This is a genomic window from Chitinophaga chungangae (assembly GCF_017742215.1).
Lineage (GTDB): Bacteria > Bacteroidota > Bacteroidia > Chitinophagales > Chitinophagaceae > Chitinophaga > Chitinophaga chungangae.
In genome coordinates this window covers 461,374-576,716 of the sequence record NZ_JAGHKP010000001.1, presented here as the reverse complement: position 1 = coordinate 576,716, position 115,343 = coordinate 461,374, and the positions used below count along the sequence as shown (strand labels likewise).

The following is a 115,343-nucleotide window of genomic DNA, read 5'->3' as shown; positions in this document are numbered from 1 at the left end:
GTTCGGCTCCACCCTCGTTTCGCAGACCAACATGTACATGGTGGGCAACGGTTCCGCCGCTTCCACCACCGCGTACCGCGACGAGGCGCACGGCGGCCTTCCCTATTACATCAACAACAGCAGCACGCTGGTATTGCTTCCCAGCCATACCTCCGCCGTGCCCGCCGATTCGAAATATCCTTTCATCATGCACGACGGCGTGATATTGCCCGGCGTACAGCCTGACGGCAAGCCGAACGAAACCATCATCACTGCGGCGGACAAACATTCGTATTACTGGCAGACGTTTATGGACATCCAGCCTGACATCGTGTATAAAAACGATTACATCAAGCTGCGCAACATCGTGCTGACGTACGAGCTGCCCAAAAAGATCACCAACAGGATCCATTTCGACAGGCTCGCGGTTTCGCTGTTTGCCAACAACCTCTGGTACATCTACAAAACAATGCCGAACGTAGACGCGGAAGCGTTGAACGGCACGAACGTGTTCTACGAAAACAACGCGTTCCCCACCACCAGGAGTTATGGCGCCAGCATCAGGGCATCGTTCTAACCGCAAAAAACGAACATCATGAAAACGAAAAAAATATTTAGTGCATTTGCCGGAATCCTGCTGCTGTCCGCCGTTTCGTGCCAGAGCAAGCTCGAAGGCCTTTACCTCGACCCGGACGGGTTCACCAGTCCTACCATCGAAGGGTTTTATACGAACACCCAGCAGCAGCTCGGCATTTTCAGGTATTCTTACGGCGAAATGTTCCACGACTTCAACACGCTGAACCCGGTACTGGGCTCCGGCGGCTTTCAGAACGACGGCGCGCCCAGCAGCTTCTCGTGGGTGCACGACCCGTACAGCGACGCCTACAGCAAACTGCGCTCCTTCGCCGCCATGCAGCAGGTGTACAACGGCCTTTCCGAGCAGGACAAACAGGATTACGAGATATTCATGTGGACGGCGGGCGCTATCAAGGAATACATTTTCCACCAGCTCACGGACATCTGCGGCGATGTGCCTTATTTCAACGCCATGCAGGGAACGGACCTCAACTTCTTCCCGCCGTTCGACAAACAGTCGGACATATACCCGGCCATGCTGGCGAACCTGAAGGAAATATCCACTAACCTGGACGGATATACGCTGAACAGCAGTTTTATCCAGCAGCAGTTCCCCCGCAACGACGTGTATTTCAACGGCAACATCACCATGTGGCGCGTGTTTATCAACAGTCTGCGGCTGCGGCTGGCGCTGCGCCTCACCAACGTAATGCCCGACCTTGCGAAAAGCACCATCCAGGAAGTGCTGGCAGACGGTGTTTATGCGAAAGACAGGGCCACTTCCATCACGCTGGTAGACCGGCGGCAGGACCAGGCCATGGAATTGCTGATCTTCCGTTCCCTTTCCGAAAGGCTTACCGCGCGGCTGTTTGTGCCCGCCAATATGCTCAACCTGATGCGCAAGCCCGGTTTTGCGGACGATCCGCGCATTCCCGTGCTGTTCCAGCCGGACAAAGACGGCAACTACACCGCCATGCCCACCGAGGCGCCCGATGTGGCGGCCATTGCCGCGCAGATCACCACTACCGACCTGGCGGCCACTTTCCCGTCGATGTACAACCGCACCACCTTCGAGCGGAATTTCGGGATGCCTTACCAGATCATTACGTCTTCGGAGATCCACCTGCTCAAGGCCGAAGCGAAATTGCGCTGGGCAGACCTCGTGATCGTTGCGGCAGACGAATACCGCGCGGCCATCAAAGAATCCATCGATATTTATTACGAGATCAACGCGTTGAATACGAACACGACCTACAACGGGTACATTCCCGCTTCGAAGGCCGTAAAACCTCCGGATGCGGACATCAACACCTTCCTCGACCAGAAAACGGCGGAGTTCAACGCAGCCATTGGCAATGAAAAGATCGGGCTGATCTACGACCAGCGGTACATTCATTACAACATGCTGAAACCTTACGAGCTGTGGGCGGATACACGCAGGCTGATGAAAGAGTTGGGCGCGAGGGTGCGCAAATCGCCGAGCAATATCAGGATGATGGAAAGAACGGTGTACCCGACAAGCGAAGAACTGAACAATCCCACCAACTTCCAGGCGGTGAAAGCCGCCAACAATTACACCACCCCGGTGTGGTGGACGGGCCGTTAGCCGGATTCCACGTCAACAAAAGAGGCCGTATCGTACAGATGCGGCCTCTTGGTTTTTTATATGTTTACCCGGTGAATTGATTTGTCAGGCGACGGTTTTAGCCTTTTTTCGGCAGCTTTCCCGTTTAACGAGCGTGGCGGGCAGCACTACCTGGTTGATCTGGTTATTGTGCTGGTTGAGCTCGTTCATGAGCACCTGTATCAGGTTGCGCGCGATGTCGTGAATAGGCTGCGCCACGCAGGTGATGCCGGGCGTGTGCAGGCGGAAAAGATCATGATCGTCGAAGCTGATGAGCGCAACGTCTTCCCCGATCTTCATGCCCAGTTCCTTCACGCTTTCGATGCCGTAAATGCCGAGATAATTGGTGGTAAAAAAAATGGCGTCGAGGCCGGGCAATCCTTTTATGAACTCCGTGATCTGGCTCACCGCTTCTTCGTTGGTGGCGCCGAAGGGGATCTTTTTGCACATTTTGCGGGGAAGGCTGGCGCGGTGCGCTTTCATGGCGGCGGTGAAGCCGTTGAAACGTTCCTTCATCTGGATCTGTTCGGACGTGGTGGTTACCAGCGCGATCTTCTGATAACCGAGTTCGAGCAGGTATTCCGCCGCATCGTAGGCCCCCTGGAAATTGTTCACCATCACATAATTGGTGGGGATCTGCGGAAGATAACGGTCCATGAGCACCATGGGCTTGCGCGAATTTTTCAGCACTTCGATCTCTTTGTCGAGATTGGGCGTGGGCGTGATAATGTACCCGTCTACCTGCCGGTATTCGAGCACTTCGAGCAGCCCGCGGGCTTTCACGAGATTGTCTTCGGTGGAGCCATACAGCACTTTATACCCGAATTTATCGGCTTCTTCCTCCACTATTTTCGCCACATTGGCAAAAAAGTGGTTGGCGATATCTTCGACGATAAGGCCGATGGTTTTGGTTTTGCCGGTGCGCAGCCCTCTTGCGAGCTGGTTCGGTTTATACTTGAGCTTGGCGGCGAGCTTGAGGATCTTTTTGCTGACCTGGTCGCTGATGCGCTTTTCTTTCGCTTTGCCGTTGAGTACAAATGAGACGGTCGTGGGAGAAACGCCTGCTTGTTTAGCAATATCTTTGATGGATATACCCTTCATATGGAATTATCGGTCGTACGAGCTATAACGATTTAGCATGAACAAGGTACTAAAAAATCGATAAAACAAAAAAGAAATCCCGGGCCTGAAGCCCCCTGCGGGATAGTTTTAGCAGCAAAGCGGCTACTGCAAAGGGCCTTGAGCGTTTGCCGCAGGTCATATTTTTCAAGCTGCGCAAATATTATCGGAAAATAGGCCCGACTAGTATTTTTTTAACCGAAATTTAATAATTTGGCAAAATAGAATTCAAAATGGCAGAACTACCAACCTGCTAATACTTTCATAGGACTAAACCAATAAGGAAGCAAACATGAAACCCATTCTGATAAAAGTGGGGGCCTTTGCCGACAACCAGATCACCATCATCGAACGCTGTGATCCTCATTTCAATACACCTTTCCATTTTCATCCCGAATGCGAGCTGGTGTATGTTACCGAAAGCCAGGGTAAACGCATCGTGGGAGACAGCATCGAAAGTTTTGACGTGGGGGACATGGTATTCCTGGGGCCGAACATACCGCATGTGTGGTATAACGACGAAGCCTATCATAAAAATGATGAGTCGCTCAAGGCAAGGTCCGTTGTGATCTATTTTCCAAAAGACATTTTCGGCGACAAATTTTACGGCCTGCCGGAAACCAAGGCGCTGACAGACCTTTTTCACCGCGCGCAACGCGGCATGAAGATCATCGGCAACACCCAGGAAAAACTGAAGGAGGAAATTCTTTCCCTGCCTAAAAAAGACGGGCTGGAACGTATCATTTCCCTGCTGCAGATCCTCAAAACGCTCTCGGAAACCAAAGACTGCTACTACCTGGCCAGCACAGGCTATTCGCACGCGTACAACGTAAAAGACAACCACAAGATCGACGAGGTGTTCAAGTACGTGATGAACAATTTCTCCAAGGAAATTTCCCTGCAGGACGTTGCCAGCATCACCAACCTTTCCCCTCAGAGCTTCTGCCGCTTTTTTAAGAACAGGACCAAAAAATCCTTCGTGCAGTTCCTCAACGAAGTACGCATCGGCCATGCCTGCAAACGCCTTACCGAAGAAGACTGGTCCATCGCGGAAATCGCCTATTCATGCGGGTTTAAGAACCTTTCCAATTTCAACCGCTTTTTTAAAGAGATCGTCGGCAAAACGCCGAAAGAGTACAAGAACGAGCTGCGGCTCAAAGAAGCGTAATTCCCGTTTTAACCATTTCATTTTAAAAAATCTTCCGGCATATTCCCTGTACGCTTCCCGTACGGGCCTGTATTGTCATGCCTTTTCAGCCGCAATAAAAAAGCCGGCCCGAAAGGGCCGGCCGGTCATTCTTAGATGAGCTATGTCTATAAATGCTATGGTTTGTCCCACCAAAGGCGGGTACCCCCGTTATCGGGACCACCTAGTAAAGTAACGGCTCGTTGTACGCCCAGCGGGTTGGACGCATACTCGGTAAATGCGAAGTTCACGCGGCGGATGTACAGGTCTGTCGGGATCTTTCCGCCGCTGTTGTTCACCACCACCTTGAACAGTTTCGGGTAACCCGTTCTGCGGAATTCGCTCCAGGCTTCCTGCCCGTCGGGGAATACGGCGATCCATTTCTGGGTGATGATCCTTTCCAGTTTTCTCTCGAAAGCGTCTCCTTCTTCCCAGCGGATGGTGATGTTGCTGAGCGTGGCATGGCCGGCGCCCACGTTGTTCGCGGCGTTTTTGGTATCCACGTACGGCACTGCCCTGCTGGTGTTGTCTGCGAGGTAAGCGTCTGCTCTTGAAGACAGTTCGTACTGCGCAAAAGAAGCCCTCACCCCCTGTTCATAATTTTCCGCCGCATCGCCCGCGCCGGTCCAGCCGCGGAGGGCTGCTTCGGCTTTGAGGAACCATACTTCGGCGGCGGTCATCAGCTGCATTTTGCTGGGCATGGGCGCCAGTTTGGAATAGTCCGCATAGATCTTGTCCGGCAATGCGATGCCGGTGCGGATGCCTTTGTAAACTCCCGGCACGGCGGCGGAAGGCTCGAAGTACTTGGGCATGCGCGGATCTTTGTAACCGGTAAGGATGGATTCCATGGGAGCGCCCATCCTGATGTCGTTATACCCGCTGGTGTACGTGTTGTAAGGGTTTGGCGTCGGCGCGATGTTCACGGCCGCAATGTCTGCAGTGGTTTCGAGCAGCCCGCCGGGATTGGCGAGCGCGGCTTCGCCTTCGGTTTTCGCTTTCCCCGGGTCTATTTTCGCGATCCTGATGGCGAGGCGCAACCGGAGGCTGTTGGCGAATTTCAGCCAGGCGGAATAACTGCCGTCGTAGGTCAGATCGAATTTTTCGAAAGGTTTGAGCGTGGAAGTGCGCAGCGGCGTGAGCACCGTAATGGCGTCGTTGAGGTCTTTGAAAAAGGCGTAATACGCGTCTTTCTGCGAATCGTAATCGATGCTTTTATCGGGATTGATCACGCCGTATTTGGTGTAAATGATCGGGCCATACACATCGCTGACGCGCTGCATCACGAGCACTTTTAATATCAGCATCCAGGCTTTGAAGTCTTTGAACTCCTCTCCCGCCAGCTGCTCTATCCTTCGGGCGACGGGCATTACGGAAAGGTTTGGCGCGTCGGGATAATTGCCGTAAGCGCAGCCCCACATCACCACCGTCCACCCGTCTATCAGGTTGTAGGTGGAGTTGTTGTTGCCCCCGTTGCCGAAAGGCCCGGGAACGCCCATGTAACCGCTCCAGATGTCCCCTTCAAGGTTCTGCTGGATCTGCATCACCCAACCGGGAGAATTGCCGTAAATGCTGTTCTGTATCTGTTTGAACGGCTCGCCGATGAGGCGGAAATCCGTTTTAAGATCGTCTTCGCTCACCCCGTAAGGATTGGTGTTGATGCGCTCGAAGTCTTTGGTGCAACCCGCCAGCGCAACCACAGCACTGATCCCTGCTATGGCGAGGTTCCGGATATATTTTGATTTTAACGTTCTCATTGTTTTGTTTTTTTGTCAAATACTTGTCGGTGCTGTTAGAATCCTACTTTCAGGCTGGCGCCGATGCTGCGCGTGGCCGGCTGACCGAACACGTCTATCCCCTGCAGCCTGTTGTCGCCGCCGGCGCTCACTTCGGGGTCAAACGGCGCGTCGTTCTTCAGGAAAAACAAATTCCGCCCGATCACCGCCACCTGCAGGTTGCGGATCACTTTTGAATTTACCGGTACCCGGTAGCTGAGCGCCAGTTCGCGGAGGCGAATGTTGGTGGCGTCGTACATGTACAAACTGCCCACGCCCGCGCGGCCCGCAACGGCCAGGTAATATTTGTTCGCGTCTATTTTCGTAACCGCTTTGCCGGTTTCGTCTACCGCCCGTACGTTCACCCCACCATTGTCTCTCGCTGCGGCGCTGGCTTCGCTCACGCCGTACTGGTCCAGCACGGCCTGCGTCATGCTCATCACTTTACCGCCAAACCGCCCGTCGATCAGGAAGGTGAGAGAGAAATTTTTGTAGTCGAACGTGTTGTTCCATCCGAGGTTGAATTTCGGGTTGGGATTGCCGACGTTGTAAAATCCGCTGGTGCTGTCCATGGGTTTGCCGGTGTTGTCCACGATCATCGCGCCGTCTTTGGTGTAACGCAGCGAACGGTTGGTGTAGATGTCGCCCCATGAACCGCCTTCCTGGATAAAGGAGCCGAACATGTTGGAGCCAAACTGCGTGAGCACGAAACGGCTGCTCGGGTCCGCGCCGGAAATGGCTTCGTCCGACAATTTCACCACCCTGTTCTGGTTGGCCGAGAAGTTCACGTTGGAAGTCCAGGTAAAATCTTTTCCTTTCACCGGCACCGCCGTCAGCATTGCTTCGAGGCCCTTGTTCTGGATGTTGCCGAGGTTCACAAAATACGTGAGGAATTCGGAGCCGGACGGGGCGGGGATTTCCATGTACTGCCTGAAGTTGTTGTTTTTGTAGAAGGTCATGTCCAGCGACAGGCGGTCGTTGAAAAAATGGACATCGAAACCGGCTTCGATGGAACGGTTGTCTTCAGGTTTGAGATAAGTGCCGGGATAAGGCCCGCTGTTGTTGAGCAGCAGCTGCGGCGCGCCGCCGGTGATGCGAACGGTGAAGTCCGCCGGGCGCGAGTTGTACGGCGCAATGTCGTTGCCCACTTTGGCGTAGGAAAAACGCACTTTTGCGAAGTTGACGGCCTCGGGGAATTTCAGCATTTCGCTGAGCACGCCGGTGATGCCCGCTGAATAATAAAAGAATCCTTTGCTTTTGAGCGGCGTGAAGGCCAGTGTGCTCGACCAGTCGTTGCGGCCGGTGAGGTCCACGAACAGGTAATCCTTAAACCCCAGCTGCACGCTTCCGAACAGCGCCTGCACCTGTTTGCGGTCGAGCCCCTCGATGGAAGTAAGCGCCATCGGGTCGATGTTGGTTACCTGGAACTTGTTGGCGTAAACAAGCCCCTGCGCCGCATCGAAAGCGACGTCGGTGAGATTTCGGTCCCTGACCTTCTGATCGGTGACGCTGGTGCCGAGCGTGGCGGCCAGGTTGAACTGCTCGCTCAGTTTTTTGTTGGCGGAAAGAATAAGGTCAGCATATAATTGGGTATTAAATTCCTTTTCAACGGTGTAACGCCCGTTCGGCGGCGCCAGGGAGGCTTGTGTGCTGGCGTACGCTTTCATTTCGTATTCGTCGTAACTTTTGTCGAAGCTGCCGCGGCCCTGGATGCTCAGCCAGTCGAGCAGCTGGTATTTCAGGGACAGCGAGGCCATGCCGCGCGTCCTGCTTTCGTCGCGGAGGTTCCTATGCTGTATCCAGTAGGGGTTCTGCTGTTCGGGATCGCCCGCCCATCCTGAATCTGAGTTGAGGTTCCACCAGTTTTGCAGGTCGGTGTTGCGTTTGGGAGAGAAATACGTGTAATTGTTTTTGTAAGTATCGAAGTTCAGCCCGCGGGGAAACAGGTAGAGGCCGGTAAGCGGGTTGAAATAAAAACCGGTGCCGGGCCTGTTGTGCGCCTTCTGTGCGAGGAAGGTGATGTTCGCGTCGGCGGTCAGTTTATTGTCGAGCAGCTTCAGCGTTTCGCGGAAATTAAAAGTATGCCGGTTGAACTTGGCGGTGGGCATAATGCCTTTGCTGCTGGTGTTGGAATAGGAGAAATAAGACTGCGCCACTTCGTTGCCGCCGCTCAGCGCCAGGCTGTTGGTATAGGTTGCGCCGGTTTTGAAAAAATCGTCTATATGATCGGGCGCATTGGTTTTCGGTCCCCAGCTTTGATTGCTGCCCGGTTTGGAGGTGGAAGGCGTTTGCGCATAACGGTATTGCAGGTCGGGTTTCAGCATGGGCGATTCGAAAGTAGCGTCTGAGCTTACATCGATTCGCGCCTTGCCTGCGCGACCTTTTTTGGTGGTGATGATGATCACGCCGTTGGCGGCCTGGCTGCCGTAAAGGGCCGATGCGGAGGCGCCTTTCAGGATGTTGATCGTCTCGATATCGTCCGGGTTGATGTTGGAGATGCCGTCTCCGCCGTCGCGGCCGGCGCCGGACTGGATATCTGAAGACTGGCCGTACACGTTGGCGGGCTGCGAGGGCGAGAAGTTCGCCATCGGCACGCCGTCTATTACGTACAGGGGCTGGTTTTCGCGGGTAGATTTGTTGCCGCGCATGATCACGCGGGCGGTGCCGCCCAGACCGGACGCGCTTCTGCTGATGGTAACGCCGGCGGCTTTACCGGCCAGGCTGTTGATCACGTTTGCGTCTTTTACCCGGCTCAGGTCGCTGTTGCTCAGCTGCTGGGTGGAATATGTGAGTTCTTTTGATTTCTTTTCTATGCCCAGCGCCGTTACCACGAATTCGCTCAGCGACCGGGAGTTTTCCGTGAGCATGATGTTGATCACGTCACTAGCGCCCACCGCTATTTCCTGGGTGGTAAACCCCAAAAAACGGATCACCAGGATGTCGCCGGGATTGGCGCTCAGCACGAAATTGCCGGTGGCGTTGGTCTGCGTGCCGCGGTTGGTGTTTTTCACCATAATGGTCACGCCGGGCAGCGGGTTGCCGTTGGCGTCTTTCACTACGCCCCGCACTTCCTTTTCGAGGCTGCCCGCGCCGGTCATCAGGGCTACGGTCGTTACGGAGCCGGCGGCGTGTTGTTCCTGATTTACTATGACTTTATTGTTTTTTCTCGTAAATTTCAGTCCGGTTTGTTCTGTCAGCAGCTGGAGCACCTCGTCGATAGGTTGCTTCACGCAGTTCAGATTGATCTTCTTTTTGAGATTCAGATCGGATTTGTCGTAATGGAAACTGAGGCCTGTTTTAGCAGAAATTTCAGTGAACACCTCCTCCATGTTTTTGTTCTTGACCTGGATGGTGATACTGACGTTCTTGGTGTCCTGCGACTCGGCACGAGCACTGGCGGTGTAAGGAGCCGCCAGTGTGATGGCCATCGCAAGCACAACCAGGGAAACAAGGCGTAGGCATTTGTTCATACATCTAGTTTTTGCGGGTAAGGAATATTGTGTCGTTCTTGAGCGTGTAGCTGATGTTTTTGGTCAGGCAAATGGTTTCCATGATCTCCTGCAGGTTTTCGTCTTTGAAAAATCCCGTGTACGTCCACTCCGCATCCCCCGATTCGTTGATCACCGTTACGTTATAGCGGTTCTCGATCTCCGTCGCCACTTCGTTGTAGCTGGCATCCCTGAATACGATATAGCCGTTTTTCCAGCCGATAATATCATCTTCTTTGCTAAACATCGATTTCGCCATCGCCATCGAATGCCGGTCTATGCTCACCTGTTCGCTGGGAAGCAAAATCACCGGCTGCTTCGTTTCTGCATGGTCCACTTTCACTTTACCGGTCAGCAATGCCACAGTAATGCGTTGCTCGCGGCTGTAGCTCCGGATGTTGAAGGACGTGCCCAGCGCGGTAGTGGCGATGTTGCCGCTATGCACCACGAACGGGCGTTTGGGGTCGCTGGCCACTTTAAAAAAAGCCTCGCCTTCTTCGAGGTAAATGTTGCGGGAATCGCCGAAGTTTTCCGGGTAGCGGAGTTTGGAAGAAGCATTCACCATAATGGTGGAACCATCAGCAAGTACAATCTTTTCAGTGGAACCTTTGGTAGTCGTGATCTCTACGTATCCGTTCCGGATCACCCTGTTCGTTTTCGCCACTGCAGATTGTACCGCCGGATGGGACGGGTTGGCTGGATGACCGGCAGGCATTGGTTTGTACAATAAGGTAATGGCTACAGCCCCCGCGATCATGGCCGCCACGCCGGAATACAGCCAGGCCCTGAGGCGGCGCCTGCGAACCGGCGCTTCCGCCTGCGGCAGCTCCACCTGCTCCCGGATACGCATGCGCACTTCTTCCAGCTGCTCCGCGAGAAAATCGTCTTCTATCATGGCGGAGCGGTGCCGGTTGATGCTGTCGAACCATTTTTCGATAATGCTGATCTCTTCGGGGCTGCACTTGCCCTGCGTGTAACGCTCCAGGACTTTCCTGATCTGTTCAATATCCACAGCGGTAGTTTTTAGAAGTTGGTGATACAGGGAAGTCGTATCAACCCCTAAAAAGTACCATCAGGAAACAAAGATTTTTTTCAGAGAATGGAAAATATCACCGCCAGGGCCAGCAGGTCCGTCTGGGTGTAATGACTGCGGAGGATCTTCAACGCTTTGGATATCTGGTTTTTCACCGTTTGCTGGGAAAGGCCCAGCCGGGACGCAATCTGTTCAATGCTAAGGTTTTCGAAGCGGCTGAGCATAAATATCTCTTTCATTTTTTCAGGCAACCGGTTGATGGCCTCGAACACTTCCGTGGCTTTGGCCTTGTAATCGTAAGTTTCGGAAATACTATGCGGCTGCGCGTCAAAATGTTCGATCAGCTGCTGGAGATATTTGCGGTAGGTATTGTCTTTCCGGTACAGGTCGATGATCTTATGCCGTACCGACTGGTACAGGTACGAACGGAGCGACTGGTGAATGTCCAGCGCGCCGCGTTTTTCCCAAAGGGTGCAGAAAAGGTCCTGCAGCACGTCTTTGCTGGTTTCGCCGCGGTCCGTTTTGCTGAGGATGTAAAGGTACAATGGCCTGCTGTACCGGTCGTAGATGGTATTAAAAGCCATACTGTCGCCATCACGCAATAACGATAACAATTGCTCGTCTGAATAGCCAGGGTACATAATAAATGCTGGTTGATAAAACGCTGTCGATGTGGTTGTACTACAATTCTTTTGTTCTTTCTAACGTGTCACATCCCGGTTAACCGGGGCTGAAAATAATAATTCTCTTTAAAATTAGAACTTTTTTTGCGAAGCAAAATTTTAATCCTTCATGGTGTCTGTTGTACACTATCCATTTTTTTATGTCGGAAGAGTTCATTATTTTTGATATCATTTTGATATTAAACTAAATTATCCCCATATGGAAAAGATCGTCAGGCCCATGAGCGGCTACCTCGCATTCGTGCTTACCATTCTCAGTTTTCTCGCCGGCGTTTACGCCCTCTTCCAGATCAGCAGGTCCGAATCCTCCGGCCTCTGGATACTGCTCGCCATCCTGCTTTTCATCGCCTTTATTTTTTTATCTAAAGGCATCATGATCGTAAATCCCAACCATTCCCGGGTGCTCACTTTCTTCGGCAAATACGTGGGCAGCGTAAAACAGAACGGCCTGCTTTGGGTGAACCCGCTTTACGGTTCACTGCGCATTTCCCTCCGCTCCAACAACCTCAACGGGCAGACCCTGAAGGTGAACGACAAGCTCGGCAATCCGATCGAGATCGCCGCGGTGATCGTTTGGCAGGTGAAAGACACGTACAAGGCCGCGTTTGAAGTGGAAGGTTACAATCAATACGTGCAGGTGCAAAGCGAAGCGGCCGTGCGCCACCTGGCCACCAGCTGCCCTTACGACCGCATGGAAGATGAAAACGCGGAGATCACGCTGCGCGACGGCGGCGAAAAAGTGAACGAGCTGCTGGAACAGGAGCTGAACGAAAGATTGTTTGCCGCCGGCATTCTTGTGCGGGAAGCGCGCATCAGCCACCTCGCCTACGCCCCCGAGATCGCGGGCGCCATGCTGCAGCGCCAGCAGGCCACCGCTATCGTGGCCGCGCGCTCCAAGATCGTGGAAGGCGCCGTGGGCATGGTGGAAATGGCGCTGGAACAATTGTCGAAAAAACAGATCGTGGAGCTGGACGAAGAGAAAAAAGCAGCCATGGTCAGCAACCTGATGGTGGTGCTCTGCGGCGAAAAAGCAGCCACCCCGATCTTAAACGCCGGATCTTTATATCATTAATCCATGGCCGGAAAGGAAAAAAAATCTTTTGTGCTGCGTATAGACAATGCCACCTACGAAGCGCTGGAACGCTGGGCCGCAGACGAGTTCCGCAGCGTGAACGGGCAAATGGAATGGATCATCGCAAGAGCGCTGAAAGAAGCGGGACGGGCAGACAAAAAGAAAGATGCCAGCAACAAAAAAACATAGCAGCGCCCGCTGCCCCGCCATAAAAAAGGCCGGCCACATCGGGCCGGCCTTACTATTTTACGGCAGCGTTTATTGTCTTGCGCGCTGCATCGGGTTGCCGCTGTTGTTGGTGCCTCTCGGGCCGCCTTCCATCCTGAACAGCTCGAACCTCGACGGTACGGACTGACGCGGCCATGCATTGTTCTGTTCGTTGATGTCCGCCGTTTCCTTGTACGGGTCGAGGCGGATGGCGGTTACTTCTTTATCTTTCGCGAACACTTTCGTTACTTCCTGTTCGTTGTGCCGCCAGATGTACGCGGAAATGCGGTCTGTTTCTTTCGTACCGTCCGCAAACGTCCATTCGATGATGAGGGGCATTACATTGCCGCCCACGTTGCGGAAAGAAAGCTCGTAGAAATTCTTTTTGCTTTCGTACAAACGTTTTTCCTCGGGTGTAAGGCTCGCCTGCATTTTGCTGTAAGCCTCCGTCTGGTCGGGCGTTACGGCGTAACGGTCCCATTTGCTGTAGAAATCCTGCAGGCTGGTATCCTGTTCCACCGCGAATTTTACGCCGGCCGCTTTGTTGCGCGTTTGCGCGATGTGAACGTCTTCCGCGTTGGCCGCCTGCTGTTTGAGCTTATTTTCCACCGCGGGATTTTTTGTGTCCATGCGATACCATTTCACGGAATCGAGGGAGATGTCTACCGGCTCGATGCCGAAGAACCATCCCCGCCAGAACCAGTCAAGATCCACGGCGGACGCATCTTCCATCGTTCTGAAAAAATCGCTCGGCGTGGGATGTTTGAAAGCCCAGCGGCGGGAATATTCTTTGAACGCATAATCGAACAGCTCGCGGCCCATGATCGTTTCACGCAGGATATTCAGCGCGGTGGCGGGTTTGGCATACGCGTTGGGACCAAACTGCACGATGTTTTCCGAATTGCTCATTACCGGTTCCAGCTGGTCTTTCGGTAAGGCCATGTATTCGGTGATCTTCTGCGCGGGCCCCCTGCGGGAAGGAAAATTATTGTCCCATTCCTGTTCGGTGAGGAACTGGCAGAAAGTGTTCAGCCCTTCGTCCATCCAGGTCCACTGGCGCTCGTCCGAATTCACGATCATTGGGAAGAAATTATGCCCCACTTCGTGGATGATCACGCCGATCATGCCGTTTTTGGTGGCTTCGGAATAGGTGCCGTCTTTTTCGGCGCGGCCGTAGTTGAAGCAGATCATCGGGTATTCCATGCCATTGGCCGCTTCCACGGAAATAGCGACGGGATAAGGGTATGCGATGGTATGTTTGGAATAGGTCTTCAACGTATGCGCCACTACTTTGGTGGAATAACGGCGGTACAGCGGGTAAGCCTCAGGGCCGTAATAACTCATCGCCATCGCGTGTTTGCCTTCCACGTTCACGCCCATCGCGTCCCACACGAGACGGCGGGAACTTACCCATGCAAAGTCGCGCACGTTCCGCGCTTCGTAGATCCAGGTCTTTTTAGCGCTGGCCTTCTCTTTGATGGCGTCGTTCGCTTCGCCGAGCGTTACGATCTCCACGGGTTCTTTCGCGCTCTGCGCCTGCTGCCAGCGCTGATATTGCGCGGGCGTAAGCATTTCTTTATAGTTGCGGCATTCACCGGTGGCGCCCACCACATGGTCTGCCGGAACGGTCATTTTTACTTTGAAATCACCGAAGGTAAGGGCGAATTCCCCCCTGCCGGTGAACTGTTTGTTCTGCCAGCCCTGGAAGTCCGAATACACGGCCAGCCTCGGGTACCATTGGGCCATGGTGTAGAGGTTGTTGTTGTCTTCCGGGAAATTTTCATACCCGCCGCGGCCGCCGAGCGTCATGCGGTTGGGGATGTTGTACCACCAGTTGACGTTGAAGCGGAATTTTTCACCCGGCATCAGTGTTTTCGGCAGCTCAACGCGCATCATCGTCTGGTTGATGGTGTATGTCAGCGCATTGCCCGCTGCATCGGTGCATTTCACGATATTCACGCCATGCCCCTGCTCCATGCCCAGGATGCGGTTGATCGAGCGGCTGGTCATGCGGTCGCGCATGGAACTTTCGTCGAAGCTGTTGTTGTCGCTTTTCGGGTCGTGCTCGTTTTCGTCCAGCTGCAGCCAGATGTAGGTAAGCGGGTCGGGCGAGTTGTTGTAATACGTGATGCTCTCCGCGCCCGTCAGGCGGCGTTTTTCGTCGTCCAGTTCCGCGGTGATGTCGTAATCGGCTTTCTGCTGCCAGTATTTCGGCCCCGGCACGCCCGAAGCGGAGCGGTACATGTTCGGGTCCGCCAGCAGGTAACTCAGCTGTTCGAAGCGGTTACCGTGGTTAGACCCGGGGTTCTGTGCCTTCAAAGCCGGTGCGGCCAGTACCAGCAGGCAAATTATGGTCGACTTCTTCATAGTTTGATATTCTAATGCAGTAATTCTTTCAATCTTTCAATGCTCATGATAAACGCGCAGCCGAAGATCGCGGCGGATAAAAACATGATCCAGTCGCGGCGGGCCATGCGGGTGAGGTTCACCACGACCTGCGCCATCAGCAAAATGGCCAGCACGATCAGCACCTGCCCGAATTCCAGGCCGAGGTTAAAGGCCAGCAAAGGTTTCACCACGTTGGTCTGCGTGCCCAGCATGCTTTTCAGGTAATTGGAAAAACCCATCCCGTGTATCAGCCCGAAAAAAAGCGCCAGGAAATAATTGATCCGCAACCCCGCGTCAGACCTGTCTCTCCGGATAATGTTCACCAGCGCGGTGATCACGATGGTAACCGGTATCAGGAACTCGATCAGCGCCGTGGGCACCCTGATCACGTTCAACACGCTGAGCGCCAGGGTAATGGAATGCCCTGCCGTAAAAGCGGTGACCAATACCAGCACCTTTTTCCAGTCTTTCACCAGGTAAACGGCGCAAAGCGCCATTACAAAAAGAATGTGATCATAACCGTTCAGATCGGCGATATGTTTCCAGCCTTCAGCGAAATACAAGCTGAATTCCTCCATGGCGTAGATTTTTGTGTAACTTCGTAATTATAAGCAAGACAAGTTTAAAAATAAAATTTTTGGTGGCAAATGGGAGTATTATTATGCAAATGGTTGTTGCCCGTATGGTTCGGCGCAGTGCATCCTTTTTACATGAGCGTCACGGAAATCAGGTATAACCAGCCCCGCAAGTCGCTGGAAGTGAGCTGCCGCATCTTTACTGACGACCTGGAGAACGCCCTCAAAAAATACAACAAAACCTCTCTCGACATTATCAAACCGAAAGACCGCCCGTCGGTAGACACGATGATCGCGCGGTACCTGCGCCAGCATTTAGCGCTGAGCGCGGACGGTAAAAAACTTCCGTTGCAATATCTCGGTTACCAGATCTCCGAAGACGCGGTGTGGTGTTTCCTTGAACACGCTCCCATGGCACCTTTCAAGCATCTCGACATTCAAAACGACGTGCTGTACGCGGAGCACGACACACAGGGGCACATGATCCACCTGATCGTGAACGACCAGCGGAAAAGCACCAAGATCGATAATCCGAAAGCTGCTGCCAGCTTCGATCTTTAACGGTTGTCCAGGAATTTTACGGGTTTGCGGCTGCCTTCGGGGAACTGCATTTTTAGGATCTCCTGCATGGAACAGTATTTCACCTGCGGAATCACTCTCAGTTTGGCCTGCAGGTACGATTTGATGCGGCGGTCCACGTCTTCGTTCACCTCCGCGGGACTGAGGTGCAGCAATATTTCGTCTGTACCGATCTCGTTGGAGAACACTTCCACGACAAACTCTTTCACTTCTTCCATATCGCTCAGCAGATCGTAGAGCGCGGGCGGGTACAGCGTAGTGCCTTTGTATTTGATCATTTGTTTCCTGCGGCCGATCACGGGGGAAAGGCGCAGCGTTTGCCGGCCGCAGCTGCAGGGCGTTGTATCGTACTGGCAGATGTCGCCGGTTTTGTAACGCAGCAGGGGCATGGCTTCCACGCCGAGGGTGGTGATGGTTACCTCGCCGGGCGCACCGGGCGGCACGGGCTCGTTGTTTTCACCGAGCAGCTCCACGATAAGCAGTTCGGGGTGATGATGCCCTCCCCTGCCCGCTTTGCATTCCGTAAAGGCGGTTTGCATTTCGGTGGAAGCATAGGTGGAAAACAGCTGAATGTTCCATTTATCCGTGATCTTTTTACCGAGCACGTTGTAGCTGTAATCGGTATGACGGATGTTTTCGCCGATGCAAACGGCTTTTTTAACGGAAGACGCGTTGATGTCGATGCCGTGTTCCTCCGCGAATGCGATCAGTTTGAGCATGAAGGAAGGAACGGCCACGATCACGGTGGGCTGTATCCGCGCGATGTTCTCCCATTGCATGGAAGGCACGCCAGGCCCCACGCGCAGCACGCCCGCGCCTATTTTCCGGATGCCCGAATAATACGCCATGCCGGCCATGAACTGCCGGTCGAGCGTGAGCATGAGCTGGTAAATATCTTCGTCGGTGCCGCCTGCGCAGCTGAAGGAAATAAATTCGTTGTAAGTAAGGCGCTCCAGGTCTTTTTCCGTAAGGGGAATGATCACCGGTTTGCCCAGGGTACCTGATGTGGAAGTGTATTCCGCGATCCTGCCTTTGTCCACGCACAAAAAATCCCAGTTGCGCTGCTGCAGCTCTTCCTTGCCGACCGGCGGTATCCTGCGGAGGTCTTCCACATCCCGGATGCCGTCTGTATCGATGCTGTGGCGGGCGAACCATTCTTTGTAAAAAGGCGAGAATTGCCGCAGGTAACCCAGCTGGTGCTGCAGGGCTTTGGCCTGGAACTGCCGGATGGCGGCGGGTGACTGCAATTCTATATCAGGTATGTACATAACTTTTCCGGTTAGAAGATCACAACGGTGGCCATGGCGAAGGCTTTTACGTGAGACATGGACAGCAGCGCGTTCAACCCTTCCATACGCGGCGCCGCGTTGCCGATGAGGAACAATCCCGGTTTCCCGGCTGCATCGTTCCTCACCTCTATCTCGTTAAAATGAATGCCGCTTCCGCCATAACCCGTGCCCAGGGCTTTCAGAAAAGCTTCTTTCGCGGCAAAACGGGCGGCGTAATTTTCGAATTTATTCACCTGTTTTTCGCAATAAGCGATCTCGAGCGGCGTAAACACCAGCTCGCGAAACCCTTGCCCCTTTTCGATCTTGGAGGCGATGCGGTCTACTTCAACGATATCTGTACCGATGCCTTGCATCATAAATTTTTATCACAATCCGCAATGCGCTGCAGCACATGATCTTTCTCGGCTTTCGTCGCGATCTCTTTGGTGAGCGCTTGCTGGTAATATTGTTTGGCCTGTTTGTAATCTTTCTGACGATAAAGATAATCACCTGCCAGCACATACGCGTGGTAGTAAGCAGGATTATCGGCCACCAGCCTTTCCACGTCAATCAGCTGGTTGTCCATCACAGCGGCCTTCAGCGCCCGGAAATCCACGAATTTGCGGTAATCCGCCGTCTGCAGAAAGCTGTCTGCCGGTATGTTCAGCGCGCTGTCGCAGATCTCATGATCGGTTTGCAGGCCGTTCATGGCGAACACTTTTCTGAGGTCGTATGCAACGAACTCGCCCAACTGCCAGGGCGCGGTGCTCACCCATACTTTCAGCTGCTTCGGCTCAAATACCACGGAATGGTGCGCGATCAGCTGGTTCAGGGCTTTTTCATTGCCCATCCCGATGTCCGAATCGTGCAGTCCCTTGCGGTCGCGGAGGATGGCGATGGTTTTGGGAACGGTGTTTTTCCCGTTCCGCTCCAGCAGCTCCTGCAGGCGTTTGTAGCGGTACGGCGAAGCGCTTTCCTCCAGCTGTTCTTTATTGGGGGCGGATGCTCCCAGCGTTTTGCTCTGGAAATGATTGGCGCAGGAAATCTCGTTGCCATGGGGATCGTACAGCGCCAGCTCGTCCGGCGTTTTTTCGATAATGGCGGCGCGGTTGTCGTTCGCCGAGCCGATCAGGAAAGATTCGGACACGAACATTTTTCTTTTCTGCGCAATGGCGTATGCTTCCTGTATGTTTTTTGCGTATTGCAATATTTCTCTCGCCACCAGCGATACCGGCGTGGCCGATCCTGAAGGGATGCCGGATTTCGCGGCGTTGATCGTCACCGTCAGCCCCTGTTCGTTCATGCCGGAAACCACGCCCGTAAAGCCTCCCCAGGTGATGAACATAAAACGGTGGCCTTTGTCCGGCTTGTAAAACGCAACGATCTTATCTTCCGCGAATTTGTCGCCCACGTAAAAATCGAAATTGCGGCCGATGATGAGCGAGCTGTCTTCCGAGCGGTCGTTCCAGGTGCCGAAAGACGTACAGCCCACCAGCGCCAGGTTTTGCAGGGCATGACCGATATCGTGCGCGGCGTGATAGTTCATGATCCGCTGGTAATTGGAGCCGATGAACTCGTATTCGGAGCTGGCCGCGAAAGACACGCCGTAAATTTCTTCCTTATATTCTTCCGGCACGTTTTCGTCCATATGCCGGTTAAACCAGCCAATGAGGTATTTCAAAAAGTGCTGGTAGGTTTTGGAGGGGATCATTTTGCCGATCTGTTCGGTGAAATGATCTTCCTGCCGCCGCACCAGTTCTTCCGCCAGTTTGCCGTATACCACGCCTCTTTCGAAAGGTCTTCCTTCCACGTACATTTCATACAGCCCGCTGCGGCTCTTGCGGAACCAGTTTTTATTGAGCGTAAAAGCGGTGGAATCGAGGGCGCTGCGCTGCCACTGCAGGCTGCTTTTATCCGCGATCTCCGGCGGATGCATGCGCGCCACGGCGTACAGGTATATGAACAGGCCCGCGATCAGCAACACAAAAAAACCGAGGATAAAAAACAATACCCTCAGCAATCTTTTCCAAACCGGTCTTTTTTTCTTTTCCGCCATTTTACGCCATCTTGATATCGTGCAATAATTTTTCCATGTCCACCAGTTCCGAACACGTTACCACCGCGCTCATGCTTACGCCGAGTATGCCGTGCATGTTCAGGTTCTGCCCGGTGAGAAACAGGTTGTTCAGCTTCGTCCGGGAAGAAATGAAGGTACGCAAAGGATCGTTACTGTCCTTCAGCACGCCGTACATCGAGCCGTCGTCTGTGCCGATGTAGTCGCGGAAAGACAATGGGGTGGCTACCGTATAGCTATGTATGCACTGCCTGATCACGGGGAAACGCTGCTCCACCATATCCAGCAGTTTTTCGGCCTTTTCTCTTTTGAACGCTTCGTAATCCGCACCACGGTTGTTTTCCTGCGACACGGTGTTAAAAGTATCCACCCACGGCGCCACGTCTTTGATGTTCATATAAGCCATAAACGAAACGCCGTTGGCAAAACGGTGATCTTTCGCATCGGGGGAAACGAACATCGCGTAGCTCAGCGGCCAGGTATCTTCCGTATAAGCGTGCCCGCCCCAAACGTCGTCTACGCCATGATAATAATAATTGTAGTTCATGTGCGGGAACATGCCGGGCTTCAGCACGCAGTTCAGCATCAGGGTAGAGCTGCCGTTCTCCAGCGATTTGATGCGGGAACGGTAAGCATGACGGATCACGTCCGCCTCCAGCATATCCAGCGTTTTGGCCGGGTGCGCGTTGGAGATAAAATGTTTGCCGTAATATCTTTGCCCCGTCGCGGTTTCCACAAACGTCACTTCCTTTCCTTCCGCTACGATACGTTTTACTTCCTGGTGTTTGATCATCGTGCCGCCGTTTTCGAGGATCACGCGGCCGAGCCACTTCCCTATCTGCGAACCGCCGTTCACGCATTTCCACGAGCTTTCGATGTAACTGTTCAGCACCAGCGCATGCACGTACATCGGCGTTTTGTGTTCAACGCCTGCGTACAGCGGGTTGTTTGCCGCCAATACCTGCGAGAGGCGACGGTTACCGGTAAGCCCGTTCATATATTCCGCCGCATTGATGCTGAGCACGGATGCTTTTTCATCAAAACCGCCCATGCGCAGGTTATACAGCGGGAATTTAGTGCAGATCTCCTGTAGCATGTCACAATATTCGCGCAGCGCCTTTTCATCTTCCGGAAAATCTTTCAGCAAACCTTCGATAAAACGTTCGTAACCCTGCGCCATCTTGTATTCCTTCGTATCTCCCGCAAACGCAATGCGGTCGAAACAGTCGATGTCCAGCCGTTTCAGGTTGAGCTTTTCCATGATGCCGAGATATTTGAATATCTGGTGCATGTTCTGCCCCGGCTCCAGCCCGCCCACATAATGCACGCCGGAATCGAAGATGGTCCTGTCGCGCGTGAACGTTTGCAGGCAACCGCCGATCTGTTTGTTTTTTTCCAGCACGCACACTTTGTAGCCGTTCTTGCTGAGGATCGCTCCGCAGGTCAGTCCGCCCAGGCCGCTGCCAATGATCACTACATCGTAATTATGCATATTGCTCGCTGAATGAATGTTTGATAATGAAAATAACGTTGGAAGTGAACTTCGTGTTGTCTATCTGTTCCATCGTGCCGCCGCTTTTTTCCACGATGCCGCGGAGGGTGGACGAAGAAAAGAATGACAGTTTGTTCCCCGTTTTGTTAAAGCCCAACAAACGTGTGCTGAACAATTCGGTGAGCTGCGTGCCTTTGTGCCTTTCTTTCAGGTCGGCGTCGCCGTCGCGCACGATAATGACGCCGCCGGGATTGAGCTTTTGCAGGCATTGGCGCACCAGTTTTTCCTGCGATTCGGGCCGCAGGTAATGCAACACGTCGAGTATTACGAACGCGTCCTGGTTCGGCAGATCGTACTGCGTAATGTCCGCCGCTTCAAAACGTACATGTTCGTTTCTGATATAACAATGCTGCGCCACCGCGATCTTGTCTTCGTCGTAATCCACCCCCAGCAAGGTTCTTTCATGGCTGAGGAAGTGCAGCATATAACTCATGAAACCATATCCGCAACCAATGTCCATGATCCGCCCTTTTTGCGGAAGCAGTTCATGGAACAATGCGTAATTGTTTTCCATTTTGGTTTTGATGCGCATGTACCATTCCAGCACCGGGCCTTTGTAGAGATACTGGTACACCAGCTGCTCGCGCCACCACGCGGGCGTTTCGTTTTCTTTGCGCATCTGTTCGTATTCCTGCCGGAAATAACGGCTCACCAGTTTGGTGCGGGTGCTGTAATTGTCGCCCCAGCGAGTATCGCCCGGCCTGATGCGCGGCAGGATCTTCTGCGTGACCGTGCCGTTTTTCAGCAAAAAGTCGCCTTTAGACATCGTATAGGCGGTGCCGTGAAGCACCACGGGAATAATGTCGAGATGCAGCTCCTGCGCAAGATAAAACGCGCCTTTATGAAAACGTTTGATGGAAGCGTCGGTGGAACGGGTGCCTTCGGGATAAATGACGATGGAATAACCATTGTCCACACGGTCTTTCAGCTTGTCGATGCTGGCTTCCGCACCTTCCGCCACAGGATAATAATCCGCCATTTTCACCACGTAACCGAACAGCGGCGAGTTGTACACCCATTGGTTCGTCAGCAATACCACGTTGGGCGTCATGGCGGTAGACATGAGAATGTCGAGGAAAGACTGGTGATTGCTGATGATCACCGCCGGTTTTTTAAAATCTTCCCCGCTGGTGTTCACCGTCACTTTCCGGATGTTGCCCATAATGTGCAGCAGGCTCCAGGTGAATTTCGATAAGATCCAGTGGTATATTTTTTTCCCTTTTTCGAGATGGATGAAGTTGATGCGGGTGAGTATCACGCCGATCACCGTCAGGAGCACCGCGCCCAGCGTGTAATATGTAAAGGCGAACATGGACTTCGACCAGCTCCAGAGCGTCCACGGCGGCCGCTGGCCTTTGTTGACGCGGTTGGTGATGAGGAAATTGAAGAAAAAAGGTATCAGCACCTGCGAAGTGATCACCACGCAGCTGATGCCGATCACGGCGATGAGCGCGATGGAACGCAGGGAAGGATGATTCGCGAAGATCAGCACGCCCAGCCCGAGGATGGTGGTGAGCGCGGAAAAGAAAATGGAGGATTTGAAGGAGGGCAAATGTTTACTGCCCGTTCTGTATTCCTGCTGCAGGCCGTCCATCGTGAAGATGCTGTAATCGTCACCGAGACCGAAGATGAAGGTGGAAAGGATAATGTTGACGATGTTGAACGGGATGCCGAAAAGCCCCATGATGCCGAGTATCCACACCCAGCTCACCAGCATGGGAATAAAGGTGATCAGCGCCAGTTCTATCCTGCCATAAGACAGCAGCAATGCAAAAAACACCAGCAGGGAGGTCATCCACGCGATGGTGTTGAACTCGTCGCGGATCAGCTCCGCCAGCCGGTTGGCAGTGTATTGTTTGTCCATCACGACGGTGCCTGGCTGGTTTTCCAGGGCTGCGTACACCTCCGCTTTACGCGCCGGGTCCACCTTCAGCAGGCTCGATACGGAAACCAGCTGCGGCTTCAGCGTTACCAGGTCGCTGATCATACCCACGTCCAGCAGCGCGGACCTTTCCGGCGGTACAGGCGCATATTCTTTACCGAGCAATGCCGCGAACGGGTCGAACGCGGTGGTTTTGAATTTGTAGGCTTGTCCTTCGGTTTGCAGCTGCTGCAATAGCCGCTGTTGTTTCTCCGGCGTCCAGTAAGCTTTCCAGCGTGCAATGCGCGCGGCCTGTTCCGTTTCCGACAGCAGCAGCCCGCCCGTTCCCGCTACTTTTTTCACCGCGCCCGATTGCAATAAACGTTGCAGCGTGGTGTCAGTGTTTTCACGGCGCTGCAGCGCTTCGTTGAGGGTGTTGCCTTCAGACAGCATGTACACGCTTTGCGCGGTGTAGGCGTTCAGCCTGTTCAGCTGCGCTTCCGCTTTCCGCAAACGCTCCGTCATAAAGTTCATCCGCATCATATCGCTTTCGAACGTCACGTTTTTCGCGGTGAAAAAGAACACGATGGTGAGCAGCACAATAGCGCCAACGAGGTATTTATTACGTTCCGGCCGCCAGTGGCTGAGCCGGTCGATGAGGTTGTGAGACGATGCCGCTGCTTTCGCGGGCTGTTTGCCCAGCACGATCAGGTGCGGTAAAATGATCAGTGAAAACAACGAAGCGCCGATGAGGCTGAAAGCCGCGAACAGCCCGATATCCTGCAGCATGGGCGATTTCACGAACTGCAGGCAGAGAAAACCGCCCACGGTCGTAAAACTGCCAACCGTCATGGGCATGGCCAGGTCGCGGATCACCAGCCGGATGTCAGGCAAATGGCGGTAATGGTTAAACACATGCAGCGAATAGTTCACCGCGATGCCCAGCACCACGCAGCCCGCTCCCAGCGCGATCACCGAAATGCCGCCCTGTACGAGATAGACCATGGCGATGGAGAACAGCGCGCCAAACACTACCGGCAGCATCACCAGTAAAGGCGCGCGTTTCCGGCGGAAAAACACCGCGATCATCACGATCAGCAGCAGTATGGTGATGCCCTGCGTGAAATAAGTGTCCTGCCGCAGCTGCACGGCGTTGCCGACAGACACGGCCGTTGCCCCAAAATAACTGATGCCCGCCGCGGCGTGCGCCGTTTGTACCGTGTCGATCCAGTTATCGAGGTTGGAAAGGAATATTTTGTTTTTGCCCGTTTCGTTGGGCGGGTGCTGCGGCGTAACGAACAGCAGGATGTTGCGGTGGTCTTTGCTGATCACAAATCCTTCGTACAGTTCAAACTGGTCGTCTACCTGCAAAGCCTGCAGTTTTTTCACGCCCAGCCAGGTAATGCCCACGGGGTCGGATTGTATCACCCGTTTCAGCACCATGCCCGCGGGCGAGATCAGCGTATTGTAATTAGCTTCAAGCGTTTGTTTGACCTTAACCGGCGCAATCAGCGAATCGATCTGCGTGTAATCTTTTTCTTCAAGAAAAACCGGCAGATGTTCCTGCACCGTGTTCATCAGCCCCATGATCATCGCATCGTCCTGCTGCCCCTGCACGGCTTTGATGTCTTTTTTCAGTGGTTCGTTCTCCAGCCCGGCCACAAATTCCTGCGCCAGGGCCACCAGGCTGTCCGGCTGCGCTTCCGCAGCAGTGTCTTTCTGAGACACCATGATCACCAGTTTATCCGCAAACTTCGAGTTCTGCAAAAACTGGTTCAGCTGATCGATCTTTTTATCCCTGGGAAGGATGCGCGTAATATCTTCTTCCAGCTTTATCTGCGCGGCCAGCAAGCCGGCCACGGCGAATAAAACCAGCGTAAACAGCCACAGCAGCCATTTACGGGCATTAAAGAAATTATAAATGGATATAAAAAAAGTTCCCATGATCGAAATTACTGGTTAACCGCCACGCGTTTTTTCCTGAAAACCGACAACAGCACATATGTTATCAATCCCGCCGCCAGACCGGCTATTACAGCCAGCGTAACGGCGCCAGTGATATATTGGAACAGGTTCTGTTTTACGGATTCCACGGTGATATTTTTGCTGAACACCAGCCAGGTGGCGTCTTCCGTCACATACATGCGCCCCGTCACGAAACTCATGTAAATGATCAGCGGGATCATTGGCGGAATGCTGATGTTCGCCGCTACGATCACCAGCGTTTTGTTCAGCCGCCACAAAGTGGCCAGCGCGATCGCCACCAGCATCTGGAAACCCCAGATGGGCACGATGCCCATGAAGATGCCGAAGCCTACGGACAGCGCCTTCCGGCCGGTCGTTTCTTTCGGGTCCAGCAAAAGGGTGGTGACGATCTGTTTTAAACCGCCCTTTGAAAACAGCAGGCGAAAAAAGTTGCGGGGATGTATGTAAAGGAATGCGATGGTCACCAGCACGGTATTCAGCGCGCTGATGCGCGAAAAATCGCGGAACGGCCTGAAGTGGGAAACCCTTTCCCCCGCGGGCGGGTAATACACCTGCACCGGCACCCAATCTACCTTGATGCCTTTCCAGGAGCTGCGCACCATTACTTCTATTTCAAACTCGTACTTCCGGCAGAAAAACCGCATCTTTTTCATGGCATGCAAAGGGTACAGGCGGTAACCGGACTGCGTGTCCGGCATTTTGAGCCCCGTTTCCACGTAGAACCAAAAGTTGGAGAATTTGTTGGCGAAAGTATTTTTGCCCGGCATGTTCTCCTGTTGCAGGTTTCTTGCACCAACGAGAATGGCCTTGGGCTCGGTTTTCAATTTTTCAAGAAATACGGGAATGTCGCTGGCAAAATGCTGCCCGTCTGCATCGATGGTGATCGCGTAATCGTACCCTTTGTCTATCGCGAACCGGAAACCACGGCGCAGCGCAATCCCCTTTCCCTGGTTGGGAGAATAAGATACCACAGAAACCTGCGGGAAATCAGCAAGCACTTCGGCGGTATGATCGGTAGCGCCGTCATTTACCACGATCACGTGGCTGGTATAGGAAAGCACGCCCCGCAGCACATCGCCGAGTGTGCCGGCGTTGTTGTAGGTAGGCACCAGCACGCAGATTTTCCCGGCGCCGAACTGCGGATCGTATGTTGGCAAAGGTCCCATTTATTTGAACCGTCCCTGGAATTTCAGGAACACGGTAGCGTCGTGTTTGATTATGGCTGTGGCTTTATAAGCGTCTTCTTCAGGCGTCCAGCCGATCTCGATGGTTACCTGCGGCGTTTGGCGCGGGTCTATCATGTTGAGGAACTTCATATTGGAAACTTTTTCCACCAGCAGTTCCTTTCCCACGGCGGCGCACAACAGCTCCTGGATGGTTTGCATCATACAAACCCCCGGCACCACCGGCTGATCGGGAAAGTGGCCCCCGAAGATCGGGTGGGCGGCGTTCCAGTCGATTACTGCGTGCACGGACTTTTCATCCGGCTGCTGTTGGGAAACGATTGTAAAGAATTTTCCTGTTAACATTATTTTTCCACTCGTTGTGATGAAATCGTGAATGTAAATTTTTTATGCCGCACCAACAGGCTGTCTGGCACGCCGTTGCGGTAATGTGTCAGAAACGCTTCCGCCACCGGTTTGCGTTTCGAGGCGTTCTCCACGCGCAGCAATTCCCGGCAATCACCGTCGGTGATGTAATAGATCTTCCCTTTCGGCAGATCGAACGCGGTATAACGTTGCCCGTTCAGGACGTACGAAGTTCCTTTCGCGGGGTCCTGGCGCATGAGCACCATTTCGAAATCCTTTTTCAGCGTTTTCACGACCGCTTTTTTGTCCATTTTGGGCAACATGTAGTGTTTGGTAAAACTGCCGTCTTTCGCGAACTCGAAATCAAAAAACTTCATGCCCATTTCGCTCATGAACACCACGCGCATGCTGCCGTCTTCCATCGGCTTAAAATACAGCAGGCCGGAAAGATGATGCTGCAATACGTCTACCTGCGTGGCGTACAACACAGGCTGTTCTATTTTCGGCCGGAAACGTTCCAAACATGCGGCCACATCATTGTCCGTTCGCTGCAAGCCGCGGTAGGCGGACGTGCAGGAGGCGAGCATCATCAGCAGCACCAGGCTATTTAAGCGCAAATATCTCATCGCCGATGGGAACGTTTGTTTCTTTATGATTAAAACTGATGATGGTATCGTCTCCCGAACGTTCGTGCATGGTGATCTTTTGGACGGACAGGTCTTTTTTGTCCACCAGCAGGTCGATAGAGGCGAAAAAATCTTTCATGCCTTTGCTCACCGGCGTCATCTGCAATAAATAATACTGCGCGTTTTCCTGCACTTTGGTGGAAAAGTCGGTGTTGCTCAGCACGTTGCCCTGCACGCAATCCGCCGTGATCTTGCTGATCTGTTCGAACAGTTTATTGCCGGCGGCGGAAATATTCTTATCCGTCCGGGCGTCTTTGATGCGGAAGTTTTTCCCGTTGATCACCATCAGGTAATACGAAGGGCTGCTGTATTCCATGCGCACCTTGTTCTCTTTTTTGAACCAGAATTTTCCTTTGCTCACGATCTTGTCCTGCAGCATGCTGAGATGTTTCTCCTGCACAAAATCGCTTTTGATGGTATTGGTCTGCTGTGCGGCTTTTGCGAACTGCTGTTTGAACTGCTCCATATTCCCTACGGGCTTAAAACTCGTTTGGGCAGTGGCATTCAGCGCCAGCAGGCAACAACACCATACGATCCATTTACGCATAAGCCGGTATTTTTAAAAGTTCATCGATCCTTTTGATGGCGAAACCTTCGCGTTGCAGCTTTTTGATAAGCGCGGGTAGAATGCTGACCGTAGCGGCGCAGGTATCGTGAAACAGGAAAATGTCTCCCGCTTTGATGTTCCTGGTCACACGCGCGAACAGCTCGTCTTCGTCTTTGATCACTGTGTCCAGCGAGCGGATGCTCCAACCCACTGAAATAAAATCGAATTTTTTGACCGCTTTCGCCAGCATCGGGTTGGTAACGCCGTAGGGCGGGCGGAAAAGTTTGGGTGTCTCGCCGATCGCATTTTCGATCGTTTCGTTCGCTTTTTGCAGGTCGGCTTTCATCTTGGAAGCCGGGTACAGGTCGAAAAGCGCATGATGGGAATAACTGTGATTCCCGATCAGATGGCCTTCCGCATATATCCTGCGAAGCAGCGCGGGATCGGCGGCAGCGCGGTGACCGATGCAGAAAAACGCGGCGGATATGCCGTGTTTATTGAGAATGTCGAGTATCTGCGGGGTGTAGTCAGACACGGGGCCGTCGTCGAAAGAAAGCGCAACCGCATTTTCTTTGGTGTCTGCGCGGCACAATGTTTTGATAAAATAATTGGAATCAACGCGGCTGGCTCCCCAGGCGGAAATGCCGGTTGCCACCGCCAGCGGGATAAGCGTTACCCCAAAAGGGATAAAGCCCATCCTGTATTGGTACAGGAGCACGAAAAAGACCAGCAAGGTCAGATATGTTACCCAGTCTCTCAGCATGCGCTTAATAAAATAAGTGAATGATGTTTGCCGCCCCCGTGGTTCCAGATCAGTATTTTCTTTGGCGCGGCGGGCGCTTTGCCTTTGAACATCGCGGCGGCGGGAACGGCGCCGTTCTTCAGCACGCCGGCCGCCATCCACATAGCGAAAGCGGCGGCAGTGGGAAATTCCCCGCACAAATGTTTAAACGCGGCAACGGGCACGCCCGCAAAAAGTTTTTCTTCGCCCGCGGCGTAATAGGCGTCGTTCTTCGTATCGCCGTTGCGGCCTGCGAGCAGCAGGTCAGGTTGACCATATGTATCGAGGAATTTCGCGATGTGCGCGAAAGTTTCTTTTTCGGAAGCAGGATTGTACAACATTTCCACCGCGGTGAGCGCGGCCATGGAACGTTCGTTTTTTTCCGCACCTAAAACAAAAAATACCGCTCCTTCGCCCGCAATGGTGCCGTGCGTATTGGACTGCAGCAGGTTTTGCGTGGATGCGTTTTTATACAACCTGAAACGGGAAAGAATGTTGTGGGAATAATCCGTGATCTCGTCAACCGCGCCGGCGAGGATTTGTTTGGAGGGATCTTCCGCGAGCAGCAGCAGGCTGTCCTGCAATGCATTTTCCAGCGAAAAAGCGCCGTGCACGAAAGTGTTGTTGTAAGCATGGCAGCCCAGCATCAGCGCGATCTGCCCGCTCACTGTGTTGTGTGTGCTCTGGATGAACGCGGTGGGCGTGAGCATGTCTTCGTTTTGCGTCACCAGTTTATTGAGGAACACGCCGGTATCTGCGAGGCAGCCGTAAGCTGTGCCCATCACGATGGCGTCGGGCCGGGCTACGCCGGCCTGTTCAAGACTGATGTGAGACGCGGCCACGCCCATTTTGATCACACGGCCCATCCGGCGGATCTGTTTGATGTCGATCCACTGTTTGTAATCCGGGTCTGCCACAGGCAAACGGTTTCCCTCGTGCTGCCGGACAGTTCCGGAGAACAGGGCGTTATCCTGGGCGGATACGCAACCGATGCCTTGTATGTATGCTTGTTGCATTGCGTTCATTCCTTTGAAAATACCAGACTCGAGCAGTTACCGCCGAAGCCGAAAGAGTTGGACATCACGTGCCTGAGCGCATGGCCTTTTGAAAAATGCGTAACAGGACTGAAGGGCACTTCTTTCATTTGCGTGGTAAAGTTCGCGTTCGGGTAAATGATGCCTTCGCGGAGCGCCCAGGCGGAAAATACCGCCTCGATACCGCCGCTGGCGCCGAGCGTATGCCCGGTAAAACTTTTGGTAGAGCTCAGCGGCGGATACGAGGGCGCAAAAAGCCTTTCCACCGCCCGCCCTTCCGAGCTGTCGTTGTTCTGCGTGCCGGTGCCGTGAAGATTGATGTAATCGATCTCCGAAGCCGCCAGCCCGCTCATTTTCAGCGCGCCTTCCATGGCCTTGAAGTTCCCGATACCCTCGGGCGAGGAAGCCGTTTGATGATAGGCGTCGTTCGCATTGGCAAAACCGCTGATCCTACACCAGGGTTTGATCTTCCTGGCTATTTCGTCGCTCACCAGCACCACGTAACCTGCGCCTTCGCCGAGATTGAGGCCTGTACGGGTATCGTCGAAGGGGCGGCAGGGCTGCTGGTCGAGGATCATGAGCGTGTTAAAACCGTTGAGGGTGAAACGCGTAAGGGAATCCGTTCCCCCGGCGATCACCACGTCGAGCATGCCGGCGCGTATCATGCGCGCGCCATACATCAGCGCGTTGGCGCCCGACGAACATGCGGTGCTGATGGTGGACACATGATGCCGGATGCCGAGCGCGTCCGCCACCAGTTCCGTTACCGCGCCGCATTCGTGGTGCACCACGTGGCGCAGCCTGCCGGAAGCGGCGTTGTCCAGGAAAGATTTCATGAAATCTTCGGTTTTGTCCATCCCGCCAACGGTATTGGCCGATACAAAACCCGCGCGGTACTGCGAGATATCGCCCAGCCCGGCGCTTTGCCAGGCTTCTTTCGCGGCGAGCATGCTCAGCAGGGCCGTCCGGCTCCAGTGCGCGGGCATGCCCGCTTTCCGCGCCAGCTCTTCATTGTCCGCCTTTACTTCCGCCACGGGGAAAGTGCCGGCGTGCACGGATTGCAGGTGCCGCATTTTTTCCATTCCCGGCTGCATGGCTTCAAACGCAGCCATACACTGGCCAAGATTCTGACCAATGCCGGAAATAACGCCGCCTCCCGCTATCCATACGTTTCCGCTCATGCGGTCTTGTTTTGTTCCGCGGTAATATATTCAGCCATGGTACGAACGGAATAAAAAATATTCGGCCCGTCTTCCGGCTTTGCAATACGGATGTTGTGATGCTGCTGCAACAGCACGATCAGCTCCAACGCATCGATGGAATCCAATCCCAGCCCTTCTTTGAACAAAGGCTGGTCGTTCCCGATGTCTTCCGGTTTTACTTCCTGCAAATTCAATTGCTGAATGATCTGCACTTTCAGATCTGCCATCAACTTTTCCATATATATTATCTGTACAATTTTTCTACTTGTTCCGCGGTGAAAGGCAAAGCCATGCCGCGGGCGTTTTTTTCCACCAGGTACAATGCCGCTTCGTAGCCGGTATGATATTGCTCTACCCAACCACAAACACAGGCTTTCACAGCGCCCGTTTCCAGCAGTTGCCGCACATACCCGGCGATAAATCCAATATCGAAACGGTCGTCCACAAAAAAAGCGTTCTCGCCTTTGAATTTGTGCCGTATGCTGATCTCCCCGATCACGATGTTGGGGAGGGTGTATACGAACAGGGCGGGACTGGCTATTTCGCTGACAGTTTCGTAATACCGTTCGTCCGTATCGAGGCTGCTGCTGGTGTTTGCCAGCACCACGCCCGTATCTTCGGGCGCATACATATCCATCGGCGTCTCCTGCAGCAGTATTTCCACGGCGGCCCAGCCCAGCTTGCTGAGCAGGTCCATTTTGTGGAACTTCGGGTACTGGCCGCTGTAGCGGTCGTACAGGGCGCGCAGGAACTCCGGCAATGCGGCATTTTTTTCTTCGAATACCTTTTCGCCGTTCCTGGTCACCATATTGTTGCGGATCACGCAGGCCGAGGTGATATATGCGTTTTCGCTCACGCCGTCGGGTTTAATTTTTCGGTCACTTCAATCAGGCGCGCCAGTCTTTTCGGCGCTTCGTCGTGATTTTTTACGTACGGGTTGCTTTGGTCCCAAACATAACCGGCCAGTACGGAGCAGATCTGCCGTTTGATCTCCGGGTCGGGATTTTTGCTGAAAAAGATGGTGTCCAACGTGCCTTCGTACCATGCCATTACATAAGAGCGGAACACGTTCACGCCCTGCAGCGTGGGCTCCATGTATTCTTTTTCCCAGTCCACCGCTTCGCCTTTCAGTTTTTTGATCACCAGTTTGGCGGCAGTTTGCGCCGAAACCGTCGCCAAAGTTACGCCGGATGAGAAAATCGGGTCGAGAAACTCTGTAACGTTACCGGTCAGTACAAATCCCTCGCCATAAAATTTATCGGTGGTGGCGCTCCAGGCCTCGAGTTTACGCGGCTCGAAGAGGAATTCCACGTCTTTGAAACGTTCTTTCGTGTATGGCTCGGAATCGAGCATGGCGCGGTATTGCTCTTCGGGTGTGCCTTTGAAGCGGTCGTGGAAGGTGTGGTCGCCCACGAAACCTACAGACGTTACGCCGGTGGAGAAAGGAATGATCCAGATCCAGACGCCTTTTTCGTGCACAACGGCGGTAATGCGGTTGGGCTCGTCGGCCATGGAACGGCGGATGTCGTTAGTATGGGCGAACAGCGCTTTGCGGGGCTGCAATACGGACTGTTTCTCAAGATTGAACAGTTTGGGTATCACCCTGCCGTAGCCGCTTCCATCTACGATAAAACGCGCTTCGATCTGTTTTTTATGGCCGTGGATATCTTCTACGGTTGTTACGGAATCTGTACCGTTGAACACGATGCCCGTTACGGTCGTTTCATATTCCACCGGAACGCCCATTTTTTCGACGGTTTGCGCGAGGGTGAAATCGAAATCGGCGCGGGGCACCTGCCAGGTCCAGGTCCAACCTGGTGTATGCTGGTTTTCAAAGGTGAAGTCGCAGATCCTGCCGTTCTTGACGAACTTGGCGCCGGACTTTTTCTGGAAGCCGCGCTCGGAAATGGCATCGATAAAGCCGGCTTCCGTGAGCGCGTCCATACAACGCGGTAAAAGGCTTTCCCCGATCACGAAGCGGGGGAATTTCAGTTTTTCTACGATCTTAACTGAGTAGCCGGCTTTGTTGATTATGGATGCGGCTACCGTTCCAGCAGGGCCGGCGCCGATTACGAGTACATCCACCTTTTCAGTTTGCATATTAAAGGGTTTAAATTTTCTTATGCTTTGACGCAACGCAGCAGGGTATAACTCAGCCCTACGTTGTTGTTTTCCATCACCACTTCCAGCCCGGCCGCGCGGATGCAGGCGAAGAAATCGTCTGTATGGTACATCTGGCTGTTGCCGTTGGCAATAGCGGTGAAATAAAGCGACGTTTGCTGCAGGCAGAACGCCGCGGATTTGAACTGCTGTTTGTTCCAGAACGGCTCCAGGATAAACACGCTGCCGCCTTCGTTGAGCGATTCACGGCAACGGCGCAGAATGCTGATGATCTCGGCTTCGGAAAAGCAGTCCAGGAACTGGCTCATCCAGATCACGTCGAAACCTTTGGCGAACGGCAGGCTTTCGTCGAGAATGTTGGTTTCGAAGAAAGACACACGGTCTTCCAGGCCCGCTTCCTGAATATTTTTACGGGCGACGTTTACCTGCACGGGCAGGTCCATGATGGTGATATGCACGTCCGGGTCGTGTTTGGCGCAGGCCATGGACCATTTGCCGGTATTGCCGCCAATGTCCAGCAGCGACTTCGGCGCATGTTCGAATACGATCGGCAATACGCCGGGGAAAGCGAGATCGGAATAATAGTGATCGAAGTTGAACCAGCTGGTGCGGCTCGGCTCGGGGAGAATGGAAAGGCCCTGGTAAATGGTGTCCCAGGGGCCCAGCTCCTGCAGGCCGCGGGGCTTGCCTTCGGTAAGACTGTCCTGCAGATGGTACATGGCCTTATAACAAACGTCGTGTGAAAAGTCCATATTGATGCGGGTCAGCGTATCACTCAGGATAAAAAAACCGGTTTTGGTGAGCGTATACTTTTTATCGTTCACTACCAGCATTTCAAGGCCAAGACCTGCTTCCAGCAGCACGCGGGCGGAATAGCGGGAGAGTTTCACCTTGTCGAGTATCTCTTCGATGGTTACGCCGTTCATCCCACTGTCTGCCACTGCCTGGAGAATGCCGAGATCCCTCAGCGCTTTGGACGCCTGGAATGCGATGGGAGCGAACGCCAGCCAGAGCGCCTGTTCTTTAGCCTGTAACGCGGTTTTTGTTTCCTTGGTAAAAAAATTCATTGATGATCTGCTTTTTAAGATTTACAATTTCACTTTACTGAACACCATCGCGGCATTACATCCCCCGAAACCGGAGGTGGTTTTGATGTAATGTGCCATGGGCCGTGGCTCTAATTGACTGCTCACCATCAATGGATGGCTGATTCCGGATGAAGCAAAGCCTGCGGTGGGTATCACTACTTCTTCCCGCATGCCGTACATGCCGATGATGGCCTCTATCAGGCCGGCCGCACCGAGGGTATGACCGTAATAACCTTTGAGGCTGTTCACCGGCACGTGCTGCAGGCCCGAGAGATGGAAGGCTTTGGCTTCCATTTCGTCGTTGTAGAGGGTAGCGGTGCCATGCGCGGATACGAACCCGATATCCGAGGGTTGAACGCCGCTTAGCCGCATCGCCTTTGTAACGGCACCGGCCAGTTCGGCGCCCGTTCTCGACGGGCCTGAAATATGATTGGCATCGTTGCTGGAAGCGCCTTCGCCGAGGCGGATGGTTTCTTTCCCGGTCAACAATGTTTTGTTCTTCGTTAAAACGACGGTGGCGGCTCCTTCGCCGAGCGTGATACCTTTCCTGTCCGCGTCGAACGGGCGGCAGGGCTCGTCGCTGACGGCCTGGAAAGACTGGAAGCCGGAGAGCACGAATTTCGTCAGCATGTCGGCGCCGCATACTACCGCGTGATCGTACGCACCGGAGCGGATCATTCGCTGCCCGATCAAAATGGCCAGCAGGCCTGAGATGCAGGCGTTGCTAATCACCACGGGGCGGTTGGCCGCACTAAAAAATTCCGCTGTTTTTACGGCGGTGTTATACAGTTGCATGGGCGCTACATCCGCCCCCATCCCCTGTTCCAGCAGGGCAATGTTCCCTTTGGTGGTGGAAACGATAAAAGCCGTGCGTTTGTCGCGCAGGCTGATGCTGGTGTGAGACAGCGCTTCCTGAACGCTCAGGATCAGCAGCCGCTCGAATTTCGTATAGCCGGAAAGGTTATTTTCCTTTACCGGCGTTAGCAGCAGACCGTCTGGTATCACGGAGGCGAAAAAGCCGCCGGGCTGGCGGCTGATACCGCTTTCGCCGGCTTTTACCCGCCCGAAGTTCTCACGGGCGGTTAAGCCCAGCGGAGACACGATGTTTTCCGCGGCTACGAATACCTCCGTCATATCAAACCCCACTGCTTTTTCCATTCCGCAAAGAAGGGCGGAACGGTGAGTTGCAACATGGACCCTTCTTTGTCCAGGAAAACCTGTATGGAAGAACCGGTGCACACCACTTCACGCGTTGCCGCGTTGTAAAGGGTGTACTCAAACCTGATCTTCGCGGCCTCGGTGTTTACGTAGCGGGTTTCCACCACCACGCTGTCTCCATACCGGAGCGGCCGTTTGTAATTACATTCCACGTTCACCACGGGCACGGTGTACCCGTGATCGAAAATATCCAGGTAACGCAACCTGTATTTGCTTCCGAATGCCTCGCGCCCGTCTTCGAAATACCGGATGTAATGGCCGTGCCATACGATTCCCAGCGGATCGGCTTCGTTGAACCGGATCAGCACTTCAGCACGCTCGCTCAATACAGGTTGCATGTAATGTTTTATCTGATTGTTGAATTATTCGCCGTAAGTGGATTTCCACTCCTTGTATTTTTTCTTTTCGATATCGTCCACAATGTCTTTCACACCGCTGAGATATTTGTTGGCCAGGCCGAAGGTGATGCCCATACGGCCGCCCAGCGAACCTTCCACTCGCTCGGTGAACAGCACTTTTTTAGCTTTCATGTCCACCAGGGTTACGTAGATAGAGATCTGTTTTTTGGTATTGTTCATGCCGTCTGCCACGAAAAGCAGGCCCAGACCGGTTTTGCCGTTGAAGTCAAAACCTTTTACGAGGGCGGTCACGTCTTCGGGTTTCAGCGCCTGGTAATCGTCTGAGTTGTCTGATTTGATCTCATCGGGATCGATCTTCGCGTTCCTTTTGTTCACGGGGCCGATGTCTGTGCTTACTTCCGCCCTGTTGAAGGCTTCGGCGATGGTGTATTTTTTCGCTTCGTTGACCACTTTCTGGTTGATGCTCGCGTAATGTACGTCCGGAATATCGTCCGTTTTCAGCGCGGCGTCTCCAATGATCTTCGATTTCGTGAAATCGATCCCCAGATAGGTCAGTTTTACAGACCTGTCAAATACGTCTTTTGCGGTTTGGGCGGTTACCGTGGTTACTGTCAGCATCAGGGCCACAAAGGCCAGTGTCAGGTGTTTCATTTTCATTTGCTTATTTATTTTGGGACACAAAAATCTTCATATCGCATTGGGCCATGAGGCGGCCGTTCTGTTTCACCGTGCCGTGCACCACCGTTGCGTTGAACACTTCGTGCTCGATCACGATCTCCGTTTCGAGGCTGGCGCCTGCCTGCGGAAGCTCCACGATCTCGAGGTTCTGTATGGCGCCGATAAAGCCGAGGGGCACCGGCACGTTGTGTTGTTTGGCAAGATACCCGATGCGCGCGGCGGCGGTCTGCGCGATGTTTTCCACGAGCCCCGGCGCCATGAACCGGCCGTTCTGCACAAATACATTATCCTCCGCGATATCGAAACCGGTGCGGATGTTTTTGTCCCCTGCTTCCAGCAGGCGGCTGATCATCACGATCGGGGGGCGTTGGGGAATGTATTCCGTTATGTCTTCTTTGTTGATCATGGTATTTATCCAGGTATATCAGTCTTTTGACCAAAAATCATAATAATTGAACCACTGCAGGGGGTACTGCCGCACCTTCTCTTCCATTACCTCCACAAAATCTTTCATGGATGTTTCCAGGCCTCCCTGTTTTGCCCCCTGGTAAACTTTGGGCGGGGTGGCGAACAGGTGATAATGCGTACGGGTTTCTTTAAAAGCAAAAACGAACGAAACAGGCACCCTGAAGGTGGAAGCCAGCAGGAAAGGACCTATCGGGAAACGCGCGGCTTCACCGAGAAACGGTATTTCCGCCGTTTTATTTCCCCCCAAAAACCTGTCTGCATGCATACACACCAATTCCTGCTTGCTCAGCGCGTCGTGGATGGCGTAAATATGCGATAAATCGTCCTTTAAAACAATGACATTTACATTCCTCCCGCCGGTGATGCCTTCCAGGTAACTTTTGATCCGCTGGTGCTCCCCGTCGAACATCACGATGTTGATGCGGGTTTGCAGGCGGGTGAACAGGTGGCCGGCCACTTCCCAGTTTCCGAGATGAGCGCTGAGCAATATGCCCCCTTTCCCGCCAGAAACCACTTCGTGAAGATGTTCTTCGCCGTCGAACCGGAAGGTAAACCGGTTGGGAATGCCTGCCATCACCACGATCTTGTCTATCAGCGTTTGCCCGAACACGTAATAGTTGCGGTAAACGTTGACCAAAGACCGGAAACGGCTCAGACCGATTTTACTGTGAAAATACTGGAAAATGGATTTGGTGGAGCGATAGGAGAAAAGGCAGTAATAACTTGCAACAAATGCCAGGAGAAAATAAGCCGGCCGTACTCCTCCATAACGCAAAACACCGATAAAGATCCGATACCCCAGCTTATTTCCTTTGGACTTACCCTGCCAGGATGGCATTATACCAGCTCTTTTTGTTTAACACGGGCAATTACATAATCGTAGAAGTCCTGAAAGGTAACAATACCTTGAAAATCTTCGGGCTTAACTTTAAATCCAAAGTTGTTCTCAATGGCCACTACCAGGTCTATATAGTCCAGGCTGTCCAGCTCCAGCGTGGCCTTCAGATCGGCCCCGGGGGTAATGCTTTCCAGGGCGACTTCAAATTCTTCCGCCAGGAAAGCGTTCGTTCTTGTGATAATCTCGTTAATTTCCATAAATAAGTGTGTTCTACAGATATAGGCTGATTTACAATAAGCATTCCCGTTTCAATATGGGGCCTTGCTACCGGCAAAATTATAGAAATTATGCCCATAACCGACGCATATCGCCTTTTATTGCCATTTCCTGACTACGAGAGAGGAGTTAGTTCCCCCAAAGCCAAAAGAATTAGACAAAAATATATTAAAATTTTTATTAATTGTATTTGAAATGATATTTAGCCGGGCGGAATCTTCGTCGGGGTTCTCGAAATTGATATTCGGGGCGATGAAGTCGTTCTGCATCATGATCATGGAATAAACGATCTCGCTGGCGCCCGCCATCCAGCATTCGTGGCCGGTCATGCTTTTGGTGGAGCTCACGGGCGTTTTGCAGCTTTCGAAGATGGTGGCCAGGGCTTTGGCTTCGCTGGCGTCGCCGGCGGGGGTAGACGTGGCGTGGGCGTTGATGTAACCGATATCGGAAGCGTTGAGGCCGGATTCGCGCAGGGCCATTTCGAGGCTGCGCATAGGCCCGTCTACGCTGGGGTTGCTGATGTGGGCGCCGTTGCTGGAAAAACCGTATCCCAGTACTTCGCCGAGGATGGTGGCTCCCCTGCGCTGGGCGGATTCCAGGCTTTCGAGTATTACGGTAGCCGCGCCGCCGCTGGGCACCAGCCCGTCCCGGTCGCGGTCGAAGGGGCGGGAAGCTTTGGCGGGCTCGTCTTCCTTCACCGAAAATGCCGCGATAGCATCGAAATTGCCCATCGCAAATTTATTCACTTCCTGCGCACCGCCGCAGATCACCATATCCTGCAGGCCGTTGCGGATAAACATATAGCCGAGGCCGATAGCATGCGAGCCGCTGGCGCAGGCCGCGCTCACGCTGAAATTCACGCCCTTGAGCTTGAAGATCGTGGCCAGGTTCATGTTCACGGTGGAGTTCATGGTCTGGAACACGGAGCCGGAGCCCACCAGCATCGTGTCTTTTTTTTCGCGGATGATGTCTGTGGCTTCTATGGTGGGTTTGGCGGAGCTGTCGTTGCCGAACAGCAGGCCTACTTCTTTCGAATCGAGATAGTCCTGGTCTACGCCGGCATTGGCGAGCGCCTCGCGGGTAGACATATAAGCATATTCCGCCTGCTCCGGCATCATCAGCCTTGCCCGGCGGTCCAGCAGGCCTTTCAGCTCGGGGCGGGGCACGTAGCCGGTGAGGCCCGAGCGGTAGCCGAATTGTTTGCGTTCTGCGTCGAGCACAATGCCGGAACGGCCCTGGAACAGCGATTCTTTTACCGCTTCAAGGCTGGTGCCGATGCAGGAGTAAATACCGGTTCCTGTTATCACTACTCTGTTCATGCGCTTAATCTTTGTATGCCGCGGATTGGATGCGGGCCAACATTTTTTTTCTCTGTGTTTTTATCAGGAGTAAAGTCCGCCGTTGATGTTCAGCACTTCTCCCGTGATGTACGATGCGCCTTTCGAAGCGAGGAAGCTCACTGCTTCCGCCACTTCTTCGGCCGTTCCGAAACGCTGCATGGGCACCATGGCGGAGAGCTCTTTTTCGGGAAGGCCTTCCGTCATATCCGTTCTGATAAATCCCGGGGCAACGGCGTTGACCGTTACGTTGCGTTTGGCCACTTCCTGCGCGAGCGCTTTGGTGGCGCCTATCAGGCCGGCCTTGGCGGCGCTGTAGTTCACCTGGCCCGGCGTGCCTTTCAGGCCAGACAGCGATACCATGTTCACGATGCGGCCGTAACGTTTCAGCAACATGCCGGTGAGCACCGTTTTGGTCACGTAAAAGAACCCGTCAAGACTGGATTCTATCACGTTTTTCCAGTTGTCCGTGCTCATCTGGAACATCATCATATCCTGGCGGATGCCGGCGTTGTTCACCAGCACCTCGATCTGTTTGTCTTTATTCGCGTCTATCCATGCGCCCAGTACGTTCTGCACTTCTTCTTCCTTTCCCACGTTGAATTGCATCAGCGTGCCGTCCGCGCCTTTGGCGCGCACCGCTGCAAGCGTTTCTTCGGCGGCAGCCGTATTGCCTTTATAATTGATCAGGATGTGATATCCCTGTTCCGCCAGTTTGATGCATACCGCTCTGCCTATTCCCCTGGAACCTCCTGTTACTAGTGCGCAGTTCATTCGTAATTATTTGTCTTTTATAGTTAGTCGTTTATCCCCTGCTGTTACCGTACGGATGATGATTTTTGTTTTTTCTCCACGGCGGGCTCGTTCAGCGAAGGCTCGTGGCGCATCAGGTAGGCTTTGATCTTCTGCACGTCGTTGTAGCGGGGAGCGTCTTCGATAAATTTAGGGAAAATAGCTCTCACGTCCTGGTAGATCTTGTAGGAAAAACCCGCGAGGCGGTCCTGGCAGCCCAGGTAATCCACTGCCTGGAGCAGGGTCATCACCTGCACCGTCAGCACCTCGAAGGTATTCTCGATCACTTTGTAGGTCATCTGCGCCGCGTTGCAGCCCATGCTCACGATGTCCTGGTTATCGTTGTTGTTGGGGATGCTGTGGATGTACATCGGGAAACTGAGCGTCTGGTTTTCCGCCACGGTAGAGGTTGCGGTGAACTGTACGCCCTGCATGCCGAAATTAAACCCGAGTTTGCCGAGGTTCATGAACGGCGGGAACTTGTGGTTCAGCTTATCGTTCAGCAGGTAGTTCAGCTGGCGTTCGCTCAGCATGGAAAGTTTGGTCATGGCGATCTTCACCTTGTCCATTTCCAGTGCGATATAATCCCCGTGGAAGTTTCCGCCGTGGAAAACGTTCTGCTGGCGATGGTCAACCACCGGGTTGTCGCTCACGGAATTGAGCTCGCCCACTACGATATTTTCCGCATGTACCAGCGTATCGAAAATCGGCCCGAGTATCTGTGGCACACATCGGAGCGAATAATATTCCTGCACCTTGTCTTTGAAGATCTCTTCTTCCAGTTCCTTGTAAAGGTGATCGGGCCTGTGGCGGATCATTTTGCTGCCTTTCAGCATGCCGCGCATCATTTCGGCCACTTTGTTCTGCCCGTTATGGCGTTTCACAGCGTTCAGCTCGTAACTGAGATGATCGTCGAACGCTTCCACCACTTCGTTGATCATGGCGCTGAGGCTGCAGCTCCAGAGCAGCAGTTTGCGCGCTTCGATGATGTTCACCAGTGCAATGCCGGTCATGGCGGAAGTGCCGTTGATCACGGCGAGGCCTTCGCGGATATGCACGTCCAGCGGTTTGAGGCCGAGCCGCGCGAACACTACCGCGGCAGGGTGGATCTCGTCTTCGTACAGCACGTTCCCTTCCCCGATCAGCGCGTGCGCGAGATGCGCGAGCTGCACGAGGTCGCCGCTGGCCCCTACGCCGCCGTGCTCGTATATGCAGGGGTAAATGTTGTGATTGATCATGTCGCGCAGGAGGTGCACCAGTTCGGGATGAATGCCGGAAAAGCCCTGCATGAAACTGCTGAGGCGCGCGATCATCAGGCTTTTGGTGAGCACGGGCGCGAGGCATTTGCCGGCGCCGGAGCTATGACTGCGGATGAGGTTGTATTGCAGCTGGAAAGTGTCCTCTTCGGGGATGCGGTATTGCGCCATCGGGCCAAAACCGGTGTTTATACCGTAAATGAGCTTTTTTGATGAGAATTTTTCGAGGAACTCAAAGTTGTCATTCACATTTTTTACGGCAGCCTCGTCCAACACCAGCTCTTCCCCTCCAAACAGTACTCTATGCACCTCTTCCAAAGAAAGCACCTTACTTCCAAGTACGACCATTATCTTATTAAATTAAATTAAATGTTTATGTAAAAAAGTGCTCAAAAATAGTATAAAGACGGATTTTTTTTAATATCCCCCTATAAAATTTTCATCACTGATAACTTTCCTGTTACCGGCTTGGCATTCAACTAGTTGTACCGCTGTTGCAGGTTTCTGTCCATTCGGGAAATAGTCCGCTTTTTACACCTGAAACCGCTGCCGGACAGCGTTTTCTGATGTAAATGTATTACTCTTCCGCTATATTTTCAGGGGGCGTCACTAATATTTTATCAATGCGGTGGGCGTCCATGTCTACGATTTCAAAGGTAAAATCCCTCCATTCCAGTTTCTCGCCTGTCTGGGGTATGTGTTCCAGGTGGTGGAGGATAAAGCCGGCCAGCGTATCGAATTCCTGCTCGAATTCGGCCATGAGGTCTTCCATGTCGAACTCGCTGAGAAAATCATAGAAAGGTATCTGGGCGTCAATGAGATAGGAGCCGTCTTCGCGTTTCACCATGTTGTAATCGTCCTGGCCGGTTTCGGGCATATCGCCCACAATGGCCTCCAGGATGTCGTTCAGGGTGATCATGCCCAGGAAAGTGCCGTACTCGTCCACGATAAACGCGGCGTGGATCTGGGTTTCCTTGAACTTTTCGAGCACCTGGTAAGCGGTATTGTTGTCGGGGATGAACAGGGGTTTTTTCATCACGTCCTTCAGTACGGCCACGTTGCCGGCGGCATATAGGTCTTTGATGGTGAGAATGCCCTTGATATGGTCTATCTGTCCGTCGCAAACGGGGTAAACGGAGTGCGGGGAGGTTCTGATCTTGCGTTTGTAGCTTTCGCCTTCTTCATGCACGTCCAGCCAGATGATGTCCGTGCGGTGGGTCATGAGGGAGGTGATGTTGCGGTCGCCGAGGTGGAACACGCGCTCGATGATCTCCTGCTCGGTTTCTTCGATGGCGCCGGAGGAGGTGCCTTCGGAAATGATGGCTTTGATCTCTTCTTCCGTCACATTGCTGTCTGACGATCGTTTGAGGCCGATCACCTTCACCAGCAGGCTGGTGGAGCGGCTCAGCAGCCAAACGAAGGGAAAAGTGAGGCGGGAAATGAAGTACATCGGCTTGGCCACGGCTTTCGCGATGGTTTCGGGGTTGGCCAGCCCGATCCTTTTGGGCAGCAGCTCACCGAGCACGAGGGTGAAGTAGGTAACGCCGATAACGAGCACCGTCGTGGCGATGCCGTTGGCATAAGGGGCCAGCAGCGGCCACTGCATGAAATAGAGCTTTACGTCCTCTTTCAGCTGTTCGCCGGAGTACAAACCGGTCAAAATACCGATCAGCGTAATGCCGATCTGCACGGTAGACAGGAACGTATCCGGGTTATTGGATAATTTAAGAGCGGCTTTGGCTTTTTCGTCCCCTTGCCTGGCTGCATTCTCAAGACGCACTTTTCGTGCGGAAACCAGGGCTATCTCCGCCATAGAGAAGATACCGTTGACCAAAATGAGGACGAGGATAATGACGACTTCCATAATATTAAGCCTAAAAATAATTAATTATTCAAATATCAGTGTAACAAAAGCTAAAGCAATGCCGGCAGCGATCGCCAGCACCTTCTTGCGGCTCAGTTCATGATGTTTGGTCCCGCTTTCGTAAAAGATAGTGGTGGAAATATGCAGGAACGCGCCTACCACCAGCGCCACGAGGTAAACGAGGGAATGGGTGACAACTTCAAATTCCCTGCCCAGCTGCGCGGCAAGTATAGCGGATAAAGGAGTGATCAGTGAAAAAATGATTAAGATCCTCCACAACTGCGTTTTCGACTGGTGCGCGTGTATCATCACAGTGATGAGCGTAAGCGCTTCCGGCACTTTATGCGCCATTACGCCCAGCATCAGCGAAGGCAGGGCGGACTGGTCCTCATAATGGAACCCCAGCGGGATGCCTTCCATAAAAGCGTGGATAGACAGGCCCACGAGCAGCGGCAGCACCGCCACATGATGGTGATTGCCGGCGGCGGCGGGCAGATGGGTATGCCCGTGCTCCATGCCATGGCTCAGCTGCTGGAGGAAAACCTGTAAAAAGAAGCCGAGAACGATATAAATACCCGCGGAGTGCCCCAATTCGTGGTACACTTCGGGAAGGAGGTGCATAATGGTGATCCCGAACAGGAAAGCGCCCGTAAATGCCAGCAGGTAGATCGGCAGGTTGGGGTGCACCCGTTTGAAAAGCATGGGGATCATACCCCCGCCGATGGTGGCGGCCAGTATCAATATAAGGTATGTGAGGTTCATGTTGTCTGTTCCAGCTCCAGTCTGATCCTTCGTTGAAAAAATCCGCCGCTAAGCAGGCCGGCCAGCATGCCCAGCAATGCGCCTCCCGCGATGTCAAGCGGGTAATGCACGCCTACGTACACCTGTGAGTAACATATCACGGCCGCCCACACGAAAAAAAGCCAGGCCCACTTCCCTATCTGCGGTTTTAAAGTTATAAAAGAAAACATCGCCAGCCCGAAATGGTTGGCGGCATGCGAGGAGGTGAAGCTGCCGCTTCGCGGGTAATATTCCACCAGCACCCGCACGTAGGGCGCTATCACCGGGTCGTTGCCCGGGCGCAGGCGGCCCACCAGGTTTTTAAAAAACATGCTGGACTGGTCCGTGATCGCGAAGGTGATGATGAAAAACACGATCCAGAAAAAGCCCCTCCAGCGGAAATTATACGTCACAAAAACGAGCAGGAACAGGTACAGCGGCGCCCAGATATACGGTTCGCGCAGCCAGGGCAGCAGGAAATCGAAGAACCCGTTCGTCCATTTGTTGTTGATGTAAAAAAACGCCTTCAGGTCCCAGGTAAGCAGGTTATTCATCGGCCAATCGGTTTTTGCGCAATGAGAATGAGCCTCGGGGAGTGCTCCTCATCGAAGATATTAAAATGATAATCGCCGAACACATCGGTGATTTGCAGGCCCTGCAGCGCGAACATTTCTTCGAAATCCTTTTTGCGGAAAGCGCTGACGCTTTCGGCAAAAGTGGCGCGGAGCAGTTGTTTTTTATCGAGGATGTGGATCTTTTTAAGGAATTTGCCGCCTTCCGTTTCCCGGTGAATGTCGAACACCACGTCGCCCAGCTCTTTCACTTCGTCTGTCACCAGGTGGGCGGCCACGTAGGCGCTGTTGAGGTAATCCAGCACCAGCCTGCCGCCGGGCTTCAGCGAATTGGCCAGCGTGCGCAGCGCATTGTCGTTCTCATGGCGGGTCTCGAAATAGCCGAAACTCGTGAAGAAGTTGAACACCACGTCGAAATAATTGATCCGGAACGGCAGCCGCATATCGTGCTGGAAAAAACTCAGGTGGTCGTTCTCCAGCTTCCGGGCAGCCGCAATGCTTTCCTCCGAAAGGTCGATGCCGGTTACGTTGAACCCTTTGTCGGCCAGGTATTTGGCGTGCCGGCCCTTGCCGCAGGCCACGTCGAGCATCAGCGCGCCGGGCGCAGGGCGGAGGTAGCCTACCAGCTTGTCGATAAAGGAAGACGCTTCCCTTTCATCCCTGTTGCTGTACAGCAGGTGATAATAAGGTGAATTGAACCAGTCTTTGAACCATTGTTTCGGAACTTCCATTCTCTGCGCTGTGTTATCTCGGTTTCTTGTTGTTAAACATCAAATATCGGGAGCTTTCGTAAAAACCCCGCGTTAATTTATCCAGGCGTGCCGCAATTTCCGGTTCTTTTTCCTTTACATCCCTGAACGGATCGGCTTTCAGGTCGTACAACTTCATATCCCCCGATTCCAGCCCGATCTCGCAAAGATACTGCCGGCCCTGCAATGCGTAAAACGATTGCAGGTTGCGGGTGTAGGTGATAAAGGCGTACCGCTCTCCCTGGAAAGTGGTGTCCAGCATATCCACGCCCATCGTGTAATTGGTGAACGGGATGCCGGCCAGCTTCGCCACGGTGGGGTATACGTCCAGCAAACTGCCCATCCGGTCTATCTTCTGCGGCTTCAGCAGCTTCGGGTTGTAAATGATGCAGGGCACGTGATCCACAAAAGTGCCCATCTCGTATTCCGGCAGCGGCATATGTTTGAATGGGTTCAGCCGCGCGCTGTGATCGCCGAAGAACACGAAAATGGTATTGTCCAGGTAACCGCTCTGCGCGGCCTTTTCCATCAGGTAACCGATGTTGTAGTCCATGTACCGCAGGGCGTTGAGCTGGTCTACAGACAGGAACCCGCTTTTTTTGAACGCTTCCATGTCGATGTCTTTCTCCGTCACCTTTTTAAAATCGCCTTTGCCGGCGGTGGTGGTGTAAGGCTCGTGATTGTCCGCCGTTTGCAGGTAGGCGATGAACGGCTGTTTGCGGTCGTGCGCGGCTTTGAAGATCTCGTCCGCCTCGGTGATGAGGTCGAAGTCTGAAACGCCCCACACGTCTGCCTTCGGCGCCTTGAAATACCCTTCTTCGTAAATTTTGATGCCGTCCACGTTATTGGTGAACACGGCGCGGATGTTGGCCCAGTTGGTATTGCCGCCGAGCAGGTAATATTTTTCATAGCCCTCGAACTGGTCGAGGATCACGCGCTGGTCTACGATCCCGGGGTGGCGGCTGGCGGTTTTGAACTTGCATACGTCGGGCAGGCCGGTGGTTACGCCGAACACGGTGCGGGCGGTGCTCATGGCCGGTACGTGGAAGTCGGTGAACAGCAGCCCTTCGCCAGCCAGCTTTTGCAGGTTGGGCGTGGCCTGCATGGGATTGTTGAACATGCTCATCATGGCCGCCCCGCCCGATTCGAGCATCACGACGATCACGTTCTGGCGCGGCTTCGAGCTGTCTGCCGCGAAGCTGCGGGCGTAACTGAGCTTTTCTGCGTCCGGATGGTCTACCCCCAGGTATTCGGCGATAGGTGCGTAATACTGGCGGGTCTTTGTTTTGTCGAACGTATCGTCTTTTACCGAAAAATTATTGATGAAATAGGTCACGGGGTTGAGGGCGAGACTGGTGATGCCATTGTCTCTCGTGAACATGGCCTGGCTCCAGCGCAGGGGGAAATAGGCGACGTTGCCGTAAATGCCCGCGGCAAAAATCAGCACCAGCGCCACTATCCAGGCCGCGTAGCTGCGCGGGCGCAGCGGGACGCCCTCTTTGCCGGCATAGCGGCGGAAAATCACCTGGCAGCTCCAATTAAGCAGCACCAGCAGCAGCAGCACGCCCAGCAATCCCCACACAACAGGGTAACTTTCCCACAGCATCCGGGCGTTGGTGGCCCTTTCGCCAGCCGCCAGGAAACGCGTCACGGAAGGCTCGACGCGGATGCCGAGGTAGCTGTAATGGCCCAGGTCGATCACATAAAAGAAGGTAACTACGAGGTATAGCAGGAAAAAATACGTGTAAATGCCGCGGCGGAGCGCACGATGGCCGAAAAGGCGGTCCCGGGCGATCACGGCGATAAGCCCGACGGGGATCATGAGCAGGAGGGCAAGCCGCAGGTCGAACCTCAACCCCAGGCCCCATGCTTTCAGGATCACGGAAGTGTCGTGAATGGTGCTGGTGAAAAAGAAGCAGTAGAAGATCACGCGCCAGAAAACCAGGAATACGAACAGGTACAGGGTTTGTATGAAAATATACCGGATATACCTGGGTATACGCGACCAAAGATGAATCATTATATTATATTCTCGTTAAATTTTATACGTAGCTGCAAATATAGCCTAAATGCGGTAACAAGTATTTAATGCTTTGTTCATGGCAAATTAACAGGCCGGATAAAGTTCTAATCGCCTATCTTTGCTGTCCAAAAAAAAATCCATAATTGTGGCACTGATTAAATCAATTTCGGGCATTCGTGGCACGATCGGCGGCAAGCCGGGAGAAGGCCTTTCCCCCCTTGATGTTGTGAAATTCACCGCCGCTTACGGCACCTGGCTGCTGCGGCAAAATGCCGAGAACAAAAAGGTAGTGATCGGGCGGGACGGGCGTATTTCCGGGGAAATGGTCAAAAATCTCGTGGTATCTACCCTGAACGGTTTGGGTATCGACGTGGTGGACCTGGACCTCAGCACCACTCCCACGGTGGAGATCGCCGTTACGATGGAACAGGCCGCCGGCGGCATCATTCTCACCGCCAGCCATAACCCCAGGGAATGGAACGCGCTGAAGCTGCTGAACGCCAAAGGCGAGTTCATTTCCGGTGCAGACGGCGCGGAAGTGCTGGACATCGCGGCCAAAGAAGACTTTGTGTTTGCGGACGTGAACAAACTGGGCACTTACCGGACGGACGATTCTTACCTGCAGAAACACGTGGACCTGGTTGTGAACTACCCGCTGGTAGACGTTGCAGCCATCAAAGCCGCAAATTTCAGGGTAGTGGTGGACGCGGTGAATTCCACCGGCGCCATTTACGTGCCTGCCCTGCTGAAAGCCCTTGGCGTGGAAGAAGTGACCGTGCTGTTCGGCGAAGTGAACGGCAAATTCTCCCATAACCCCGAGCCTCTCCCCGAAAATCTGACCGCGCTTTCCAACGAGGTGAACAAATCGCAGGCGGACTTCGGCATTGCCGTAGACCCTGATGTGGACCGTCTTTGTTTTGTATGTGAAGACGGCAGCATGTTCGGCGAGGAATACACACTGGTGGCGGTGGCCGATTATGTGCTTAAACACAGGAAAGGCAACACCGTGAGCAATCTTAGCTCTACCCAGGCGTTGAAGGACATCACCCTCAAAAACGGCGGTGAATACCATCCTTCAGCCGTTGGCGAAGTGAACGTGGTGAACCGCATGAAAGCCGTGAACGCGGTGATCGGCGGCGAAGGCAACGGAGGCATCATTGTTCCGGACCTGCATTACGGCCGCGACGCCCTCATCGGCATCGGCCTGTTCCTGAGCCACCTTGCCCAAAGCAAGAAAAAAATGAAAGCCCTGCGCAATTCCTACCCCGATTATTTCATTTCCAAGAACAAGATCGAGCTGGACAAAGGGATCGACGTGAAAGAGATCTTCGAAAAGATCAAAGGGAAATATAAAAACCAGCCCCAGAACACCGAAGACGGCCTGAAGATCGAGTTCGACAAAGACTGGGTGCACCTGCGCACATCCAATACGGAGCCCATCATCCGTATCTATGCCGAGAGCCAGAACGAGACCACCGCGGACAATATCGCCCGCAAGATCATGCAGGACATTAAGGAATTTATATAATTCCTATAGACTTAAATATACAAAAACGGATGGCGGAATACACCGCCATCCGTTTTTGTTTATGGCTAATTCCTTAAATTTGTGGCGCTTTTAGTCAAAAACCAAACCACCGCAAGAAATTGGAAAGGATCTACTTCGACAATGCCGCCACTACGGCGCTTGACAAGGCAGTATTGGATACCATGCTGCCTTATATGACCGAAAAGTTCGGCAACCCGTCCTCCATTTACTCCTACGGCCGCGAATCGCGCCTGGGGATCGAAAACGCCCGCAAAACCGTCGCGAAGATCCTCAACGCCCATCCCGGTGAGATATTTTTCACCTCCGGCGGAACGGAAAGCAGCAATACGGCCATCACCGCAGCTATCCGCGACCTGGGCTGCCGTCACATCATTTCTTCCCCTATCGAGCACCACGCTACCCTGCATACGGTAGAGCATGCCGGTCATAAGGAAGACGTGAAAGTGTCCTGGGTAAAACTGCTGCCGGACGGGCATGTGGACATGGACGACCTGCGCGCGCTGCTGGCCGGCTCCAAAGAAAGAAGCCTCGTGAGCCTTATGCACGCCAACAACGAGATCGGCAACCTGCTGGATCTTCATGCCGTTGGCAATCTCTGCAAGGAATACGACGCCATTTTCCATTCAGATACGGTGCAGACCGTAGGCCACTACCCTTTCGACCTGCGCAACACGCCCGTGCATTTCGTTAACGGCGCCGGGCATAAGTTCCATGGCCCGAAAGGCGTCGGCATTCTGTACATCAACGAAAACGTGAAGATCACCCCTTACATCCAGGGGGGATCGCAGGAAAGGAACATGCGCGCCGGCACGGAGAACCTGTATGGCATCGTAGGGTTCGCCAAAGCGCTTGAACTGGCCACCGAACATTACGAAGAACACAGTCAATATATCAACGACCTCCGCCTGTACATGGCAGACCAGCTGCAGCAGCACATCCCCGCCGTCGGTTTTAACGGCGACCTCCGCGGCCGCAGCCTTTACACCGTGCTCAACGTTTCATTCCCCAAATCGGAGAAAAGCGAAATGTTGCTGTTCAACCTGGACATCAACGGCATCTGCGCGTCAGGCGGCAGTGCCTGTACTTCCGGTGCAGACGCCGGCTCGCACGTGATCCGCGCCATCAACAACGATCCGAACAGGGTGGCCGTGAGATTTTCTTTCTCCAGGCATAATACGAAAAAAGAGGTGGACAAGGTGGTGGAAAAGCTGAAAGAGCTGATCTGATATTTTGAGTGAGATTTTTTTGACCGCTCCGGATTTCCGGGGCGGTTTTTTATTGGGGTTAAAAAGAAAGGCGTCTTACAAGACGCCTATTTTATGTAAAATCTTTTTTATTCCGTTCCAGATATCTTTGTGGAAGTCGAGATAAAAGCCATCCTGGACAACAAAACGCCCGGGAGCTTTTACCAATCTATTTACCCCGGGTAAACGGGTAAATTTCGATGATTCCGCTTCTTGCAAATTACAATTATTATTCTCCATCGTCATTTGTTTTAATAAAGTTAATGAATTTATTGATGATCTCTACCTTATAAATGCCATCTTGCTTCATGCAAACATAAAATCCCACGCATATCAAGTATGGAATGATTGCCCACATTGCAAGGGTAAAGGCCTTACGATAGAATTTTATCTTCCTTGTTACATTTAGCTTATTGGTCTTTACTGCCGATTCCAGTTCGTCGATGTAAGCAGCTTTCAATAGCACATCTACTTCATGCCTATCATTTGTCTCACTTTCGTATTTCACCCGATGTATCTCATAATATTCCAGCGGCGCTAAAAGGTGACTAACATCCTTAGGTATCAAAAATTTAATGGTGTAAAACAACGAATAACCTACAAAAAACAGGCAGACGTAAAGCGACGCACGATAAAGCCAGTGAAAGCCGACGTCCGACGAATACAACGCTTCAATAACAGGAATTAAAAAAATGCAAAAGCAGAATAAATAACAAGTAAAATCGTAAACTGGTTTACAATTTTCTGGTAAGCAGCATCGTACTGCTCCAATCTTTTCTCATTGAGCTCAATGATGTAGTTAAGGTCGTAAAATGATGTCATAAGTGTATGCGGTTTTTCTATCTATTAAGACAGCAAAACCACAAACAAGGGTGATCGCATTTTCACATATTTGTTTTTCCAATGGCTGTTACGCTCATCATGAATACCGCGTGATCACATCATAAAACCTGTCGCGGTAACCTTCGCTGATCGGGATGGATTGATTGGCAATCATGACCGTATTGCGTTCCACGGAATTGATCTTGTTCATCGCTACCAGGTAGCTGCGGTGCACGCGCATGAACTTGTCTTTGGGCAGACGGCTTTCGAACGACTTCAGGCTTTTGAGCGTAAGTACCGGCTGATGCGCGGTGTAGATCTTGATATAATCTTTTAACGCTTCGATATACAAAATATCCTCGATGTTGATCTTGATGATCTTGTATTCCGTTTTCACGAAGATGTAATCCGTTTCTGCCGTGCGGGGCTGCGTTACGCTGAGATGTTCCTGCGCACGTATCACCGCTTTCATGAACCGTTCGAAAGGGATCGGTTTCAGCAGGTAATCCACCACGTTCAGCTCGAAACCGTCCAGCGCATACTCTTCGTACGCTGTCGTGAAGATCACCATCGGCGGCTGTTTCAGCGATTTAAGAAATTGTATGCCCGTAATGTCCGGCATTTTGATATCGAGAAAGATCAGGTCCACCGGCTCTTCCTGCAAATACCGGAGGGCGAGCGCGGCGTTCTCGAAAGTTTTCAGCTGCATGGGCACAGGCGCCTTCGCGGCAAAGTCGGCGATGATCTCCAGGGCCAGCGGCTCGTCATCCAGCGCTAAACACTTCATCATGTTTCAATGCAATTTTAAGGTCAGCAATATATTCATCTCCGTGCTCGCGGACAGTTATGGTATGTGCATCATGGTATAGCAAGCTCAACCGTTTGAGCGCATTATTCAAACCTACTCCGCCTTTTTCCGCCACACGCTGTTTGAACAGGCGGTTGCGCACCACCAGGTGTACAATGCCGCCCGGCTCCACATGCAGCCGGATGTTGATGAACGATTCTTCCTTATAGCTGATCCCGTGTTTGAACGCATTTTCCACGAACGGGATCAGCAGCATCGGCGCTATTTCGAGACCCGCGGTATCGCCTTCCTGGCTGAACTCAACGGGTATGTTGCGCGTCATGCGCAAACGTTGTATGTCGATATAATCCTGCAAATACCGCAGTTCGCTGCCCAGCTGCACCTTGTCTTCGTTGCTCTGGTAGATCATATACCGGAGGATGTTGGACAGCTTCACCAGCGCATGCTCCGTTTCCGGAGAACTGCGGTGGGCAAGGGAATAGATCGTATTCAGGCTGTTAAATAAAAAATGCGGGTTGATCTGCGACTTCAGGAATTTCAATTCCGCGTTGAGATTGGCGAGCTTCAATTGCTCGCGCTGTTTTTCGCTTTTGAACCATTCCAGCCCTATTTTGATAAAGCCGCTCATAAACAGCATCAGCAGGGTGAACGTGGCGCTTTTGCGGAACACTTCCGGGAAAAAGAAATGCCGGATGAACATCGTGTCGCCGAAAGGCAATGCTGGCGCCAGGCTTGCAGTATCCGCCAATCGCGCGGAATCGAACTTCATGCCAATGATCACCGGCCGCGCGCTGCGGTAATCGTTGATCAGCGCATGTTTCCGCCATCCCGGCGAAGCGTACGCAATATGCAGCGCCGGCCCGCCTTCGTCAATAATTCCTCCTCCCGCGATCATCACCTTGCCCCGCGCCGGCAACAGCATGCCAGGCGGCGTGGACAGCTCCACCGTGTTGCCCATCCTGTAGGCGATCATCCGTTTCATGAACTGGTATTCCACCAGCGCCTGCTGCACGCCGATGAACAACAACGACAACAGCACAAAACCAATGTAGATCCCGATCTTCTTCAACGTAAAAAACCGTGGTATCAACACATAGATGTTCAGGTAAAAAAGTCCGATGATGAACAATGTATTGATCACCTCCTTCACATAAAAGGAATGATCTTCCACCCTGATGCGGTACACAAAAAAAGGAAACAGGAAAAGACACAGCCACGCCGCCACGTGAGCGGCCACAAGCACTAGTTTGTTCCTGAAAATATTCCTGATACTGATCATAGGCGTGAATCGGCCGTAAACTTACCCTTCATAAACTTAAGCAAGTGTTAAAAGAGCCGGCCGAACTCTTAAGCAAGTGTTAAAGTTACCGTGTGAGCTGCAGACTGTCTATCTCTCTTATGCTAAGCGCGGGATGCGCATGGTTCTCCAGTTTGTTTAATACCAGTTCACCCGTGCGCTGTGCGTCGTTGCGGCTTTTGAACGGGTGAAGGCCCGGAATGGCGGGAATGTTTTCCTGGTAGATCAGCGGTTTCCCTTTATGCGTGATCCTGTAAGCCCAGCCGTTCACTGTTTTTTCGGTGGTCAGCCGCAGCACCGGCTGCTGGCGGCAGGCCAGCAAACACAGTACCGCGGATAACTTGCATAGTTTCCTCATGAATATTGTTTGCTGCAGGTTTTTTGACGCTTCCGTTCTGCATGCAACTGTTAATCCTTTTCGTCGTAGGTCGCGTCCGGATCGAAGCTGTACGTATCGTCGAAATAGCTGCCGCTGCTGCGGCCGGTGGACAAATAGATCACGTTGCCCAACGTAAATGCGACCGCGCCGGTGCGCGCCGCGCCTTCAAATTCCCGCTTCTGCGCCCACATGTCGGTTACCGGGTTGTACTCCCAGGTTTGTTTTGAAATGCCGCCTTTGGTGCCGGTGCTGATGTAGGCTTTGTTGTTTTTCACCGCCACCGCCGCATTGCTGCACGCAATGTCGTAATCGTTGTCGTAATCCTCTTCATCGTTCGTATTGGCGATGTCGCGCAGCTGCACCCAGTCGTCTTCATCGGCTTTGTACATCCAGAAATCAACTTTGTTCTCGCTGTTGTTCACGCCGGTGGCCAAGTAAGCGATGTCCTGTATCACGAACGCCACGGCTTCAGACCGTTTCGCGCCTTCGAACGAACGCCTGCGGTACCATTTGTCGTCGGCAGGAACGTATTGCCAGACATCGTTCAGCCCGCCCTGTTCCCAGCCAGTCGCTACATATCCTTTTCCTTTAACGGCGAAAGCTACCGCATCTTTGCGGGAAAGGTCCCTCGCCGCATTGTCCGGGTCAACCAGCTTCGCCTTTTTTTCCCAGTAGCCTTTCAGGGGGGAATACGCCCAGAAATCGTTCAGCCGGTAACCATCTTCGTTCTGCCCCGTGCCGACATACGCCGTGCCGTCCGCAACGAACGCCACCGCGCCGCTGCGCGCGTCCGCGCCTTCAGGCAGGTCCGCGATCTGCGTCCAGCCCTGGTTGGCGGTAAACTTCATGAAGTCGCGCAGATATTCGCCGTCCCTGTTGATGCCCGTGCCGAGATAAGCGGTATCCCCGATCACGAATACCACCGATTCCGCGCGCTGATCGCCGGACAATTCCGGGTAACCTTTTTTCCAGTTCCCGTTGTTCTCATCATCCGATGAATCGTCTTTGTTACACCCCGCCAGCATGGCCGCGAGTATACAGCAATAAATTCCTGCTTTCTGCATACAATAGTTTTTTTAACACGGCCAAAATTATCCGGGGAACTGTTATAGGTAGTTTAAAATAGACGGACTGCGCTCATTTGCGGACGAATAACCTGTTTTTATCTGCCAATCGCCGCTTTGCCCCGTTTCGCCCGGAAGCGGGATAAAACAGGCCCGGAAGGGCATTCGCCGGGAAATATCCCGGTATGATCGGTAAAAAAATGGCGCCCGCATATTATCCGGCAGCGCGTAGGCGAACCTGATTATCATTGCGCAACTATGCAACTGACGAACCATGGCTTTATGAAGCGGATAAGCGTGCTGGCCGCAATGGCCTGTCTTGCCGCGTGCGACAAGAGCGGATTCAATTACGATAATATCATCGACGACGGCGGAAGCCTGCAATATTCGCTGCTGGATTCGCTGCAGGTGCAGATGCGTACCGTGCAGCTGGATTCTATTCGTACTTCCGGCACCGGTACCGGCCTCGTCGGCAGCTATGCCGATCCTTTGTTCGGTAAATTCACTTCATCTTCCTCCTTCCGCCTCGGCCTTCCCTCCGAAACCGATCCCGGCCTCAAAGCCATTTACGATTCGGTAGAGCTCGTGCTGCAGCCGGACGGGCATTATTACGGGGACACGCTTCCCCTGCAACGTTTCCAGGTGTACCAGCTCAGCCGCCCGCTGGTGCTGCCGAAAGATTACGATGCATTTTACAGTCACCAGCAATTTCCCGTGAACGACCAGCCACTGGCCGACGTTACCCAGCGAATCCGGCCTACGTCGGGCAACAAGGTGCACCTGCGAATGAACCAGCAGTTCGGCCTGGAATTGTTCGAAAAGATCCGGAGCAAGTCGGACGATATTAAAAATGAAGAATACTGGCGCGACTATTTCAAAGGGCTTACGATCCGCGGCGTGGACAATTCCGCGGCCTTCCGCCTGCTGATGAACGATACGGCCGTCGTGATGCGCATTCATTATCATATCGTGAAAGAAACGGTAGAAGAAAAAACGATCGACTTTCACATGAACCTTTCCGAGCTGCAGTTCAACTCTTATTCGTACGACCGCAGCGGCACGCCCATCGCTGGTTTGACGCCCGGCGCAGACGGCATTATGGGCGAAACCACGGGCAACCGCACTTTCATTCAGCCATTGACCGGCGCTGTTACGCGTATCGATTTTCCATCGATCGCCGCGCTGAAAGAACTGGGGCGTTACGGGCGCATCATGCAGGCGGAACTGGTGATCAAACCGGATAACGGCACCATCAAAAATTATCCGGTACCGCCGAGGCTCACGCTTACGCTGGCCGATAAAAAAAACGTCGTAACGCAGGGCGATACGATCTCCAACGCCGCCGGCGTGCAATATGGAAATCTTGTGACGGATAAACTGTACCCGGAGAACAATCAGTATTCCTGGGACCTTACGGAATATTGCCGCGCGATGATGGCGGCGGATGAATATAACTACCGCGGATTATTGCTGGCCGCGCCTTTCAGCGAATTTCACACCCAACTGAACCGGCTGGTGGTTGGCGATGGCGGCAGCAAACAATACCGCGCGCAATTAAAAATTTATTACCTCTTATACGAATGATGCGAACCTATACGATCGGCTGCTGTATGATATTGCTGTGCATGCAGGCACAGGCGCAGAAAGGCGTCAACTCCCTGTATTCCGCTTACGGCATCGGCGACCTCGAGGAAAAAGATTACAGCCGCAACTTCGGTACCGGCAGCGCAGGCATCGCCCGGCCGTCAGGCAATTTCCTGAACGAGCTGAACCCCGCGTCCTACGGCCGCATACCCATGGAGACGTTTTTCTTCGAAGCTTCGGTGGCGGCGAAAAGCATTACCTACAACAGTTCCACCGTCAACCAAAGCGCGGGCGATATCTCGTTCAAACGTTTTGCACTGGGCTTTAAAGTGAACCCGCGATGGGGCCTCAGTTTCGGGTTGATGCCTTACAGCCGGGTAGACTTCAAGCTGATCAACAATACCAGCATCGCGGGCACCGGCGCGGAAGTGCAGAACGCGGTGGAAGGAAGCGGCGGCATCAACCGGCTATATTTTTCCAACGGCGTGAAGCTGATGAAGAATTTTTACGCGGGTCTTTCTTCCGCATTGCTCTTCGGCCCCATCACCATTACAGACAGCCTTGGCAATAACGAGATCCGTTCGGAAGAACGTTCGTTCTACCGCGCCTTCAATTTTACCGCAGGCATTCAATACACCGGCACGGCAGGCGACTGGGTAATAGGCGCCGGTGCTACCTACCGCTGGCAAACCCGCCTCCAAAGCGAAGCAGAAATGGCCATCCGCGACGAGAACGACAACGTGCTGTTCGACGGCGGAGACAGTAAAGGCAGTTATTACCTCCCCCCGCAGATCGGTTTCGGCCTTTCCATGAACAACGAACATCTTACGCTGCTGGCCGATTACCGCAGGCAGCAATGGGAAGACGTGAACAACCGCACGAAAACCGATTTCCGGTACGTGAACTCGCAGCGTTTCGCAGGCGGCATGGAATATTCCTTCTACAAATATTATTTCGACAAACGTATCGAGCACCTGTCCGTTCAGGCGGGCCTGAGCTATCATACCGGTTATATCCAGGTGAAAGGGGAAAAGATAAGGGACTTCGGTTTATCGGTAGGCGCTTCGCTGCCCAGCAGAACGGGGCATTTGAGATATTACCTGGGACTGGAAGGCGGGCAGCGCGGCACGGCCGGCAGCGGCCTTATCACGGAAAACTATTTTAACGTGGTGCTGCATCTCGGTTTAAAAGACAACTGGTTCTTCAAACGCAAAGAATTATAAAAAAGCCCGGCGGGTAAAAGGAATACGATTCTCAGCAACCTTTATACGGACGTTAATCCCAAAACGGATTTCTTTTGCCCGCCGGTGTTTTATTTTGTCAGCAGCTCGCGGAACCACCGGCCGGACGATTTCAGCGTGCGCACCTGCGTATCATGGTCTACATGCACCAATCCGAAACGTGCATTAAACCCTTCGGCCCATTCAAAATTATCGGTGAGCGTCCATGCAAAATAACCGCTAACGGGAACGCCTGTACGTTTTGCCGCCAGCACGCCTTCCAGGTATTCCCGGAAATACGCGGTACGGCCCGCGTCGTCTACCGCGCCGTCGATCACCGCGTCTTTGAAGGCCGCCCCGCTTTCGGTGACGATAACTTCCTTAACGCCCTTGTACGCGGCAAACTGCTGCAGGATGCTGAACATGCCCGCCCCGCTGATCTCCCACCCCAGGGCGGTTTGCGGCACGCGGCGCTGCGCGGGTTTTACTTCCGAAGCCTGGATGTAAGGCATAAAAGCGTTGTAACGGATCACCAGCGGGAAATAATTCTGAATACCGATGAAATCAAAATCAAAAGGCAGTTTTTCCCAGTCGCGCCAAAGCGCATAACGCCTGCCGATGCGCTTCAGCAGCGGGAATACGTCCGTAGGGTAACCGAGGCCCAGCGCCGGCTCGATAAACAGCCTGTTAAACAATGCGTCTGCCCGGTGCGCCGCGGCCTGGTCTTTTTCATTTTGGGTATAGGGAATGATCTGTGAACAGGAAAAAGTGGTGCCGATGCGCGCGTTGGTTATTTCATCGCGCACCGCCCTTCCGCCGCCGGCCTGCGCCAGCGCGGTATGATGCACGGCGGGAAAAAAATAGCTGAGGCCGAACTTCCCCGGCGCATGCACGCCCAGCATATAACCGAGCGAGGTAAAACCGAAAGGCTCGTTGAGCACGATCCAGTTCTTCACTTTATGCCCGTAAGCGCGCGCGCAAAGATTGGCGAACTCCTCGAATGCGAAAACGGTGCCGCGGTGGCACCATCCGCCCTTTTGCTCGAGCGCCTGCGGAAGGTCCCAGTGATAGAGCGTAACATAAGGCTCCATGCCGGCTTCCAGGCAGGCGTCTATCACCCGGTGGTAAAAATCGATGCCGGCCTGGTTCACCACGCCGGTGCCCTGCGGCAGAATGCGGGGCCAGGAAAGGGAGAAACGGAATACGGAAAAACCGAGGGAACGGGCCAGGAGGATATCTTCCCGGTAACGGTTGTAAAAATCACAGGCAATGCGGGCGTGCGTGTTGTCTTTGATCTTTCCTTTCCGGTCCTGGAAAGCGTCCCAGATGGAAAGGCCCTTGCCGTGAGCGTTGTGCGACCCTTCGTTTTGAAAAGCGGAAATCACCACCCCCCATTTGAAACCGGGTCCGAAATCTTCTCGCGTGAAAGCCATGGGCAGCAAGTTACAGATTATGGGCTTTTTGGGGCCCGTCGGAAACAATTTAACAATTTAACAACCCCGTTGTACATTTGTGCCTGTATGATAGTTAAATATTCAGGCCAGGCGCTGGCCCTCGTAATAATGCTGGCGGCATGCAACCAAACGCCGGCCAAAAAGAACCAGCAGGTGGTGGAGCAGCTGAACCCGATGCGGTTGATACCGGCCGGGGAGTTTGAAATGGGGGCGGACGACGATTCCGGCTCGCCCGACGAATACCCGAAACACCTCGTAAAGGTCGATTCCTTCTGGCTCGACGAACATGAAGTGACCAATGCGGAGTTCACCGCTTTCGTGCAGGCTACGGGGTATGTAACCACGGCTGAAAAACCCATTCCTAAAGAAGAAGTGATGGCTACCCTGCCGCCGGGCTCTCCCGAGCCGGATAGTTCTCTCCTGGCCCCAGCCTCTCTCGTATTCGTACCTACGGAAACGGCCGTAGACCTCCGCGACGTGAGCCAGTGGTGGAGCGTGGTGCCGGGCGCGAGCTGGAAAGCGCCAAACGGGCCGGGCAGCGACATCAAAGGAAAAGAACAGCACCCCGTGATACATGTGAGCTGGGAAGATGCGCAGGCCTACGCCAAATGGGCCGGCAAACGCCTGCCCACAGAAGCGGAATGGGAATACGCGGCGCGCGGCGGGTTGAAGAACCAGCCTTTCCCCTGGGGCGCAGAAACGCCGCAGGCGAGCCCGGGCAAAACCAATATCTGGAACGGCCATTTTCCTTACGAAAACACGGAGGCAGATGGCTTTTACGGCACCGCGCCGGTTAAATCCTTCGCCGCAAACGGTTACCAGCTGTACGACATGGCCGGCAATGTATGGGAATGGACCGCAGACTGGTACGACGCAGGTTATTACGCCCAGGTGAAACCCGGTACGCTGAACCCCGAAGGCTCACACACGCCCAACGACCCGGAAGAGCCCAGCGCAAAAAGGGTGATCCGTGGCGGATCGTTTATGTGCAGCGATGAATATTGCAGGGGGTACAGGGTTTCCGCGAGAATGAAAACAACGCCCACTTCCGGCTTGTCGAACCTTGGCTTCCGTTGCGCCCGCAGCGCGAAATAAGGTCTTCGTCAACCTTTCCTCAACAACGCCGGCAGGCTGAAAAGCCCGCCGCTACATCGTTGTTAACAGCTAACAAAATTAAATTCTGCTGATTCTCGAAAAATCTATTGTTTCACTACGATGGAGCTCATATCGGCGCCGTCGAGCTTTACTTTGATAATGTAACTGGCTGCAGGGTAACGGGTGAGGTCCACCTGGCCTTTGTAACTCCCTTTATAACCCGCGAGCGACTGCCGGTAAAGCGGTTTGCCGTTCATATCGGTTACCTCCAGGAAATTGCTGTTGGATGCCTTCGGGATAGTGAACGCAACGTTCACGATGCCTTTGGTGGGATTGGGATACGTGCTGGTGGATGCATGATCCGCCGCCCCGTCGGTTTTCGCCAGTGCGAGCATGGTCTGTTTCCCGGTGCGATACGTGGCTGTTGAATCCGCTTTCAGGTTCTTTGAACTGTAACCGGTTACCACCACTTCTTCTTTTACGTCGCCTGTTCCCGCTTTCGCTTCATTCGTGTTTTTTGTGCCATATCCCACTACCACTACCTGGTTCAGCATATTTTCCTGCTGCTCGTCCGCGGACGGATAACCCACTACGGTCACTTCTTTCAATTTGTTCGGTTCGGTGCGTTTTTTCTCGTCAGCACCTTTTTTAGTAGTGATGAGGATCACGCCGTAGTTGCCGGCGGAACCGTAGATAGCGGAAGCCGATTTGTCCTTCAGCACGGTGATGGATTCGATCGTGTTGGGATCGAGGTTGTTCAGCGTGGGATAATTGATGCCATTGGGAGGATAAGGTTTTCCATCCACAACGATCAGCGGTTTGTTCGTGGTGTCTGCCCTGAACGTAACGGCAGGACTGTTACCGGCGCCCCCAAGCCGCATCACGCCTGCATACGAGCCGCGTGTAGGCCTGCTGCCCGCCGCGGCGCCTGTGGTGCCGCTTGCGTTGGATATAATAATCGTGTTGGTCGGCAGGGAGGAATTTTTACCTCCGCGCATCGTCAGTTTTTTGCCGTTCAGCGTAGCGGCGGTGCCGCCAGGCTCGTGTAACGTTGCGTTAACACCGTCTTCCGTCAGTTCGATGATATTGTCGGGCTTTTGGGATTTGCCTTCGATAGTCTGGAACTGGTCGGCTTTTACGCCTTGGAATTTTTCTTCAACAGGCTTGCGCGTTTCAACGGGTTTTGCGCTGAATTGGTCTTTCTGTACAGGCGTTGTGGTATCCCCGGGAGCAATTTCCAGCACGTCTTTCACTTCGCTTACCACATGATTCACCACCGTGCCGGCTTTTGTATAGTTCAGGGATAAAAGAACGCCGCATACTACGCCGGCAAGCACTCCATAGCGGTAGAGGTGCACGCGCGAAGATGTTGTTTTGTTCATCATCTTGATGCGGTTTTTTAAATGTGAGAAATTAAAGTTGTTGGCCACACCCGCCGCATACTGTGCGGTGCTTACCTTCACGAGGCTGTATTGGTAAGTAGCGGCATTCACGCCGGAGCGGAGGATCTTGCGGTCGGTGATAAACTCGAGGTTTTCCTTCACCGCCGTTTTCATCAGCCATGCGCCGGGATTGAACCAGTAAAACACATTGTTCACTTCGCTCATCATCACGTCTGCCGAATGCCACTGGCGCACGTGTATCTGTTCGTGCCGGATGATGGCTTCCAGCTCTTCTTCCGAATGCATGTCCGGGTTCACGTAAATATTATTAAAAAACGAGAACGGGTTGATGTCCCCATCCATTTTACGCACGTCCTGCCCCTGCATGTTCGCCGGCTCCGATCTGCGATGCAGCACCAGCAGCGATATCAACTGTATCGCCAGCCGCAGGCCCATTACGACCACGCCGGTCCAGAACACCCATTCCAGCAATGCCCACACGGTAAAGGCCTCCGGCTGCGCCGCCTGCAGTACGCCAAAATCAGGTACGTACTGTACTACCTGCGCGGCAATGATTTCGTTGCGGGAGAAAAAGTCGTTCACATCTACCAGCGGGAACAACGACGAAAACACGATGCCCGTGATGAGGAAAACGCGGTTGAGCGTGTAAAACGTGAGCCTGCGCAGGCCCAGCCGGTAAGCGAGATAAAAAAGGCAAAGCGCGATATTGGCTTTTATCAGGTATATGAACAAGGCTGTCATACCGTAAGTTTATAAGTTCAGCATTACTTTTTCCCAATCATGTTGATGATCTCCTGCAGCTCTTCAGGACTGATCTTTTTGTCTTTGGCGAAAAATGTGACCAGTTCCTTGTACGAGTTTTCGAAATAATCTTTCACAAACCCGCTCATGAACTTTTTCTTGTAATCCGCTTCGTCGATAGACGGCGTGTATTCGTATACGTTACCAATTTTTTTTGCGTCCACATACCCTTTTTTCTCCAGGTTTTTGATGGTGGAAGCCAGTGTGGTATAAGGAGGCGCAGGCGCGGCGTGCGCTTCGAGGAAGTCTTTCACAAACCCGCTGCCCACTTTCCAGATGGCCTGCATGGCAGCTTCTTCCTGTTTGGTCAATTTTTCCATATAATGAACGGTTTGAAAATTTTTACAGTGTTATAGTTTATAGTCAAGCGGTAACATTTCGGCCAGCTTTTCCCATCCCCAGTATTGCTCGCAGATCACGTCCATCGGTGTTTCCACATTGCCGTTACGGTCCAGCTTCACTTCCGGCGCCAGCAGCTTCAGCACCGATACCTGGTGGCCTCTCACGGAACCGGGCGGCAGCAGCGTGGTCACGTACAGCCTGTCTTCCTTTTCCTTTTTATATGTCACGTACAACAGGTCTTTGAAATTCATCACGTAGCCGTTGCCGGATTTGTAATAGATGCTGTCGTACGGCAAACGTGCTGTGTACAGGTAATTCACGTATTTGGAGAACGTGCCGGGTTTCTGCATTTTTGCTTCGCCCGTTTCCAGCCCGGGTACGGGCTCCACGTAATCGCGTTTCCTTTCCTTGCGCACCAGCTTCTGTACCATAAACCCGTCCTGCTCCAGCGTTTTAGCCAGCAGGCTTTTGTAGAAGTGCATGGTGGAGCCCAGGTACGCCGCTTTCCGGTTGGCCGCCCACTTTTGCAACTGGCGTTTGTTCTTCGGTTTCATCGGCTCAAACATCGGGTTGCCGTAATACATGGAATAACCCGCCCTCATATCGTACGTAAAATACATCAGCAGGAATTTGACGCGATACCCCAGCGCGGGATTTTCTATCACGAGAAAATCGTCTGCCCCCGCAGTCAGCGTATTGGTCTGCCGGTCGTAATGCAGGTCCACTATTTCCCCGTTCATCAGCTCACATTGTTTGGCAAGGCTGCTCTGCCCGACGAAGGTGTTCAAAAATACGCGCATCCATTTTTCCCGCTCCGGGTCCCTGCGCACTACGTGCTCTTTCAGCACGCCCGCCTTCGGTTTCAACACGATCGTAATACCGCTCACATCGGCCTGTACCTCCACCGGGGTGATCACCGGTTCGTATCCAAGATAAGACACGATCAGCTCATATTTGCCCGGCGGTATCTGCCGGACCGTAAACGTGCCGGCTTCGGTGGTCCTGTCTCCCAGTGTGGTCTGGTTCAGAAAAGCGCTGGCAAAAGGCAGTGGTTTCCCGCTCTCGTCCTGCACTTTGCCGCTCACTGAAAATACCGTTTGCGCAACGGCGGGCGTGATTCCTGCGGCCAGACAGATCAAAATTCCAAGCAATACAAGTCTCATGATTACGATACTATCGTAAATCTACGAACATTTCGTAACACTTCCAAATATCTTTGAAAAAATTATATCCCGAAAGCAAAATACTATCAAAGTAAAAACGCCGGCCCTTCCGGACCGGCGTTCACAGGATTTATAAAAAAAACAATTTATTTCAGCAGCTCTTCCAGCTTGCGGTTCAGGTCTTCCGCGCGCAGGTTCCGCGCGATGATCCTGCCCTGCGGGTCTACCAGCACGTTCTGCGGGATGGCGCGGATGCCGTAGAGTTTGCCCACTTCGTTGCCCCAACCTTTGAGGTCAGACACGTGCGTCCAGCTAAGATTGTCCTGCTCGATGGCCTGTTGCCATTTGTCTTTCCGCTCGTCGAACGATACGCCCAGGATGGTGAAACCTTTATCTTTGAAACGGTTGTAAGCCTTTACCACATTGGGGTTCTCGGCGCGGCAGGGGCCGCACCAGCTGGCCCAGAAATCCACCAGCACATATTTTCCCCTGAAAGACGCGAGCGACACGGGTTTGCCTTCCGCGTCCTTCTGGGCGAAATCGATCGCGGGCTGGCCTACGGCCAGTTTCTTGGCAAGGTCCATCCGGTATTCGAATTCCTTTGCGGAAGGATATTTGCGCACCGTTTTGGAAAGCGCGTTGAACAGCGGCTCCACATCGTCCGGGTTCAGCTCGTACCCCGCCACCTGGTTCAGCACGTACATGCCGATGGGCGTACCGGGATTTTCCACCAGGTATTTCCGCATCACGGCCTTTTTGCTGGCTTCCAGCTGTTCCAGGCGTATTTCGGCTTTTTTGAGTTTGTCTTCGTCTTTGGATTCCGCCGCTTCACGGTATTTTTTAACGGCTGTTTCGTAGTCTTTATTTACAGAACGAAGCAGGTCGTTAAGCTCGTTAAAAGCGCCCTGCTCGTGGGTTCCGCCGGCTTCGGCCCGGGATGCGGGCGAAGCGAGGTTCAGCTGCGTGGTGCCTTTGCCGAGAAAGATCAATGCCACTTCCTTCCTGTTCACGGGATTGTCCCCCGTTCCGGGTATCACGGCAAATACCTGTGCAAGCTGCGGTTCGGTGATATTGCCGGTAAATGAGAATTTTCCATCGCTGGCGACTGCACTGTCCATCTTAAAAACCCCCGCCGTTCTCATCCTGAGAATGTATTTGGCCGGTTTTTCCTGGTTCGCGTTGATAATGCTTCCCTCGATATGGTACTGGTAGGTTTTTGTTTTTTTATCCTGCGCCAACAACATTGCAGCCGGGCTTAACAGCACAGCTGCAAGGAGCAATTTCTTCATACTTGGTAACAGTTTTGTCTACAGGCAAAGTTGGCTATTCCACCCGCTAAAAGCAAGGTGAAAATGATAAGCGGTTCGGCCGGGACGGCTATTTCAGCACCTGTGCCAGCTTCATTTCCAGGGCGCGGCCCCGGAGGTTGGTGGCGATGATCTTTCCCTGCGGGTCTACCAGGAAGTTCTGCGGGATGCCCTGCACACGGTACAGCTGCGCCGCCGCGTTCGCCCAGCCCTGCAGATCGGATACCTGCGTCCACACCAGTTTATCCTGTTCTATGGCCTCTACCCAGGCAGTCTTGCTTTTGTCCAGCGACACGCCGAGGATGGTGAAGTTCTTATTTTTGAATTTGTGGTAAGCCGCTACTACATGAGGGTTTTCCTGCCGGCAGGGGCCGCACCAGCTGGCCCAGAAGTCGATCAGCACGTATTTGCCGCGGAAGGAGGATAATTTCACCGGTTTCCCGTTCGGGTCTTTCTGCTCAAAGTCTTTCGCAAGGCCCGCATTGGCCTTTTCAGCTTTGGCGGCGGCTATTTCGCCGGCAACGGACTTCCCGAAGCGGGTATTTTTCACGGAAGCGTCCAGCGCGTTGAATTGTTTGCTGAACTCGTCTTCCGTAAGTCTCTCACGCATTTCGCCTATCAGCAGGAAAAGGCTGGCCTGCGCCTTGGGGTGGGCTTTCAGGAAACTCATGCCGGTGTTCATCAGCTGGCCTTCAAAATCGGTGGCTTTGGCGCGGAAAGTGGCTTTGGCGGCCTCATCCTCGCCGTTGATGCTGGCTGCTTCGGCATTCAGCTCCTGCACTTTTTTGAGAACGGGCTCCATGGCTTTGTGATAGGCCTGCATCCACTGGGTTTGCTGGCCTGCCTTTACGGTTTTGGCCACGGGGAAACCCGCTTCGTCACCCTGTATTTCCACTTCCTTTTTGTCTGCCACCAGCAGCATCGGGTATTGTTTGCCTTCGAGTATCAATGCGAACATATCGTCCGGAGCTGGATTGTAGGCGGTTACGAAAGAAAATTGCCCGTTTTTCAGCTCGGAGGAATCCCGGGTATTGCCGTCTTCGCTCACGAAGTATAATTTCTGTCCTTCGCGCGCTTCCGCGATGTTGCCGCTTACTTTAAACTGGGCGCTGGCCGTTGTGGCGGCTGTTAAAATGGAAAAGAGGATGGATACGGTTCTCATTTGTGCCGTTCTTTTAATATGGTTATTACATCTTCGAGCGTGAAGCCCTTGGCCTGCAACAAAATTAAATAATGAAACAACAAATCGGCCGCTTCGCCCAGGAACAGGTCCCGGTTGTCGTCTTTCGCCTCTATCACCAGTTCCACCGCTTCTTCGCCCACCTTTTGCGCTACTTTGTTGATGCCTTTGGCGAACAATGAAGCGGTGTACGATTTTTCGGTCGGGTTCTCTTTCCTGTCGCGGATCACCTGTTCGAGGCCGGCGAGGAAAGACGCGGCGTCTTTGTTTTTTTCGTTCCAGCAGGTATCTGCGCCGGTATGGCAAACAGGCCCAACCGGATGCACTTTCAGCAGCAGCGTGTCCTGGTCGCAATCCAGCGCGGCGCTTACCAGGTTCAGGAAATTACCGCTTTCCTCCCCTTTCGTCCACAACCGGTTCTTCGAACGGCTGAAAAAGGTCACCCGTTTTTCCGCCAGCGTCTTGTCCAGCGCTTCGCGGTTCATATACCCCAGCATCAGCACGCGGTGGGTGATAGCATCCTGTATGATGGCCGGTACCAGTCCGTCCGGCGACTTTGAAAAATCTACCTCCATGGGTACAAAAACACTTTAAATATAATAAATATATATCAAACTAGAACCGGATCTGAATGCCTCTTTTGTAGAGGTAATTTTTCAGGTCCGGGATTTCCATTTCTTTATAGTGGAAAATGCTGGCAGCCAGTGCCGCATCCGCGCCCGCTTTCTCAAAAACGTCTGAGAAGTGCTCCATAGTGCCTGCCCCGCCGGAAGCGATGACGGGCACGTGCAAACTTTGGGAAAGGCGGCCGGTGATGTCCAGCGCGAAACCCTGTTTGGTGCCGTCGTTGTTCATGGAAGTGAGCAAGATCTCGCCCGCGCCGCGGTCTACGGCCTCTTTTGCCCAGTCTGCCGTGCGGATGTCCGTTTTTACGCGGCCGCCGTTGAGGTATACGAACCAGTCGCCTTCCTCGAAACGCGTATCGATCGCCAGCACGATGCACTGGCTGCCGAACTCGCGGGACAATTCATTGAGCAGCTGCGGGTTTTTAAACGCGGCGGTGTTCACAGACACTTTGTCTGCGCCGGAGTTCAGCAGCACGCTCACGTCTTCCACGGAAGAAATGCCGCCGCCCACGGTGAACGGGATGTTCACATGCCGCGCGATCCTGGTGACCAGTTCCGCCAGCGTTTTACGCCTTTCGTTGGTGGCGGTGATGTCGAGGAACACCAGTTCGTCCGCCCCCTGCTCCGCATACAGCGCGCCCAATTCTATCGGGTCGCCCGCGTCGCGGATGTTCTCGAAGTTCACCCCTTTTACGGTGCGCCCGTCTTTGATGTCCAGGCAGGGTATGATGCGTTTTGTAAGCATATTTTAGAAAAATTTCTTCAGTTCCTGTAATGTAATGCGGCCTTCGTAAATGGCCTTGCCAATGATGACGCCGGCCAGTCCTGCTTCCTGCAGCGCTTCCACGTCGCCGATGTGGCTGACGCCGCCGCTGGCAGTGAGGCGGATGCCGGGCAGCTCTGCAATGATCTTTTTATATAGTTCAGTGGAAGGGCCTTGCAGCAGGCCGTCTTTCGCAATGTCCGTACAAAATACTTCCTTTACCCCCCGTTCGAGATTCACGCGCAGGAAATCGAAAATGCTTTTGTCCGTGGTTTCCAGCCAGCCGCCCACGGCGATCTTCTCGTCTTTTACGTCTGCCCCGAGAAACATCTTCTCGGCGCCGTACTGATCGAGCCAGCTGAAGAACAGTTCGGGCTGTTTTACGGCCACGCTGCCGATGGTAGCCAGCGCCGCGCCGGATTCAAATACGATCTTCAAGTCGTCGCCGCTTTTGATGCCGCCGCCGAAATCGATGGCAAGCGCGGTTTTGCCGGCGATGGCTTCCAGCACTTTCCAGTTCACCACCGTGCCTTTTTTGGCGCCGTCGAGATCTACCAGGTGCAGGCGCTGAATGCCGGCGTCTTCAAACTCCACCGCTACTTCGAGCGGGTTTTCGTTGTATACTTTTTGCTGTGCGTAATCGCCCTGTGTGAGACGCACGCATTTGCCGCCGATGATGTCTATGGCGGGAATGATCGTAAAACCTTTGGCCTGTGCGGGCTGTACGGGTATTTTCATTTTGAGGAAAGGAAGATCGTCTTTAAAAAATCGTTCGCTGAAAGCGGTGAAACCCAGTTGCCGGTAAAAGTCCAGCGCGCTTTCGCGGGCGTTGCACCAGAGCGTGGTAATGCCGCGCTCGCGGCAAACGTCCAGCAAATGTTTCATCATCAGTTTACCAAAACCCCGGCCCTGCTGATCCTGCGCGGTAGCGAGCTTGCGGAACTGGGCGGTATCGTCTTCGATAAAAAGGGACACCACGGTTACCAGCCGGCCGCCGCTGTAGAGGCCGTAATGCAGGCCGTCTGCATCATGCGGCAGCGTTACCCGTTCCAATGGCCAGGTAGGGTACATCACGTCCCTGCGTAATTGCAGCGTGTCTGCCGTGGTGATATTCCTGATGTGTATGCTCACAGCCGTAAAAAACTTTCGATGATGTTCTGGCCCGACTGCGCGGACTTTTCAGGGTGAAACTGCACCGCGTAGAAATTGTCTTTCTGCAAAGCCGCGCTGTAGTTAATCACGTAATTGGCGATGGCCGTGGTTTCCGGCCCCAGTTCCGCGAAATAGCTGTGCACGAAATACATGTAATCGTTCTGCCCTACGTGCTCGAAGATCACGCTGTGCAGCCCGGTGATGTTGTTCCAGCCGATCTGCGGGATCTTCAGCAGGTTCTCCACCGGGCTCTGGAACTTTTTTACGTCCAGGTCGAATACGCCGATGCAGTCCGTATCGTTTTCTTCGGAGTGTTTGCAAAGCAATTGCATACCGAGGCAAATACCGAGCACCGGCTGCTTCAGGTCTTTGATCAGCGTGTCCAGCTTGCGTTCGCGCAGGTAAGCCATGGCGGTGCTGGCTTCTCCCACGCCCGGGAAGATCACCTTGTCCGCGGACTTCAGCTCTTCCGGATCGTCCGTTACCGTAGCTTCCACGCCCAGCCTTTCCAGGGCGAACAGCACGGAGCGGGTGTTGCCGGCGTTGTACTTGATGATCGCTGTTTTCATCTGTTCATTTTGTCTTTTTTATTGGTCAGATGGAACGTTGTTTCATCTGTTCATTTTGTCTTTTTTATTGGTCAGATGGAACGTTGTTTCATCTGTTCATTTTGTCTTTTAACTTTTGATGCCTGCCACGAATTCTTTCACGGTAGCCTGCAAGTTAGCACTGTTTTCGATGGCTTTCACAAAAGCGCTGCCGATAATTGCGCCGTTGCTGTGGCGGCAGGCTTCCCGGAAGGTTTTGCTGTCTTTGATGCCGAACCCGATCAGTACCGGGTTGCGCAGGTTCATGGCTTTCAGCCGCTGAAAATACGCTTCCTGGTGGCTCATGTCTTTGTCTTTACCGGTGGTGGACGAAGAAGACACGGCATATACAAAACCGTTGCTCACCCCGTCTATCCTGCGGATGCGGGCCTCGTTGGTTTCCGGCGTTACGAGGAAGATGTTGTGCAGGCCGTATTTTTCAAACAGCGGTTTGTATTGGGATTCGTATTCGTCCATCGGCAGATCGGGCAGAATAAGGCCGTCCACGCCGGTTTCTGCGCATTTTTGCAGGAAATTCTCCACCCCGAACTGCATTACCGGGTTCATGTAACCCATGAGGACGAGGGGAATGGAAACCTTGCTCCGCAAGCCTTTCAACTGTTCGAACAATACGCTGATGCGCATGCCGTTTTTGATCGCGCGGGTGCTGCTTTCCTGGATCACCGGGCCGTCTGCCAGCGGGTCGGAGAAAGGCATGCCCAGCTCCACCATGTCTGCGCCGCTTTGCTGCAACGCCTCCACAATGGCAACGGTATCGTTCAGGGAAGGGTATCCGGCCGTGCAGTACACATTCAGAATGTCTTTCGGTTTATTTTGAAAGAGTTGATCGATCCTGTTCATGCTCTTTTACTTTAAATGTTTGATATAGGTTTCCAGGTCTTTGTCTCCGCGGCCGCTGAGGCACACCACCACTACGTCTTCCGGTTTCAGCGGCAGGTCTTTCAGCTTCGCGAGCGCATGCGCCGATTCCAGTGCGGGAATGATGCCTTCCAGCAGGCTCAGCTCGTAGCCGGCGGCCAGCGATTCGTCGTCGGTGGCGTTGAGGAACAACGCGCGGCCGGTGGCATACAGGTTCGCGTGCATCGGGCCTACGCCGGGGTAATCCAGGCCGGCGGAAATGGAGTGCGGCTCCACGATCTGCCCGTCGTCCGTTTGCATCAGCAGGGTTTTGCTGGCGTGGATGATGCCGGGCCGGCCCAACTGGCTGGTAGCCGCGGAATACCCGCTGTTCACGCCCTGGCCCGCCGCTTCAACGGCCACCAGTTTTACGTTTTCCGCATCGGTGAAATGAAAGAACGCGCCGGCCGCATTGCTGCCGCCGCCTACGCAGGCCATCACGTAATCGGGATCGGGCTTGCCGGTCTTTTCAACCAGCTGCTGCCTGATCTCTTCGCTGATCACGGACTGGAAACGCGCCACCATATCAGGATACGGGTGCGGCCCCACTACGGAGCCGATGATGTAATGCGTATCCACCGGGTTGTTGATCCAGTCGCGGATCGCTTCGTTGGTAGCGTCTTTCAGGGTTTTACTGCCGCTGGTGGCGGGTATTACGGTGGCGCCGAGCATTTTCATGCGGGCCACGTTGGGCGCCTGCCGCTGGATGTCCACACTGCCCATGTACACCACGCATTCCAGGCCCATCAGGGCGCAAACGGTAGCGGTGGCCACGCCGTGCTGACCAGCGCCGGTTTCGGCGATGATGCGTTTTTTGCCCAGGCGTTTCGCCAGTAATATCTGCCCGATGGTGTTGTTCACTTTGTGCGCGCCCGTATGATTGAGGTCTTCACGTTTCAGGTAGATCTTCGCTTTGTACTTTTCAGACAACCGTTTCGCGAAATACAGGGGAGAAGGCCTGCCTACGTAATCTTTCAGCAGCTGTTCAAACTCCTGCCGGAAAGAAGGGTCGGAAATGATCTGCATGTATTGTTGCTGCAGCTCTTCCACGTTAGGGTACAGCATCTCGGGGATGTATGCGCCGCCAAATTCGCCGTAGTAACCCTTTTTATTGACATGATATTTGGATTGTGATGTATTCACCGCTATATCCATAACTCGTTATTTTTTTATCGTTTTGATGAATGCCGCTACTTTGTCCATATCCTTTACGCCGGGAGCGGTTTCGAACCTGCTGTTCACGTCCAGCGAAAAAAGATGGCCGTGCCGCCATCGCAGCACCGCTTCCGCGTCTTCCGGGCCAATGCCGCCGCTGAGGAAAAACGGTTTGTCGTAGCTGTAACCGTTCAAAAGCTGCCAGTCGAACTGCCTGCCGGTGCCGCCGTATTCTTTACCGGCCGTATCGAACAGGAAATAATCGGTTACCGCCATAAACGGCGCCGCATAATCCGCGCCACCTGCCTTTTCTCCCATCGGGAACGCTTTTATAACGGGTACGGACAAACGTAATTGCTGGCATACCGCTATGGATTCTTCCCCATGCAGCTGCACCATGTCCAGCCCGTAATCTTTCACCGTTTGCAGCACCTGCTGCGGGTCGGCGTTTACGAACACGCCCACTTTCCCGATCTTCCCGCCTGTTTCGCGCACGGTGCGCCCGTCCAGCTTATTGCCCACGAAGCGGGGCGATTTGCCGTAGAAAATGAACCCGGCGTAATCGGCGCCCAGCTGCACGAGTGCGTCCAGGTCTTCTTTCCGGGTGATGCCGCAGACTTTTATCTTCATAACGAAGCCAGTTTTTGGGTGAACGATTCGAAGGCCGCGCCGGGATTTTCGGCTTTCATGAAATGTTCCCCGATCAGGAACCCGTCGAATCCCGCATTGCGCAGCGTAACGATGGTGGCGGGGTCGTCCATGCCGCTTTCGGCCACCCTGCTGTGTTCCGCGGGTATTTGTTTGAGCAGTTCCATGGAGCGGTAAATATCCACCTGGAACGTTTTCAGGTCGCGGTTGTTGATGCCAACGAGATGCGTGTGCGGGGTGATCTTTTCCAGCTGTTCGCCGGTATGCACTTCCAGCAGCACTTCCAGGCCAAGGTTATGCGCAAATTCCGCGAGGTGTTTCACTTCCTGCCTGGTAAGGCATTCGGCAATGAGCAATATCACGTCGGCGCCAATGGCTTTCGCTTCGAGAATTTGATATTCGCCGATCACGAAGTCTTTCCGCAGGATGGGAATCGTGTTGGCCGCGCGGGCGGTCTGCAGATCGTCCATCGAACCACCGAAATAGTTTTGATCGGTAAGCACGCTCAGCCCCGATGCGCCGTGACGCGCATAGGCGGTGGTCACTTCCTGCACGGTGACGGTATCGTTGATAATGCCTTTGGACGGGCTTTTGCGCTTGAATTCGGCGATAATACCGTTGCGCCCCGGTTGTTTCAGGAAACTGCGGAGCGAAAGCGGCGTGCGGCTGAACATGGAGGTGTTCTCCAGTTCCTGCGCCGGCCTCATTTTCTGCCGTTCCGCTACTTCCACGGCTTTGTGCGCGGTAATTTCCGCGAGGATATTTTTCATACGGTACTATTGTAACGAAATCAATTTCTGGAATACTTTGTAGGCCGCGCCCGATTCCAGCGATGCTACGGCCGCCTGGAAACATTCGTCGTACGTCGGGTATTTCTCCAGGCAATACAGGCCCATGGCGGCGTTGGCCATCACCACGGAATGCTGCGCCCAGGTGCCTTCGCCTTTCAGCACTTTTACGAAAATCTTCGCCGCGTCTTCGGTGGTGTTGCCGCCGAAAATGTCTTCCGCATGCACTTTTCTTTTACCGAGCGCTTCAGGCGTCCAGTCCTGCTCGCCTTTGTTCGTGATGATGCGCGTGTCTCCTGTGAGGGAAATTTCGTCGTACCCGTCAAGACTGTGCACGATGGCGTAGCGTTTGTCCGTCTGCTGGAAAAGATAATTGTAGATGCGCGCCATTTCGAGGCTGTACACGCCGATCAGCTGGTGCTGGGCGAAAGCCGGGTTTACCAGCGGGCCGAGCATGTTGAAGAACGTGCGCACGCCGAGCTGACGGCGCACCGGCGCCACGTTTTTCAGGGCGGGGTGAAACAACGGGGCATGCAGGAAACAGATGCCGGCTTCGGCCATTTCACGCTGCAATTTCCCTTCGTCGTTCTTGAATTTGTACCCTACGCTTTCCATTACGTTCGATGCGCCGCTGATGGACGATACGCCGTAGTTGCCGTGTTTCGCCACCTTTCCACCCGCACCCGCCACCAGGAAGCAGCTGAGCGTAGAAATGTTGAAGGTGTTTTTGCCGTCGCCTCCGGTGCCCACGATGTCGAGCACGCTGTCGTCCAGCTTCACCGGCACGCAAAGCTCCAGCAGCGCGTCCCGGAAGCCCAGCAGCTCTTCGATGGTGATGCTGCGCATGAGGAACACCGTCATGAAGGCGGCCAGCTCGCTTTCGTTGTACACGCCTTTCGAAATATTGGTCAATATCTCTTTTGCGCTTTCGCGGCTGAAAGTTTTATGTTCGAACAGATAGTTGAGTATCTTTTTCATTGTCGTTCTTTTGTGGATGTTACAGCCCTAACCAGTTGCGGAGAATTTGTTCGCCCTGCGGGGTCAGCACGCTTTCAGGGTGGAACTGCACGCCGCAAACGTCGTACTTACGGTGCTGCAATGCCATGATGTAACCCTGCGCGTCGCGGGCGGTCACTTCCAGCTCGGCGGGAAGCGTTGCTTCGTCTACCACCCAGGAGTGGTACCGGCCTGCTTCCAGCTCTTCCGGTAGGTGGTTGAACAGGCGGCCGCTGCGGGAAATTATGTTGACGGGAGTGGCTACGCCGTGGTACACATCGGTGAGATTGATGAGTTTGGCGCCAAACGCCTCGCCGATGGCCTGCTGGCCCAAACACACGCCGAATATAGGTTTGGTGGCCGCATACCGTTTGATGAGCGGCAGCAGCAAACCCGCCTCTTCGGGAATGCCGGGGCCCGGCGAAAGAATGATCCGGTCGTATTGGCCCACATCGTCCAGTGCGATCTCGTCATTCCTCACCACCGTCACTTTCCCACCGATGATCTTCTCGACGAGGTGCACGAGGTTGTAGGTGAACGAATCGTAATTATCAAATACCAGGATGTTCATATCAGATATTTTGCGCCAGGATAATGGCCTGTTTTAATGCGTTAAGTTTATTATTCACTTCCTGCAGCTCCGAACTGGCGACAGATTTGGCCACAACGCCCGCGCCCGCCTGGTAATACAGCGTATTGTTCCTGCTCAGGATGGAGCGGATCATGATCGCGTGGTTGAAGTCACCGTTGAAACCCACAAATCCCACACATCCGCCGTAAAAACCTCGCGCGGTGGGCTCGTAGCTGTCGATCAGTTCCATGGCTTTGTATTTTGGCGCGCCGGAAAGCGTGCCTGCCGGGAAAGTGGCCGCCAGTATGTCGAACGGGCTGCTGTTCGGTTCCAGTTCGCCGGTTACCTCGCTCACCAGGTGTATCACGTGCGAATAATATTTGATCTGCCGGTAAGTTTCCACTTCCACGTTTTTGGCGTAACGGCTCAGGTCGTTGCGCGCCAGGTCTACCAGCATCACATGTTCCGCATTTTCTTTCGGGTCTTCCAGCAACTGGTCCGCCAGTTGTTTGTCCTGCTCGTCGTTGCCGGTGCGCCTGAAAGTGCCTGCTATCGGGTGTATCACGGCCTTCCGGTTTTTGATGATGAGCTGCGCTTCTGGTGAAGAGCCCATCAGCTTGTAATCGCCGTAATCGAAATAAAAAAGGTAAGGAGAGGGATTGATGGAGCGCAGCGCGCGGTATACGTTGAACTCGTCGCCGGCGAACTCGCGGTGGAACGAGCGGGACAATACGATCTGGAACACATCGCCGCGGAAGCAGTGCTGTTTGCCTTTTTCCACCATCTGCATGTATTGTTCGTCCGTCATGTTGGTCTGCTCTTCGCCTTTGCCGGTGAAGGCGTACATGGGGAAATCCTTGTTGCGGATAAGCGATTCCAGGAAATCGAACTCGCTTTCCTGGCCGTCTACCTGGTTTTCGATGAGGTACATGTCGTCTTTAAAATGATTGATGGCGATCACGTACTGGTAAAAACGGTAACGCATGAGCGGGATGGTGTTACCGGCCGCGGCGCGTTTTTGAAAGCTGATCTTTTCGAAGAACTGCACTGCGTCGTAAGTACTGTAGCCGTAGAGACCTTCCCCGAAAGGGATGGGCGATTTTTCGGCGAACACGAAACTTTTCAGGAAGGCGTCCATCTCTTTGAGCACGGCGGCTTTGCTGGAGAGCTGTTTGTGCTCAACGGGCTGACCGGGGTATTTGAACTCGAAAATGTCCGTGGAGGTCACTTCGATGCCGGCGATAGGTTTGATCCCGATGAACGACCAGCTGTTTTCGCTGGCGTTGGAATCCGTGCTTTCCAGGAGAATGGAGCCGGGGAATTTGTCGCGGATGCGGAGATAAATGCTGACGGGCGTGAACACATCAGCGAGCATCTTTTTTGACTTTGTTTTTACCTGAATTTGTTTCATTCGTTCAAGTTTGACTTTTCAATTGCCGAATGGCATCTTACGATGTCATGCGTTCGTGTTTGTCTTCTCTATTTGCCACATGGCACCTTACGGTGTCATCTATTTGCCATTTGATTTGATTTCAGTTCCGCCCGGCACCAAACCGGCTGAAAACGAAGAAGGCCCGCTGTGTACAGCGAGCCTTCTTTCAAGTATGTTTAATACAAACACGGCACTGCTACACAGCGGAGAAATTGCCTGCGTGCCACCAAAGTTTGTATGTGTTGTTCATTTGCATTGTGAGGGCAAATATGCGGGGTTTTATCCGAAAATGCAAATTTTTCTTTCTTCATGTTACAGTACGCCTTTGGTGCTGGGCAATTGCATATTGTCCGGGTTGCGCTTCACCGCCATTTTGATCGCCTTCGCGAAGGCTTTGAAAATGGCCTCGATCTTGTGGTGCTCGTTCTCCCCTTCCGCCTTAATGTTCAGGTTGCAGCGGGCCGCGTCGGAGAAGGATTTGAAGAAATGGAAGAACATTTCCGTCGGCATGTCTCCCACTTTTTCGCGTTTGAACTCCGCATCCCACACGATCCAGTTACGGCCCCCGAAGTCGATGGCGGCCTGGGCCAGGCAATCGTCCATGGGCAGGCAGAAACCGTATCGCTCCATGCCTTTTTTGTCCGCCAGCCCCATTGCGAAGGCCTCTCCCAGCGCAATGCCGGTATCTTCGATGGTGTGATGTTCGTCTATGTGCAGGTCGCCTTTGGCCTGTATTTTCAGGTCTATGCTGCCGTGGCGGGCGATCTGGTCGAGCATATGGTCGAAAAAGTGAAGACCGGTGTGAATGTCTGCCTGCCCTGTCCCGTCGAGGTTCAGCTCGATGTGAATGTCTGTTTCCTTGGTGGTGCGGGTATGGCTCACCTTGCGCAGCCCGATCTTGAGGAACTCGTAGATCTTCGCCCAGTCGGTGGTTTCGAGGGCGATCACGTCTTTCAGGCTTTCGTCTCCCTTTACCTCCGCGGCGCCCAGGCCGGTGCCTTCATTGATCCAGATGGCTTTTGCGCCCAGGTTCTGGGCGAGTTTCACGTCGGTAATGCGGTCGCCGATCACAAAGGAATTGGCGAGATCGTATTCCGGGGTGAAATATTGGCTAAGCATGCCAATGCCGGGCTTGCGCGTGGGTTTGTTATCCGCCGGCAGCGACACGTCGATGTGCTCGCGGGCGAACACGATGCCCTCGTTGGCAAACGCGCGGATGATGTGGTTGTGGGGCGGATGGAAGGTGTGCTCCGGGAAAGAATCCGTGCCCATGCCGTCCTGGTTGCTCACCAGCACCAGCTCGTAATCCAGCTCCGCCGCTATTTTCCCGAGATAGGTGAACACTTTCGGGTAAAATTCCACTTTCTCCAGGCAGTCGATCTGGTACGTGGGCGGCACTTCGCGGATCATGGTGCCGTCGCGGTCTATGAATAATACGCGTTTCATTTTGCGGGGATCGTTTTTAAAGTGTTCAGCAAAGTGATGTTTTCTTCCGGCGTGCCAATGGTAATGCGGAGGCTTCCTGCGCACAGCTCTACTTTCGAGCGGTCCCGCACGATAATGCCATCCTGCACCAGGCGGTTGTAAATGCCCTTGGCGTCAACGGTTTTCACCAGCAAAAAATTCGCGTCGCTGGGGTAAACCTGCTCTACGATGGGCAGTTTCACCAGCTCGGCTTCCAGTTTGGCGCGCTCTTCCACGGTTTCTTTGATCCAGTTGTTCACCTGGTCGATATTGTCCAGCGCCTGCAACGCCAGCTCCTGCGAGGCCTGGTTAATGTTGTAGGGCGGTTTTATTTTATTGAACACGTTGATGATGTCTTCGCTTGCGAAAGCCATTCCTACGCGCAGCGCTGCCAGGCCCCAGGCTTTGGAAAGGGTCTGCATCACTACGAGGTTCGGGTATTCGGTCAATTCCTGTATGAAAGATTTCTGGCGGGAAAAGTTGATGTACGCCTCGTCTATTACCACGATGCCGTCGAAATTATTCAGCACCACCTCGATGTCTTGCCGGTTGATGGCGTTGGCGGTCGGGTTGTTGGGCGAACAGATGAAAATGAGCTTCGTGTTTTCGTCTATCGCGTTTTCGATGGCCTGGAGGTCGAGCTGGAATTCTGACGTGAGCGAGGCTTTGCGCACGATCACGTCGTTGATGTTGGCGCTTACTTCGTACATGCCGTAGGTGGGCGGGCACAGCACCACGTTGTCGATGCCGGGGCGGCAGAAAGCGCGGTACAGGATGTCGATGGCTTCGTCGCTGCCGTTGCCGAGGAAAATGTTCTGCGGCGGCACGCCTTTGATCTCCGCAAGGCGGTATTTCACCTTCCATTGCAGGGGATCGGGATAACGATGATAATTCACCGGGAGCGGGGAGCCGAAGCTGTTTTCGTTGGCGTCGAGGTATACGGAGGCTTCGCCTTTGAACTCATCGCGGGCGGATGAATAAGGCACCAGTCTTTTGATATTGTCCCTTAAAATACTGTCCAGGTCGAACATATGTTACAAGTTTTTTATTCTGATTGAAACTGCGTTCCTGTGCGCTTCCAGTCCTTCTGCCGCCGCCATGGCCTCGATGGCCGGGGCCAGCGCCTGCAGTCCTTCACGGGAAAGCCGCTGGAAGGTGATCTTTTTCACAAAACTGTCTACGCTCACACCGCTGTAGGCCGTGGCGTAACCGTTGGTGGGCAGCGTGTGATTGGTGCCGGATGCGTAATCGCCGGCGCTTTCCGGGGAATAGTTGCCAAGGAAAACGGAGCCTGCGTTCACCACGCGGGTAGCCAGCGCTTCATCGTTTTCGCAAGCCATGATGAGATGTTCGGGCGCGTAGGCGTTGAGCATGTCCATGGCTTCGTCGCGGTCGTTCACCAGCACCAGTTTGCTGTTGTCCAGCGCTTTCACGGCCAGTTCTTTCCGGGGCAGCAACGCCAGCTGTGCGGCTACTTCCTGCTCCACGGCTGCGATCACGGTTTTGGAGGTGGTCACGAGCAGCACCTGGCTGTCCGCCCCATGTTCCGCCTGCGACAGCAGGTCCGCCGCCACAAAGGCCGGCACGCAGGAATCGTCTGCAAATACCGCTACTTCGGAAGGGCCCGCCGGCATATCGATCGCCACGCCCGCGCTGTTTACCAGCTGTTTGGCGCAGGTCACGTACTGGTTGCCCGGGCCGAATATCTTGTACACTTTCGGCACGCTTTCCGTGCCGTAAGCCATGGCGCCGATCGCCTGCACGCCGCCTGTCTTGAATACCTGCGTGATGCCGGTATAACGCGCGGCCCAGAGCACTGCAGGATGCACCGCGCCGTTTTTGCCCGGGGGCGTGCACAGCACGATCTCGCTGCAACCCGCCAGCCTGGCGGGGATGGCCAGCATCAGGATGGTGGAGAACAGCGGGGCGGTGCCGCCGGGAATATATAAACCTACTTTTTCGATGCCAACCGGTTTGCGCCAGCATTGCACGCCGGGCATGGTTTCGAGCATCGTAACGGGCTCCACCTGCGCGCGGTGGAACGTTTCGATGTTGGTCGCCGCGGTGCGGATGGCCGTTTTCAGGGATTCGTCCAGCACGGCGTTCGCCGCTTCAAATTCTTCCGCCGTTACGGCGATCTCTTCCAGCGTCACTTTGTCGAACTGCGCGGTATAGCGGCGAAGGGCCGCGTCGCCGTTTTCCTTTACATCACCGAGAATGGCCGACACGGTGTATTCCAGCTCGCGTGTATCAAACGCGGGGCGTTTCAGCAACTGTTCCCATGTATTTTTCTCCGGGTAACGGATAATTTGCATAGCTCTTTGTTTTAAACGACCATTTTCTCGATCGGCACTACCAGAATGCCTTGCGCGCCGGCGGCCTTGAGGTTTTCGATGATGTCCCAGAAATCGTTTTCATTCAGCACGGAGTGCACGGAGCTCCAGCCTTCTTCCGCCAAAGGCAGTACGGTCGGGCTTTTCATGCCGGGCAGCAAACCGATTATCTCGGGAAGTTTATCGTTGGGGGCGTTCAGCAGCACGTATTTGTTGTTCTTGGCTTTTTTCACTGCCTGGATGCGGAATTGCAGCTTGGCCAGCAATTGCTGCTGCCCGGGCGAAAGTTTGTCGTTGCTCACCAGCACCGCTTCGGAGCGCAGCACCGTTTCCACTTCCTTCAGCCCGTTCATGAACAGGGTGGACCCGCTGCTCACCAGGTCGCAGATGGCATCCGCCAAACCAATGCCCGGCGCTATTTCCACGGAACCGCTGATCTCGTGGATCTCCGCCTGGATGTCCAGTTTCCGCAGGAAATCGTTCACGATCACGGGATAGCTGGTGGCGATGCGCTGGCCCTGCAGGTCGCGGATGGAGCTGTATTCCATGGATTTGGGAACGGCCATGGCTAAACGGCATTTGCCAAAACCCAGCTTTTCGACGGTGCGCAGGGGCCTGTTCTTTTCCAGCACTACATTTTCGCCCACGATGCCGAGGTCTGCCACGCCGTCTTCCACGTATTGCGGAATATCGTCGTCGCGGAGGAAAAACACTTCCAGCGGGAAATTGGTGGCTTCTGTCTTGAGTTTGTTCACGCCGTTATTGATGTCTATCCCGCATTCTTTCAGCAGTTTGATAGAATCTTCGTGTAAGCGGCCGGATTTCTGAATGGCAATTCGCAACTTCATCTGAGGCATGTTTATTTTTTTACGGGCCAGATGGGACCTTACGGTCTCATAATTGAATGTTTCTTTGAATGTTGTTTTTGAAACAAAAAAGGCCTACCGTGTCCGGTAAGCCTTTGATGGTGAATATCTGTAAAGTACTTGTTACAGCATCCCCTGCCTACCGGTCGGGTAAGAATGGTGATGGTGTGTATGTACGTTGTTGATCATAATTTGTGAATCCGGTGCAAATGTAGGAACTAATTTTAAAATTCAAAACACCCGGACATTTTATAGAAATTATTCGGTTTTCGCGGCATTTTCATGGAAAATATTCAAAACCGCAATACTTCCGGCCGCTTGTGTCTATTTCAGATCAACCGGTATAAAAACGAGCGGCGTTGGCAGGCAGGAAGCGCCGGGTGGTGAATAAGTCAGCCTGATCGTTTGTTCCCCACCGTTTGCGGCCGGTTCGAATATCTGGATGAGCACCGCTTCCGGCGCGGCTTTCGTGACAAGCCGGTCCGACGGCAGCTGGATGATCCCTTCACGGAATTTTCCCTTGCTGACCACCATCGTATTTGCCATGCCCGCGCACCACTGGTTGTTGCCGCTGCGGGCGTTCCAGGTTACCAAAGCCAATCCTTTGCCATCGCTGCTCTTCCACTTCATTTCGATGTTATACATCACGCCGTAATTGCCCGCAAGCGCCGCAACGTCCGGCCGGCCCTGCATTTTGCCTTCCACCCAGGGGTCCCTCGCGCCATCTGCGAGAACGATCTCCATCGTGCCGTTTTTCGTATCGTATAAAGAATCTGCGATCACCCTGTAATTACTGACGCCGAATACGCCGCGGCCGGCATTCTGGCCTTTGGGCGGAATGATATTCGTGATGCGTTTCAAAGCGTCCGGGCCGGTGGTTTTCAGGTCTGTCTGGATCACGCTGATCTCGCCCGGCTGGTCGATCACGAATTCGTAGAATCCATGTACCAGCTCGTTGTACCTCACAATGTTCTTTTCCAGCTGTTCATCGATGGCGATCGCCTGGCCCGGCTTTATGGTACGGCTATTGCGCTGCGGCTTCGACGCGAAGTAGTCCGCCAGTCCCTGCTTGCCCACCTGGTAATAATTGGCGCTCGGTTTCTGGGAAGAATATTTCAGCATGCGGATGTGCATGTTTCCCGTACCGGTATTTTTGATCACGGCCGTGATGCGGCGGTCTATTTTCGCCGGTTCTTTAACGCCATTCACATTATAAACATACAACCTAACCGCACCGGGCTGAACCGGTTCCTGCAGCGCGATGCCTTCCGGCACCCGGATGTATTCGGGATCGTCTGCGATCAGGTATTGCGGGCCCGGCATTATTACTTTACGGTACGCGATGTCCGGTATCTTCTCCATCAGCAAATCCGGCAGTTCAACAATGCTTCCCTGTTTGGTACGAAGGATCGCGCTGGTCAGTTCAGGCTTCAATTCCTGCGCCAGCGTACCGGGCGATGCCAGGATGCAGGCGAGCAACAATGTTTTCCAGTCTGGTTGTTTCATTTTTTTTATTACATGTTAAATGGCACGATCGTGGCGGGCGTCGTAATTCAAATAATTTAAAGACTTTTCAAACTTAGTAATAATTTTTATTAATTAATAAGTGTTTTTAAAATAAAAAATTTAATAGGCGTATTTTTGCATAAAAGAAACAGGCCATCTCAAACATTGAGACGGCCTTTAGTGGTTAAATGGTCAACATGGGCTTGAATAACAAACAATTTCAGGTTGTAGAACGGGGGCTGATTTTACAGGACACAAAGCTGCAACTTGAAAACTTGGGAACCAAAAATAGCTGACCAAACCCTCAGGGGAAATGACGAATGCGGGATATCAGAAAAATGGCCCGATGTACTCGCGGATCGTCTTAAATTGCCGCCTATATGGCTCTTAAGAACATATTCAACAACAGCTGGGTAGTCAATATTCTGTTCCTGATCGTGCTGCTGGCGGTAAACCTGCTCATCAACCTGCAATATGAACCTATCAGCAATACGCGGCTATACCTTTACCAGGGCGTGTCTTTGGTATTTATTTACATCATGGCCGCGCTTCACAACAAATTCGCTTTGCAGCTGCTCATCATCAAAAGGCAGTACTGGAAATACCTGGCCGTGATCGCTTCCGGCCTGGCCGTTACCACTTTTGTGACCTACAGGCTGCGGGTAGACGTGTTCAGGACCGACATGGACATGCTCTGGATCGGCGACTTCGTGTTCGCCCTGGCTTGCCTGCTGATCGGCATCGGGCTGTGGTTCCTCTACCGCGGCGCCACCTTGCAAACCACCGAACTGCGCAACTCGCTCCTGTTAAGGGAAAAAGAGCTGCAATACCTGCAAAGCCAGCTCAACCCGCATTTTTTCTTCAACACATTGAACAACCTGTATGGGGTAAGCCTTCGTTACCCGAACAAAACGCCCGAACTGATCCTCAGCATTTCCGAGCTCATGCGTTACCAGCTCGAAAGCTCGCGCAAACAGTTCGTGCCGCTGGAAGACGAGCTGCAGTTCATCCGCAACTACGTGCATCTCGAAAGGGCGCGCGTGCGCCAGCGCTGCCAGGTGAATTTCAAGAAAAAAGGCCATGAAAAAGACCTGCTCATCACCCCGCTGATCCTGATCGCGTTCGTGGAAAACGCGTTCAAATACGCGCCGTCCAGCATGAGCGCCAGTTATATCAAGGTGGAGCTGGAGATCAAGGGGGAAACGCTGCATATGAAGATCCGCAACACCGTGCCGGACAACAAACAATCCGTATCTTCGACGGGCGTAGGGTTGAACAACGTAAAACAGCGCCTGGCGCTGGCCTATTCCAAGCGGCATACCCTCATCACGCACGAAGAGAATAACATTTATTATACAGAACTCATTTTAACACTGGACCGCCATGCAAACACTCCGTTGCCTGATCGTAGATGACGAACCCGGGGCGCACTACGTGCTGGAAGCGCATATTGAAAAAGTACAGGCCCTGCAGGTGGTAGGGCATTGCTACAACGCCATGGAAGCCGCCAACTTTCTCCACCGCGAGAAGGTGGACGTTGTGTTCCTCGACATCAACATGCCGGAGCTGAGCGGGCTGGACCTTCTCAAGACCCTCAACAATAATCACCCGAAGATCATACTCACCACCGCTTACAGCGAATTTGCGCTGGAAAGTTACGAGTACGACGTAGTGGATTATATTCTCAAACCCATCAGTTTTCCGCGTTTCCTCAAAGCGGTGAACAAGATCCTCCAGCAGGAAGCGCCGGTTACCTCGCCGCCCGTGGAGCCGCTGGTGCTTAAAACCGGCAGCACGCAAACCACCGTAGACCCGATGGACATCTACTACGTGCAAAGCATGGGCAATTACGTGAAAGTGTACCTCGAAAATAAATGCCTGATCGTAAACGCCACCACCGCCGAAATGGAAAAACTGCTGCCGGAATGCCATTTCGTGCGCATACACAAATCCTACATCATAGCGGCGGACAAAGTGGAAGAATGGGGACCGAGACATGTGGTGGTGCTGGATGAGAGCCTGCCAGTGGGGCAAACGTTCAAGATCAACCTGAACAAACTGAAGGAAAGATAATCCGCCTCGCTATTTGATCTTCGCCAATTTCGTGGTATTTTGTTTTCAAACAAAAAAGTATCCACGGTATGAAACGAATCCTACTCTTTCTGGCAATCCTGCTGCCAGTATTTACCCATGCGCAGGAACATCAGGAACATCAAAAACTGCTGACGAGCCGCTACTCCGAGGCACAGCTGGCCGCCATGCTGGTGAGCAACCAGGACTGGGTCACGTTACCCTCCTATTCCGACCGCGCGTTCTGGGACGGCCTGCCCGCTTCCATCCGCGGCGAATTGATCTCGCGCGGCGAAAACGCTTTGAATTTCGGCTGGGGCGTTGTAAAAGCCACCGATTACATGGAGTTCACCCGCACAGGCAACCGCGACATCATGCAGACGCCCAACACCCAACGCAAAAACGCGCTGCAGGCGCTTGCACTGGCCGAGCTGGCCGAAGGCAAGGGCCGGTTCACCGACCAGCTGATCAACGGCGTATGGGCCATATGCGAACAAAGCTCCTGGGTGCTGAGCGCGCATCTTCCCGTTACCAAAAACAAAGATCTGGTGCCGGACGTGACCAATCCCGTGATAGACCTTGGCTCGGCGGACGCGGGCGCATTGCTGGCATGGGTGCATTATTTTTTCCACGACAAGCTGGATGAAGTGAACCCGTACATCGCGGCGCGCATCCGGAACGAAGTGCGGAATAAAATACTGGAGCCCTATTACAAACGCACCGATTTCTGGTGGATGGGCTTCAACGACCGCGCGCAGAACAACTGGAACCCCTGGATCAATTACAACGTGATGCAGTGCATCCTGCTGCTGGAAAACGACCAGGCGCTGCGCACCAAAAACATTTACAAAGCCATACAATCCATCGACCGGTTCACCGACTGGTACCTGCCGGACGGCGCCTGCGACGAAGGCCCCTCCTACTGGAGCCATGCCGGGGGCAAATATTTCGAATGCCTCGAGCTGCTGAACCATGCCACCAAAGGCAAGCTGAACGTATATTCCCACCCGCTCATCAAAAACATGGGGCAATATATCGCCAATGTGTACATCAAGGCGCCGTATTTCGTGAACTTCGCGGACGCCGGCGCCAAAGGCGGCATCAACGAAGGCATGGTGTACCGCTTTGGCAAAGCCATCGGCAGTGCGGAAATGACGGGCTTCGGATCGTTCGTCGCACATATGGACAAAATGGACGAACACGCCTCTTCCGGTACCATCGAAGCCGTGATCACCGATCTTACCACCATGAAAGAGATCATGGCCAGCCCCGCGAAAGAGCCGCTGATCGATCACGCCTGGTACCCGGACAACCAGGTGGCCATCGCGCGGGAATATCCCGGCAGCCAGAAAGGTTTTTATTTCGCGGGCAAAGGCGGGCACAACGCGGAATCGCATAACCACAACGACGTGGGCACCTTCATACTGTATTACAATGGCATGCCCTGCCTGGTAGACGCGGGCGTAGGCACATACGTGCGCCAGACCTTCAGCCCGGACCGTTACAAGATCTGGACCATGCAGTCCGCCTACCACAACCTGCCGCTGATCAACGGCGTGCAGCAGATGAACGGGCGCAGTTTCAAAGCGGCTTCGGCAACGTTCTCCGCCACCTCCAAACAAGTGAAATTTACGGCGGACATTGCCACGGCTTATCCGAAAGACGCCAAAGTAAAATCCTGGAAAAGAAGTTATACAATGCAGCGCGGCAAATCCTTCACCATCAGTGACATTTACCAGCTGGACGCTTTCGTGGCCGCACCGGAGCTGCATTTTCTTTCCGCCTGCAAGGTAGACGTTTCCACACCCGGCGTGATCAAACTTTCCGGGCAGGACTTCACGCTGAACATGCGTTACAACGCCAGCCAGCTGGAAGCCAGCACCGAGCACATCGACAACAAAGACCCGCGGCTGGAACGCAGCTGGCCCGGCGGTCTGGAGAGGATCGTTCTCAAATCGAAGAACAACGGGGTGAAAGGAGAATTAAAAGTAGAGATCAAAGGTTGATATAAACAGAAAGAGCCCTCTCACGGGCTCTTTCTTATTTTATGAGTTTGTAATTCCTGTAATCGAACAAACGTTTTCCTATTTTCTGCTCTATCCAGTACAATAATTTTTTACGGAAACTTTTGAATTGTTTTTTGTTCACGTCGTGCTCGAACTCCCAGTTTTTGCTGGCAACGCGTGCTTTCATCACTTCGGGATGCGTACCTGTGAAGTGTTTCAGTGAATCGATGCCTGAGTAGTCGAACCACTCCGCATCTATCACGTGTTTGATCTTTTCAGGATGATTGCCGTGATAGAGTTTCGCGGTGTTTTTCCATTTGTTCATCGCGTGCAGCAGGTCTTTCACCCAGCCATAGTGGTAAATGTACGCGTTGATGGCCTTTACGCGCAGTTTTCTGCCGTTGATGCGGAAGCCCTGCGCGTCTTTGTACGAGCGCACATCGGGGAGATGCCGCACGATCCTGATCTCCTGGTTGTACCAGGTGCGCGAATCGCCGAGGTAATCGTAGCTTCCGTAAAAATGACGGTACCTGAACAGCAGCCCTTCTACTTTTTGATCGTCTTTATACTGCTCCATAGCCGCGCGGATGGCGGCATAATCGTTTTCGTGCACAACCTCGTCTGCCTGGATATAAAACGCCCAGGTGGCATCGGGACTGATGTGCGCGTAAGCTTTATCGGTTTCCACGGCCAGGATGCGACCGCCTTCTTTCAGCGAATCGTCCCATACGGAATGGAATATTTTGATCTTCGGAGAATCGATGCACTGGATAAGTGCAAGCGTTTCGTCTTCGGAATCGCCAACGCTAACGATCAATTCATCGCAAAGCGGCAGCACGGAACGGATCGATTCCACGACAGGATAGTCGAATTTAACGGCATTTCGAACAAAGGTGAACCCGGATACTTTCATATAAACAGTTGTGTTATAGGGCGGCCCGAAAATACATTCTTCGGGGGAGAAATTTATCTTTTTATCGGAGAGGTATAGGATTGAGAATCAGACTGTTTTTATTGGAAGGAATTTTTCATTTTAGCAAACAATAAACATATAATTGATAATCAATTAATTGCATGAAACCTACTATTCGAAATAACTCTTCATTCCCGATATATTCTCACCAATTACGGCCGCGGGCTGGGGTACTAAAATGCTTGAGCAAATTTCTGACGACCTTCAAAGGAGACTACCGGGACTAAGGGGATTCAGCGTGCAAAATCTTAGAAAAATGAGACTCTTTTATCAATCTTATATTGATTTGCAAATAATTCTAATTGGCTCAACAGTGTTGAGCCAATTGACCGGGATATCCTATTTCACTCCCGCACCGATCACAATATCTTCCGGCGCGATCGTTTTTCCTTTCACCACATCTTGCATGAAGCTGTCTATTTTGTCGAACTCGCGGAACATATAGCCGCTTACCTCGTGGCCTTTGCCGGTGTACGTATATAGCAGCGCGGGTTTGTTCCAGGTCTTGGCCTGCTCCAGGATCGTTTTGGCGCCGAACATGATCATCCAGCCGTCGGAATTGGCGGGACAATAGTGATGCGAGGCCGTTCCGTATGGCACCAACTGGTCTTTCGTGCCATGCATCAGCAACATCGGCACCCAGTTTTCCTGTTTCAGCGTGTTGATGTCTATCAACGCCCCGGCAAATATCAGCGCGCCTTTGAAACGCGGCGTGGCAAAATAATCGTACCGCGCTTTGTCCGTTTTTGCCCAGGGATTGTACAGCAGCTGCAAGATCGTTTCTGCGCCGGCGCTGCTGCCGGAGATGAAGAATTTCGACGTATCGACCTTCAACGTTGCGGCGTTCGAAATAATATACTTCGCCGCATCGGCGGCATCTTCCACCGCGGTGCTGATGGCTTTGAGCTTCACCGGCGTAACCGTATTGCAGCCAAATTCGCCGCCTTTCAGGTAAAGCCGGTAAGAGATCACGAATACGTTGTACCCCCTTTTTTGCATGCCTTCGGCAAAGGGTTTCTGGTTCTTGGGGTCGCCGCCGGTAAAACCGCCGCCGTGCACGAACATGATACTCATGCCGTTTGGCGAAACAGTCGGTTCGTAATGGTCGATGTAAAGCGTATCGTTACCCTTTACGGCGTATGTAATCCTGGTTTGCGCCTGCAGCACGCAGGGAAGCAGTATGAGTGCGATTATCCATTTCATAGGCGACTAATTTAAACAATTACCGGCTCAACATAAAATGCCGGGGCTTTTTCCAGCGTTTGCCACACCTGGTACAACCCGCGCGGCACATGAAAACACCCCTTCCATTTCCCGCCTTTCAGCTGCAGCAGCGGCTGGCCCTGGCGGTTAAGGTACCCGAACCATTCGGGATGTTCCCTGTCACGGAAATGTTCCCACGTATATGCATGCACTTTTTCGAACCAGGTTTTGCAGGCCTCGTCTCCCGTCAGCTGCCAGCCTTTGGCAAGGAATACGAGCGTTTCGAGATGCACCCACCAGAGTTTCTGGTCCCATTCCAGCTGCTGCGGCGGCCGGTTATGAATGTCCATGAAATAAAAGATACCGCCATGTTCCTTATCCCAGCCGTACTCCAGCATCCGCAGCCCGATGTCGCAAGCTTTGCGCGCCAGCAGCGGGTCGTTCAGCCGCACCGCCAGGTCCATGATAAACCACATCGCTTCAATAGCGTGGCCGGGATTGAGCAGGCGGCCTTCGAAACTGTCGGAAAAGCTGCCGTCTGCCAGCACGTTCTCCAATATCAGGCCCGTTTCTTTGTGGTAAAACACTTCCATCACCTCGTGCAGCACTTCGGGAATAAATTCGCTCACCTTCCCGCTTCCCAGGATATGCTCCAGCTCCAGGGAAAGATTGCACAGGATCATGGGCAGCGCGAAGTTCTTCAGCGGCCGCGTTCCCGGGAAATTCTTCGTGTATTTTCCTTTCGGGTCGTTACGGCGGCGGAGGATGTTGTCAAAAGTATCTTTCGCGATGGCATGATACCTTTCATCCGGCGCGATCTTATACAGCGCGCCAAAACCCATGGCGGCAAAACAATCCGAAAAAATATTGTACGGCTGGATGAGCGGTTTCCCTTCTTTCGTCATCGAAAAATACCAGTTGCCTTCCGCGTCGCGGCCGTGTTTTTCCATGAATTTCGCGCCGTGCAGCGCCATATCTTTCCACTGCGCATTGGCGCCCAATTTGTCGTGCAGCATGGAAAACATCCATACTTCGCGGCCCTGCAGCCACATGAACTTATCTGTGTCGAATACTTTTCCCTGCCGGTCCAGGCAGGTAAAAAAGCCGCCATTCTCTTCGTCGCGCGAGTTCGCGATCCAGAATGGCAGCACGTTTTCCAATAATTCCCGTTTATATAGCTCGGCTAATTGTTTCATGAATTTGCTGATGGGTTATTTTAATCCGGCGATGTACTCCTGATATCGGTTATATAAATGCCCGGCCTGCAGGTAAGCAGACTGCGGGCTCATAAAATGCGAAAATTCGAACGTAATGGCTTTGTCGTAACCAGCCATGCGGGCCGCTTCCAGCTTCAGCCGCAGCTTTTCGAACTTGATCGGCAGGAACTTGATGGGCATGTCGCGGTCGAAAGTTTCCGCGTTCGTCCAGCATTGCATGCCGAATTTGTCCGCCATCTTTTTGTTGACGGCGAAAAATTCCGGCAGTTCATGGTAATCGATATGCCCGTCCTGGAAAGCGATGGCGTCTACCACGCCGCGCACGCCGTCGAATATTTCGCTCCATTCCTTTTCGTGTTCGTGCACGGAAACGGCATCGGCCTTGGTAAGTTCTGCCGATGCGGCCATCACGGCCTTTTTGCCGTCTATCCACGGGGAAATGAAAGTGGGCAGGCCGTTGCTCACCGCCTTGCACTGGTTGCCGAGCGTGGAAAACGCTTCCACCGCGCCTTTCGTTCTGCGGCTGATCTCCATGCTGAGATACCAGCCGCGGAAACTTTTGTAATGGCCGTATTGTTTCCACACTTCATCGATCACGAAGCGGTTGGCGTCGATCTCGTGCTGCATGTTCCCGCTGTCCCAGTACAAACCGCTGTCGTACAGCCCGAAATAGAACTGCATGCCGTGTTTATCCGCCAGCTCCAGGTACATTTTCACCAGGTCTACCGGTGGTTCGTAACAGCCGAACTGCTTTTGCAGGTAGGCGGACGGGTACGTGATGAACCGCCGGTAGCCGCTCCTGATCAGGATCACGGTGTCGATGCCGATGGCTTTCATATGCCCGAAATCGCGGTCCCATTCTTCCCTGCCCCAGTTCTGGTGGGGTATGTCGTGACTGATCTCGTCCAGGAAAGTGCCGGTTATTTTCATACTACAATTGTTTTTTCATTTTTAACCAGTTCACCCAATCCACATACGCGGCCGGCAGCAGGTGAATGCCGTCTTTCGTGTATTCCGCCTTTAGTTCGCCGTTTTCGCCGGCAAACAGCTCGTGCAGGTTGAGATAAGTGAGATGGAAGTCTTCCGCCAGTTTCACGATGCCTTCGTTGATCGCTTTCACCATGTGGGCTTTGCCTTTGAGATACGCGTAGGGAAGTTTTTCTTCATTGAGCGGCAGCACGCTCTGCACCACGATCTTCGTTTTGGGAAGCGCCGTAGTGAGGCGTTCGAGAATGCGGCGGTAATTGTTCAGGCTCATTTCGGTAGGCAGGCCGCGGCCGACGTCGTTGATGCCGATGAGCAGGAAGATCTTTTCCGGTTTTTGCTGAATTATTCCGTCGAGGCGGGCCAGCACGCCGAAAGTGTTATCGCCGCCGATGCCGCGGTTGGCTACTTTGCGGCCGGGCAGCAGCTCGTGCCACTCGCCGCGTTCGGTGATACTGTTGCCGAGGAACAGGATGTCCGCCGGCCGGGTGTTCAGCTGGCCGTACAGTTTCATACGGTCCTGGTAATACCAGTTGGCATAGCTGCTGTCGGTTTTCTTTTGTGCCACGCCTGCAAAGGGAAGCAGGCAGAGGGCGAGGATGAACTGCTTCATGTTAAAGGTATTTTTTGCTTTGCAGGTAACGCACCCAGGCGGGGTAAGACCCCACGCGAAGATGCAGCCCGTCGGGGGTTTCTTCGATTTTAAGCTGGCCTTTGGCATCGGCGAATACTGCGTGCAGGTTCACGTAAGTATACCGTTTTTCCTTGGCGATCTTCCTGATGGATTCGTTGAGCAGCGCCACGTTGGCGTTGGTCACTTTTTTGAAACCTTCCACGAGCGCCGTATCGTTCACCGGCAATACGCTTTGCAGGTACACTTTGGTTTTGGGCGAGCCGGACTTTATCATTTCCGCCGCCCGTTCGATGTTGCGGGCCACCACGTTCACGGGCGTGCCGCGTTTGAGATCGTTCACGCCGATGAGCAGGAATATTTTCGCGGGCCTGGCGGCGATGATCTGCGGGAGGCGGTTCAGCACGCCATACGTTACGTCTCCGCTGATGCCGCGGTTCTGCACGGGCCGGCCGGGCAGGATGTCGTTCCATTTACCCGCTTCGGTGATGCTGTTGCCGAGGAAAACGATGGCGTTTTTCTGTGCGGGCAAAACAGCGAACAGCGCCATTCTTTCACGGTAATGCATGTTGTCGAACGAACTGTCTATTGACTGGCACATGCCCGGGAGGGCAGCCAGCAAAACAAATCCCGTTATGATGAGCTGTTTCATGTCGTCTGTTTTTTGTATTGTTCGTCCACGTCTTTCAAACGGTTCCACCAGTTTTTCTTCAGCATCCAGGTGGTGGCGATAAAGATGAGCGTCCAGCCGAGGAGCTGGTAATTTTCGCGGATCATGAAATAGATGGGTATAACCACCTGCGCCATTTGCCAAACGATGCCGGTGAAAATGTTGACCATGTCGCGTTTGAAATCCCCGTTCGGTTTGAAATCCGGGTCTTCGGCCTGCACTTCTTTTTTGATCGGGCCCCAGAAGCCCCAGGGATTGGTCTGTTTGTAAAACGCTTTCACGGCTTCGCGGTTGACCAGCGGGGACAAATATGTGCCGAGAATGCATCCGCCGAAAGAGAACAGCAGGATGATGGGGAACACGTAAATGTCCACGATATCGGGGAAGAAAAACAGTTTGATAGTGCTGCCGATAAGGCCGAACAACATGCCGTAGAAATAACCGTAGCCGGTAAAACGCCACCAGATCCATTTCAGGAAGTTGGCCGCGGCATAACCGCCGTACAGCGCAGAGGTGATCCACAGCGTGAGTTTGTTCAGCGAAGCGCCCATAAAACCGAACAGGATGCCGATACACACCAGCACCATGGAAGACAGGATGCTCATACGGATCAGCTTTTCGTTGGAACTGTTGGGGTTGATGTATTTTTTGTAGATGTCGTTCACGATATAAGCCGGGGCGGCATTCACGAAAGCGGAAAAAGTGCCCATGAACGATGCGAGCAAACCCGCCAGCAGCAGACCTTTGAAACCAGCCGGCACGAACTTCGCGATCGCCAGCGGCGCGATCTTTTCAAAATCGATATTGCCGCCCTGCGCGCCCAGCTCCGTTTGCATGTACACCAGCGCCAGCACGGCGAAAGCCGCCACCATGAGGTAACGCGGAATGTACATCACCCAGATGGTGGTAAAGCTCATTTTGGCCGCGTCGCCGGGCGTGCGGGTGCTCAGCACACGCTGCATGTCGTAGCTCGGCACCGGCCCCGCAATGGAGGCAAAAATGCCTTTGAACAACATCATCATGATGAGGATGCCGAACAGCCCGAAACCGTCTTTTGCGATCTTTTCGTTCACCCCGGGAAAGGGTGTGTTCGCCCAGTTCAGCCCGAGGTCCCAGCCGAAACCGAGGTCTTTCCAGCCACCGGGTATCGCCGCCTGCACCTGTTCCGCCGTTACCGAAGTATAAGCGATGTACCCGATCACGAAACAGCTGATGGTCATGATCACAAACTGCATCACCTCGGTGGCCACCACGCTGTACATGCCGCCTTTGATGGTGTAAAGCGTGGTGAGAATGCACAGGATCAGCGCGTAACTTCTTTCAGACGAAAGATGCAGCGAACCGATCTGCACCGCCAGGTCCCAGGGGAGAATGGACGTGCAGAACTTGCCGATGCCTTCAAAAAAGTAAGCGATAAACCCGATCACGCTCACGATGGCGAAAATAACGATGATGATATGCGAAAGCCGCGCGCCTTTACCGTCGCCAAAACGGAAAGTGATCCATTGCGCGCCGGTCATTACATTGGAGCGGCGCATCCAGATGGCGAGGTAAACAAATACGAAAACCTGGTTCCAAACCGGCCACAGCCATGGAATGAAGGCGCTTTTGAGGCCGTAGATAAAAAGAATGCTCACTGTCCACATCGTGCCCGAAATGTCGAACATGCCGGAAGCATTGCTGAGGCCCAGCATGTACCATTTCATCTTGTTGCCGCCAAGAAAATAACTCTGCAGGTCTTTCGACGCTTTTTTCGCGATGTAAAAACCCAGGAACAGGATGGCGATGATGTAGCCGATAATGATCCCGATATCCAATATGCTTAATGACATCTGTATGTGTTTATGTTTTCCAGAACCATTTCCGGTTGACGAAAAATATTGTGATGAGCGATACGACGCCCGTGAACAGCAAGCCTTTCAGCACGCCCAGCCAAACGTTCGCATCCATGTTTTTGTACCCCTGCATCAGGCCGCTGAGATGCATCAGCGGCAATAGCAGCAGGTTCCCGGCTACGTATGCTACCATCGGGTTTCGCCCGTTCGCGGCCAGGTAACGGATCAGCCGGTTGCAATAACCGTAATATTCCATGATGCAAAAACCCAGTATCACCAGGAATGCCAGCCCGCCGGTCACAAAATAATAACTGTAATTGGAAGGATCTTTTTTGATCCCGCCCTGCGTACAGTCGAAGAACAGGCCCAGCCACAGCAGGTATACGCCCGCCTGCAAAAAGTTCATCCAGGAAGGCACCGGGCTGAGCATTTTACGCGCGAGGAACAGCATGGCCGCTCCTACCCCAACGTTCAGCGCCAGGTTGAGCACCAGCTGCCGGTTGAAAAGGAAGACAAGATTGATGAGCACCAGCGCCAGCGTGCCCGCGGCGATCAGCTGCCATTTGCGTTTGTCTCCGGCATTGCCCGCCGGAAGCGCCAGCTGCAGCCATTCCCCGGCAAATGTGCCGGGTATGATGATGAACAGGTATTTGAGATAATAGAATTTGTACGCCCAGGGCAAGGGGCTCCAGTCGTACACTGCCTTGCCCCAGCTGTCTGCCGTTTGGGCGGAAAGGAACACGGCCACGATGAACGGCAGCACGCCGATCCGCAACAGCGGCTGTTTAACGGTGAGCCACCAAATGAGCGTGCCGAACAGCGCCATGTTTGCCAGCACGATAATGATCACGTCGCTGCGGGACAGGTCGATTTTTTGGTAGAACAGGAAACCCGCTGCCAGCGCGAAAGCCACGATCTTCGGCACTATACTTTTCATCCGGATGAACATCAAACACAACAATGCGAACGCGCCGATGGAAATCAATTGCTCCGCTGCTCCGGGTGTGCCGGACTGCACCCAGGCGCGGGCATGCAGCGTGAAAATGGCGAAGAACACCAGCAGGGCGAAACGTTGCAGCATATGCCCCAGCAGTTTCCAGGCTGGCGTATTTTCCCGGATCTTTTTCTGAAAGGCCAGCGGGATGGCCGCGCCCATGCTGAACAGGAAAAACGGGAACACAAGGTCTACCCACGTAATGCCCGCCACTTCAGGCCTGAACTGGTGATACGGCGGCGGCGTTTGCGCATGGTACATCCACGCCGGCAAAATGCCGAACGCGATGCTGCTCGACAGCACCATGGCCAGGATAGCGAAGCCCCGCAAGGCGTCCAGACTGTTACTCCGGTTCATAAAAAAAATTTCAAAACGAACCGCCGGCACACACCGGCTGTTCGCGGATCAATGTCTTGCTTTAATTCTTCAATCCTTCCTTCAGTTCTTCCCACCAGCCGTAGTTAATAATATGCACGATGTCGAACACCATGGCGCCGTCGGACTTTTCGCGGCACATTTTCATGGCTTTTATGAATTGTTCGGGGTGCCCTTTGTATTGTTCTACATACAAACCGGCGTACACCGGTATTTTACCGCCGGTAAGACGGTTCACCAGGTCCGCGGAACCTTCCACGGTATACCAGTCTTCCGCCGCCCTGGTCTGCGCGGCTTCCGTGCGGTTCACCCTGCTGGTGTCGATCTTGTTTTTCTCGGCTTTGGTTACTTCGAAATAGTAGTTGCCGGTCGTGAAAAGATCAAGCGCTTCGGCGTAGGCGTATTTTTTATAACCGGGCGTGGCCCATGAAAACTCTTTGGAAGGATCGTAGTCTTTGCTGGCCCAGTTCACGCCCAGCTCGTAGTACGTGGGGTACCAGCTGCCGGTATAGTCGCCGAAAACGATCTTAGGGTTGACTTTTTTGATCACGCCGCGCGCTTCGTACACAAAGTCGTGGATCACTTTTGCGCGCCATTCGATCCATTGATTAAAAAGCGGGCCTTTTACTTTTTCGGGTTTATCGCCCCCGGTGTACGACAAAATATCTTCCGGCCAGCGGCTTATTTTTTTACCGAGGTATTTTTCGAAAGCCTTGCGGGAATAGTCGGAGAAGTCCGTAGACAGGGCATCGTATCGTACGCGGTCGAGAATGATGCCGTCCAGCTGCGGGTACATTTTTACGAGTTCTTTCAGAATGGACAGCTCGTATTGCTGCACGTCCCGGTTGGCGGGATTAAGCATGGCCGAGTATTTGTTTTTCTGCCCGGTAATTTTGGTGAAGCCGGTGCCGGGCAGGTAACTAATGGTTTGCCAGTTGGTTTTGGAAGCGTCGCTGTACACCACGCCGCGGTCGAAATGATTGTGACCGGCCACGAAAACGTTGGTGCTGGCGTGTACTTTCAGGCCGAGACGATGACCTTCCTGCAGAAACACGGTAAGCATGTCCCACGAAAGGTCCTTCACGCCGCTTTGGTATTCCCCTTTCCATTCTTTCATTACCGGCGCTATCTTGCTGGGATACAGCACCTCGCCCGTAATGGGCTTTACATCCACCACCACATCGGTAACGCCCGCCTCTTTCGATCTTTCGAGGTAATAAGTGATGGAATCCTTCACGGTGAAACGTTTGAAGTTGGCGGTAGCGTCAAACCAGAGGATATTCCTGTGGGGGTGCTTTTGCTGCGCGCTGGCAGCAACGCAGCATCCGGTCAGCATACACAGGCCCAGTGCTAATTTTTTGAAATTCATCTTGTTCGTTTGTTCCGTTCTTAAATCATTGCAATTGCCCGGCAAAGTTGACACCGCGCCGGAATGGATCGAGATAATGGTCGATGAGCACTGCGGTGGCGGCGCGGTTAAGCGTGATATCCGCAGCAGGTGTACCGGGTAAGGATAATTTTTTCCAGTCGGCCCGCGCTTGTTGCAGGGTGATCTTTTTGCCGCATTTTTCGAACAGCTCCAGGAGGAACTGCAGGCTGAGCGGTTCTCCGGAAGCGCCCCAGAACGTGCGCAGCGGCTCGTAATAAGCGCGCAGGCCGTCCATTACTTCGTAACGCGTGGGAATATCGTCCGGGTAAAACCAGGTCTGGTTCGCCCACTGGTACGGCACACCCGAGCCTTTCAGGATGCCTGTGGCGCCGATGCGCTGGATGGCGGCGAAGTACGGGCTTTCGGCATTTACATCGATGAAGGGCATGATGTAAGCTTTGCTGTCCAGCAGCGCCTGCTGTACGTCGCGGATAGCAGCCTGCCTTGGCTGAATATGCTGTTTCAGCGACACGGCCGCCAGCGCGCCCGCAGCCTGACCGATGCCCAGCACTACGGGTTGCAGGCGGGTGGCGCCGTTCACGATATTGGTCACGCCGATGCTTTTTTCCGCAACGATCAGCCCGTCCACTTCGTTAGGCACCAGGCTGCCCAGCGGCACGTTATACGAAGGCACGCGGATCTTCACGAAATCGATCTTCGGCGCGGCCGGATTTTTTTCATGGTGATGATCGATGGTATAATCGCCCACAGCAATACCGGTGCGGTACAGCGGCTCGGGCTGTTCGTAAGGTTTGGCCACGTGGTTCACGGTTAGCAGCGCTTCACCTTTCAGGCGGCGGCTTTCGCGGTGGTAAGGGATCATGGGCAGTTTGTCCGCGGTAGGAAACTCATCGTCTGCAATGCCCAGGTTTTTATACCCCAGCTCGGTTTGCAGGTAATAAATAAAACGCAGGCTGTGCAGTTTGGCGGCTTTCAGCGCTTCCTCCCGCTGGGCAGGCGTTTTCTCGATGATGTTCAGGTAAAAATCATTGCCGCTTTTCGGCCAGTTGATCATGTATTTATTGTTCGGCAAACGGCCGTACTGGATCATTTTGTTGCAGTTGTTGTCCGGCGAATCGAAGGATGCGGGGTCGGACACGTCGCAGCTGTGTTTGAACTCGTCCGCGTTGTAACCTTCGGGTTTGCGGATGGTTTTGTTCGCGCCTTTACCGTAATCTTTCAACACCACTACATAAGTAAGGTCCTGTATAATGTCGTTGGAAACGGCCGGAGCCTGTGTTTCTCCCGTCTCTTCGCGCGCGTCCATCCCGATATTGTATTTCGCGCCGGCGGCGGCCATTACATCGCCGAGTTCGGTGGCGTCTATCACCAGTTTCGCGGAGATGACGGAAGTTCTTTTTCCTTTGGCAACGGTCACCAGCCATTGGCCGTTTTCTTTCCGGATAGACTGAAACCTGGTCTGGTAGCTGATCTGAAGGTTCTTTTCCTTCGCCGCCATTTTTTTTAAAATATTGTTGCCCACATGCGGTTCGAAAAGCGTATTGCTAACCCAGCCGGTAAATACTTTTTCCGGCCCGCCGTAATAATTATACAGCTGTGCGCGAAATTCGCCCCAAAGACCGGAAGGCATGCGGTGATTGCCGTCTATCGCCGAAACGCCCGCGGAGGTAAGCATGCCGCCGAGCCAGTCCGTTTCTTCGATCACCAGCGCCTGCACGCCCATTCTTGCCGCCTGGATGCCGGCCATGGTACCGCTGGCGCCGCCGCCAACGATGAGAAGGTCCGTTTGCCGCTGCGCTTTCGCTTGAAGGCCAACCAGGCTGAGTAGCAGTATGATCCACCGGAAGCCGGTGCGCGTTGTTCTGTTCATTACGTGTTCCAATTTTCCCGGGGCCGGTTCCCGTGTTTACCCGGCGATTATTTGATTGACCGCTGTTGCAGGGAACAGCAAAAAACGTGTAGGCGTTAGCGTTTAAAAATTAAGACGGCATAAGGTGTACGATCTAATTCTTAAAATGATCCCACTAAATAAGAATAAAATTTATTAAAACACAAGTACTTTTTAATTTATTTTTTTAACTACGAAGTAATTAACCGGAATTGAATTTTAAGTCCGGACGTAAATCAAAATAATATTATTCCTTACAGCTGTTTTGGAGAATTGCGGGGGTGGTAATTGGGAAGCGGGTGCTTTGGAGAATTTGTTTTTAATTTTTTTTAAAAAGAATATATTTGTGTAACGAAACGTTTTAAAACCTTCCCCAACAATGAGTACATTCTTTGAAGAATTGAATAATGAAACCCTGGGCGGAGTGGCTTACAAGAACCTGAGCCTGAAGAAAAAGATCATCGCTTATTTCACCAATATCAACAATGCCACCATTGCCGACCTGGCGAAGGAGCTGAACGCTTCCACGCCCAAAGTGACGCACCTGCTGAACGAATTGCTGCAGGAAGGCCTGGTGAACGATTACGGGAAGGTGGACAGCACCGGCGGCCGCAAGCCCAATCTTTACGGCATGGCCCCCGACGCCGGTTTTTTTATCGGGGTGGAAGTAAAAAAGTATCATATCAATATAGGCCTGCTGGATTTTAAACGGAACCTCGTCAAATTTTCGGAAAAGATCCCTTACGAGTTGCAAAACACCGCCGCTTCGCTGGACGAATTGTGCAAGATCATCCTCCGTTTTACGGACGAACTGCCGGTGGGCCGCGAAAAGATCCTGGGTGTGGGCGTGAACCTTTCCGGCCGCATCAATTACGCCACGGGCTACAGCTACAGCTTTTTCCATTTCGACGAAGAGCCGCTGAGCCGCGTGATAGAAGCGCGCATCGGCATACGCACCTTCCTCGAGAACGATTCCCGCGCCATGGCTTACGGCGAGTTCAGCAGCGGCACCGTGAACAACGAAAAGAACGTGCTGTTCGTCAACCTGGACCATGGTATCGGCCTCGGCATTCTCATCAACGGGCAGCTGTATTACGGCAAATCCGGTTTCGCGGGGGAATTCGGTCACATTCCCTTCTTCAACAACGAAGTGATCTGCCACTGCGGCAAAAAAGGCTGCCTGGAGACCGAAGCCTCCGGCCAGGCGCTGGTGCGCAAGTTCCAGGAAAAGATCAAAGCCGGTTCTTCCTCCTCCGTCATGCGCAAGCTGAAAAAAACCGAACAAATTACGCTGGCAGATATCATTCACGCCGCCAACAACGACGACATGCTTGCCATCGAGCTGGTGGCCGAGGTCGGCGAAAAACTCGGCAAAGGCATCGCCATGCTCATCAACCTTTTCAACCCCGAGCTGGTGATACTGGGCGGCAGCATCGCCACTACCGGCGATTACATCCGCCTGCCCATCAAAAGCGCCATCAACAAGTATTCCCTCAGCCTCGTCAATAACGACACGCAGCTGGTGCTGAGCCGCCTCGGCGAAAAGGCCGGCATTATCGGTGCCTGCCTGCTGGTACGCAATAAACTGCTATATCCCGGCGCCGGCTGAGATAATTTCCGCTTCCGCTGTTTCGGATACCTAACTTTCTGTGTATCTTGTGGATATGAGCAATCCGGCGCGATCCCTGTATCAAAAAATAGCAGCACTGGAAAAAATGGGAGAGGAATTTCCGGCTGTTATCATTGTACATAACCTCGACACGCAATCTGTAGAATACATGTCAGCCAAAGGGCAGGAAATACTGCAAACCAGCCTGCCTGAACTTCGCGCCATGGGGCCCGAATATTTCCACCGTTTTTTTAATCCGCAGGATATGGAAGATTATCTTCCGCGTATCATGCGCCTCATTCATGAGAACCTCGACGACGCGTTCGTGTCTTTTTTCCAGCAGGTGCGCGCGCATCCGGGCATGGACTGGGAATGGTACCTCAGCGCCACGAGAATATTCATGCGCAACGACGAAGGGGCGCCCACCCATTGCATCACGCTGGCCATGCCCATTCACCCGGAACATCACATCACCATGAAAGTGAACCGGCTGCTGGAGGAAAATAATTTCCTGCGCAAATATAAACACATCTTCGCGGCGCTCACGCACCGCGAAAAGGAGATCCTGCGGCTGATGGCGCTGGGCTCCAATTCGGCGGACATTGCGGCGGGGCTGAACATTTCCGAAAAAACGGTCTCCACGCATCGCCGTAACATCAAAAACAAACTCAACGCACAGTCCGCTTACGACATCACGCGTTTCGCGCAGGCATTCGACCTTATCTGACCACGATTTATTATTATATTGTGGTTATGACCACATCCTTCCCGCAAGTATTGCTGGCGCTCGCGGCCGGCATTGCCCTTATCATTTTGCTGACAGTACGTTTCAGAATGCATGCGTTCTTCGCGTTATTCCTCGCCTGTTTCGTGGTAGGGCTGGGCGTGCAGCTGCCTTTCGCCGCGGTGATCAACACGATGAAAGACGGCTTCGGTCATATTCTCCGCAGTCTTGGTTTTATCATCATGCTGGGTACCATGCTTGGCGTGATACTGGAGCATACCGGCGCTACGCGCGTAATGGCGGCGGCGATACTAAAGATCGTGGGGGAAAAAAGAGCGGCGGCGGCCATGGGCATCACGGGTTTTATCGTGGGCTTGCCGATCTTCTGCGATTCGGGGTACATTGTGTTGAGCGGGCTGAACCGTTCCGTCGCCAAACGAAGCGGGGCCTCGATCCTGGTGATGTCTGTATCGCTGGCTTCGGGCCTGTACGCCGTGCATTGTTTGATCCCGCCGCATCCCGGGGCAACGGCCGCCGCGGGCATTATCGGCGCCGATATCGGCAAACTGATCCTGATCGGCGCCCTGGTGGCCATTCCTGCCGCTATCGCCGGGTGCTGGTGGGCGTCGTTTATGGGAAAACGTATTCCCGTTACCGATACCGCCGAAGATCATGAAGAAGAACCTTTGCCTGAAATGCCCGCCTGGAAAGCATTTCTCCCCATCATCCTGCCCATCGTGCTGATCGGCGCGGGCGCTTTCAGCGATTTGCAAAAAGGCGGCAGCCTGCTGCATGTGCTCGGCGACCCCGTGATTGCCCTGGCGGTGGGCGTTTTGCTGGCCTTTTATACGGGGAAGAATTGGAAACGCACGGCCGTAAGCCATCTCATGACCGAAGCGGCGGAAAAAGCCGGCGGCATACTCGTGATCATCGGCGCGGGCGGCGCTTTCGGCGCCATACTCGCCACCACCAAAATCGGCGATCACTTTTCCTCCTCATTACAACTCGGCCACATCGGCATCATATTCCCTTTCCTGCTCGCCGTATTGCTCAAAACGGCGCAAGGCTCGTCCACCGTGGCGATCATGACCGCCGCGTCCATCATCCAGCCGCTGCTGCCCGTGCTCGGGCTGGACGGCGATACCGGCCGCCTGCTGTGCATGCTGGCCCTGGGAGGCGGCTCCATGATGGTTTCCCACGCCAACGACGCCTACTTCTGGGTGATCAGCAAATTCTCCGGCCTCGAAATGAACCCCATGCTGAAAGTTTATTCCGGTGCAACCATCCTGATGGGGGTGGTCACTTTTGCCATAGTTTACATCCTGTCGGTTTTCATGCTGTAAAACGGCGCGCGGAAAACAGAAATGGCTTATATTTGACGCCCGATTTGTTTTTTGACCACGCCGCCTAACTACGCTGAACGCCATGCCTGCACAATACACGCTTACCGAACACAAGTTCCGTCAAACGGAAGATTTTGCCGATTCCGAAGTGAGTACCGCCTCCTTCGAAGGGGTCAGCATTATTTTCGCCAACGGGTACCAGCAAAAAGAAGTGACACGGGAAGACGACCGCACCGAATCTTTCCTCGACATGTATTTCTGCCTGGAAGGCAGCAGCGCCGCACATTCGCGGGATAGCAGCGTAACTGCCACGCTTACCGACGCGCAACATGCCCTCTTTTATTTCAGTCCCGGTTTTCACGGTCATTACAGCATTACCAGCCCGGTGATCAGGCTGCTGAGCATTGAAATGGAAGAACAGTTCTTCGAACGTTTCATGATCGACGAAGACGGTTTCTCCGGCCGTTTTTGGGATAATGTGCGCAGCAACCGCCCGGCCTGTCTTACCCACAGGCCCATGCCCCTTACCGGCAGGCAGATGGCGGCGATATCAGACCTGCAGTACGGCCGTTACAGCGGTTTTATGAAACAGCTTTTTCTCGAATCGCGCATCACCGATCTTTTTCTTTTGCAGATGGAACAGGCGCAGCTGCTGCAGGGCCTGCGCCCGCCCCGCATCAAAGCCGCCGACCGCGACAAACTGTACGCCGCGAGAGAATTTGTAAAAAGCCGCGTACTGGAACCGTTCACCCTGCTGGAAGTAGCGCGGCACTGCGGCCTGAACGACTTCAAACTGAAAAAAGGCTTCAGGGAACTGTTCGGCACCACCGTTTTTGGTTATCTTAACGAAGTAAAGATGAACCATGCGCTGGAACTGCTGCGGGATACGGCACGACCCGTAGCCGATGTGGCGGATTCACTCGGTTACAGCGAAGCGGCCAACTTTTCAAAAGCATTCAAAAAACATTTCGGAAGATTACCAAAAGACATCAGGTACCATGACTAACATACAAGTGATCGCGTTCGACGCGGACGATACATTGTGGGTGAACGAACCGTATTTCCAGGAAACGGAACAACAATTCTGCGCCCTGCTGGAAGATTACCTGCCCATGCATACCACTTCACAGGAACTGTTCAAAACGGAAATGGCGAACCTCCCGCTGTACGGTTACGGCATCAAGGCTTTTATGCTTTGTATGATCGAAACCATCATCCGCGTGACCAACAACACCGCCAGCCCCGAACTGATCATGAAAGCCATCGAAACCGGCAAGGAAATGCTCAACAAGCCCGTTGAATTGCTGGAAGGGGTGGAAGACGTGCTGAAAGCCCTGAAAGGAAAATACAGGCTCGTAGTGGCTACAAAAGGAGACCTGCTGGACCAGGAACGGAAACTGCTGAAATCAGGCCTCTCGCATTATTTCCATCATATCGAGATCATGAGCGACAAACAGGAAAAAGATTACAGCAAGCTGATCCGCCACCTGGACTGCAAACCGGAAGAATTCCTTATGATTGGCAATTCGCTGAAGTCTGACGTGATGCCCGTGCTCGCCATCGGCGGTCATGCCGTGCACATTCCTTACCACGTTACCTGGTCGCATGAAAAAATAGACCATAACGTGGAGCACGAACAATTCCGGCAGCTTACCACCATTTCAGAAATTTTACCGGCCCTGCTTCCATGAAACAAAAACTCGACCTTCAGCAATGGCCCCGCCTCGACCATTTTAATTTCTTCAGCCGCTTTGAAGAACCGTATTTCGGCGTTTGCGTGGAAATAGATTGCACGCGCGCTTACGACGCGGCCAAAACGCGGGGCGTTTCGTTTTTCCTCTATTACCTGTACCAGTCGCTGAAAGCGGCCAACCAGGTAACACCGTTCCGTTATCGCATTGCAGACGGCGAAGTGTGGGAATACGACGCGGTGCACGCCTCCCCCACCATCAACCGGCCAGACGGTACTTTCGGTTTCGCGTACATTGATTATCAAGAAGATTTCGCCGATTTTATCGCGGGGGCCAAAGCAGAAACGGAAAAGGTGCAGCAAAGTACCGGCCTGATCCCGGCCGTGTCCGGCGAAAACGTGATCCATTATTCTTCCATGCCGTGGGTGAAATTCACGTCGCTGTCTCACGCGCGCAGTTTTTCGTTTAAAGACAGCATCCCGAAGATCTCATTCGGCAAAATGACGGAAACGGCCGGCAGGCGCAGCATGCCGGTGTCCGTTCATGTGCATCACGCGCTGATGGACGGGTATCATGTAGGGCAGTACGTCGATCTTTTCCAGGAATTTATGATGCGGGAGTAAAGATCAGCTCGTTGGCGGTGGCGATCTCGTCTGCACTAACGGTATGCATTCTGCCGGGATACAGTTTCAGCGTTACTTTCGCCTGCATACCCTCGAGTATGTCCGCGGTTTCTCCCACTCTTTTTACCGGTACATGCAGGTCCGGGCTGCCGCTGCCAAGGAATATGGGTGTTTGCGCAAAACTTCCTTTGTAGTTGTCCGTATAAATGCGGTCGCCGATAAGCCCGCCGGTAAACGCCGCTACCCCGCCGTATTTCGCGGCATAACGCGCAAGAAATTCAAGAATAAGACAAGCTCCCTGTGAAAAGCCGGTGAAGAAAATATTTTCCCTGGCGATGCCTTTTGCGGCGACATCGTTCACCACTTCTCCCAGTAAAGCGATGGCAGACGAAAGCCATGGCTCGTTCTGCGAAGGCGGCGCCATAAAGGAATAGGGGTACCAGCTGTTGCCGGTGGCCTCCGGCGCTACCAGCGCGAAATCTTTTACACGCAGATGCGAGCCCAGGCCGAGAATATCGTCTGCCGTGCCTCCCCGGCCATGAACCAGCACCAGCGCGCGTTTGGCTTCCGTAAGTTTTTTCCCCGCGATGAATACATTTTTCTGATGCATATCACCTGAATTTTTCAATGTTGATGGAAACAGGCGGCAGGCTTTGGTCCAGTTCGGCGCGCAAAGGCTCGTATTGCGGCGGCAATTTCAGCGCTTCGCCAAGATGGGCGGGCGATTCGTCGATCGCGAAACCGGGGCCGGAAGTAGCTACCTCGAATAAAACACCGCCCGGTTCGCGGAAATAAATGGAGGTAAAATAGTTGCGGTCGAGAATGGGCGTGGGGTTCATCGCGAGCAGCTTTTCGCGCGCGGCTTCCTGCGCCTTGCGGTCTGGCGTGGCAAAAGCGATGTGATGCACGGTACCGCCGCCGCTGAGGCCGCGCAGGCTGTCTGGCGAACAAAGGATGTCGAGATAATTGCCCGGCGCGTCGGTGGCGGCAAAACGGAAGCGGTTGCCGCTTTCAGCGATCAGTTGATGATCCATTTGCCCGGTGAGCAACGCCGCTGTTTGTTCATACCCTTCTTCCCATATTTCCGCGCCGTAAAACCCTTTGATGGCATATTCAGGCGGTATCTGGCCGTAACTGAAGCCGGGGCGCGGATCGTTGTCGTTGAACACGAGCTCGAGGCCAAGACCGTCGTGATCCTCGAAATACATCACCAGTTCCTTTCCGAACCTTTCCTCCGGCGTTTTGGGCGTGATGCTGAATTTCATCAGTCTTTCCCGCCAGTAATCCACCGAAGCCGCCGGAACGGAAAACGAAGTGGTATTCAGTTTCCCTTTACCGCGCCGGCCCCTGGCAATGCCTCCGTAAGGGAAAAAAGTGAGTATGCTGCCGGGATTGCCTGCTTCATCCCCGTAATAAAAATGATACACGTCCGGCGCGTCGAAATTGACGGTCTTTTTTACGAGCCTGAGCCCGAGAATGCCGGCATAAAAATCAATGTTTTTCTGAGAATCGCCGGCCATCGCGGTGATGTGATGGATACCGGTTATCAATTGTGCCATAATTTTCAGGGTTAAATAGTCAAAAACAAGTGCCCCCGGATTTGTTTGCACGATAAATATAGTATTTCACCGCGGGAAATGTGATGCCCCGGCGGGATTCATCCAAAAAATAATAAAGGCGGCACCGTATGCACGGGCCGCCTGGCATATAGCCTGACCTGTATCGATCACCCATCACCCGCTTCTTCTTACTTTAAATTTGCCCGACAGCGTATGCGTCAACGCGTTTTTGTAGGGGCAGCCGCCCATCTCGCGGTACACGGTGCAGCTGAACTCTCCTTCAAGGTATTCATATGCGCCTGCAACCAGATGTTTCGTGATTTTCAGCGAGCCCGGCGATACGACCGGCAACGCCTCACAGGGGCGCCACAGATGATAAAACGCCACGCCCGGGCCTTCCAGGAATATGGCCGCCGCCGTGCCCGGGATGCTGTTCAGGTTAAACCCGTAAGTCCTTTCGATCTTCCCGCTGATGTAACCCGTGAGCGTGACCGACTGGCCGTTGGGCAGCACGCCCTGTACGATCAGCAGATCGTCTGCCCGCGTAAAGTGCGCCAGTTCGGAGGTCAGCTCGAAGTCTGTGTTGTCCAGCTTTCCTTTGAAATATAATTCCTCGCCGATGTACACGTCTTCCCATATGATGGCGCGGCCTTTCCCGCCGGCCCTCCGCCGCGGTTCGCCCGGCGGCACGAAATTCCACACTTCCACGCTGATGCGCACGGGGTTGCGCTGCGGCGTTCTTGCAGGCGCCGTATATTCCGCGTCCACTTTTTTTGCGGCGGGTTTCAGCACGCCTTCGCCTGCCAGCGCCCAGTTACGGATATTATCCGGGTCTTTCAGCGGGTTAATGTCCGCAATCTGCAGCGGGTCGTTTTCTTTACCGCGCGTGGGCACTACTATCGCGGGACTGTGCAGCAAAACCTGGATGCTTTTACCCGGTTGCACCGTTCGGGGGCAGGATAAAAAAAACTCCGCAAAAATGCCCCAGTCGCTGAAATGCGTGGTCTGTACCGTAAGCGTGCGCGCGGTCTCGTCTATCGCGGTAAGCGGGTCGTAGCGCCAGATGCCGTCTTCAGCCTGGAAAGCGAGGAACAGCGCCTGCGGGTCGGTGCCTTCCAGGTCTTCGCCGGTATATCGCAGGGTGAGCGTAACGGGTTTGGTAAAAGTGACGCCTTCGGGCAGCAGCCTGTAACTTTTGCCCGGGCTGTTCGGCAGCGTTTTGGTGACGGGCTGCATGGAAAAATCGGTGGCGGCTGCAACCGCGCCGGGAGGCACTACGAGCGTAAGCCTTCCGCCTTCGATGGCCAGCGTGCCGCCTTCCGGGCCGATGGTTTTCCGCACTATTTCCCCGTCTGGCACTCCTTTGGGACGTACGGCGCCCTGCGTGGGAAGATCGGGCTGCGGTTCTTTGTCCGTGGATTTTTTACAGCCTGAAACCGTCAGCATCAGCAGCAGCGCAATGGCGCCGGGGTTGAAAATCTTTTGCATTTTGGGGTGATTTGACCGCAAAGAAACTACATTTCTTTCCGGCAAAAGATACAGTTCGCGACAAAATGCGGCCCGGGCTGACATCATCAAAAAAAGGCCGCCTTACGAAGTAAAGCAGCCCTGGTTTCCGCACGAAAATTTAAATGGCGCGGATAAATTCCCGGATGGTCAGCCTCGGCCGTTGCAGCAATTGTTCCAGCACATCGTCCGTTTGCGAGAACTCGTGCGCTTTGATGCTGTGGGCCATGCTCATATAAAAACCGATCTCGCCTTCGGGCATGCCGAATTTCACCAGTTCGGCGCGGTAAGCGTCTGCCGGCACATCGAAATACGCGGCGGCGTCCATTCCTTTTTCAGAGCGCAGCAGGCCGGCAATATCGCCAAAACTGTAAGCATCGCTGCCGGTGATGTTGTACACTGCGTTGCCGTTATTATCGCTGACGAGCACATTGGCGAGCGCTTCCGCGATATCCGGCCGGAACACGAAGCTCACTTTGCCGATGCCGGCAGGGTAATAGATCTGGCCGTCGTTCATGGCGCTGCCGATAAACAGCGGGATGGTTTCGAAATACATGCTGTTGCGGAAGATGGTGTACTGCATGCCCGAGTTCTTAATGGCCCGCTCGGTGTTGTTGCAGGTGCGGCCCGCGAAAAAATGCGCGTTGTCGCCGGGTTTGAGCGTGCTGGTGTACACGATGTGCCGCACCCCGGAATCCTTCGCGGCCTGCACTACGTTGTTTTCCTCGCGGATGGCGGTTTCGCCGAAGCCGGCAGACGAGATCTGCAATACTTTACCGACATTTTCGAACGCCCTGCGCAGGGAAGCCGGATCGTTATAATCCGCCACCCTCACCTGGATGCCCGCTTCGGCATAGTCCTGCACTTTGGCGGCGTCCCTTACCACCGCCACGATATTGGAGGGAGCCGTTTTGTCGAATAAAAATGAAATGGTGGCTTTGCCTAAGTTGCCGTTGGCGCCTGTAATCGCTATCATAGTTTGGTTATTTAGTGATACAAAACTAGGCCGGCCCGAAGCGGGAAAATAGAACAAAACCGACAGGAGCAAAAAAGCGGGAAGCGGATTTGAAACGTTTAATTTGGATTTGAATAATTTAATACGTAGTATTGCAGCCTCAAAAATGCGAAAGCATCGGGACTTTGCCTGATAGTATAACGGTAGTACGACAGACTCTGACTCTGTTTGTCTTGGTTCGAATCCAGGTCAGGCAACAAAGCGGAAAATTGCAGCAGATGCGGTTTTCCGCTTTTTTTTTGCCCCAAAATCAACCGGAATTATATTTAAAAATTATGATATAAATAATTACCTGAACATTCACCCGTTTTCATTGTTATTCCTGCATTATCCCCTTAAAACATGTCTGCATGAAATGTTTGCCCATCGTTGCCGCCCTCCTTTTTATAACGGATGTATGTTTCAGCCAGAGCCAGGCTGAAATGAATGCTGCCGCCGCTAAAGATTTCCAGAAGGCCGATAAGGAATTAAATGCCGTTTACCAGCAAGTTCTCACGGACTATAAGGCCGATACAGCTTTTACCCGCCGTCTCAGGATCTCGCAGCGCCTCTGGCTGCAGCTCCGCGACGCGGAAATGGATACGAAGTTCCCCGAGCCGTATACTTATGGCAGCATCGAGCCCATGTGCCGGAGCAGCTATAAAACCGGGCTTACAGTCCAGCGTATCAAACATCTTAAAAAGTGGATGGACGGCATTGACGAAGGAGAAGTATGCAACGGTTCCGTCAAAATCAAACAATAATATCCATCTGCCATTAACCTAAAGCGAACGTATGATATTTCCTTTCAGCAAAAGGCTGCTTCTCGGATTTACCGCCACATTCTTCCTGCTCTCTTCGCGCGCGCAGCAATTGCCGCCGGACACACTGGTCCGTCCCGGTTTCTGGCAAAGCGAAGCCGTACGCATCACCACCGTGCCCGTCATTCTTTTTGCCGGCAGCGCGCTCACCTGGGGCGAGCGGAAAAATGTGAGGGAACTGCGTAACCGTTATATCCCCACCTTCCGTTATCACTTCGACGACTATATGCAATATGTGCCCGCAGTAGCCGTTTTCGGGCTGAATGCCGCCGGCGTGAAAGGGAAACACACTTTGAAACGCGCATTCTTTTCTTACGCATTTTCCGCGGTGATCATGGGCGTTACGGTAAATGCCATCAAATACACGGCGAAAGTGGAAAGACCGGACGGCTCGCAGAATAATTCCTTTCCTTCAGGGCATACCGCCAATTCGTTCATGAACGCTACTTTCCTGCATAAGGAATACGGGCAGTACCGTCACCCGCTGTACAGCGTGGGCGGCTACGCCATGTCTACCGCCACGGCCATCGGCCGGCAGCTCAATAACCGTCACTGGGTGAGCGATGTGCTGGCAGGCGCGGGCATCGGCATATTGTCTACCGAACTGGGTTATCTTATCGCGGAGAAAGTGTATAAAGACAAAGGCGAGCGCCCCGTGCTGCATAAAGACCCGATACCGGTAGACGGCAAGCCGAGTTTCCTGGAAATGCGGATGGGCTTCGCGACCGCCACCACCAAAGATCTTACCGGCCGCGTAGACGGCATCAAAGCGAAGGAAGGATTTAACCTCGGACTTTCGGGCGCATGGTTTCCGCACCGCAACATCGGCATCGGCGGCGAGTTCGCGTTCACCAGTTTTCCCATTAACGACGAAGGGCTGGTAATAGACGATCCCGACGTTACCGAGATCAGCAACGCGCATTACACCCAGCCGATGGGCATTCGCTACCTGCACGCGGGGCCGTTTTTCAGCGTGCCGCTTCCGCACAACTGGTTCATTACCGGTAAAGTGCTGGCTGGCTCTTCGCTGGGGGCAGACGGCAACGTGGTGCTGGTGCTCAACGACGAGTGGAAAGAATTCCTGGAAATGAATGAGTTTCCCTACCTGCGATACAAGCCGGAAGCCACTTTCAGCTGGTCCGCCGGCCTGGGCATACAAAAACGCATCGCGCGTAATCTCGGTCTCAAAGCCTACACGAGTTATTTCGATTCAGATCATGATTTCGATATCGATATCGTAGACGATGTGGATGCGGAAGGAAAATTCATTTTCAGGCATATCGGGCGGGAGAAAGTGCGTTTTAATCATTTCGTGTTCGGGCTGGGGCTGACGGCGTTCATCTGGTAATAAAAAGACCGCTCCCTTTCGGTGGAGCGGCCGGCCTTTATCCAGTTTGCAGGTTAATTTTTGTAGATCAATACTTCAATCTTCCCTTCTTTAGTCACCGTTCCGCGGTACATGCCTTCGGTGTTGAACGGCATCGCGATGTTGCCGTTTTTGTCGAGCGCGATCAAACCGCCGTCCCCGCCAAGGTCTCCCACTTTTTTAATAACCGCCTTGCCCGCATCTTCCACGGAAAGACCTTTATATTCCATCATCGCGGAAAGGTCGTGCGCCACTACATTGCGGATGTAAAATTCGCCCCAGCCCGTGCAGGAAACCGCTACCGTGGAGTTGTTCGCATAAGTGCCCGCCCCGATGACGGGCGAATCGCCGATGCGGCCGAATTTTTTGTTGGTCATGCCGCCGGTGGATGTGCCCGCCGCAAGATTACCTTTTTTATCCAGCGCCACGCAGCCCACTGTTCCGAATTTATTGTCGATGTTTTGAATACCGAGTTTGTGCGAAGGAATAAAACTGTGATCCAGTTTGGCTTTGGCCGAATCTTCCGCCAGCGCTTTCTGCAGTCCGTCCCAACGTTCCTGCGTCCGGAAGTAAGCCGTATCTACGATCTCCACGCCTGCCTGCGCGGCAAATTCTTCCGCGCCGCGGCCCGCCATCATCACGTGCTCGGATTTTTCCATCACGGCCCTTGCCAGTGAGATCGGGTTTTTGATCACCCGTACGCCCGCCACGGCGCCCGCTGCCAGCGTGCCGCCGTCCATAATGGAGGCGTCCAGCTCGTTGCGGCCGTCGTGCGTGAACACGGCGCCTTTGCCCGCGTTGAACAGCGGATTGTCTTCCAGCACATGAATGGCCGCTTCAACGGCATCGAGGCTGGAACCGCCAGCCTGCAGCACATCGTAGCCTTTTTTTAGCGACGTTTCCAAGGCGGATCTGTATGCGGCTTCTTTTTCAGGCGTCATGTTCTTTTTAAGGATCGTGCCCGCCCCGCCATGGATCACCAGGACGTAATCGCCGGTTTTCGCTTCGGGCGCCTTCTGCATACAGGCGCCGAGCGTTACGGCGATAACAAGCAGCAATACGGAATAACAATAATTTCTACGCATGTTATTTGTTTCTTTCTTTTAAGATACCATTTTCCACCCACCAAAAATACCACTGGCCGCCTTTTGCTTTAGCCGGTTTGAAGTCCGATACGGAGAAAAACCCATTGCCGTTCTCCGCGCCCTGCAATTCATACACGCTTACGGCTTCTTTGTTGGCGGCCCACTCTACCGGTTTCCCCGGCGCACATTGTTCGGGCGCATGTTTGGCGCTTGTGATCAGGAAATAAGCCTTCCCTTCGCCGTACACCCGCGCATTCCCTTTTTCGTCGATGCACACGGCCGTTCTTTCATCCGGCGCAATGCCTTTGGGAAATACTTTCCAGTCGGTGATGATGCGCGCGAGGAAAGCCATGTGCCGGCCCTGCCGTTTGCGGGCCACGTAATGCTGGTCGCTGATCACGTTGCGCAGGAAAGGCGGCTGCAGGAAATCGTTGTTGTACAGCGTCACGAGCGTATCGTACGGGTTCAGCAGCGCTTTGGCCGTGGCGCTGCCGGTCTCGCCGCTGTAATACATGCCGGTGAGCACGGCGCAGCCCGCGCTGGTGCCGCCCACCGGCACTTTTTTCTCATTCAGCAGGTAATTGATCGCTTCGGAGGTTTTGGTATTTCTCCAGAAGTTCATATAGTTGGACTGATCGCCGCCGGAAATAAAAAGCATTTCAGCGTTGCGGATCACTCTTGCCACTTCGGGATCGTTGGCCGTTTCGCGGGAATCGATCAGCAGCGTTTCCACGGAGCTGACCTTGCCCAGGCTGTCGATGGTGCGGTTATACAAATAATTGCTGGAAGCGCGTATCACCACTACATTCCCCCCACCGCTGCGATCGATCATCCACCTGAACGCGCCGGGCACATCGCCACCGCCGCCCACGAGGGCCACGCCCCCGCGTGTTTTGGTCACCACGTCCGTTGTGTCGCCCGTAACGCCCAGCGAAGCTTTTCTTCCGCTGATCACGTTTGCTTCCCTTATCGATTGGGCCTGCGTATACACGGAAAGCCCTATAAAAAATACCGTCAGTAATTTCCTCATGCCTGTCTTTATTTATTCACGTAACCTGGATTCTGTTTCACATTCGGGTTGGCGCGCAGCTCGCTGTTCGGGATCGGGAACACGTATTCCGGATCGTTGGGCGTAAGCAATACGGCGCCGAGCGCGTTCACCGCGTCTTCGGGATTACGGGAGATGTTGAGATTTCTTCTCCTGAGATCGAAATGACGATGCCCTTCGAACGCGAGCTCTTTAAAACGCTCCGTCATTACCGCATTGACCAGCGCTGTTTTATTGGCAAATGCCTGCGGTGTGTAACCCGCAATGCGCGTGGCTCTCAGGTCGTTGATATCGTCTGCCGCGGGGCCGGGCATATCCTTTTCGGCATATGCTTCCGCGCGGATGAGATACATTTCTCCCGTACGCAGCAGCTTGATGTCTGCCAGGTTGCTTTCGGTATTGGCGGCCACGTATTTGGTCACCGCGTTCGGCACGTTTCCCGCAGCCTGGCGGCCTGCGTCAACGGTGATGTAGGAAGAAAAACGGATGTCGTTGGTTTTGTCGAAAAGGTTCACCAGCTTGAAAGACGGCGCATAGTAGATCCTTCTGCCGGCCGGGTTGTTCAGGAAACCCGCCTGTGTGTAAAAACTGCCGACCTCTTCGTCGCCGATCACTCTTTTCAGTTTCCAGAACACTTCCGCGGTGCTGTTGTCTTTCCATATCTGGGGGAACTGCGTGCGGTTCGCCAGCGGCAATGCGTCGATCGCTTCGGTGGCGAAAGTGATGGCATTGTCCCAGTTCTTCTCATACAAAGCCACACGCGCCTGCAAAGCGGCCACCGCGGCTTTGGTGATGCGGGTGCGGTCGTCGAAGCCGGCGGGTATCAATCCTTTCGCAGCGGCAAGGTCTTCGTTGATGCGCGCCATGGTTTCCCCGAAGGTGAGCCTGGAAGGTTTGCCGATGTAGGAACTGTCCATGTAAGGCACGCCCATGGCGGCGCTTTCATATTTCTCCGCGAAGTTGCGCACAAGCTCGAGATGACAATAAGCCCGCAGCGCCAGCAGTTCGCCCTGGTATTGCGCCAGCGCTTCATGTTCGGTGGGTTTTACGGCTACGCCGTACGACGCGCTCAGCGCCCTGTTCAGCCGGTCGATGGCGATGTAATTGTCTTTCCAGGAATCGTGCAAAAAACTGCCGTCGTACTGCCAGCGGTGGGTCGCAAACCCGGACCCGGTGCTGTTTTCAGACGGAAGCATGTTCTCGTCCGTAATGAGCGAAGTGTAACGGATGCTGGAATAGTAGTTCAGTGCGGAATACGCGCCGAGCAGGCCCTGGTTCACGTCGTCCACGTTCTGGTAAGCGCCTTCGGGATCGATGTAATCCGAGGGGCGGAGGTCCAGCTGTTTGTTGCAGGCTGAAGTGAAAAAGGCGGCGGCTGATATGTAAAGCAAATATTTTTTCATGCTGCGCATAATGAAAGATTAAAAGTTAACATTTAAACCCACCACGTAGGTGCGCGGAGTAGGATAGCTGAAACGTGCGTATTCATTGCCGTTTTCGGGGTCGAAACCTCTCCATTTGGTCCAGGTGAACAGGTTCTGGCCCTGCACGTAAATAGTTGCGCCTTTGATGATGCGCAGGTTGTTCAGTACGTGTTTGGGCAGGTTGTAGCCGATGTTCGCATTGCGCAGGCGGAGGAACGACGCGTCCTGAATATCGCGCGAAGTGAAGTTGCGGTCTGCGCTGATGCGGGGCAATATGGCATTGTCTCCCGGTTTTTTCCAGCGGTCGTACAGCAGCCTAGTGCTTTGGTTGCTGGTGATGAAGCTGGGGTTTTCGTTGAAATAATCTTCATTGTTATAACGCATCACTTTGGCGTTGAAGCTCAGCAGCGCGTTCACATAGAAATTTTTCCAGGTAAGGCCCGTATTAAAACCGCCCGTGAGCTCGGGAATGTAAGTACCGAATTCCGCTACGCTCATGGTAGCCGCATCGTAATCGGTGGTGATCTTGCCGTCGATGTCGTAATACAGCGGGTCGCCGTTGGCAGGGTCCACACCGGCCCATTTTGGCGCGTAATGCGCACCGAAGGGCAGGCCTACGCGGATGATGCCGGTATATCCGTTCTCGAATTCATCGGCGCCGCCGAGATCGAGCACTTTGTTTTTGTTGTAAGCCATGTTCACGCCCACGGTCCAGGTAAGGTCCGCCTTGCGCACGATATCGCCCTGCAGGTCGATCTCAACGCCCCTGTTGCGCATTTTGCCGGAGCTGATGGGCAACGTTTCGTCGGGCACGCCGGCGGTGAAGGAAAGGCGCTGGTCGATGAACAGGTTGCTGGTGATGCGGTTGTAATATTCAGCCGTCAGCCTGATGCGGTTGCCGCGGGTAAGCCCGAGGTCGAAACCGATGTTCAGCTCTTTCGCATATTCCCAATCGTATTCGGCGTTGCCCGGCTGGCTCGGCACGATGGCCGGATTGCCGCCATAGGAGGCTCTTTCGAAGGTGGCGAGATAAGCGAAGTCGTTGAGGAACTGGCTGGCGGTGGTGCCGTAGCTGGCCCTGAAACGTAATGCGGAAATAAAGTCCACGTCTTCGAGGAAAGCTTCGCGTTTGGTTTCCCAGCTTACACCCGCCGAGTAAAAGCCGTGCCAGCGGTTGGTTTCAGGTACCATGGAAGATCCGTCGTAACGGTAACTTCCGTTGAAGGTGTATTTGTTGTTGTAAGTGTAACGCAGTAGGCCGATGAAAGAAGCGGTGGCGTTGGAAGATTTGCCGCCGTTCAGCAAAGGCGTGTAGGTGCCCGGATCGCCAACGCCGGCGGGCGTTCTGGGCAGGCGCGGGTCAAGACCGTAACCGGTATAGCCGAAAGAACGGTAAGTGTTTTTCAGGTACTCGAAATAACCGGATACTTCCAGCTCATGTTTCGTATCGATCACATTGTTGTAAGTAAAGCCCGATGTGGAGATCACGGAAGTGCGGCGGGAAACGCCTTCGCCGTAGCTGCCCTGGTTGCCGTTGGACACCCTGCGGCCGGCGTAGGAATCCGGGTTGAACCAGT

Annotated in this window: 105 protein-coding genes and 1 tRNA gene (2 of these 106 only partly in view); 24 read left to right on the top strand and 82 right to left on the bottom strand. The window is 53.5% G+C overall.

From position 1 onward, the window contains the following. On the top strand, positions 1-556 hold the end of the coding sequence (locus tag J7I43_RS02625) for a SusC/RagA family TonB-linked outer membrane protein (protein ID WP_317197064.1). The gene continues 2,480 nt to the left of window position 1, outside the view; the window shows 556 of its 3,036 coding nt (coding positions 2,481-3,036); the start codon falls outside the window, past its left edge; the stop codon is at positions 554-556. Between the two features lie 18 nt (positions 557-574). After that, the gene (locus J7I43_RS02620) at positions 575-2,161 is read left to right on the top strand and encodes a SusD/RagB family nutrient-binding outer membrane lipoprotein (protein WP_209142933.1); all 1,587 of its coding nucleotides are present in this window, start codon (positions 575-577) and stop codon (positions 2,159-2,161) included. Between the two features lie 84 nt (positions 2,162-2,245). Here J7I43_RS02620 and J7I43_RS02615 read toward each other — a convergent pair whose 3' ends face one another. Beyond that, positions 2,246-3,280: a LacI family DNA-binding transcriptional regulator gene (locus J7I43_RS02615; RefSeq protein ID WP_209142931.1), complete on the bottom strand. Its 1,035-nt coding sequence runs from the start codon at positions 3,278-3,280 to the stop codon at positions 2,246-2,248. A 310-nt stretch (positions 3,281-3,590) separates the two neighbouring features. On the opposite strand from J7I43_RS02615, the gene J7I43_RS02610 reads away from it, so the two are divergent. Then, on the top strand, positions 3,591-4,466 hold the full coding sequence (locus J7I43_RS02610; protein ID WP_209142929.1) for an AraC family transcriptional regulator: 876 nt from the start codon (positions 3,591-3,593) through the stop codon (positions 4,464-4,466). 155 nt (positions 4,467-4,621) lie between these two features. Here J7I43_RS02610 and J7I43_RS02605 read toward each other — a convergent pair whose 3' ends face one another. From J7I43_RS02605 to J7I43_RS02590, 4 genes are all read right to left on the bottom strand, one after another. Further along, positions 4,622-6,238: a SusD/RagB family nutrient-binding outer membrane lipoprotein gene (locus J7I43_RS02605; RefSeq protein ID WP_209142927.1), complete on the bottom strand. Its 1,617-nt coding sequence runs from the start codon at positions 6,236-6,238 to the stop codon at positions 4,622-4,624. A 35-nt stretch (positions 6,239-6,273) separates the two neighbouring features. Beyond that, entirely contained in the window at positions 6,274-9,726 is a 3,453-nt protein-coding gene (locus J7I43_RS02600; protein ID WP_209142925.1) for a SusC/RagA family TonB-linked outer membrane protein, read from the bottom strand. Positions 9,727-9,730: 4 nt separating this feature from the next. Continuing rightward, the gene (locus tag J7I43_RS24670) at positions 9,731-10,756 is read right to left on the bottom strand and encodes a FecR family protein (protein WP_209142923.1); all 1,026 of its coding nucleotides are present in this window, start codon (positions 10,754-10,756) and stop codon (positions 9,731-9,733) included. Positions 10,757-10,836: 80 nt separating this feature from the next. Next, the gene (locus J7I43_RS02590) at positions 10,837-11,418 is read right to left on the bottom strand and encodes an RNA polymerase sigma factor (RefSeq protein ID WP_209142921.1); all 582 of its coding nucleotides are present in this window, start codon (positions 11,416-11,418) and stop codon (positions 10,837-10,839) included. A gap of 241 nt (positions 11,419-11,659) precedes the next feature. On the opposite strand from J7I43_RS02590, the gene J7I43_RS02585 reads away from it, so the two are divergent. Together J7I43_RS02585 and J7I43_RS02580 are read left to right on the top strand one after the other, a co-directional pair. Continuing rightward, positions 11,660-12,532: an SPFH domain-containing protein gene (locus tag J7I43_RS02585; protein WP_209142919.1), complete on the top strand. Its 873-nt coding sequence runs from the start codon at positions 11,660-11,662 to the stop codon at positions 12,530-12,532. Between the two features lie 3 nt (positions 12,533-12,535). After that, a complete protein-coding gene (locus tag J7I43_RS02580) occupies positions 12,536-12,721 on the top strand; it encodes a toxin-antitoxin system HicB family antitoxin (protein ID WP_209142917.1) in 186 nt (61 codons plus the stop codon). 69 nt (positions 12,722-12,790) lie between these two features. Here J7I43_RS02580 and J7I43_RS02575 read toward each other — a convergent pair whose 3' ends face one another. Both J7I43_RS02575 and J7I43_RS02570 read right to left on the bottom strand, forming a co-directional pair. Next, entirely contained in the window at positions 12,791-15,106 is a 2,316-nt protein-coding gene (locus J7I43_RS02575) for a M1 family metallopeptidase (RefSeq protein WP_209142915.1), read from the bottom strand. Positions 15,107-15,117: 11 nt separating this feature from the next. Beyond that, positions 15,118-15,705, bottom strand: coding sequence for a HupE/UreJ family protein (locus tag J7I43_RS02570; RefSeq protein ID WP_209142913.1), 588 nt, complete (start codon positions 15,703-15,705; stop codon positions 15,118-15,120). Between the two features lie 69 nt (positions 15,706-15,774). Between J7I43_RS02570 and J7I43_RS02565 the strand changes: the two genes are divergently transcribed. Further along, positions 15,775-16,263, top strand: coding sequence for a DUF6702 family protein (locus J7I43_RS02565; protein ID WP_209142911.1), 489 nt, complete (start codon positions 15,775-15,777; stop codon positions 16,261-16,263). On the opposite strand, the gene J7I43_RS02560 is transcribed toward J7I43_RS02565, so the two are convergent. From J7I43_RS02560 to J7I43_RS02415, 30 genes are all read right to left on the bottom strand, one after another. Further along, positions 16,260-17,549 (bottom strand): phenylacetate--CoA ligase family protein, encoded by a 1,290-nt coding sequence (locus J7I43_RS02560; RefSeq protein ID WP_209142909.1) that lies wholly within the window; start codon positions 17,547-17,549, stop codon positions 16,260-16,262. The two genes, J7I43_RS02565 and J7I43_RS02560, sit on opposite strands and share 4 nt — an antisense overlap. 11 nt (positions 17,550-17,560) lie before the next feature. Beyond that, the gene (acpS, locus tag J7I43_RS02555; RefSeq protein WP_209142907.1) at positions 17,561-17,926 is read right to left on the bottom strand and encodes a holo-ACP synthase; all 366 of its coding nucleotides are present in this window, start codon (positions 17,924-17,926) and stop codon (positions 17,561-17,563) included. Next, positions 17,923-19,605: a C45 family peptidase gene (locus J7I43_RS02550; RefSeq protein ID WP_209142905.1), complete on the bottom strand. Its 1,683-nt coding sequence runs from the start codon at positions 19,603-19,605 to the stop codon at positions 17,923-17,925. Before J7I43_RS02550 ends, acpS begins: the two co-directional genes overlap by 4 nt. A gap of 1 nt (position 19,606) precedes the next feature. Then, positions 19,607-21,115, bottom strand: a complete 1,509-nt coding sequence (locus J7I43_RS02545) for a phytoene desaturase family protein (protein ID WP_209142902.1) — start codon at positions 21,113-21,115, stop codon at positions 19,607-19,609. Next, positions 21,108-24,980, bottom strand: a complete 3,873-nt coding sequence (locus J7I43_RS02540) for a trifunctional MMPL family transporter/lysophospholipid acyltransferase/class I SAM-dependent methyltransferase (protein ID WP_209142900.1) — start codon at positions 24,978-24,980, stop codon at positions 21,108-21,110. Before J7I43_RS02540 ends, J7I43_RS02545 begins: the two co-directional genes overlap by 8 nt. Positions 24,981-24,988: 8 nt before the next feature. Next, positions 24,989-26,179 (bottom strand): DUF2062 domain-containing protein, encoded by a 1,191-nt coding sequence (locus J7I43_RS02535; RefSeq protein WP_209142899.1) that lies wholly within the window; start codon positions 26,177-26,179, stop codon positions 24,989-24,991. A 9-nt stretch (positions 26,180-26,188) separates the two neighbouring features. Then, entirely contained in the window at positions 26,189-26,551 is a 363-nt protein-coding gene (locus J7I43_RS02530; RefSeq protein ID WP_209142898.1) for a hypothetical protein, read from the bottom strand. Then, positions 26,551-27,177: a hypothetical protein gene (locus J7I43_RS02525; protein WP_209142896.1), complete on the bottom strand. Its 627-nt coding sequence runs from the start codon at positions 27,175-27,177 to the stop codon at positions 26,551-26,553. The genes J7I43_RS02530 and J7I43_RS02525 overlap by 1 nt, the downstream gene beginning before the upstream one ends. Further along, positions 27,155-27,784 carry an outer membrane lipoprotein carrier protein LolA gene (locus J7I43_RS02520; protein WP_209142894.1) on the bottom strand — a complete coding sequence of 210 codons (630 nt, stop codon included), beginning with the start codon at positions 27,782-27,784 and terminating at the stop codon, positions 27,155-27,157. The genes J7I43_RS02525 and J7I43_RS02520 overlap by 23 nt, the downstream gene beginning before the upstream one ends. Next, positions 27,777-28,547 (bottom strand): polysaccharide deacetylase family protein, encoded by a 771-nt coding sequence (locus tag J7I43_RS02515; protein WP_209142892.1) that lies wholly within the window; start codon positions 28,545-28,547, stop codon positions 27,777-27,779. Before J7I43_RS02515 ends, J7I43_RS02520 begins: the two co-directional genes overlap by 8 nt. Then, entirely contained in the window at positions 28,541-29,581 is a 1,041-nt protein-coding gene (locus J7I43_RS02510) for a beta-ketoacyl synthase chain length factor (RefSeq protein WP_209142890.1), read from the bottom strand. Before J7I43_RS02510 ends, J7I43_RS02515 begins: the two co-directional genes overlap by 7 nt. 5 nt (positions 29,582-29,586) lie before the next feature. Then, entirely contained in the window at positions 29,587-30,780 is a 1,194-nt protein-coding gene (locus J7I43_RS02505; protein ID WP_209142888.1) for a beta-ketoacyl-[acyl-carrier-protein] synthase family protein, read from the bottom strand. Beyond that, complete coding sequence (locus tag J7I43_RS02500; RefSeq protein WP_209142886.1) at positions 30,777-31,040, bottom strand: phosphopantetheine-binding protein; 264 nt, start codon at positions 31,038-31,040, stop codon at positions 30,777-30,779. The genes J7I43_RS02505 and J7I43_RS02500 overlap by 4 nt, the downstream gene beginning before the upstream one ends. 5 nt (positions 31,041-31,045) lie before the next feature. Further along, positions 31,046-31,657, bottom strand: a complete 612-nt coding sequence (locus J7I43_RS02495) for a hypothetical protein (RefSeq protein WP_209142884.1) — start codon at positions 31,655-31,657, stop codon at positions 31,046-31,048. Beyond that, the gene (locus J7I43_RS02490; RefSeq protein WP_209142882.1) at positions 31,654-32,901 is read right to left on the bottom strand and encodes an NAD(P)/FAD-dependent oxidoreductase; all 1,248 of its coding nucleotides are present in this window, start codon (positions 32,899-32,901) and stop codon (positions 31,654-31,656) included. Before J7I43_RS02490 ends, J7I43_RS02495 begins: the two co-directional genes overlap by 4 nt. 20 nt (positions 32,902-32,921) lie before the next feature. Then, the gene (locus tag J7I43_RS02485; protein WP_209142880.1) at positions 32,922-33,989 is read right to left on the bottom strand and encodes a class I SAM-dependent methyltransferase; all 1,068 of its coding nucleotides are present in this window, start codon (positions 33,987-33,989) and stop codon (positions 32,922-32,924) included. 21 nt (positions 33,990-34,010) lie between these two features. Continuing rightward, positions 34,011-35,144, bottom strand: coding sequence for a beta-ketoacyl-[acyl-carrier-protein] synthase family protein (locus J7I43_RS02480; RefSeq protein WP_209142878.1), 1,134 nt, complete (start codon positions 35,142-35,144; stop codon positions 34,011-34,013). Next, positions 35,141-35,566: an acyl-CoA thioesterase gene (locus J7I43_RS02475; protein WP_209142876.1), complete on the bottom strand. Its 426-nt coding sequence runs from the start codon at positions 35,564-35,566 to the stop codon at positions 35,141-35,143. The genes J7I43_RS02480 and J7I43_RS02475 overlap by 4 nt, the downstream gene beginning before the upstream one ends. 24 nt (positions 35,567-35,590) lie before the next feature. Then, complete coding sequence (locus tag J7I43_RS02470; RefSeq protein ID WP_209142874.1) at positions 35,591-36,238, bottom strand: hypothetical protein; 648 nt, start codon at positions 36,236-36,238, stop codon at positions 35,591-35,593. 10 nt (positions 36,239-36,248) lie between these two features. Further along, the gene (locus J7I43_RS02465; protein WP_209142872.1) at positions 36,249-36,671 is read right to left on the bottom strand and encodes a hypothetical protein; all 423 of its coding nucleotides are present in this window, start codon (positions 36,669-36,671) and stop codon (positions 36,249-36,251) included. An 18-nt stretch (positions 36,672-36,689) separates the two neighbouring features. Then, positions 36,690-37,571: an LpxL/LpxP family acyltransferase gene (locus J7I43_RS02460; RefSeq protein WP_209142870.1), complete on the bottom strand. Its 882-nt coding sequence runs from the start codon at positions 37,569-37,571 to the stop codon at positions 36,690-36,692. Continuing rightward, on the bottom strand, positions 37,571-37,828 hold the full coding sequence (locus tag J7I43_RS02455; RefSeq protein ID WP_209142868.1) for a phosphopantetheine-binding protein: 258 nt from the start codon (positions 37,826-37,828) through the stop codon (positions 37,571-37,573). Before J7I43_RS02455 ends, J7I43_RS02460 begins: the two co-directional genes overlap by 1 nt. 117 nt (positions 37,829-37,945) lie before the next feature. Continuing rightward, on the bottom strand, positions 37,946-39,166 hold the full coding sequence (locus J7I43_RS02450; RefSeq protein ID WP_209142866.1) for a beta-ketoacyl-[acyl-carrier-protein] synthase family protein: 1,221 nt from the start codon (positions 39,164-39,166) through the stop codon (positions 37,946-37,948). Positions 39,167-39,229: 63 nt separating this feature from the next. Continuing rightward, a complete protein-coding gene (gene fabG, locus J7I43_RS02445; RefSeq protein WP_209142864.1) occupies positions 39,230-39,958 on the bottom strand; it encodes a 3-oxoacyl-ACP reductase FabG in 729 nt (242 codons plus the stop codon). A gap of 44 nt (positions 39,959-40,002) precedes the next feature. Then, positions 40,003-41,580: an HAL/PAL/TAL family ammonia-lyase gene (locus J7I43_RS02440; protein ID WP_236023279.1), complete on the bottom strand. Its 1,578-nt coding sequence runs from the start codon at positions 41,578-41,580 to the stop codon at positions 40,003-40,005. Between the two features lie 229 nt (positions 41,581-41,809). Then, positions 41,810-43,096: a hemolysin family protein gene (locus J7I43_RS02435; protein ID WP_209142860.1), complete on the bottom strand. Its 1,287-nt coding sequence runs from the start codon at positions 43,094-43,096 to the stop codon at positions 41,810-41,812. A 24-nt stretch (positions 43,097-43,120) separates the two neighbouring features. After that, positions 43,121-43,858: a ZIP family metal transporter gene (locus J7I43_RS02430; RefSeq protein WP_209142858.1), complete on the bottom strand. Its 738-nt coding sequence runs from the start codon at positions 43,856-43,858 to the stop codon at positions 43,121-43,123. Beyond that, positions 43,855-44,430: a phosphatase PAP2 family protein gene (locus J7I43_RS02425; RefSeq protein ID WP_209142856.1), complete on the bottom strand. Its 576-nt coding sequence runs from the start codon at positions 44,428-44,430 to the stop codon at positions 43,855-43,857. The genes J7I43_RS02430 and J7I43_RS02425 overlap by 4 nt, the downstream gene beginning before the upstream one ends. Continuing rightward, on the bottom strand, positions 44,427-45,179 hold the full coding sequence (locus J7I43_RS02420; RefSeq protein WP_209142854.1) for a class I SAM-dependent methyltransferase: 753 nt from the start codon (positions 45,177-45,179) through the stop codon (positions 44,427-44,429). The genes J7I43_RS02425 and J7I43_RS02420 overlap by 4 nt, the downstream gene beginning before the upstream one ends. A 13-nt stretch (positions 45,180-45,192) precedes the next feature. Continuing rightward, positions 45,193-47,217, bottom strand: a complete 2,025-nt coding sequence (locus J7I43_RS02415) for an LTA synthase family protein (protein WP_209142852.1) — start codon at positions 47,215-47,217, stop codon at positions 45,193-45,195. 148 nt (positions 47,218-47,365) lie between these two features. Between J7I43_RS02415 and glmM the strand changes: the two genes are divergently transcribed. Next, positions 47,366-48,748: a phosphoglucosamine mutase gene (gene glmM / locus J7I43_RS02410; protein ID WP_209142850.1), complete on the top strand. Its 1,383-nt coding sequence runs from the start codon at positions 47,366-47,368 to the stop codon at positions 48,746-48,748. A gap of 119 nt (positions 48,749-48,867) precedes the next feature. After that, positions 48,868-49,995: a cysteine desulfurase family protein gene (locus J7I43_RS02405; protein WP_209142848.1), complete on the top strand. Its 1,128-nt coding sequence runs from the start codon at positions 48,868-48,870 to the stop codon at positions 49,993-49,995. 247 nt (positions 49,996-50,242) lie between these two features. On the opposite strand, the gene J7I43_RS02400 is transcribed toward J7I43_RS02405, so the two are convergent. From J7I43_RS02400 to J7I43_RS02380, 5 genes are all read right to left on the bottom strand, one after another. Next, positions 50,243-50,581, bottom strand: a complete 339-nt coding sequence (locus tag J7I43_RS02400; protein ID WP_209142846.1) for a hypothetical protein — start codon at positions 50,579-50,581, stop codon at positions 50,243-50,245. Positions 50,582-50,932: 351 nt separating this feature from the next. Then, on the bottom strand, positions 50,933-51,625 hold the full coding sequence (locus J7I43_RS02395) for a LytR/AlgR family response regulator transcription factor (protein ID WP_209142844.1): 693 nt from the start codon (positions 51,623-51,625) through the stop codon (positions 50,933-50,935). Further along, a complete protein-coding gene (locus tag J7I43_RS02390) occupies positions 51,600-52,922 on the bottom strand; it encodes a sensor histidine kinase (protein WP_209142842.1) in 1,323 nt (440 codons plus the stop codon). Before J7I43_RS02390 ends, J7I43_RS02395 begins: the two co-directional genes overlap by 26 nt. Positions 52,923-53,007: 85 nt before the next feature. After that, complete coding sequence (locus tag J7I43_RS02385) at positions 53,008-53,298, bottom strand: DUF4907 domain-containing protein (RefSeq protein WP_209142840.1); 291 nt, start codon at positions 53,296-53,298, stop codon at positions 53,008-53,010. 50 nt (positions 53,299-53,348) lie between these two features. Next, complete coding sequence (locus J7I43_RS02380; protein ID WP_209142838.1) at positions 53,349-54,383, bottom strand: Kelch repeat-containing protein; 1,035 nt, start codon at positions 54,381-54,383, stop codon at positions 53,349-53,351. A 282-nt stretch (positions 54,384-54,665) separates the two neighbouring features. On the opposite strand from J7I43_RS02380, the gene J7I43_RS02375 reads away from it, so the two are divergent. Continuing rightward, on the top strand, positions 54,666-55,967 hold the full coding sequence (locus tag J7I43_RS02375) for a DUF4270 family protein (protein WP_209142836.1): 1,302 nt from the start codon (positions 54,666-54,668) through the stop codon (positions 55,965-55,967). Then, the gene (locus J7I43_RS02370; protein ID WP_209142834.1) at positions 55,964-57,190 is read left to right on the top strand and encodes a hypothetical protein; all 1,227 of its coding nucleotides are present in this window, start codon (positions 55,964-55,966) and stop codon (positions 57,188-57,190) included. Before J7I43_RS02375 ends, J7I43_RS02370 begins: the two co-directional genes overlap by 4 nt. 89 nt (positions 57,191-57,279) lie before the next feature. Here J7I43_RS02370 and J7I43_RS02365 read toward each other — a convergent pair whose 3' ends face one another. Next, entirely contained in the window at positions 57,280-58,620 is a 1,341-nt protein-coding gene (locus J7I43_RS02365; protein WP_209142832.1) for a GH1 family beta-glucosidase, read from the bottom strand. An 87-nt stretch (positions 58,621-58,707) separates the two neighbouring features. On the opposite strand from J7I43_RS02365, the gene J7I43_RS02360 reads away from it, so the two are divergent. Further along, complete coding sequence (locus tag J7I43_RS02360; protein ID WP_209142830.1) at positions 58,708-59,736, top strand: formylglycine-generating enzyme family protein; 1,029 nt, start codon at positions 58,708-58,710, stop codon at positions 59,734-59,736. A gap of 104 nt (positions 59,737-59,840) precedes the next feature. Here J7I43_RS02360 and J7I43_RS02355 read toward each other — a convergent pair whose 3' ends face one another. The 21 genes from J7I43_RS02355 to J7I43_RS02255 form a co-directional block, all read right to left on the bottom strand. Then, positions 59,841-61,880 carry a M56 family metallopeptidase gene (locus J7I43_RS02355; protein WP_209142828.1) on the bottom strand — a complete coding sequence of 680 codons (2,040 nt, stop codon included), beginning with the start codon at positions 61,878-61,880 and terminating at the stop codon, positions 59,841-59,843. A gap of 23 nt (positions 61,881-61,903) precedes the next feature. Continuing rightward, complete coding sequence (locus J7I43_RS02350; protein WP_209142826.1) at positions 61,904-62,260, bottom strand: BlaI/MecI/CopY family transcriptional regulator; 357 nt, start codon at positions 62,258-62,260, stop codon at positions 61,904-61,906. 30 nt (positions 62,261-62,290) lie between these two features. Then, complete coding sequence (locus tag J7I43_RS02345; RefSeq protein WP_209142824.1) at positions 62,291-63,445, bottom strand: carboxypeptidase-like regulatory domain-containing protein; 1,155 nt, start codon at positions 63,443-63,445, stop codon at positions 62,291-62,293. A 146-nt stretch (positions 63,446-63,591) separates the two neighbouring features. Then, positions 63,592-64,734, bottom strand: coding sequence for a TlpA disulfide reductase family protein (locus tag J7I43_RS02340; RefSeq protein WP_209142822.1), 1,143 nt, complete (start codon positions 64,732-64,734; stop codon positions 63,592-63,594). Positions 64,735-64,822: 88 nt separating this feature from the next. After that, entirely contained in the window at positions 64,823-65,914 is a 1,092-nt protein-coding gene (locus J7I43_RS02335; RefSeq protein WP_209142820.1) for a TlpA disulfide reductase family protein, read from the bottom strand. Continuing rightward, positions 65,911-66,507 carry a bifunctional phosphoribosyl-AMP cyclohydrolase/phosphoribosyl-ATP diphosphatase HisIE gene (hisIE, locus tag J7I43_RS02330; protein WP_209142819.1) on the bottom strand — a complete coding sequence of 199 codons (597 nt, stop codon included), beginning with the start codon at positions 66,505-66,507 and terminating at the stop codon, positions 65,911-65,913. The genes J7I43_RS02335 and hisIE overlap by 4 nt, the downstream gene beginning before the upstream one ends. A 40-nt stretch (positions 66,508-66,547) precedes the next feature. Continuing rightward, positions 66,548-67,303, bottom strand: a complete 756-nt coding sequence (gene hisF / locus J7I43_RS02325) for an imidazole glycerol phosphate synthase subunit HisF (RefSeq protein WP_209142817.1) — start codon at positions 67,301-67,303, stop codon at positions 66,548-66,550. 3 nt (positions 67,304-67,306) lie between these two features. Beyond that, entirely contained in the window at positions 67,307-68,452 is a 1,146-nt protein-coding gene (hisA, locus tag J7I43_RS02320; RefSeq protein WP_209142815.1) for a 1-(5-phosphoribosyl)-5-[(5-phosphoribosylamino)methylideneamino]imidazole-4-carboxamide isomerase, read from the bottom strand. Beyond that, the gene (gene hisH / locus J7I43_RS02315) at positions 68,449-69,042 is read right to left on the bottom strand and encodes an imidazole glycerol phosphate synthase subunit HisH (RefSeq protein WP_209142813.1); all 594 of its coding nucleotides are present in this window, start codon (positions 69,040-69,042) and stop codon (positions 68,449-68,451) included. The genes hisA and hisH overlap by 4 nt, the downstream gene beginning before the upstream one ends. A 108-nt stretch (positions 69,043-69,150) precedes the next feature. Next, complete coding sequence (gene trpA, locus J7I43_RS02310; protein ID WP_209142811.1) at positions 69,151-69,921, bottom strand: tryptophan synthase subunit alpha; 771 nt, start codon at positions 69,919-69,921, stop codon at positions 69,151-69,153. A gap of 6 nt (positions 69,922-69,927) precedes the next feature. Further along, positions 69,928-71,133, bottom strand: a complete 1,206-nt coding sequence (gene trpB, locus J7I43_RS02305) for a tryptophan synthase subunit beta (RefSeq protein ID WP_209142809.1) — start codon at positions 71,131-71,133, stop codon at positions 69,928-69,930. A 6-nt stretch (positions 71,134-71,139) separates the two neighbouring features. Then, positions 71,140-71,763 carry a phosphoribosylanthranilate isomerase gene (locus tag J7I43_RS02300; protein ID WP_209142807.1) on the bottom strand — a complete coding sequence of 208 codons (624 nt, stop codon included), beginning with the start codon at positions 71,761-71,763 and terminating at the stop codon, positions 71,140-71,142. Continuing rightward, complete coding sequence (gene trpC / locus J7I43_RS02295) at positions 71,760-72,551, bottom strand: indole-3-glycerol phosphate synthase TrpC (RefSeq protein WP_209142805.1); 792 nt, start codon at positions 72,549-72,551, stop codon at positions 71,760-71,762. The genes J7I43_RS02300 and trpC overlap by 4 nt, the downstream gene beginning before the upstream one ends. 6 nt (positions 72,552-72,557) lie before the next feature. Further along, a complete protein-coding gene (gene trpD, locus J7I43_RS02290) occupies positions 72,558-73,547 on the bottom strand; it encodes an anthranilate phosphoribosyltransferase (protein WP_209142803.1) in 990 nt (329 codons plus the stop codon). A gap of 19 nt (positions 73,548-73,566) precedes the next feature. Further along, the gene (locus tag J7I43_RS02285; RefSeq protein ID WP_209142801.1) at positions 73,567-74,136 is read right to left on the bottom strand and encodes an anthranilate synthase component II; all 570 of its coding nucleotides are present in this window, start codon (positions 74,134-74,136) and stop codon (positions 73,567-73,569) included. A gap of 1 nt (position 74,137) precedes the next feature. Continuing rightward, positions 74,138-75,547 (bottom strand): anthranilate synthase component I family protein, encoded by a 1,410-nt coding sequence (locus J7I43_RS02280; RefSeq protein WP_209142799.1) that lies wholly within the window; start codon positions 75,545-75,547, stop codon positions 74,138-74,140. Between the two features lie 333 nt (positions 75,548-75,880). Then, on the bottom strand, positions 75,881-77,014 hold the full coding sequence (hisB, locus tag J7I43_RS02275; RefSeq protein ID WP_209142797.1) for a bifunctional histidinol-phosphatase/imidazoleglycerol-phosphate dehydratase HisB: 1,134 nt from the start codon (positions 77,012-77,014) through the stop codon (positions 75,881-75,883). Further along, positions 77,011-78,063: a histidinol-phosphate transaminase gene (gene hisC / locus J7I43_RS02270; RefSeq protein ID WP_209142795.1), complete on the bottom strand. Its 1,053-nt coding sequence runs from the start codon at positions 78,061-78,063 to the stop codon at positions 77,011-77,013. Before hisC ends, hisB begins: the two co-directional genes overlap by 4 nt. A gap of 3 nt (positions 78,064-78,066) precedes the next feature. Continuing rightward, positions 78,067-79,347 carry a histidinol dehydrogenase gene (gene hisD / locus J7I43_RS02265; protein ID WP_209142793.1) on the bottom strand — a complete coding sequence of 427 codons (1,281 nt, stop codon included), beginning with the start codon at positions 79,345-79,347 and terminating at the stop codon, positions 78,067-78,069. Between the two features lie 11 nt (positions 79,348-79,358). Next, the gene (hisG, locus tag J7I43_RS02260) at positions 79,359-80,213 is read right to left on the bottom strand and encodes an ATP phosphoribosyltransferase (RefSeq protein WP_209142791.1); all 855 of its coding nucleotides are present in this window, start codon (positions 80,211-80,213) and stop codon (positions 79,359-79,361) included. 342 nt (positions 80,214-80,555) lie between these two features. Beyond that, positions 80,556-81,737, bottom strand: a complete 1,182-nt coding sequence (locus J7I43_RS02255; RefSeq protein WP_209142789.1) for a hypothetical protein — start codon at positions 81,735-81,737, stop codon at positions 80,556-80,558. 380 nt (positions 81,738-82,117) lie between these two features. On the opposite strand from J7I43_RS02255, the gene J7I43_RS02250 reads away from it, so the two are divergent. From J7I43_RS02250 to J7I43_RS02240, 3 genes are all read left to right on the top strand, one after another. Beyond that, positions 82,118-83,152: a sensor histidine kinase gene (locus tag J7I43_RS02250; RefSeq protein WP_209142787.1), complete on the top strand. Its 1,035-nt coding sequence runs from the start codon at positions 82,118-82,120 to the stop codon at positions 83,150-83,152. Continuing rightward, on the top strand, positions 83,121-83,810 hold the full coding sequence (locus tag J7I43_RS02245; RefSeq protein WP_209142785.1) for a LytR/AlgR family response regulator transcription factor: 690 nt from the start codon (positions 83,121-83,123) through the stop codon (positions 83,808-83,810). The genes J7I43_RS02250 and J7I43_RS02245 overlap by 32 nt, the downstream gene beginning before the upstream one ends. Positions 83,811-83,878: 68 nt before the next feature. Further along, entirely contained in the window at positions 83,879-85,813 is a 1,935-nt protein-coding gene (locus tag J7I43_RS02240; RefSeq protein WP_209142783.1) for a heparinase II/III domain-containing protein, read from the top strand. A 34-nt stretch (positions 85,814-85,847) separates the two neighbouring features. Here the strand turns inward: J7I43_RS02240 and J7I43_RS02235 are convergent, their stop codons facing one another. Continuing rightward, entirely contained in the window at positions 85,848-86,726 is an 879-nt protein-coding gene (locus tag J7I43_RS02235) for a glycosyltransferase family protein (RefSeq protein WP_209142781.1), read from the bottom strand. Between the two features lie 190 nt (positions 86,727-86,916). On the opposite strand from J7I43_RS02235, the gene J7I43_RS24970 reads away from it, so the two are divergent. Next, a complete protein-coding gene (locus tag J7I43_RS24970; protein ID WP_378108705.1) occupies positions 86,917-87,231 on the top strand; it encodes a DUF1016 N-terminal domain-containing protein in 315 nt (104 codons plus the stop codon). On the opposite strand, the gene J7I43_RS02225 is transcribed toward J7I43_RS24970, so the two are convergent. The 9 genes from J7I43_RS02225 to J7I43_RS02185 form a co-directional block, all read right to left on the bottom strand. Further along, positions 87,126-87,989, bottom strand: a complete 864-nt coding sequence (locus tag J7I43_RS02225) for an alpha/beta hydrolase (RefSeq protein ID WP_209142778.1) — start codon at positions 87,987-87,989, stop codon at positions 87,126-87,128. The two genes, J7I43_RS24970 and J7I43_RS02225, sit on opposite strands and share 106 nt — an antisense overlap. Before the next feature lie 11 nt (positions 87,990-88,000). Beyond that, complete coding sequence (locus J7I43_RS02220; protein WP_209142776.1) at positions 88,001-89,185, bottom strand: AGE family epimerase/isomerase; 1,185 nt, start codon at positions 89,183-89,185, stop codon at positions 88,001-88,003. A 15-nt stretch (positions 89,186-89,200) separates the two neighbouring features. Next, entirely contained in the window at positions 89,201-90,136 is a 936-nt protein-coding gene (locus tag J7I43_RS02215) for a DUF4434 domain-containing protein (RefSeq protein ID WP_209142774.1), read from the bottom strand. A 1-nt stretch (position 90,137) separates the two neighbouring features. Then, a complete protein-coding gene (locus J7I43_RS02210) occupies positions 90,138-90,803 on the bottom strand; it encodes a GDSL-type esterase/lipase family protein (protein ID WP_209142772.1) in 666 nt (221 codons plus the stop codon). Between the two features lies 1 nt (position 90,804). After that, positions 90,805-91,473 (bottom strand): GDSL-type esterase/lipase family protein, encoded by a 669-nt coding sequence (locus tag J7I43_RS02205; RefSeq protein WP_209142770.1) that lies wholly within the window; start codon positions 91,471-91,473, stop codon positions 90,805-90,807. Continuing rightward, a complete protein-coding gene (locus J7I43_RS02200) occupies positions 91,470-93,323 on the bottom strand; it encodes a sodium:solute symporter family protein (protein WP_209142768.1) in 1,854 nt (617 codons plus the stop codon). The genes J7I43_RS02205 and J7I43_RS02200 overlap by 4 nt, the downstream gene beginning before the upstream one ends. 10 nt (positions 93,324-93,333) lie before the next feature. Continuing rightward, the gene (locus tag J7I43_RS02195) at positions 93,334-94,677 is read right to left on the bottom strand and encodes a DUF5009 domain-containing protein (RefSeq protein WP_209142766.1); all 1,344 of its coding nucleotides are present in this window, start codon (positions 94,675-94,677) and stop codon (positions 93,334-93,336) included. Positions 94,678-94,738: 61 nt separating this feature from the next. Next, positions 94,739-96,064: an alpha amylase family protein gene (locus J7I43_RS02190; protein WP_209142764.1), complete on the bottom strand. Its 1,326-nt coding sequence runs from the start codon at positions 96,062-96,064 to the stop codon at positions 94,739-94,741. A gap of 25 nt (positions 96,065-96,089) precedes the next feature. Further along, positions 96,090-97,955 carry an FAD-dependent oxidoreductase gene (locus J7I43_RS02185; RefSeq protein ID WP_209142762.1) on the bottom strand — a complete coding sequence of 622 codons (1,866 nt, stop codon included), beginning with the start codon at positions 97,953-97,955 and terminating at the stop codon, positions 96,090-96,092. Between the two features lie 397 nt (positions 97,956-98,352). Between J7I43_RS02185 and J7I43_RS02180 the strand changes: the two genes are divergently transcribed. The 6 genes from J7I43_RS02180 (at position 98,353) to J7I43_RS02155 (ending at position 103,963) form a co-directional block, all read left to right on the top strand. Beyond that, positions 98,353-99,582, top strand: a complete 1,230-nt coding sequence (locus tag J7I43_RS02180) for an ROK family transcriptional regulator (protein ID WP_209142760.1) — start codon at positions 98,353-98,355, stop codon at positions 99,580-99,582. A 169-nt stretch (positions 99,583-99,751) separates the two neighbouring features. After that, positions 99,752-100,309 (top strand): helix-turn-helix transcriptional regulator, encoded by a 558-nt coding sequence (locus tag J7I43_RS02175; protein ID WP_209142758.1) that lies wholly within the window; start codon positions 99,752-99,754, stop codon positions 100,307-100,309. A gap of 26 nt (positions 100,310-100,335) precedes the next feature. Beyond that, positions 100,336-101,649, top strand: coding sequence for a GntP family permease (locus J7I43_RS02170; RefSeq protein ID WP_209142756.1), 1,314 nt, complete (start codon positions 100,336-100,338; stop codon positions 101,647-101,649). A gap of 82 nt (positions 101,650-101,731) precedes the next feature. Beyond that, entirely contained in the window at positions 101,732-102,655 is a 924-nt protein-coding gene (locus J7I43_RS02165) for a helix-turn-helix transcriptional regulator (protein WP_209142754.1), read from the top strand. Further along, a complete protein-coding gene (locus tag J7I43_RS02160; protein WP_209142752.1) occupies positions 102,648-103,340 on the top strand; it encodes an HAD family hydrolase in 693 nt (230 codons plus the stop codon). Before J7I43_RS02165 ends, J7I43_RS02160 begins: the two co-directional genes overlap by 8 nt. Next, complete coding sequence (locus tag J7I43_RS02155) at positions 103,337-103,963, top strand: chloramphenicol acetyltransferase (RefSeq protein WP_209142750.1); 627 nt, start codon at positions 103,337-103,339, stop codon at positions 103,961-103,963. The genes J7I43_RS02160 and J7I43_RS02155 overlap by 4 nt, the downstream gene beginning before the upstream one ends. Here J7I43_RS02155 and J7I43_RS02150 read toward each other — a convergent pair. The 4 genes from J7I43_RS02150 to J7I43_RS02135 form a co-directional block, all read right to left on the bottom strand. Beyond that, the gene (locus J7I43_RS02150) at positions 103,947-104,573 is read right to left on the bottom strand and encodes an alpha/beta hydrolase (protein ID WP_209142748.1); all 627 of its coding nucleotides are present in this window, start codon (positions 104,571-104,573) and stop codon (positions 103,947-103,949) included. The two genes, J7I43_RS02155 and J7I43_RS02150, sit on opposite strands and share 17 nt — an antisense overlap. A 1-nt stretch (position 104,574) precedes the next feature. Then, positions 104,575-105,522: a ring-cleaving dioxygenase gene (locus tag J7I43_RS02145; protein ID WP_209142746.1), complete on the bottom strand. Its 948-nt coding sequence runs from the start codon at positions 105,520-105,522 to the stop codon at positions 104,575-104,577. Positions 105,523-105,696: 174 nt separating this feature from the next. After that, positions 105,697-107,010, bottom strand: a complete 1,314-nt coding sequence (locus J7I43_RS02140) for a hypothetical protein (protein WP_209142744.1) — start codon at positions 107,008-107,010, stop codon at positions 105,697-105,699. A gap of 139 nt (positions 107,011-107,149) precedes the next feature. Next, the gene (locus J7I43_RS02135; RefSeq protein WP_209142742.1) at positions 107,150-108,004 is read right to left on the bottom strand and encodes an NAD(P)H-binding protein; all 855 of its coding nucleotides are present in this window, start codon (positions 108,002-108,004) and stop codon (positions 107,150-107,152) included. A 165-nt stretch (positions 108,005-108,169) separates the two neighbouring features. On the opposite strand from J7I43_RS02135, the gene J7I43_RS02130 reads away from it, so the two are divergent. From J7I43_RS02130 to J7I43_RS02120, 3 genes are all read left to right on the top strand, one after another. Continuing rightward, positions 108,170-108,240, top strand: a tRNA-Gln gene (locus J7I43_RS02130). Positions 108,241-108,393: 153 nt separating this feature from the next. Continuing rightward, positions 108,394-108,786, top strand: coding sequence for a lysozyme inhibitor LprI family protein (locus J7I43_RS02125; protein WP_209142740.1), 393 nt, complete (start codon positions 108,394-108,396; stop codon positions 108,784-108,786). Positions 108,787-108,817: 31 nt separating this feature from the next. Continuing rightward, positions 108,818-110,191 carry a phosphatase PAP2 family protein gene (locus tag J7I43_RS02120; protein ID WP_209142738.1) on the top strand — a complete coding sequence of 458 codons (1,374 nt, stop codon included), beginning with the start codon at positions 108,818-108,820 and terminating at the stop codon, positions 110,189-110,191. A 53-nt stretch (positions 110,192-110,244) separates the two neighbouring features. On the opposite strand, the gene J7I43_RS02115 is transcribed toward J7I43_RS02120, so the two are convergent. The 4 genes in view from J7I43_RS02115 to J7I43_RS02100 are tightly spaced (at most 18 nt apart) and all read right to left on the bottom strand, a layout consistent with a single transcriptional unit that may run on beyond the window. Continuing rightward, the gene (locus J7I43_RS02115) at positions 110,245-111,294 is read right to left on the bottom strand and encodes an isoaspartyl peptidase/L-asparaginase family protein (RefSeq protein ID WP_236023278.1); all 1,050 of its coding nucleotides are present in this window, start codon (positions 111,292-111,294) and stop codon (positions 110,245-110,247) included. 1 nt (position 111,295) lies between these two features. Beyond that, complete coding sequence (locus J7I43_RS02110; RefSeq protein ID WP_209142736.1) at positions 111,296-112,324, bottom strand: cyanophycinase; 1,029 nt, start codon at positions 112,322-112,324, stop codon at positions 111,296-111,298. Between the two features lie 8 nt (positions 112,325-112,332). Further along, entirely contained in the window at positions 112,333-113,745 is a 1,413-nt protein-coding gene (locus J7I43_RS02105) for a RagB/SusD family nutrient uptake outer membrane protein (RefSeq protein ID WP_209142734.1), read from the bottom strand. An 18-nt stretch (positions 113,746-113,763) separates the two neighbouring features. Next, on the bottom strand, positions 113,764-115,343 hold the end of the coding sequence (locus tag J7I43_RS02100; protein WP_209142732.1) for a SusC/RagA family TonB-linked outer membrane protein. It continues 1,738 nt past the right edge of the window; the window shows 1,580 of its 3,318 coding nt (coding positions 1,739-3,318); its start codon lies off the right edge, out of view — the gene reads right to left on this strand; it ends in the stop codon at positions 113,764-113,766.

Coding starts and splice junctions, on each gene's coding strand:
- J7I43_RS02540 (WP_209142900.1), bottom strand. CDS start 24,980: ATGGGAACTTTTTTTATATCCATTTATAATTTCTTTAATGCCCGTAAA.
- trpC (WP_209142805.1), bottom strand. CDS start 72,551: ATGAAAAATATCCTCGCGGAAATTACCGCGCACAAAGCCGTGGAAGTA.
- hisF (WP_209142817.1), bottom strand. CDS start 67,303: ATGCTTACAAAACGCATCATACCCTGCCTGGACATCAAAGACGGGCGC.
- J7I43_RS02460 (WP_209142870.1), bottom strand. CDS start 37,571: ATGCCATCCTGGCAGGGTAAGTCCAAAGGAAATAAGCTGGGGTATCGG.
- J7I43_RS02565 (WP_209142911.1), top strand. CDS start 15,775: ATGGGAGTATTATTATGCAAATGGTTGTTGCCCGTATGGTTCGGCGCA.
- trpA (WP_209142811.1), bottom strand. CDS start 69,921: ATGAACAGGATCGATCAACTCTTTCAAAATAAACCGAAAGACATTCTG.
- J7I43_RS02525 (WP_209142896.1), bottom strand. CDS start 27,177: ATGAGATATTTGCGCTTAAATAGCCTGGTGCTGCTGATGATGCTCGCC.
- J7I43_RS02200 (WP_209142768.1), bottom strand. CDS start 93,323: ATGTCATTAAGCATATTGGATATCGGGATCATTATCGGCTACATCATC.
- J7I43_RS02345 (WP_209142824.1), bottom strand. CDS start 63,445: ATGAGACTTGTATTGCTTGGAATTTTGATCTGTCTGGCCGCAGGAATC.
- J7I43_RS02570 (WP_209142913.1), bottom strand. CDS start 15,705: ATGGAGGAATTCAGCTTGTATTTCGCTGAAGGCTGGAAACATATCGCC.
- J7I43_RS02335 (WP_209142820.1), bottom strand. CDS start 65,914: ATGAGAACCGTATCCATCCTCTTTTCCATTTTAACAGCCGCCACAACG.
- J7I43_RS02375 (WP_209142836.1), top strand. CDS start 54,666: ATGAAGCGGATAAGCGTGCTGGCCGCAATGGCCTGTCTTGCCGCGTGC.
- J7I43_RS02580 (WP_209142917.1), top strand. CDS start 12,536: ATGGCCGGAAAGGAAAAAAAATCTTTTGTGCTGCGTATAGACAATGCC.
- J7I43_RS02430 (WP_209142858.1), bottom strand. CDS start 43,858: ATGAACCTCACATACCTTATATTGATACTGGCCGCCACCATCGGCGGG.
- J7I43_RS02145 (WP_209142746.1), bottom strand. CDS start 105,522: ATGGCACAATTGATAACCGGTATCCATCACATCACCGCGATGGCCGGC.
- J7I43_RS02515 (WP_209142892.1), bottom strand. CDS start 28,547: ATGCTGAGAGACTGGGTAACATATCTGACCTTGCTGGTCTTTTTCGTG.
- J7I43_RS02110 (WP_209142736.1), bottom strand. CDS start 112,324: ATGAGGAAATTACTGACGGTATTTTTTATAGGGCTTTCCGTGTATACG.
- J7I43_RS02475 (WP_209142876.1), bottom strand. CDS start 35,566: ATGCAACCTGTATTGAGCGAGCGTGCTGAAGTGCTGATCCGGTTCAAC.
- J7I43_RS02605 (WP_209142927.1), bottom strand. CDS start 6,238: ATGAGAACGTTAAAATCAAAATATATCCGGAACCTCGCCATAGCAGGG.
- J7I43_RS02175 (WP_209142758.1), top strand. CDS start 99,752: ATGTCAGCCAAAGGGCAGGAAATACTGCAAACCAGCCTGCCTGAACTT.
- J7I43_RS02385 (WP_209142840.1), bottom strand. CDS start 53,298: ATGAGGAAACTATGCAAGTTATCCGCGGTACTGTGTTTGCTGGCCTGC.
- J7I43_RS02620 (WP_209142933.1), top strand. CDS start 575: ATGAAAACGAAAAAAATATTTAGTGCATTTGCCGGAATCCTGCTGCTG.
- J7I43_RS02485 (WP_209142880.1), bottom strand. CDS start 33,989: ATGAATTTTTTTACCAAGGAAACAAAAACCGCGTTACAGGCTAAAGAA.
- J7I43_RS02490 (WP_209142882.1), bottom strand. CDS start 32,901: ATGCAAACTGAAAAGGTGGATGTACTCGTAATCGGCGCCGGCCCTGCT.
- J7I43_RS02125 (WP_209142740.1), top strand. CDS start 108,394: ATGAAATGTTTGCCCATCGTTGCCGCCCTCCTTTTTATAACGGATGTA.
- J7I43_RS02520 (WP_209142894.1), bottom strand. CDS start 27,784: ATGCGTAAATGGATCGTATGGTGTTGTTGCCTGCTGGCGCTGAATGCC.
- J7I43_RS02240 (WP_209142783.1), top strand. CDS start 83,879: ATGAAACGAATCCTACTCTTTCTGGCAATCCTGCTGCCAGTATTTACC.
- J7I43_RS02220 (WP_209142776.1), bottom strand. CDS start 89,185: ATGAAACAATTAGCCGAGCTATATAAACGGGAATTATTGGAAAACGTG.
- J7I43_RS02470 (WP_209142874.1), bottom strand. CDS start 36,238: ATGAAACACCTGACACTGGCCTTTGTGGCCCTGATGCTGACAGTAACC.
- hisC (WP_209142795.1), bottom strand. CDS start 78,063: ATGTTCGACCTGGACAGTATTTTAAGGGACAATATCAAAAGACTGGTG.
- J7I43_RS02435 (WP_209142860.1), bottom strand. CDS start 43,096: ATGGAAGTCGTCATTATCCTCGTCCTCATTTTGGTCAACGGTATCTTC.
- J7I43_RS02280 (WP_209142799.1), bottom strand. CDS start 75,547: ATGAAACAAATTCAGGTAAAAACAAAGTCAAAAAAGATGCTCGCTGAT.
- J7I43_RS02510 (WP_209142890.1), bottom strand. CDS start 29,581: ATGCAACAAGCATACATACAAGGCATCGGTTGCGTATCCGCCCAGGAT.
- J7I43_RS02590 (WP_209142921.1), bottom strand. CDS start 11,418: ATGTACCCTGGCTATTCAGACGAGCAATTGTTATCGTTATTGCGTGAT.
- trpD (WP_209142803.1), bottom strand. CDS start 73,547: ATGAAAAAGATACTCAACTATCTGTTCGAACATAAAACTTTCAGCCGC.
- J7I43_RS02340 (WP_209142822.1), bottom strand. CDS start 64,734: ATGAAGAAATTGCTCCTTGCAGCTGTGCTGTTAAGCCCGGCTGCAATG.
- J7I43_RS02425 (WP_209142856.1), bottom strand. CDS start 44,430: ATGAATAACCTGCTTACCTGGGACCTGAAGGCGTTTTTTTACATCAAC.
- J7I43_RS02355 (WP_209142828.1), bottom strand. CDS start 61,880: ATGACAGCCTTGTTCATATACCTGATAAAAGCCAATATCGCGCTTTGC.
- hisH (WP_209142813.1), bottom strand. CDS start 69,042: ATGAAAACAGCGATCATCAAGTACAACGCCGGCAACACCCGCTCCGTG.
- J7I43_RS02380 (WP_209142838.1), bottom strand. CDS start 54,383: ATGCAGAAAGCAGGAATTTATTGCTGTATACTCGCGGCCATGCTGGCG.
- J7I43_RS02180 (WP_209142760.1), top strand. CDS start 98,353: ATGAGTACATTCTTTGAAGAATTGAATAATGAAACCCTGGGCGGAGTG.
- J7I43_RS02150 (WP_209142748.1), bottom strand. CDS start 104,573: ATGCATCAGAAAAATGTATTCATCGCGGGGAAAAAACTTACGGAAGCC.
- J7I43_RS02450 (WP_209142866.1), bottom strand. CDS start 39,166: ATGAACAGAGTAGTGATAACAGGAACCGGTATTTACTCCTGCATCGGC.
- J7I43_RS02420 (WP_209142854.1), bottom strand. CDS start 45,179: ATGGAAGTTCCGAAACAATGGTTCAAAGACTGGTTCAATTCACCTTAT.
- J7I43_RS02140 (WP_209142744.1), bottom strand. CDS start 107,010: ATGCAAAAGATTTTCAACCCCGGCGCCATTGCGCTGCTGCTGATGCTG.
- J7I43_RS02205 (WP_209142770.1), bottom strand. CDS start 91,473: ATGAAACAGCTCATCATAACGGGATTTGTTTTGCTGGCTGCCCTCCCG.
- J7I43_RS02390 (WP_209142842.1), bottom strand. CDS start 52,922: ATGATCAGTATCAGGAATATTTTCAGGAACAAACTAGTGCTTGTGGCC.
- J7I43_RS02415 (WP_209142852.1), bottom strand. CDS start 47,217: ATGATTCATCTTTGGTCGCGTATACCCAGGTATATCCGGTATATTTTC.
- J7I43_RS02185 (WP_209142762.1), bottom strand. CDS start 97,955: ATGAACAGAACAACGCGCACCGGCTTCCGGTGGATCATACTGCTACTC.
- J7I43_RS02585 (WP_209142919.1), top strand. CDS start 11,660: ATGGAAAAGATCGTCAGGCCCATGAGCGGCTACCTCGCATTCGTGCTT.
- J7I43_RS02155 (WP_209142750.1), top strand. CDS start 103,337: ATGAAACAAAAACTCGACCTTCAGCAATGGCCCCGCCTCGACCATTTT.
- J7I43_RS02170 (WP_209142756.1), top strand. CDS start 100,336: ATGACCACATCCTTCCCGCAAGTATTGCTGGCGCTCGCGGCCGGCATT.
- J7I43_RS02190 (WP_209142764.1), bottom strand. CDS start 96,064: ATGAATTTCAAAAAATTAGCACTGGGCCTGTGTATGCTGACCGGATGC.
- hisG (WP_209142791.1), bottom strand. CDS start 80,213: ATGAAGTTGCGAATTGCCATTCAGAAATCCGGCCGCTTACACGAAGAT.
- J7I43_RS02575 (WP_209142915.1), bottom strand. CDS start 15,106: ATGAAGAAGTCGACCATAATTTGCCTGCTGGTACTGGCCGCACCGGCT.
- J7I43_RS02160 (WP_209142752.1), top strand. CDS start 102,648: ATGACTAACATACAAGTGATCGCGTTCGACGCGGACGATACATTGTGG.
- J7I43_RS02195 (WP_209142766.1), bottom strand. CDS start 94,677: ATGAACCGGAGTAACAGTCTGGACGCCTTGCGGGGCTTCGCTATCCTG.
- J7I43_RS02255 (WP_209142789.1), bottom strand. CDS start 81,737: ATGAAACAACCAGACTGGAAAACATTGTTGCTCGCCTGCATCCTGGCA.
- J7I43_RS02530 (WP_209142898.1), bottom strand. CDS start 26,551: ATGTTAACAGGAAAATTCTTTACAATCGTTTCCCAACAGCAGCCGGAT.
- J7I43_RS02115 (WP_236023278.1), bottom strand. CDS start 111,294: ATGCGTAGAAATTATTGTTATTCCGTATTGCTGCTTGTTATCGCCGTA.
- J7I43_RS02545 (WP_209142902.1), bottom strand. CDS start 21,115: ATGCATAATTACGATGTAGTGATCATTGGCAGCGGCCTGGGCGGACTG.
- J7I43_RS02505 (WP_209142888.1), bottom strand. CDS start 30,780: ATGAGCGGAAACGTATGGATAGCGGGAGGCGGCGTTATTTCCGGCATT.
- J7I43_RS02480 (WP_209142878.1), bottom strand. CDS start 35,144: ATGACGGAGGTATTCGTAGCCGCGGAAAACATCGTGTCTCCGCTGGGC.
- J7I43_RS02550 (WP_209142905.1), bottom strand. CDS start 19,605: ATGGCGGAAAAGAAAAAAAGACCGGTTTGGAAAAGATTGCTGAGGGTA.
- J7I43_RS02395 (WP_209142844.1), bottom strand. CDS start 51,625: ATGATGAAGTGTTTAGCGCTGGATGACGAGCCGCTGGCCCTGGAGATC.
- fabG (WP_209142864.1), bottom strand. CDS start 39,958: ATGAACTGCGCACTAGTAACAGGAGGTTCCAGGGGAATAGGCAGAGCG.
- J7I43_RS02360 (WP_209142830.1), top strand. CDS start 58,708: ATGATAGTTAAATATTCAGGCCAGGCGCTGGCCCTCGTAATAATGCTG.
- hisB (WP_209142797.1), bottom strand. CDS start 77,014: ATGAAACGCGTATTATTCATAGACCGCGACGGCACCATGATCCGCGAA.
- J7I43_RS02215 (WP_209142774.1), bottom strand. CDS start 90,136: ATGAAAATAACCGGCACTTTCCTGGACGAGATCAGTCACGACATACCC.
- J7I43_RS02300 (WP_209142807.1), bottom strand. CDS start 71,763: ATGAAGATAAAAGTCTGCGGCATCACCCGGAAAGAAGACCTGGACGCA.
- J7I43_RS02235 (WP_209142781.1), bottom strand. CDS start 86,726: ATGAAAGTATCCGGGTTCACCTTTGTTCGAAATGCCGTTAAATTCGAC.
- hisIE (WP_209142819.1), bottom strand. CDS start 66,507: ATGGAGGTAGATTTTTCAAAGTCGCCGGACGGACTGGTACCGGCCATC.
- J7I43_RS02250 (WP_209142787.1), top strand. CDS start 82,118: ATGGCTCTTAAGAACATATTCAACAACAGCTGGGTAGTCAATATTCTG.
- J7I43_RS02370 (WP_209142834.1), top strand. CDS start 55,964: ATGATGCGAACCTATACGATCGGCTGCTGTATGATATTGCTGTGCATG.
- acpS (WP_209142907.1), bottom strand. CDS start 17,926: ATGATGCAAGGCATCGGTACAGATATCGTTGAAGTAGACCGCATCGCC.
- J7I43_RS02365 (WP_209142832.1), bottom strand. CDS start 58,620: ATGGCTTTCACGCGAGAAGATTTCGGACCCGGTTTCAAATGGGGGGTG.
- J7I43_RS02135 (WP_209142742.1), bottom strand. CDS start 108,004: ATGATAGCGATTACAGGCGCCAACGGCAACTTAGGCAAAGCCACCATT.
- hisD (WP_209142793.1), bottom strand. CDS start 79,347: ATGCAAATTATCCGTTACCCGGAGAAAAATACATGGGAACAGTTGCTG.
- J7I43_RS02165 (WP_209142754.1), top strand. CDS start 101,732: ATGCCTGCACAATACACGCTTACCGAACACAAGTTCCGTCAAACGGAA.
- J7I43_RS02615 (WP_209142931.1), bottom strand. CDS start 3,280: ATGAAGGGTATATCCATCAAAGATATTGCTAAACAAGCAGGCGTTTCT.
- J7I43_RS02455 (WP_209142868.1), bottom strand. CDS start 37,828: ATGGAAATTAACGAGATTATCACAAGAACGAACGCTTTCCTGGCGGAA.
- trpB (WP_209142809.1), bottom strand. CDS start 71,133: ATGGATATAGCGGTGAATACATCACAATCCAAATATCATGTCAATAAA.
- J7I43_RS02245 (WP_209142785.1), top strand. CDS start 83,121: ATGCAAACACTCCGTTGCCTGATCGTAGATGACGAACCCGGGGCGCAC.
- J7I43_RS02210 (WP_209142772.1), bottom strand. CDS start 90,803: ATGAAGCAGTTCATCCTCGCCCTCTGCCTGCTTCCCTTTGCAGGCGTG.
- J7I43_RS02465 (WP_209142872.1), bottom strand. CDS start 36,671: ATGATCAACAAAGAAGACATAACGGAATACATTCCCCAACGCCCCCCG.
- J7I43_RS02560 (WP_209142909.1), bottom strand. CDS start 17,549: ATGTACATACCTGATATAGAATTGCAGTCACCCGCCGCCATCCGGCAG.
- J7I43_RS02600 (WP_209142925.1), bottom strand. CDS start 9,726: ATGAACAAATGCCTACGCCTTGTTTCCCTGGTTGTGCTTGCGATGGCC.
- J7I43_RS02225 (WP_209142778.1), bottom strand. CDS start 87,989: ATGAAATGGATAATCGCACTCATACTGCTTCCCTGCGTGCTGCAGGCG.
- J7I43_RS02440 (WP_236023279.1), bottom strand. CDS start 41,580: ATGGTCGTACTTGGAAGTAAGGTGCTTTCTTTGGAAGAGGTGCATAGA.
- J7I43_RS02500 (WP_209142886.1), bottom strand. CDS start 31,040: ATGGAAAAGTTGATGGCAGATCTGAAAGTGCAGATCATTCAGCAATTG.
- J7I43_RS02610 (WP_209142929.1), top strand. CDS start 3,591: ATGAAACCCATTCTGATAAAAGTGGGGGCCTTTGCCGACAACCAGATC.
- J7I43_RS02105 (WP_209142734.1), bottom strand. CDS start 113,745: ATGAAAAAATATTTGCTTTACATATCAGCCGCCGCCTTTTTCACTTCA.
- J7I43_RS02350 (WP_209142826.1), bottom strand. CDS start 62,260: ATGGAAAAATTGACCAAACAGGAAGAAGCTGCCATGCAGGCCATCTGG.
- J7I43_RS02120 (WP_209142738.1), top strand. CDS start 108,818: ATGATATTTCCTTTCAGCAAAAGGCTGCTTCTCGGATTTACCGCCACA.
- J7I43_RS02285 (WP_209142801.1), bottom strand. CDS start 74,136: ATGAACATCCTGGTATTTGATAATTACGATTCGTTCACCTACAACCTC.